The sequence below is a fragment of the Blastomonas sp. AAP53 genome (assembly GCF_000331245.1).
Lineage (GTDB): Bacteria > Pseudomonadota > Alphaproteobacteria > Sphingomonadales > Sphingomonadaceae > Blastomonas.
Map to the genome: position 1 here is coordinate 455,884 of NZ_ANFZ01000009.1, position 112,506 is coordinate 568,389.

Here is a 112,506-nt window from a genome sequence, read left to right on the forward strand (position 1 = left end):
CAGCATTGCCCTCAGATCGGTCTTCAGGATCTTGCCGATATGGCTGCGCGGCAGTTCCTCGATCAGGTGAAGTGCGCTCAGGCGCTGGGTCTTTCCGAGTTCGGCGTTGACGCTCGCCAGCAGCGCATCGAGGTCCAGCGCCTGGCCAAGCGCGGCAACCACGAAACCGACCGGGGTTTCGCCCCAGCGTTCCGACGGCATGCCCACGACTGCAGCATCGGCTACGCCAGGCTGCTGCATCAGGATCTCTTCGAGGTCCTTGGGGTAGATATTGAACCCGCCCGAAATGATCATGTCCTTGGCGCGGCCGACGATCTGGACGAAGCCGTCCTCGTCGACGATGCCGATATCGCCCATCTTGAACCACAGATCGCCATTGGCATCGCGCCATTCCATCTCGCGCGTCTTGTCGGGCTGGTTCTTGTAACCGCTCATCATTGTCGGCGACCGGCCCACCATCTCGCCCTTGGAGCCGGGGGGTAGCTCGTTGCCGTCCTCGTCGACCACCTTGAGCTCATGCCCCTTCACCGGCTGGCCGACGGTGTGGAGCTTGTCGGGGAAGTTGTGCGCCTGCAGCATGCACACCACCCCGCCCTCGGTCATGCCGTAAATTTCGACGAGTCCGCCGGGGAAGCGCTTGAGCGCCTCGGCCTTCAGCTCGGCGCTGAACGGGGCGCTGGTGCAGAACTTGATCTGCATCGACGACAGGTCGTGCGTATCGAAATCCGGATGAGCGAGCAGCCGCTGATATTGAACGGGAACGAGCATAGTGTGCGTCGCCCGCATGTCCTGCGCCGCCTCAAGCCAGCCTGCCGCATCGAACTTGCCCATCAGCCGCGCCAGGCCACCGTGCACCATCGTGGGCAGGAACACCGCGAGCGTGGTGTTCGAATAGAGCGGGGTCGAGAGGATGGCGCGCGCATCCTCGCTGTAGATCGCCTGAAAACCCGCGACAGACTGGCGCCAGCGCATGGCATGCGAGTGGACGATGCCCTTGGGGGTGCCGGTGGTGCCGCTGGAATAGATGATGTTGAACGCATCGCCCGGCTGCGGCGGCACGACATCAGGCACCGCCCCCTCGCCCGCCATCCATCCGGAGATATCGGGAACATCGCCGACCGGGTGATCCAGCATGACATGCTGCGCGGTGCCCAGGTCGACGCCGCTTGCGAGCAGCTCGGCGCGCTTTTCGGTATCGATGAACAGGTGGATCGCGCCGGAATCGGCGAGCATGTTGGCAAGCTGGCGCGGGGTGGCGCTGGTGGTGAGCGGTGCCGCGCACCCGCCCGCCCGGATGGAGCCAAGGTAGGCAAGCGCATAGGATACCGAGGTCGTCCCGAGAATGGCGACCGCCTGGCCGCGCTGCAGGCCATCGGCGAGCAACTGCGCCGCTATCCTGTCGACCTGTGCGGACAGCTCGCCCCAACTGATCTGACGATGACCGTCATCGAGCGCGGGAGCATCGGGGCGTTCCCGCCCCCAGGCAGCAACGATGCCGGGCCAATCGCCGAATTCCTGTTCGAGCTGTGCCTTGATGTCCATCCTCGTCCTCCCGTGCGGGCCTCATGACCCTTGTGTTGCACAACTATGCCCAGAGCGGGACGGCGAGGAAAGAGGTTATCGTAAACGTCAAGCTTGGCGCGCGCCTGTCAGCGCGCGACGGAGGCCACAAAGGTGTTTTCCACCCAGCCGCTGAGGCACGGACCGTCATAGGCGCGCTTGGCCCTGACCGGCGCGGTCACACCGCAATCGATCTGGGGACTGACCGTCTCAGGTGGGCTCGCACCATCTGTTGCGCTGGCGGCGTCGTCTTGGAGCGGCAGCGTTCCGGGGCGCAATACCTGTGGTGCGGTGCCGTCCTCTGTGCCCACCACGACGCCCAGCCATTGCTGATCGAGGCTGCGCGTACAGACAAAGACATGCGCGTTTTCGGCCAGCGAGCCGACCTGCTTGGCGGTATCGAAGGGCGCATCGCGCAAGGGCAATGCTGCCCCGCGAAGGTTCCCGACGCGCCCGCGACCCTGGCAGGCGGCAAAGCGCGTACCGCCCTCGCCGATGTTCACTGGACGGGCCGTGGGGCTGGGATCATCGCTGCGGACCCGCTCTTGCGCCACCACTCCGCCGGGTTCACGCTGACGCGTCGGCTCCGGATCGGCGCACCCTGACAGGGCGATCAGAACGAGAAGAGACGGGTGCAAAGCTTTCATGAACACAGGTATAGGTCTTCCGCGTCTGCAAGCAAGCGACCAAGCAGGCGGCACCTGACGAATGCCGGCCTGACCGCTGGCACAATATGCACGAAAATATGTGCAAAACCGGCCAGATATGCTTGGGTTTCGTGCTCTGCGCGGCTATGGCAATTTCATGACAGAGACCAGCAAACCTTCCACCGAGAATAACCAGAACCCCGCCAACACCAACGCTTACGGCGCGGATTCGATCAAGGTCCTCAAGGGCCTTGATGCCGTGCGCAAGCGTCCCGGCATGTATATCGGCGATACCGACGATGGATCGGGTCTGCATCACATGGTGTTCGAGGTTTCCGACAACGCGATCGATGAGGCGCTGGCCGGGCATTGCGACCGCGTTCTGATCACGCTCAACCCCGACAATTCGGTGACGGTGGAAGACAACGGCCGCGGCATCCCGACCGGTATCCATGCGGAGGAAGGCATTTCAGCTGCCGAGGTCATCATGACCCAGCTCCACGCGGGCGGAAAGTTCGAGAACACCAGCGAAGACAACGCGTACAAGGTCTCCGGAGGCCTGCATGGCGTCGGCGTCAGCGTCGTCAATGCATTGTCCGAATGGCTCGAACTGCGAATCTGGCGCGACGGGCAGGAAAACTGGATGCGCTTTCGCCATGGCGATGCCGAAGCGCCGTTGAAGGTCGTCGGCCCTTCGCCCGAAGGCAAGAAGGGTACGCAGGTCACCTTCCTGTTCTCGCAGGACACGTTCAAGAATGTCACCGAATATGATTTCGAAAAGCTCGAGCACCGCTATCGCGAGCTTGCCTTCCTGAACTCGGGCGTGCGCGTCATCCTGCGCGATGAGCGCCATGCCGAGGCGAAGGAACACGACCTGTATTACGAGGGCGGCATCGCCGCATTCGTCAAATGGCTCGATCGCAACAAGCAGCCGCTGATGCCCGATCCCATCGCGATCTCCGGGTCGCGCGATGAGGTCACCATCGACGTCGCGCTGGAATGGAACGACAGCTATTACGAAAACGTGCTGTGCTTCACCAACAACATACCCCAGCGCGATGGCGGCACGCATCTGGCCGCCTTCCGTGCGGCACTGACCCGCACGCTCAACAACTATGCCGAAAAGTCGGGGCTGCTGAAGAAGGAAAAGGTTTCGCTCACCGGCGATGACATGCGCGAAGGCCTGACCGCGATCGTTTCGGTCAAGCTGCCCGATCCCAAGTTCAGCTCGCAGACCAAGGACAAGCTGGTCAGCTCCGAAGTGCGCCAGCCGCTCGAGAGCCTGATGGCGGACAAGATGGCCGAGTGGCTGGAAGAAAATCCCGCACACGCCAAGTCGATCGTCGCCAAGATCATTGACGCCGCCGCCGCGCGCGAAGCTGCCAAGAAGGCGCGCGAGCTCACACGGCGCAAGGGCGCGATGGACATTGCCTCTCTGCCCGGCAAGCTCGCCGACTGCCAGGAGCGCGATCCCGCCAAGTCCGAACTGTTCCTGGTCGAGGGTGACTCGGCAGGCGGATCTGCCAAGCAGGGCCGTGATCGCCAGTATCAGGCCATCCTGCCGCTCAAGGGCAAGATCCTCAACGTCGAGCGCGCGCGCTTCGACCGGATCATCTCGTCGAAGGAGGTCGGCACCCTGATCCAGGCGATGGGCACCGGCATCCGCGATGACTTCACCATCGACAAGCTGCGCTACCACAAAATCGTGATCATGACCGACGCTGACGTCGACGGCGCGCATATCCGCACTTTGTTGCTGACGTTCTTCCATCGCCAGATGCCCGAGATCATCCGGGGCGGCTTCCTCTACATTGCCCAGCCTCCGCTGTACAAGGTCGCCAAGGGCAAGAGCGAGGTCTATCTCAAGGACAATGATGCGCTCGACCAGTATCTGGTGGATGCAGGGCTCAATGGCCGCGTCTTCGAAACCGTCAGCGGCGCACGCAGCGGCGAGGATCTTCGCACGCTGGTGGAGCATGCCCGCCGGATGAAGAGCCTGATGACCTATGTGCCACGCCGCTACGATCCGCTGATCATCGAAGGTCTGGCCCTGGCTGGCGCGCTGGCTCCGGACATGCCCGACGCCGACCGGCAGGCCGCCGTCGATGCCGCAACTGCCTGGATGGGCGGCGCCGATCCGGAAGCGCGCTGGCAGGGCTCGCTGTCCGAAGAAGGCGGCTATCACATGCAGCGCTTCTGGCGCGGGGTGACCGACCATCATGTCGTCGATCTGGCATTTCTCAACAGTGCCGAAGCGCGCAAGCTCCACCGGCTGGCAGGCGAGTTCGCCGAGGTGTACCTGAACCCCAGCCGTCTGGTGAAGGCGGCTTCCGCGCCGACTGCGGTCGCTGCTTCGGAAGACGGAACGGACGAGCCCGAGGATATCGCCACCACCACAGGACTGGTCGTCAACCGGCCATCGGTGCTGATCGAGGCGATCCTGGCGGCGGGCCGCAAGGGTCTGTCGGTTCAGCGCTACAAGGGTCTGGGCGAAATGAATGCCGAGCAGCTGTGGGAAACCACGCTCGACCCCAATCACCGTTCGCTGCTGCAGGTGAAGGTCGATGACGCGGACATCACCGACGAGGTGTTCACCCAGCTGATGGGCGATATCGTCGAGCCGCGCCGCGAGTTCATTCAGGAAAACGCGCTGAACGTCGCCAATCTGGACGTGTAAGATGGGTGCGGCATGAAGCCGATCCACCTAGCCTATATCGTCGCGCAGAAGCTGCGCGTGGCCTGGCGGCGGGGCTTCCAGGTCAGGACACGCGGGGTGAAGGCTGTCGTTCTGCAAGGCGATAGCGTGCTGTTGATCCGGCACAGCTATCAGTCGCCAGATACCTATATGCTGCCGGGTGGCGGGGTGGACCGGCGTGAAACGCCGGTCGAGGCCGGTGTGCGCGAAGTGCGCGAGGAAACCGGCTGCACGCTTGCCGAAGTGCGCGAACACGGGCTGTTCATCTCCACCAGCGAAGGCTGGCCCGATCATATCACCGTGGTGGTGGGCACCACCACCGACACGCCGGTCGCCGACGGCCGCGAGCTGCTGGAGGCGAATTTCTTTCCGCTCGGTGCATTGCCGGACACCGTGTCTCCAGCATCATTGCGCCGGATACTCGAAGTCCGCGATGGCCAGCCGCCTGCCTCGGCCTGGTAATCAGGCGAATGGCAGCTCGGGTTGACGGTCGTCGGCCTCCATCACCTCTCCTGCCTGGCTGAGCCCCGACAAGGTGAGCCCCAGAAGGCGGATCCCATTGTGCAGCGGCAGGATCTGGTCGATCAGCGACTGGCCGATTGCGCCGAACGCCGCCCGGCTGGATACCGGATGGGCTAGCGACCGGGCGCGGGTGATAGTGTGGAAATCGGAATACCTGGCCTTCAGCGTCACGGTGCGCGCCTGGGCTTCGGCGCGTTCGGCCCTTTCCCAGACGATGTCCGCCACATGATCCAGCGCCTCGCGCAACGCCGTCTCGGTCCAGATGTCCTCGCCATAGGTGCGCTCGCCGCCGATCGACTTGCGGATGCGGTCTGGTCGCACCGGGCGGTTGTCGATGCCGTGTGCGGCGCCATACAGATAGCTGCCCCAGGTGCCGAAATGCGACAGCAACCACTGCTCCGATTTGGCGGCGAGATCGGCGCCCGTGGCGATGCCGAGGGCTGCCATCTTCTCGGCCGTGCGCGGACCGATGCCGTGGAACCGCTTGACCGGTAACGCCGCAACGAAACCTGGCCCCTGTTCCGGACGGATGACGCATAAGCCATCGGGCTTGTTCTGGTCGCTGGCGATCTTGGCGATGAACTTGTTGTACGAAACGCCCGCGCTGGCGGTGAGCCCGGTTTCGCGCGCAATATCGGCGCGAATCATTTGCGCGATCTCGGTTGCAGACGCGATGCCCTGGCGGTTGGTTGTCACGTCCAGATAGGCCTCGTCGAGCGAGAGTGGTTCAATCAGGTCGGTATGCTGCGCAAAAATGTCGCGGATCTGACGGGAGACTGACTGGTAGACATCGAAGCGCGGCTTGACGAAGATCAGCTTCGGGCAGCGTCGCTGTGCAGTGACCGACGGCATCGCCGACCGGACGCCGAACGCCCGCGCCTCATAGCTCGCCGCCGCCACCACGCCGCGCCGCGACGAGCCACCCACGGCGACCGGATGCCCCCGCAAGGCCGGGTTGTCGCGCTGTTCCACGCTCGCGAAAAAGGCATCCATGTCGATATGGATGATCTTGCGCAGGCCGGGATCGCTTGGGTCAACCATGTTCGCAGTGAAAATAGAAGTGACTTGCGCAGTTGGCAATCAGGTCCCCAACGCCCATTATGGTGCAATGCACAATGAAACGACCGTAAAGCCAGCTTCAATGGCCAAGCGCAGCGAAACCTCCTCTGCCTTTCCGTTGGGGACCCGTGAACTCGTGGCCATGATGGCCGCCCTGATGGCGCTCAACGCGCTGGCGATCGATGCCATTCTTCCGGCATTTCCAGCGCTGGGCGCTGCGTTCGATGTCGCCAGCCCCAACGATCGCCAATTTGTCATCAGCAGCTATCTGATGGGCATGGGTCTGGGATCATTGTTCTACGGCCCCATCGGGGACCGCTACGGCCGCAAACCCGTCCTGCTCGGCTCGGTCCTCTTCTACGTCATTTTCGGTCTGGCCTGCGCCATGGCACCGGACTTTGACACCCTGTTGATGCTGCGGTTTGCGCAGGGGTTCAGCGCTGCGGCCATGGGTGTGCTGGTGGTTTCGGTGATCCGTGACATCTTTGCGGGCGATCGCATGGCGAGCTTCATGTCGATCATCTTCATCGTCTTCATGGCGGTGCCGGTGATCGCGCCAACGGTCGGGCAGCTCATTTTGTATTTCGCCCAATGGCAGTTCATCTTCATCCTGCTGGCCGTGATGGGCAGCGCGGTGGGCGTGTGGGTGTGGCTGCGTCTGCCCGAGACGCTGCGTCCGGAAAACGTCATTCCCATCCGCATCGATTCCATCGGCAGCACCTGGTTCAAGGTGGTCTTCAATCGCACCGGCTTTGGCCATGTCGCGGCCGGCGGATTGCTGATGGGGGCCATGTTCGGCTTTCTGAACAGCTCGCAGCAGATTTTCTCGGAAGTGTTCGATGCGCAGGACCTGTTTCCCTATGCCTTTGCCGCCGTTGCAGGCGCCATGGCGATATCGAACTGGTTCAACAGCCGCATCGTCGAACGCTTCGGCGCGCGACGGGTCTCGCAATCGGCGCTGCTGGCATTTCTGGTACTGTCAGCGATCCAGATCGTTGCAGCCTATCTGCCCGGCGAGCCGATGGCGCTGTTCCTGGTGATCGTCGCGCTGAACATGGCGATGGTCGGTTTCATCGGTGCAAACTTCGGCTCGATCGCAATGGAACCATTCGGCGCGATGGCAGGTGCAGCCTCGTCCTTCCAGATGGCCTTTCGCACCGTCTTGGGCACCGCGATCGGTGCGCTGGTCGGCCAGGCATTCGATGGCACGACGGTTCCGATGGCGGTCGGCTTTTTTACGTGCGGCGTATTGGCGCTGATCGTGATCTTCTGGGCAGAGAGCGGACAGCTGTTCCGCCGCCCCGGCACCTGCCCCAAATCGCCGATGTAAGCGAAAACATCCCGCGCCCGTACCAAGAAAAAACCCCGGCGGTTCGCGCCGGGGTTTCTTGTTTGGATCAATGGGGCAGCACGCCCGGATCGTCATCGACAACCTCGACGATGCCCTTGCCCAGATGGCTCGATTTGTAGCCATAGAGGTAATAGACAACCAGACCGATGGCAGCCCATGCGGGCAGCACGATCATCGCCTCGAACGGCAGGTTGAGGAACAGGAAGATGCACCCTGCAATGGTGGCAGGTCCGACCAGCCACAGCGCAGGTGTCCGAAACAGTCGCTCGCGGTGCGGGTCCGACTTGCGCAGCATCATCACCGCGATCGCCACCATCATGAAGGCATAAAGCGTGCCAGCATTGGCGATATCGGCCAGCTGGCCGACGGGCAGGAAGGCAGCCGCAAATGCAACGATCCCGCCGGTGATCGCCGTCACCACATAAGGCGTCTTCCACTTGGGGTGGATCTTCGACAGGCTCTCGGGCAGCAGGCCGTCACGCGCCATCACGAAGAAGATGCGGGTCTGGCCGAACAGCAGGATGAGGATCACCGAAGGCAGCGCGACGAAGGCCGCGATACCCAGCAGATTGCCCACGCTGCTGAAGCCGATTTCGCGCAGCACATGCGCCAGCGCTTCGTTGGAGCAGACCAGCATGTCGGCATATTGCGGAAGCGCGCACTGGCGGGCGAGCTCTTCCGACCCCGCCGGAAAGGGCACGCCGCCGGGGCCCATGATCGGCTGGCCACCAATGGCGCCGACCGCGCCTGCAGCTACCAGAATGTAGAAGATGGTGCAGAAACCCAGGCTGCCGATCAGGCCGATCGGAACGTTGCGCTGCGGATTCTTGGTTTCTTCAGCAGCGGTCGAAACCGCGTCGAAGCCGACATAGGCGAAGAAGATGGTGGCTGCTGCACCCACCGCACCGACGCCCGATCCAAAGCCGCCGAACACACCGGCGGGCAGGAAGGGGTTGAAGTTGGACATTTCAGCTGCGGGAAGGGTCAGGATGATGAACGCGGTCAGCGCGGTCACCTTGATCGCGACCAGCACCGCGTTGACCTTGGCCGATTCGTTCGTGCCAAGCATCAGCAGCCAGGTGACGAGCAGTGCGATCACCACGGCAGGCAGGTTGATCATGCCTCCCGGTGCGCCGCCCAGTGCCAACGGCCCTGCGGTGAGATAGGGTGGAAGCGTTATCCCGAAAAACTGGTTCAATATCGTGCCGGTAAAATAGCCGGACCACCCGACCGACACCGCGCTGGCCGCAACGGCATATTCCAGCACCAGCGCCCAGCCCACCGTCCAGGCGAGCAGTTCGCCCATGACCGAATAGGTATAGGTATAGGCAGATCCCGCGACCGGGATCATGGCGGCGATCTCAGCATAGCACAGCGCCGCCACGATGCAGATCAGGCCTGCAATGGCAAAGGCGAGCATCAGGCCGGGTCCGGCCTTCTGTGCGCCGGCGGAGGTCAGCACGAAAATTCCCGTGCCGATCACGCAGCCAATACCGAAAAGTGTCAGCTGAAACCAACCCAGCGTTGGATGCAGCGATTTCTTCTTTGCCGTCGCCAAAATGGCATCGAGCGATTTTACACGCGCAAATTTCATGATGTGTACGATTTCCCACCCTTGGCAGGCCTATAGCCAGCCGGTTGCGTCCCGGGGTTTGCCCCCTGTGACACCAGGATTAGCGCCTTTTCACGCGGTGGCAACCAGCTTGTCACCGCTCTGTCGCAACCTTGGGCGGCGCAAGGCATCATCCGGGGCAGCTTGGCACGGAAAACCAGCTTGCTGATAGCGATGCTGCCAAGCCGCCGGCGCGTCAGACGCTTCGTGTCATCCGCGCATCAGCATGGGGCCCAGCGGTTGCCCGGCAAAAAGATGCACGTGCAGATGCGGCACTTCCTGATGCGCATCCATGCCGATATTGGCGAGCAGCCGGTAGCCGGGCTCTACCAGCCCCAGCTTGCGCGCCACCTCACCCACGCCGCGCACAAAGGCCGCGATCTGTTCGTCGGTGCCGCGTGCGGAAAAATCGTCCCAGCTGACGAACGGTGCCTTCGGGATCACAAGAACGTGCGTTGGCGCTTGCGGGTTGATGTCATGAAACGCCAGCACGTGGTCGTCCTCGTGCACTTTCGAGCAGGGGATTTCGCTGCGCAGGATCCTGGCGAAGATGTTCTGGTCGTCATACGGCAATGTCGGGTCAATCGGCATGAGCGGTCACTCCTTGGGTCGCGACAGTTTTTCGGCAATTCCCGACGTGCCTTCGCGGGCGTCGAGTTCGGCGAGCACCTGGTCCCAGCTCAGCCCCATGTCGGCGAGAAGGACCAGCAGATGAAAGATGAGATCGGCACTTTCGCTGATCACGCCCTTGCCATCGCCTTGGATCGCCGCGATCACGGTTTCGACCGCTTCCTCGCCAATTTTCTGAACGATGCGCGATCGGCCACGCGCGCTCAGCCGGGCCACATAGCTGCTGTCAGGCGATGCGCCGCGACGCTCTGCAATCACGGCTTCGAGCCGCTGGATAATGGGGTCTGCCATGGCCGAAGCTCTGCGCGCAGGCTGCGCCCGCGTCAAGCCGTTGCCGCTTTGGGCTCAGCTATTGGGCGGGCCGCCGTGCTTGCGCCGCGATGCCCAGCGTCCAAACATCAGGCCGGCGATTCCCATGCAGAGCAGACCCAGATTGCCGGGTTCGGCAATCTCTATCCATTCGCGAATGCCCTGCGCACGGCTCATTCCATCCAGCGTCACGCGCGCCAGCGGACTGGCATTGAGCGGCGCAGAGATACCGAGCGCGGTCAGCACGACAATCGCAGGACGCACCTGCTTCAACACTCTGGGCAAGCCGGGTTTCATTCCGAGACACTTCATGGGCAATGGTTAAGCAAGCGGTCTGCCAAACTGGCCAACGCCGCCCAATTGCAGGGTTTCAATGGTTAACGCCCCTGCCCTGATGCGGCGGATTGTCAAGCAATCCGACGTTCAGGCCATCGCAAACGACGTAAAATCAATGCGATCGGGCGGGCAATCCGGCTGCGGCGAGCGCGCGATGGGCATCTGCGATGGTGGCCTCGCCAAAGTGAAAGATCGAGGCCGCCAGCACCGCGCTGGCATGACCTTGCGTCACGCCATCCACCAGATGGCCGATATGACCCACCCCACCGCTGGCGACGACCGGGATATCGACCTGATCGGCAATCGTGCGGATCAGTTCCAGGTCATAACCGTCACGGGTACCGTCGCGGTCCATCGATGTCACCAGCAGTTCGCCGGCTCCCAGACGGGTGAGGTTGAGCGCGTGCTCGATCGCATCGATGCCTGTCGCCTTGCGCCCCCCATGGGTGAAGATTTCCCAGCCCTCGCCATCCGTGCGGCGGCGCGCATCGATCGAGGCGACCACGCACTGGCTGCCGAAGCGTTCGGCGATGTCGCCCACCAATGCGGGCCGGGCAACGGCGGCGCTGTTGATTGCGACCTTGTCCGCGCCTGCCAGCAGCAGCGCGCGAGCATCCTCCGGGCTGCGCACCCCGCCGCCGACGGTGACCGGCATGAAGCACACTTCTGCCGTGCGGCGTACCACATCGATGATGGTACCGCGCGCCTCATGGCTGGCGGAGATATCGAGGAAACACAGTTCATCCGCGCCCGCCGCGTCATAGGCGCGGGCCTGTTCGACCGGATCGCCCGCGTCCTTCAGGTCGACGAAGTTCACGCCCTTGACCACGCGGCCATTGGCGACATCGAGACACGGAATGACGCGGACACGGACGCTCATCAGCGCGCGGCCATGGCAATCGCGGTGGCGAGGTCCAGCCGCCCGTCGTAGAGCGCACGGCCCGTGATCACGCCCTCGATACCGTCTTCGGCATGCAGGCTGAGCAGGTGGATGTCGTCCAGCCCCTTCACGCCGCCGCTGGCAATCACCGGGATGTCGGTGGTGCGGGCAAGGGCAACCGTGGCATCGACATTGCAGCCCTTGAGCAAACCGTCGCGCCCAACGTCGGTGAACAGCAGGCTGGCGACGCCTGCGTCCTCGAACCGGCGCGCCATATCGGCGACGGGCACATCCGAGACATCGGCCCAGCCGTGTGTCGCCACCATGCCATCGCGGGCATCCACGGCGACGACGATGCCGCCTTCATAGGCCTTGGCCATGTCACGGACGAAGTCGGGATCGGTCAGCGCCGCCGTGCCGATGACTACGCGCGCCACGCCCAGGTCAAACCAGCCTTCAACCGCTTCGCGAGTGCGGATGCCGCCGCCCAGCTGGAGATAACCGGGGAAGCTCTTGATGATCCCTTCCACCGCGCTGCGATTGACCGCTTCGCCCGCAAATGCGCCATCGAGATCGACGACGTGCAGGTGCTGCGCTCCGGCTTCGGCAAACATCACTGCCTGTGCCGCCGGATCGTCGCCATAGACGGTTGCCCGGTCCATATCGCCTTCGGCCAGACGAACGACCTGTCCGCCCTTGAGGTCGATGGCGGGAAACACGATGATGCTCATGGCAAGGTCCAGTCGAGAAAGCGGCGGAGCAGGCCAAGCCCGTAGGCCTGGCTCTTTTCCGGGTGAAACTGCACGCCCAGGATGTTCCCGCGGGCAACCGCTGCGGTCACCGGCGAACCGTGATCGGTCACGGCGGCAACATCGGCACCATCAGCAGCGACAAAATGGTAGCTGTGCAGGAAATAGGCCTCGCCCGGCTCGATCAACGGCGCGCCCGCCACTGGCGCGACATCGTTCCAGCCCATGTGCGGCACCTTGATCGTGGCCGTGGCCTCCATAGGACGCACTTCGCCGCCGATCCAGCCGAGCCCCTGCTGCGTGCCGTGCTCCAGTCCGCGATCCGCCAGCAACTGCATGCCCACACAGATGCCGAGGAACGGAACCTTGTCGCCCAGCACGCGCGCTTCCAGCGCATCGATCATGCCCGGGAGCGCGCTCAATCCTCCCATGCAGGCGGCAAACGCCCCGACGCCGGGAAGCACGATGCGGTCGGCGGCGCGCACCACGGCAGGATCGTCGGTCACCGCGATGGAGGCGGCACCGGCGGCCTTCAGGGCATTGTGGACGCTGTGAAGATTGCCTGCGCCATAATCGATCAGCGCGACCCGCTCAGCCACCCAAAACACCCTTGGTCGAGGGGATCGCCCCCTGCTTGCGCGGGTCGATCTCGACCGCCAGCCGCATCGCACGGGCAAAGCCCTTGTAGATGCTTTCGCAGATATGGTGGTTGTTCGCGCCGTACAGCAGTTCGATGTGCAGCGTCAGGCCAGCGGTCTGGGCGATCGAATGGAACCAGTGTTCGAACAATTCGGTGTCCATCTCGCCCAGCCTGGCTTGCGAGAACGCCGCCTTCCACACCAGATAGGGACGGCCCGAGATATCGACCGCGACGCGGCTCAAGGTTTCGTCCATCGGCGAATAGGCATGGCCGTAGCGCACGATTCCGCCCTTGTCGCCCAATGCATGGACGATAGCCTGGCCAATCGCCAGCGCGCAATCTTCAGTGGTATGGTGCTGGTCGACATGCAGGTCGCCCTTGATCCGACAGGTCAGATCGATCAGCGAGTGGCGCGAAAACTGCTCCACCATATGGTCGAGGAAACCGATTCCAGTCGATACGTCGAACTGGCCTGTCCCATCGAGGTTCACCTCGACGAAAATGTCGGTTTCATGGGTCTTGCGTTCTATCCGGGCGGTGCGCATGCTGCGCCCTATAATCACCTTGCCGCAGCGCGCAACAATTTTGCCGCCGCGATGCGGGGCGGAAAACTTGTGTGGCACAAGCGCCTTGACCCTGCGCGTTTGTCAGTCCAACAAAATAGCCATGAGTGACGACGCAGCAGACAGCCTGATTCCCTACGACGAGATCGTCCAGGAAGCCTTGCGCGCGGTTGTCGGCCGTGTTCTGGGCGAAGTCGAGATCAACGGCCTTCCGGGCAATCACCATTTCTATATCACCTTCAAGACCCATTCGCCGGGCGTGGATATTCCGCGCCATCTGGTCGAACGCTTTCCCGACGAGATGACCATTGTCCTCCAGCAGAAATTCTGGGATCTGAAGGTCGAGAAGACCGGCTTTTCGGTGGGGCTGAGCTTCAACCGGGTGCCGGCGCACTTGTTCATCCCGTTCAGCGCAATCACCGCATTTGTCGACCCGGCCGTCGATTTCGGCCTGCAGTTCCAGGTGACCGGTGATACGCCTCCGCCCGAGCCGCACGAGGCTGCGGAAAATGACCACCCCGGCGGTGATGGCGACGGTTCCAACGTTGTGAGCGTGGACTTCGGCAAGCGCAAATAAGCGCCTTCGCATCGCCCCTGACGGACGATTGCCAATGACCGATGTATCAACCCGCATGGAAAGCGATTCGCTCGGCGAAATCGCTGTTCCGGCAGATGCCTATTGGGGCGCACAGACCCAGCGCAGCATCATCAACTTTCCCTTTCCGCCGCACGAACGCATGCCCATCGGAATCGTCCACGCGCTCGCCGTGGTCAAGCAGGCGGCGGCGCGGGTCAACCGTGCGCATGGCCTTGATGCCGGTATTGCCGACGCCATCGATCAGGCTGCCGCAGAGGTTGCCTCTGGTCGGCATGACGACCAGTTCCCGCTCACTATCTGGCAGACGGGCAGCGGCACGCAGAGCAACATGAACGTCAACGAGGTGATTGCTGGCCGCGCCAATGAGCTGCTGACCGGCACGCGCGGGGGCAAATCGCCGGTTCATCCCAATGATCACGTCAATCGGGGCCAGTCTTCGAACGATACTTTCCCGACCGCGATCCATATCGCGGTCAGCCTGGCCGTGCAGACGCAGCTTCGCCCCGCGCTCGATCGTCTGACGGGGGCGCTGGCTGCCAAGGCCGATGCCTGGGGGGATATCGTCAAGATCGGCCGTACTCATCTGCAGGATGCGACCCCGCTGACCCTGGGCCAGGAATTTTCGGGCTATGCCAATCAGCTGTATCGGTGTGGACGACGAATCGAGCCGGGCATCGTCGCGGGCACCTACCGCCTCGCGATCGGCGGGACGGCGGTCGGCACCGGCCTCAATGCCCCCAAAGGCTTTGCCGCCGATATGTGCGAGGCGATTGCCGACATCACCGGTCACCCCTTTCACCCGGCGGAGAACGCCTTCGAGGCGCTCGCGAGCAATGACCCGCTGGTCCATGTGTCCGGCACGCTCAACACGCTCGCCGTGGCTCTGACCAAGATCGCCAACGACATCCGGCTGCTGGGCTCCGGCCCACGCTCAGGATTGGGCGAACTCGACTTGCCCGCGAACGAGCCAGGCAGCTCGATCATGCCCGGCAAGGTCAACCCCACCCAGTGCGAGATGCTGACCATGGTCGCCGCCCAGGTGATGGGGAACCACCAGGCCGTGACCATCGGCGGCCTGCAGGGCCATCTCGAACTCAACGTGTTCAAACCCCTGATAGGCGCCAACGTGCTGCGTTCGGTCGAACTGCTCGCGATCGGCATGCAGGGCTTTGCCGATCGCTGCGTCGACGGATTGCAGGCCAATGAAGATCGCATCGCCGAGCTGGTGGATCGGTCGCTGATGCTGGTCACGGCGCTGGCCCCGGTCATCGGTTATGATGACGCTGCGAAGATTGCCAAGCATGCGCATGAGCACGGATTGACGCTGAAGCAGGCCGGGCTTGCGCTGGGTCTGGTCGATGAGGCCACGTTCGACGCCCAGGTGCGTCCGCAGGACATGACCGGACGCTGATCGCGGCGGAACGCATGGTGCCCACGGCGCGTTTGAGCTCGGAACGCATTTCAGCTATGGAAGCCCGTATGACCAGCACGCCTGACACTCCGCCCGTCGCACCGACACCGACGCCGACTGCACAGGCAGCTCCGGCGGCCAGCAGCGCTGCGCAGTCGGGTCCTGCGCCGGTGCATTGGTCGCGTGGCGCCATCAGCGGGGCCGGCCGCCTGCTGACAACGGCCGCCAATGATGAGACGGTTCGAAGCCTGATCAGCGCGCGTGCGCGAAACAATCTTGCGACAGGCCTCTTCGGCGGCACGCTGATGGGTGCCATCGCGGCGCGCGTGGCCACGCGTTCTGTTCCCGGAGCCTTGCTGGTCGGCGGTGCGTTGCTGGCAAAAGCGATCTACGACCAGCGCAAGGCCAAGGCCGATGCCGACAAGGCTGGCACCCCCGAAATCTGAAGCGTCCCTGGCTGACACCGGCCTTTGCGTCGCACAAACTGGTTGACGTTTGCAGGCGGCTTTGGCCTAGAGCCGCTATGATCGATTCCGTTTCGCAGCCTCCCCTCGCCCGCCGCGGCCTGTTGTTCATTTTGTCCTCGCCTTCGGGTGCAGGCAAATCCACGATCGCGCGGATGCTGTTGGAAGCCGATGAGCAGATCTGTCTGTCGGTCTCGGTGACCACACGGCCCCCGCGTCCGGGCGAGATCGACGGGGTGCATTATCATTTCATCGATGAGACCGAGTTCCACCGGTTGGTTGACGATCACGAGATGATGGAATGGGCCAAGGTGTTCGGCCATTATTACGGCACGCCAAAGGCGCAGGTGAAGCAGGGGCTGCGCGATGGCCAGGATTTCCTGTTCGACATCGATTGGCAGGGCACGCAGCAGCTGTACCAGCGCGCCGAGGGCGATGTCGTGCGCGTATTCATCTTGCCGCCGTCGCTTGACGAGCTGCACAGGCGCTTGCGCAGTCGCAATACAGACAGCGAAGAGGTGATCGCCGGGCGCATGGCGCGCGCGCAGGATGAGATCAGCCATTGGGACGGCTATGACTTTGTCGTGATCAACGACAATGTCGAAAGCTGCTTCACGAAGGTGCAGCAGATCCTGAATTCCGAGCGCATGCGCCGTGCTCGTCAAACCGGGCTGATCGATTATGTCCGCGACCTGATGAACCCATCGGACGAATGACGCGCCCTACATCACCTTGTCGAGCAGCTTCTTGCCGGACTTGAGCGGGTTTTTGCGGAAACTGGTTTCCTCGCGCCCGATATAGGTGAAGATTCCTGACATTGCCTGATCGGTCACGCTGTCGATCAGACCGTCGCGGCTGAGACCGACCCCGGCGAGAGTACCGAGCATGCTGCCGGTGCCGCCCTTCTTTCCGCCGCCCGAGCCCAGCGCATCCAGATGCTTGAACGCGCCGGTGCGGCCGAGCGCGTTGCTCACCAGCGGGCGCATCTTCTGCCGCAATACCTCGCCGGAGCTGCGCTGGAGATATTGTGTTCCAGCAGTATTGCCCCCTGCGACGATGTTCACGCCATCGGTGAGCGTCATCGAATCAATGGCGGACCGAAACACCGGCTTTGCTTCCTGCGCGGCGAGGCCAGCGGCATCGTTGAGCGATTTTGTGAGATTGTTGGTGAGCCCCGCCCTGTCGGTCAGTTTCATCAGCTTGCTGGCTTTTTGCAGCGGCCCTGGCAGCAGGATGCGCACCGCCTGATCGGCATAGAAGGCACCAGGCTGCGACAGCTGATCGAGCGCACTGTCGGATGCGTTACCGAGCAGCCCCTTCATCGACCCACCCAGTCCGGCGGCAGGCTTGCGGCTCTGGGCCTGCGCGGGGGCCATGGTCGTCACCACGCCGATGCACGATGCGGTGACGAGCGAGACTGTCAAAGCCAGATTGCGGAACGCCATTGCTCACCCTTCCATGGTTGTATGCGCGGAGTGTGCAGCAAAGCGGCGCGCACTGCCAGAGTGCGCGCCGCAGATTTTACGTATGCTTGAAGGCGATCAATGCCCTTCGGGATCGTAGCCGCCGCTCGGCACCGATGCGTTGACGATCCCGCCATCGACCGGAATGGTCGTCCCGATGACATAGTCTCCTGCCCGGCTGGCCAGGAAGATCACCGCGCCCGAAATGTCCTTCCAGTCGCCGACCCGCTTGTTGGGGATGCCGCTGGCGACCATGTCGCCATAATCGCGCGCCGCCTTGTTCATGTCCGACGGGAACGCGCCCGGGCCGATGCCGGTGACATAGATATGATCGCGCAGCAGACGCACGGCCATTCGCTTGGTCAGCTGGATCAGCGCCGCCTTGCTCGCCTGGTAGCTGTAGGTTTCCCACGGATTGACGCGCATGCCATCGACCGAGGAAATGTTGATCACCTTGGCAGGGGTTTCCGCGCTAGCGCCTGCCTTCAGAAGGCCATGCAGAGCCTGGGTCAGGAAGAACGGCGACTTCACGTTGAGGTCCATCACCTTGTCCCAGCCGACTTCGGGGAAATCCTCGAATTCCGCACCCCAGGCTGCGCCGGCATTGTTGACCAGGATGTCGAGGCGCTGCTCGTGCTCGGCAAACCGGGCCGCCAGCTGGCGTGCGCCCTCGACGCTGGAGACATCGGCGGGAAGCGAAATACAGTTGGGGCCCAGTTCTTCGGCGGTCGCGTTGCAGGCATCGGCCTTGCGCGCCGAGATATAGACCTTGGCGCCGCCTGCTATCAGCCCCTGCGCTATCATCTTGCCGATGCCGCGCGATCCGCCGGTGACCAGGGCCACCTTGCCCTGAACCGAAAACAGCTGTTCGATGCTCATCATATTCATCCTTCGTTGCGCAAGGCTTCCCTTGCAATGATCGTCCGCTGGATCTCGCTCGTGCCCTCATAGATGCGGAACAGGCGGACATCGCGGTAGAAGCGTTCGATGCCGTAATCGGCGATATAGCCAGCACCGCCGAAGATCTGCACCGCGCGGTCAGCGACGCGGCCGACCATTTCGGATGCGATCAGCTTGGCACAGGCGCAGTCCTCAGTAATCCGTTCTCCGCGATCCTTGGCCTTGGCCGTCTGCAGCACCAGGGCCTTGGCAGCCTTGCACTCGGCGACCGAGTCGGCGATCATCGCCTGGATCAGCTGGAACTCAGCAATCGGTTTGCCGAACTGCTGGCGCTCCTTGGCATAGGCAATGCTGTCGGCAATGAGCCGCTCGGCGGCACCGACGCAGACCGCCGAGATATGCAGCCGACCCCGATCGAGCACGCGCATCGCGACCTTGAAGCCATCGCCTTCCGCGCCCAGCCGGTTCCCTGCAGGCACGCGCACGTTATCGAACGTGACATCGCACACATGCGCGCCCTGTTGACCCATCTTCCGCTCGGGCTTGCCCACCGACAGGCCCGGCAGATCGCGCGGCACCAGGAAGGCGCTGACCCCCTTGGGACCAGGCCCACCGGTGCGTGCCATCACGGTGAACAGATCGGCCTTGTCGGCGTTGGTGATGTAGCGCTTGGAGCCGTTCAGGACATAGGCGTCGCCATCGAGCTCAGCCCGGGTCTTCACCGCGCCACTGTCAGACCCGACATCGGGTTCGGTCAGCGCAAACGAGGTGATGATCTCCCCGCTGGCGATCAGCGGCAGGTACTTCGCCTTTTGAGCGTCGTTGCCGTCCATCACCAGCCCCTGGCTGCCGATGCCGACATTGGTGCCGAAGGTCGAGCGCATCGCAGGCGATGTGCGCCCGAGTTCGAAGGCGATGCGGACCTCTTCCTCCATGTTGAGGCCCAGTCCGCCGAACTCCTCGCTGATCGAAAGGCCGAACAGCCCGAGCTCGCGCATGTCCTGCACCAGATCGTCAGGGATCTCGTCGGTCTCGGAAACCTGCGCTTCCAGCGGCCTTAGCCTTTCGCTGACGAAACGACGCACACCCTCCAGCAGGGCTTCGAAGATATCGGGATCGAGTGCCATTTTCCTATTTCTCCACTAACCTGGCAGGGCGGTACCGGACATCAGTACCCGAAAATTTCCGCAACCCGGCCAGCGTGGAAATTGGCATCTCCCATAAATTCGTTCAGCGCACGATCGCGCTTCATATAGAAGCCAATATCATATTCATCTGTCATGCCGATGCCGCCGTGCATCTGAACGCCCTCGCGCACCGTCAGATTGGTGGTGCGTCCGGCCTTGGCCTTGGCCACCGAAACGTAGATTTCAGCACTGTCCTTGCCTTCGTCGAGCAGCTGTTGTGCCTTGAGCACGGCAGCGCGGGCGATCTCCATCTCGCTGTAGAGATGCGCAGCGCGGTGCTGCAGCGCCTGGAACTCGCCGATCAGGCGCCCGAACTGCTTGCGCTGCTTCAGATAATCGACCGTCATGTCCATCGCGCCGGCGCCGACGCCAACCAGTTCGGCTGCAGAGCCGGCCCGACCCGCGCGCAGCAGCGCGGACAGCACCTGCCAGCCATTGTCGACCTCGCCGATCACCGCATCGCCATCGACCTCGACCCCGTCGAATGTCACGTGCGCTGCCATCGAGCTGTCGAGCAGGCGGGTGTTGTCGAGCGACATGTTGGCCGCATCCTTGTCGACTGCAAACAGCGTCAGGCCATCGGTTTCGCCCGCCGCGCCCGCTGTGCGCGCCGCGACGATCAGCGCGTCGGCGCTGGCACCCTGGATCACGAACTGCTTTTGCCCCGTGAGCTTGAAGCCATTGCCCGAGCGTTCCGCCTGCATCGCGATGTGCGAAGGCCGGTGCTTGGCACCTTCATCGATCGCCAATCCCAGCACGGTTTCGCCCGCCAGGATGCCGGGGAAGAACTTGTCCTTGAGATGCTGTCCGCCATGGTTCAGCGCAGCAACGCCCGCGATCGCGGTCGTCAGGAACGGCGACGGCGACAGGTTGCGGCCGATTTCCTCGAGCACGACGCCCGCTTCGACATGGCCGAGGCCAAGGCCGCCATCGTCTTCACCGATCAGGATGCCGGTGAAGCCCATTTCGCCGAACTGCTTCCACAGCGCGTGACGGAAGCCGTCCTTGCAATTGTCGTCGCGCAGCTTGCGCAGATGGCTGACGGGCGCTTCCGATTTGAGGAACTCGCGCGCGCTGTCGCGCAGCATCGCCTGGTCTTCGTTGAGGTACATGGGCATGGGAATGTCTCGCAATCGTTCAGATGTTGGCTTCCACGCGACGGCGGGGACCCATCTCCTTCCGGTGCACCCGGCACGGCGTTCAGGAGATGGACCCCTGCGCGCGCAGGGGACCGATCAAAAAGGGCTCAGTGGTTCACGCCCCCGGAAGGTCGAGAATGCGCTTGGCGATCACGTTGAGCATCACCTCGCTGGTGCCGCCCTCGATGCTGTTTGCCTTGGTGCGCAGCCAGTTACGGGCCTTCGCGCCGCCCTTCGAGGCTTCGCTTTCCCATTCGAGCGCGTCCGAACCGTTGCCCGCCATCACCAGTTCGTGGCGACGCTTGTTGAGCTCGGTTCCGGCATATTTCATCATGTTGGGCTGGGCGGGATGTCCCTTGCCCGACTTCATCTCATCGGTAAAGCGTTCGGCCATCGCCTTGAACGCCAGCGCATCGACATCGAACTGCGCGAGTTCGGCACGCAGGATGCCATCATCGAGTTGCCCGAGGCCGTTTGCTCCGATCGAGGTCAGCATCTGCGCGCCCAGCGAAGGCGCGCCATCGCCCAGACCGCCGCCCGAGATCATCTCGCGCTCATGGCCCAGCAGATACTTGGCGACATCCCAACCGCGATTGAGTTCACCGACGATCTGATGCTTGGGCACCACGACATTGTCAAAGAAGGTTTCGCAGAACGGCGAGTTGCCGCTGATCAGCTTGATCGGCTTGGTCGAAACGCCCGGCGTTTCCATGTCGAACAGCAGGAACGAGATGCCCTGATACTTGTTCGTCTTGTCGGTGCGGACGAGACAGAAGATCCAGTCGCACTTGTCGGCATAGCTGGTCCAGATCTTCTGGCCATTGACCACCCAATGATCGCCCTTGTCCTCGCCAAAGGTCTGCAGGGAGACGAGGTCCGAACCCGAGCCGGGCTCAGAATAGCCTTGGCACCAACGGATTTCGCCGCGCGCGATCTGGCCGAGATAATGCACCTTCTGCTCTTCGGTGCCGAAGTGCAGCAAAGCGGGGCCAAGCATCCAGATGCCGAAGCTCGACAGCGGCGGGCGGGCGTTGATTCGCGCCATTTCCTGTCGCAGAACCTTGGTTTCGCCTGCTGAAAGGCCTGCGCCGCCATAGGCCTGCGGCCAATCGGGAACGGTGTAGCCCTTGGCGACACAGCGTTCGAGCCACTGCTTCTGCGCCTCGTTCTTGAACTTCCAGTTGCGTCCGCCCCAGCAGACGTCATCCTCGCCGCGGACCGGCTCGCGCATCTCGGCGGGGCAGTTTTCCTCCAGCCATGCGCGTGCTTCCATCCTGAACTGATCGAGATCGCTCATCGTCATCCTCTCTGCGCTTGTGTCCCATTGGCGGTGCCTGGCCGGGAAGCTTTTCCTGCAACCAAAACCGCCTGTCGCGTGCCAGTCTATGGTGGACGCAAGGCGGCTGCAAGCCTGTTGAATCCGTGCCTGTATGCCGTAACGTCATCGTGTCGGCAGTTGACGTTTACGGCAGCTGCCATATGGTAGCGGCGAAAAGAACAAGCAGGAGAGAATCAATGCAGCGGGCCAGACAGGCCATGCCATCGCAGGCGCTGGTGCGCGTGACGATTATGCTGCCCGGCGGGAAGTGCCCCCGCTCCGCATGACCGATTCTGCCAGCCTGACCATGTCGATTATTCCTTCAAGGGTTACGCTGGGTACCAAGCTTGCCTATGGCTTCGGATCGATCGCTTATGGCATCAAGGACAACGGCTTTGCGGTCTTCCTGCTGATCTACTTCAATCAGGTCGTGGGCATGCCAGCCGAGCAGGTCGGCTTTGCCGTTCTGATTGCGCTGATCGCAGATGCCTTTTTCGATCCCCTGGTGGGGCACCGGTCGGACGCGACTCGCAGCCGCTGGGGGCGCCGCCATCCATGGCTCTATGGTGCTGCGCTGCCGATCGCCCTGTCGTGGCTGCTGCTGTGGAACCCGCCCGAGTGGAGCAACGGCGCTCTGTTCTTCTACCTGATCGCGGTCGCGATGGCGGTGCGCTTTGCATTTTCGGCCTATGAGGTTCCAGCGCTGGCCATGTTGCCCGAGATGACCCGCGATTATGACGAACGGACCGAGGTGCTGCGCTACCGCTTTCTGTTCGGATGGCTTGGCGGACTGGTGATGCTGTACGCTGCCTATGCGGTGCTGCTGGTGCCGGAGCCGGGATACGAAAATGGCGTGCTCAACCCCAACGGCTATCATCGCTATGCGCTGGTGGGGTCAGTCGTCATGCTGCTCGCTGTCGTGATTTCCGCGCTGGGTACCCACAAGCTGCTCGCGAGGCCGAACACCGAAGGACCAAAGGCGGTCACCCACGGGCTTGCCGATTTCGCCGCTGCGCTGCGCTTCCGGCCCTTCCAGTTGTTGCTGGCAGCCGGCATCTGCGCCTTTGCCAACCAGGGCCTGTTCTTCGCGCTCAACAACTATCTGATGCTGTATGTGTGGCAGTTCGAACAGAGCGCCTTCAACATCTACCCGTTCGTGCTGTTCGTCGGGGTGGCCATTGCCTTCTTTATCGTCGGCCCCGCTTCGCGCAGGCTGGAAAAACCCCGCACGGCAGCGGTTTCGTCCCTGCTGTCACTGACCTTTGCCACGATGCCCTATTGGCTGAGCCTGGCAGGCCTCTTCCCGGACAAGGGCACTGTGATGACCACGGTGCTGGTGCTGTCGCTGATCGCGCTCTCCATCACCTTCGGCATCTGTTCGATGATGATGATCAGCTCGATGATCGCCGATGTCACCGACGCCAGCGAGGCGGAGAGCGGCAAACGCACCGAGGGCATTTTCTTCGCCGGCTTCTTCTTCATGCAGAAATGTGTTGGTGGCCTGGGAATATTGGCGTCCGCGTTGATCCTCGCAGCGACGGGTTTTCCCGAAAATGCCACACCCGGCGAGGTTTCTGCCGATGTCATCGACCGGCTGGCCATCACCTTTGCCATCACCACCACGCTGATCGGCTGCCTGTGCAGCTGGTTGTTCACCCGTTTTCCGCTGGGCCGCGCCGACCACGAGGCCCGGCTGGCACAGATCGCCCAACGCTAGACTTTCATGAAAGGAAACATGACCCATGGATTTTGATCTTACCGAGCGGCAAGCCTATTGGCGCGACCGCGTGCGTGCGTTCATCGAAAGCAACGTCCGCCCGCGCGTGAAGGACTATTACGCCCAGCAAGCCGAAGGTTCGCGCTGGAAGGTTCTTCCTGTGATCGAGGAAGAGAAGGCCAAGGCCAAGGCTGCCGGCGTCTGGAACCTGTTCATGCCGCCGTCGAACCCCAATCTGACCCATGTCGACGACAGCTTCGAATTCGAAGGCCCCGGGCTCACCAACCTCGAATACGCGCTGTGCGCCGAGGAAATGGGCCGCGTCGAGATGGCGAGCGAGATCTTCAACTGCTCCGCGCCCGATACCGGCAACATGGAAGTGCTGCATCGCTATGGCACGCGTGAACATAAGGACCAGTGGCTGGGCCCGCTGATGAACGGCGAGATCCGTTCGGCGTTCCTGATGACCGAGCCGCAGGTCGCCTCGTCCGATGCGACCAACATCGAAACCTCGATCCGCCGCGAGGGCGACGAATATGTCATCAACGGCCGCAAATGGTGGTCGTCGGGTGCGGGCGATCCCCGCTGCAAGATCGCCATCGTGATGGGCAAGACCGATTTCGAGGCCAAGCGCCACGCCCAGCAGTCGATGGTGCTGATGCCGCTCGACGCGCCCGGCGTGAACATCGTGCGCCATCTGCCGGTGTTCGGCTATGACGATGCGCCGCATGGCCATATGGAAATCGAACTCAAGGACGTACGCATTCCCGCGAGCAACATGCTGTTGGGTGAAGGGCGCGGGTTCGAGATCGCGCAGGGCCGCCTTGGACCGGGCCGTATCCACCACTGCATGCGCACCATCGGCGTGGCGGAAGAGGCACTGGCCAAGATGGCCCGCCGCCTGCAGACCCGCGTCGCATTCGGCAAGCGCATCTCCGAATACAGCATCTGGGACGAACGTCTTGCCGCTGCCCGCATCGACATCGAAATGAACCGCCTGCTCTGCCTCAAGGCGGCGGACATGATGGACAAGGTCGGCAACAAGTACTCGAAGGCCGAGATCGCGATGATCAAGGTTGCCGCCCCCCGCATGGCATTGAAGATCATCGACGACGCCATCCAGGCGCATGGCGGTGCAGGGGTCAGCGAAGACTTCGGTCTCGCCAAGGCGTACGCGCATATGCGCACGCTGCGGCTTGCCGATGGTCCCGATGAGGTCCACAACCGCACCATCGCGCGCATCGAGATGGGCCGCCATGGCGTGACCGATACCGATGGCGGCACGAGCTCGGGCGACATAGGCGTGGCGCGGTGAGCTTTACCCTCTCCCTCAGGGGAGAGGGACAGCTTCGCATCAGCGAAGCAGGGAGAGGGGCCGGTCTCGACCAAGACGCTATCCCCTCTCCAACTGCGCCTAGGCAGTAAACTGCCAAGGCTTCGTATCCTCTCCCCTGAAGGGCGAGGACAAGGGAGAGCATCAATGAGAGCCGCCGTCTGTTTCGAGCCCGGCAAGCCGCTGGAAATCCGTGATGTCACCGTCGACAAGCCCGGCCCGCGCGAGGTGCTGATCCGCACCGTTGCCACCGGAGTGTGCCGGTCGGACCTGCATTTCGTCGATGGCAGCTACCCTGCCCCGCTCCCCTTCATTCCCGGCCACGAAGCTGCCGGCATCGTCGAGGCGGTGGGTGACGGCGTCGCCACGGTGAAGGTCGGCGATGCGGTCGTCACCTGCCTCAGCGCCTATTGCGGGCATTGCGAATTCTGCGTCACCGGAAGGATGGCCTTGTGCACCGGCCAGGACACCAAGCGCGGTCCGCACCAGCCGCCGCGCCTCAGCATGGATGGAGCGCCGGTCAACCAGTTGCTCAACCTGTCGGCTTATGCCGAGATGATGCTGGTGCACGAACATGCCTGTGTCGCGATCAATCCGGACATGCCGCTCGACCGGGCCTGCGTGATCGGTTGTGCGGTCACGACGGGCGCCGGCGCGATCTTCAACGCTGCCGATGTCGTGCCCGGTGAAACCGTCGCCATCGTCGGCTGTGGCGGTGTCGGCCTGGCGGCAGTGAACGCTGCCAAGATCGCCGGCGCAGGCCGCATCATCGCGATCGACCCGGTCGCAGACAAGCGCGCGCTGGCGCACAAGCTGGGCGCGACCGATTGCATTGATTCCAGCGCGGATGGCGCTGCCGAAGAGGTGATCGAACTGACCAAGGGCGGCGTGCACCACGCGATTGAAGCCGTGGGCCGTTCAGCCTCTGCCGCCATGGCGGTCAAGGTCCTGCGGCGCGGTGGCACCGCGACGATCCTGGGCATGATGCCGCTCGCCGAAAAGGTGGGTTTGAGCGCGATGGAGCTGCTGCAGGGCAAGAAGCTGCAAGGTTCGCTGATGGGCAACAACCGTTTTCCCGTTGAAATTCCGCGCCTTGTGGAGTTCTACATGCGCGGCATGCTTGACCTCGACACCATCATCGCGGAACGCTTGCCGCTGGAGAGGATCAACGATGCCTTTGATGCGCTGCGGATCGGTGATTCCGCGCGCTCGGTCATCGTCTACAACTGAACAGGTGGGGATTTAATCGCTATGGAACAGATCGACGCACAGGCGACGATGACCGGCACCATGGAAGTGCCCGAACAGGACCGGCTGGACGAGGGCAAGCTCGCCGCGTGGTTCGAGGCGAATGTCGACGGCTTTGAAGGCCCGCTGAGCCTGTCCAAGTTCAAGGGTGGCCAATCGAACCCGACCTACAAGGTCACCACGCCGACCGCATCCTATGTGCTGCGCCGCAAGCCGTTCGGGCCGCTCTTGCCGTCTGCCCATGCGGTCGATCGCGAATACACGGTGCAGGCCGCGTTGTACGACCAGGGCTTCCCCGTCTCGCGCCAGTTCGGGCTGTGCGAAGATGACAGCGTTATCGGATCGATGTTCTACGTCATGGGCTTCACCGACGGCGCGACCTATTGGGACGGGACCCTACCCGACAAGACGCCCGAGCAGCGCACCGCGATCTATCACGCGATGATCGACACGCTCGCGCATCTGCACAGCTTCGATCCGGTCGCGATCGGGCTGGAGGCGTACGGCAAGCCGGGCAACTATTGTGCGCGCCAGATCTCGCGCTGGACCAAGCAGTATCGGCTGTCCGAGACCGAAACGATCCCCGAGATGGACAAGCTCATCGAGTGGCTCGAAAAAACCGTGCCCGAACAGCGCGGCTTCGGCATTGCGCATGGCGACTTCCGCATCGACAACATGATTTTTCACAAGGACGAGCCGCGCGTGCTGGCGCTGCTCGACTGGGAGCTGTCGACCCTGGGCGACCCGATTGCCGACCTGTCATACTTCCTGATGAGCTGGGTACAGCCAGCCGAGGGCCGCAACGGCCTGCTCGACCTCGACCTCAAGGCGCTGGGCATCCCGACGATGGAAGAGGCGCTGGCGCGCTATGTCGAAAAGGCCGGTCTTGATCACACCCCGGACATGGACTGGTACCTGGCGTACAACCAGTTCCGCATCGCCGCCATCCTTCAGGGCATCAAGAAGCGTGTCATCGACGGCACCGCATCGAGCGCGCAGGCCGCACAGATGGCTGAGCGGGTGATCCCGCTGGCGCAGGCGGCCTGGACCTATGCCAAGAAGGCCGGTGCCCAGTGAGTTCGTCCAGCTTCGATCTCACCGGGCGCGTCGCGGTGATTACCGGGTCGTCGCGCGGTATCGGCGCGGCGATCGCGCGGCAGTTTGCCGCCCACGGCGCGAAGGTGGCGATCTCGAGCCGCAATCAGGATGCCTGCGATGCGATGGCGGGCGAGCTGAACGACCGGTACGGTGCGGGCACCGCGATTGCGGTCGCGGCCAGCATCTCGCGCAAGGAAGATCTGCAGCGGCTGGTCGAGCGCACCCGCACTGAGCTGGGCCCCATCGATACCGTCGTGTGCAATGCCGCCAGCAATCCCTATTACGGTCCGATGGCGGGCATCAGCGATGACCAGTTCCGCAAGATCATGGACAACAATATCCTCGCCAATCACTGGCTGATCCAGGCGGCGCTGCCCGATATGCGAGCGGCAGGGCGTGGATCGGTGATCATCATCTCGTCGATCGGCGGGATGCAGGGATCGGGCAGCATCGGCGTCTACAACATCTCGAAGGCCGCCGATTTCCAGCTGGCGCGCAACATGGCCTATGAGTTGGGCCCGGACAATATCCGTGTCAATTGCATCGCGCCGGGGCTGATCCAGACCGATATGGCGCGCGCCTTGTGGGAGGACGAAAAGGTGATGGGCTATGTCCGGCGCATCACCCCGCTACGCCGCATCGGCCAGCCGGACGAGATTGCCGGCGCTGCCGTCTTCCTGGCATCCGACGCATCGACCTATATCACCGGCCAGTCCATCGTCATCGATGGTGGTACAACCATAGCAGCGGCGCTCTGACAGCCGCACAACGGAGGGATGTTCTCATGGATCTTCAAGGCATGGTGGCCATCGTCACCGGCGCAGGCAGCGGCATCGGCAGGGCAAGTTCGCTGCTGTTCGCTCAGCATGGCGCAAAGGTCATCGCCACCGACATTACCGGCAAGCAGGACGATACAGCCGCACAGAACCCCGATGCCATCACCGCAGTACAGGCCGATGTCAGCAAGGAGGCCGATGTGCAGATGCTCGTTGCCAAGGCGATCGAGCTCCACGGACGGCTCGACGTGTTCTTTGCCAATGCCGGGATTTCCGGGGGCTTCGATGGCATTTTCGACCAGACGGTGGAAGAATGGGAGCGCATCCTGCAGATCAACCTGATCGGCCCGTTCCTCGCGATCAAGCACGCGGGCAAGGTGATGGCAGAGGCTGGCAACGGCGGGTCGATCATCTGCACCGCATCGGTCGCGGGTCTGCGATCGGGCGCAGGCGGCCCAGCCTATACCGCCAGCAAGGCGGGCGTGATCAATCTGGTCCGCATCGCCGCACAGCAGCTGACCGGAAGCAACGTGCGGTGCAACGCCATCTGCCCCGGCCTGATCGAGACCGGCATGACCGAGTTCATCTACACCAAGGCGCGCGAAAAGGGCTTCGAGGACAAGATCGGTCAGCTCAACCCGATGCAGCGCGGCGGCATCCCCACCGAGATCGCCGAAGCGGCGCTGTTCCTCGCCTCCGAACGATCCAGCTATGTCAACGGCCACGCTTTGGTCGTCGACGGCGGTTTGACGAGTTCGCACCCCTATGCGCGGCAGCGCTTCGGCCAGACCGCGACATGACCTTCCCCCCCATGGAGCAACGAAAGAGTTTTGATGAGCATGCTTGTGTCTGACCCGGCTGATCTGGGCTTCAACCAGAATTTGCTGGCGCGTATTCCTGCGCATATCCGCAGCAAATATCTGGATACGGGTCGCCTGCCCCATGCCGCGCTGCTGATCGGTCGCGGTAACGAGGTTGCGCACCTTTCGCTGCAAGGCGATGCGCGCGAGGGCCAACCCATCGCCGAAGATGCGATCTTCCGTATCGCCAGCATGACCAAGCCGATCACGTCGATCGCGTTCATGCAGCTGATCGAAGAGGGCAAGATCGCCTTGTCCGATCCGGTGCACCGCGTGATCCCCGAATGGAGGAACCTGGGCGTGTTCGTTTCGGGTGGCGGGGCACAGCCCTTCGTCACGCGCCCGGCCACCCAGCCCATGCGGATGATCGATCTGCTGCGCCACACATCGGGACTGACCTACGGGTTTCAGGAGCGCACTCCGATCGATGCGGCCTATCGCGCGCGCAAGCTGGAAGCGTTTGCCGGTCCCGATCTGGAAGAGTTCATTCGCATCCTTGCGGACATCCCGCTGCAGTTCGATCCGGGCAGCGCGTGGAACTACTCGATCTCGACCGACATTCTGGGAGCCATTCTGCAGCGGGTGGACAACAAGCCGCTCGATGAAGTGATCGCCGATCGCGTGACGCGCCCGCTGGGCATGGTCGATACGCATTTTCAGATACCGGAGGGCAAGCTCGACCGCGTGCCGGATTGCTATGTGTTCCACCCCGAACAGAAGATGAAGCTGTACGATCCGGGCGCGACCACCGCCTGGGGTCGTGCGCCCAGCCAGCTGTCCGGCGGCGGCGGCATGGCATCGACGCTGAGCGATTACCACCGCTTCTGCCGCATGCTACTGGAAGGCGGGACGCTGGAGGGCGCGCGCATCATCGGGCGCAAGACGCTCGACCTGATGGTGGCCAACCACCTGCCCGGCGGCGGCGATCTGACGCAGCACAGCAAAGCGCTGTTCAGCGAGGCGGAGAATGCAGGCGCTGGCTTTGGCCTGGGCTTTGCAACCACCATCGACAACGCCGCGACTGCGGTGCCTGGATCGAATGGTGATTTCTATTGGGGCGGCATGTTCTCCACCGCCTTTTTCGTGGATCCGGCAGAAGACATCATCATGATCTTCATGACGCAGTTGATGCCATCCAGCACCTATCCCATCCGGCGAGAGATCAAGACGATGCTCTACGCCGCTGTTGAATAAGCAAAGGAAACTAACGCCATGTCAGACTCCCCCATTTCCACCGAGAAACGCGGCGACATCCTGATCGTCACGTCGAACAATCCGCCGGTCAACGCGCTGGGTGCGGGCGTGCGCACCGGGCTCGACGCCGCTCTGAACGAAGCGGCTGCCGATGATGGCATCAAGGCCGTCGTCCTGATCTGCGCAGGCCAGACGTTCTTTGCCGGCGCCGACATCACCGAATTCGGCAAGCCGCCGGTCGAGCCGATGCTGCCGGCGGTGATTGGCCGCATGGAAGCGTTCGACAAGCCGGTGATCGCTGCGATCCACGGCACGGCGCTGGGTGGTGGTCTGGAGACCGCCTTGTGCGCGCATTATCGTGTCGCGGTGCCTTCGGCCAAGCTGGGCGTGCCCGAAGTGAAGCTGGGCCTGTTGCCCGGAGCCGGAGGCACGCAGCGCCTGCCGCGCGTCGTTGGCGTCAAGGCTGCGCTCGAAATGACCGCCAAGGGTGACCCCATCCCCGCCAAGCTGGCGCACCAATGGGGCCTGGTCGATGAGCTGGCCGAAGAAGGCGCATTGCTCGATGCAGCGCTGGCACTGGCCGACAAGGTCAAGTCCGTCCGCCCGATCCCCCGCGTCAGCGAACGCGATGCCACGCCCGATGCGGACGCTATCGAGGCGTTCAGGAAGGAAAATGCGCGCAAGTTCCGTGGCTTCGATGCGCCCGCTGCCAACATCGCCTGTGTCGAGGCGGCCACCCGCCTGCCATTCGCCGAAGGCATCGACTTCGAGCGCACCGAGTTCATGAAGCTGATGTTCGGATCGCAGTCTGCAGCCCAGCGGCACATTTTCTTCGCCGAACGCAAGGCGAGCAAGATCGACGGCATTGCCAGCGACATCGCGCTGCGTCCCATCACCAAGGTCGGCGTGATCGGTGCGGGCACCATGGGTGGCGGCATCACCATGAACTTCCTGTCAGCAGGCATCGCGGTGACGATCGTCGAGCAGGCAGAAGACGCGCTCACCCGCGGCGTCGGCGTGATCCGCAAGAATTACGAAGCCAGCGCTGCCAAGGGCCGCCTGACGACCGAACAGGTCGAAAAGGCGATGGGGCTGCTGACGCCATCGCTGACGCTCGACGATCTGGCCGATTGCGACCTGATCATCGAGGCGATCTTCGAGAACATGGACGTCAAAAAGGAGGTGTTCGGCAAGCTCGATGCGATCGCCAAGCAAGGCGCGATCCTGGCGAGCAACACCAGCTATCTCAACGTAGACGAGATTGCGGCATCGACCAGCCGTCCGCAGGATGTGGTGGGCATGCACTTCTTCTCGCCCGCCAACGTGATGAAGCTGCTTGAAGTCGTGCGCGGGGCGAAGACCGCCGATGATGTGCTTGCCACCGTCATGGCGCTGTCGAAGAAGATCAAGAAGGTCGCGGTCGTCGCCGGCGTCTGCCACGGCTTTATCGGCAACCGCATGCTGATGCCGCGCCAGGTCGAGGCCAACAAGCTGCTGATGGAAGGCGCAACGCCCGAGCAGATCGACCGCGTCCATGTCGAGTTCGGCATGCCGATGGGTCCGTTCCAGATGAGCGATCTGGCTGGCGTCGATATCGGCTGGCACCGTGACCCGACCCGCATCGAGAGCATCCGCGACGCGCTGTGCGCCGAGGATCGCTGGGGCCAGAAAAAGGGCGCAGGCTTCTATGACTATGACGCCAAGCGCAATCCCACGCCTAGCCCGCGCGTTGCCGAGATCATCGAGGATTTCCGTTCGCGCTCGAACATGCCGCGCCGCGAGATCACCGATCAGGAGATCATCGAGCGCACGCTCTACACCATGGTCAACGAAGGCGCGATGATCCTGGAGGAAGGCATGGCGCAGCGTGCGTCGGACGTCGATGTCGTCTGGATCTACGGCTATGGCTGGCCGGTCTATCGCGGCGGCCCGATGTTCTGGGCAGGGCTGGAAGGCACTGGCAAGATCGTCGAAGGCTTGCAGAAGCACGGCTTTGCCGTGTCGCCATTGCTGGCGGAAAAGGCGGAGAAGAGCGAGGGGTTCTAAGATTCCCGCGGTCCTGCCGAAACAAAAAACCCCGCCGGATCGCTCCGGCGGGGTTTTTCACATTAATTCAGGCGATCAGACTTATGCCGCGCCCAGGATGGCGTCGACAGCGGGCTTGTTCGCGGCACTGACCGTGCCCTTCTCGCGCAGCTCGGCGCCAACCGGCTTGGCTGCCTCGAGATAGCTTGCCTCACCCGTGGACTGGTTGAGCCCGATCAGGCTGGAGAACTCGGCATTGGCAAGATCGGCCGATGCCGGATCGGTTGCCCGACCTTCCTTGGCGATCGCAAGCGCCTGTTCGAAATGCGGCTGCGCGGCGGCCTTGTCCTGCCTGTTCAGGCTGAAGTTGCCCAGGTTGACCAGGATGGACACCAGCGTGTTACGAACGCCTGTGTTCGCCTTGTCGGCCTCATACACCTTCATCCACTCAGGAGCAGCTTCGGTGTAAAGCGGTGCAATGGCATCGATGTTGCCTTGCGCGCCCTTCGAGTTGGCGAGGATCGTCAATGCGCTGGCGAGGAATCCGGCGTTCTGAATGTTGGCAGGATCGCGCGCGACGATTTCGCGGATCGTGGGCAGCGCTGGTTCAAGCTTGGCAGCCACTTCGGCGTGGTTGCCGGCAGCCTGCGCTTGCTGTGCAGCGGTGAAATCGGCGATGGCCTTGTTCTGCGCCTCGACCTGTTCGGGTGTCAGTGCAGCAGCAGGAGCTTGCGTGGCCTGCGTATTCTGGGCTCCAGCGGGGGCTTGCGCAGCCTGAGCGTCCGGCTTGCCGGCAGGTGACGCGGCGTCCTGTGCTAGGGCGGGGACAGCCAGCGCAGCGGACGAGAAAAACAAGGCAGTAATCGCAGATTTCAACATGGGGGATGATCTCCTGAAGTGGTGACGACACCAGCCGACCGTACGGACAACCCATGGGGCATTGAAACGGTGCGGCTGCATCGCGACGAAAAACGATAGCAACGTTTCAAAAACGCAGGTTTCGGGCTATCGTTCCGGCATTAGCCGGTGGCACTACAGCAAAAGTGATAGGCAGCGTCAAATGCCGCCCTGCGATGCGCCCGCGCTGCCAGCGCCTCGCCATCGGCGCCCCACAGTTCTTCCTGCCACAACTCTTCAAGGCAGATCGCCCGCCAAATCGTTTCGGAATCAAAGGCTTTTTCGATCAGCGCGAGCGATGAGACCAACGAGCCCCCGATGCTCGTCAAAGTCGAAAAAGCCGCCAGAGCGAACGGATCCATCGCTTCAACGGGGCTCCTCAAGCGCGACAGACTGTGCGGTGATTGCGGCTGGTGGATGATCCCCGCAACACGGATCAGCTTGATATCATACCGATTTTCCGCCCACGCCAGCACCGGCTCCCAGTCCTTATCCTGCCTTTCAGCAAGCGGGTCGCCGGGGTCAGCGCGGTAGCAAAGGGTATCGCTTTCGCCATAGGCAGCGATATCATCGACGAACCGCTGCCGCTGCGCAGCGACCTGATCGATCGCGGCGTTGGCAAAGCCGGTATGCGGCATCGACGCAATGACGATCTCATCGCCCTGCCCATCCCACTCGGCTGCGACCGCCTGCGCCATCGCGAGCGTCGGCAACACCAAGGGCTGGCGCATCGGGGTCTTTACCGGTCGGCCATCAAGCAACAGGGCATAGCCATCGTCGACGGGCTCGGTGGTCACGGTCTTGTAGAAACGCTTCATCGAGGTCTTTTCACTCTTCGGGCGGCGGGGATTTCCAGCGGGCAACCAGCATCTGAGGCAGGATGACCATCGCCATGACGCCTGCAGCGAGCAACACATAGCCGAACTCGCCAGGCACAGCCGTGACACGGCCATAGGTAATCGCGACGGCCAGGGCGATCATCAGCGCGCCTGCGAGCCGAACCAGGCCGATGATGAAGAAACGCGAACGTGCGACCCGATCGTCGGCGGTCATCGCGGCCCCTGGATGATCTGGTCGAACAGCTGATCCATGTCGAAGGCGATCGATGCCGCGCCTGCCGCTTCAAGCTCGTGGGCATCGTGATAGCCCCAGTCCACACCAATTGCGCGGACGCCGGCTGCCACGCCCATCGCCATGTCGTAGCTGGTATCACCGATGATCACGGCATGCTCGGGCGACGCCCCTGCATCGGCCAGCGCCTGATGGATCATCGAGGGATGCGGCTTGGAGGGGTGCCGGTCAGCGGTCTGCAGCGAGATGAAGCGCTGCTTGATGCCATGATGCGTCAGGCACAGGTCCAGCCCGCGGTCCGACTTGCCGGTTGCGACCGCCAGCAACCAGCCGGCGGCATCGAGCCGGTCGAGCAGATGTACCAGGCCGTCATAGAGCGGCTCATGCTGCAGGCTGCCGTTGCCGCGCAGCTCGTGAAAGGCATTCTTGTAGTGATCTGCCAATGCATCATGCAGCGCCGGATCTGCCTCTGGCACCATGATGCGCATCGCCTCGACGAGCGACAGTCCGACAATGCGCCGAACGTGATGATGGTCAGGATGACCCAGCCCTTCGGCTGCAAAAGCCATCTCCATCGCACGGCAGATGTTCGCTTGGCTGTCGACCAGCGTTCCATCGCAGTCGAAGATTGCGAGCCTGACCGTCATGGACGCTTGGGGCCCCGCTTCGGCGCGGCGCGCGGCGTGGTCGGTTTGGCAGGCTTGCCCCTTGCGGCGGGCTTGGCCGAGGTCGAACGGCTGCGACGCTCGCCGCGGCGTTCCTTGCGCAGCGTCTTGGCGTGCGCGCGTGCCTGCTGCTTCTTGATTTCGCGGGTCGCAGGCGCCGGGCCTTCATCGGCGAAAACAGCGTCGCCCAGCGACATATCGAAGCCCAGACTGACCATGGAATCCGCAAAATGCTCGGGCAGCTCCGCGGTCACGTCAAGCGCAGGACCATCGGGGTGCGGAATACGCAGCCGGCGGGCATGCAGATGCATCTTTCGGCTGATCGTTCCGGTCAGAAACGCGTTCTGGCCGCCATATTTGCCATCGCCGACAATCGGGTGACCGATCGCGGCCATATGCACGCGCAGCTGGTGGGTGCGCCCGGTGAACGGTTGCAAGGCCACCCAGGCGGCGCGCGAGCCGGCACGCTCGATCACCTGATAGGCGGTGCGGGAAGGCTGGCCGTTTTCCTCGTCGACATGCATCTTCTCGCCGCCGGTGCCCGGCTGCTTGGCCAGCGGCAGTTCGATCAGGCCCGAATAGATGTCGGGCACGCCGACAACGAGCGCCCAATAGACCTTCTTGGCGTTGCGACCGGCGAACTTCTTGGAGAAATAGGCGGCGCTGCCCGGGGTGCGCGCCAGCAGCAGCACGCCCGACGTATCCTTGTCGAGCCGATGCACCAGCTTGGGACGAACCGGGCTGTCGTACATCAATGCCTCGGTCAGACCGTCGACATGCGCATGGGTGCGGGTGCCGCCCTGTGTGGCGAGCCCTGGCGGCTTGTTGATCACGACGGCCGCACGATCACGATGAATGACCATCGACTGCGCATAGGCGACCTGCTCGTCGCTCAGGCTCTTGGGCACGGTCCGCGCCGCAGCCGGGCGCTGTTCGGTGTCACCATCGGCAGGCGGAATGCGGATCGTCTGACCGGCAACGATGCGATCTCCTGGACCGACGCGCTTGCCGTCCAGCCGTACCTGCCCCGTCCGCGCCCAGCGCGAGACAAGGTTGAAATTCACATCGGGCAGATGGCGATGGAACCAGCGGTCGAGGCGGATGCCATCGTCGTCGGTATCGACGGTGAACTGCCGGGCTTCGGCGGATTCCCTCGCGATGGCACTGCCTGCTGCTGCAGGACGCGCTCGCGCTGCCACGCGGGGCCGCGCTGCTGCGGTCTTGGCTACTGGCGGCTTCATGGGATCGCCCTTGTCAAAGTAAACCCGATCGCCAGAGCCGCAACCGACAGCACGACCGAAGCCAGCGCATAGCCCAGCGCGGACCCAAGCTGGCCGCGTTCGATCATCTGGAACAGTTCGAGCGAAAAGGCGGAGAAAGTCGTGAACCCGCCCAGCATGCCCACGCCCGCAAACAGGCGAACAGGTTCGGCTGCATCGCCTTTCAGCACGAGCGCAGCCAGAGCGCCCATCAGCAGCCCGCCGATCACGTTGACGCTCAGCGTTGCGAGGGGAAAACTGCCATGGCCCAGCCGAAGGGCAAGCAACGTGGCCTGAAAACGCAAGGCTGCGCCCAAAGCGCCGCCCGCCATCACCAGTCCGGTGGCCTTGAATGTCAAATGCGCGTCCATCCCGCTGCCTTAGCGGGATTGGACGCGCATTGGGAAGAATTATTCAACCTGCGTCGCGATCAGGCCGAATGACCGTCTGGTTGCGGTCATGCCGGCCCGTTCAGGCAGGTGCCGGTTAGCGCTGCAGCATCATGGCGATCCATCCGGCTTCGGCCTTGGCAATGCTGCGCGGCGGCAAGGCGCCCGAGCACTCCAGGCACCATGCCTGCACGCCCTGTGCGCCACTGAGCACCTGCATATCGCCCAGTGCCTGACCCAGAACCGCACGCTGCTGCCATGCGAGGCGCGCAACCATGCCCCTGCCCTGCTGCTGGCCATCTTCGGTCGGTGCGAACATGCCCGCGATCAACTGCTCGAAAGGATCGGGTTCAGTCTGCAGATCGTGAACAGCATAGCCACCTTTTGACAGCTTCGCACGGCTGGCTGCTTCGGCAATCGCGTCGTCGATGGATCCGAACCGATCGACCAGTTTGATCTGACGCGCAGTGCCGCCATCCCAGACTCGTCCCTGCGCGATATTGTCGACCTGATCGACGGTCATGCCGCGCGCCTTGCCGACGAGCGCCAGGAAACGGCGATAGTCGTGCTCGATCGACCCCTGGATCAATGTGTCGACGGTGCTGTTGAAGCCGCCCAGGATATCCGGCTGGCCCGACAACTGCGTGGTCGCAACGCCATCGGCGCGGATGCCATATTCTGCCAGGGCACGTTCGAAGCTTGGCAATACCGCGAAAATGCCGATCGATCCGGTAATGGTCGAAGGCTCAGCGAAAATCGTGTCTCCTGCCGTTGCCACCCAATAGCCGCCGCTGGCCGCAACATTGCCCATGGACACGACCACGGGAATCTTGCGGGCACGGTACTGCTCGATCGCGCGACGGATCTGTTCCGAGGCAAATGCCGAACCCCCCGGCGAATCCACACGGACGACCAGAGCCTTGAGGTTGTCGCGCTTCAGGCCTTCATGCAGCAATTCCTCGATCCGGTCGCCACCTGCGGTTCCCGGCCCGGCATCACCATCAACGATCGTGCCTGCGATGGTCACGACCGCGACTTCGTCGCCGCCGGTCTTGGCAGGGTTGGCAGCAGCCCAGTCCTTGAGACTGGTGTGCTTGAATGCTCCAGGGCCCTCGTCTTCGTCGGCTCCGGCGAGCGCGGCAACACGCTTGCCGAATGCGGTCCTGTCACCTGCCTTGTCGATGATCTTGCGATCCATCGCGACCTTGACCAGGTCGCCATTGGCCGCCGTGATCGCGGCAGCAGGGTCGGCGATATAGCTGGCTAGGTCAGCCTTGGGCCGCGTCTTTTTCACCGTTGCCTGCCAGTTGTCCCAGATCGGGCGATACACGGCCAGCAGCGCCTCTTCCGCTTCGGGCGATTGCTCGGAGCGCAGATAGGGTTCGACTGCGCTCTTGAAGGTGCCGACGCGATAGACATGCGCGGTCACCTTGAACCGATCGAGAAAATCCTTGTAGTACAAGCGCGAGCCGCCCGGGCCGGTGAAGGCTGCGCCGCCCATCGGGTCGACCCAGATTTCGCTGCCGTGCGCGGCGAGCATATAGGCATCGTCGCTGTAGAAAGTCGCAAAGCTGTACACCGGCTTGCCCTTGGCACGTGCACGGCCCAGCGCCTCACCCACCTGTTGCAGCGAGACCTGCCCACCGCCCATGAAGCTGTCGAGATCGAGCGCGATGACCTTGATGCGGTCGTCCTGCGCGGCGGTGTCGATGGCGCGGATCAGGTCGCGCTCACGGAATTGCTTGAGCGGAGCCTGACCGCCGAGCAATGCCGCAATCGGGTCGCTGTTTTCAGGTTCTTCAACGATCACGCCGTCGAGCGTCACAAGAAGCGCGCCATCGGTCACCGCCGCCGGATTGGGCCGCCATGACAAGGCTGCGAGAATCAGGCCGAAGAACATCAACATGGCCAACAGGACCAGACCGTCCTTGATCGCCACCAGCACCTTCCAGGCGCTTTTCACAAAACCCATTATCTGCTCCGCATCGGGCGGATGTGCCCCAGCCTTCTATCTAGGCATACCGGAACCGATTTGCCACAGCTTCGCGCGACAGACGGCTCATGGCGTTCGATAGCCGACTTCGGCGCGATCACCAGCGCAGCAGTGCCGGGACGATGAGCCTCCCGGCGATCGTGCAGCCCGCAAGCGCTATCGTGTACCAGGTGCCGATATACAGGACCACATTCTCGCTACAGGCGACGCTATAGGCTGCCGCCCCCAGGCTGCCTGCTGCCAGACCGACGAGCCAGCCAGCGCTGACCGGATCGACGGCCGCGCCGCGCCGCAGCCACAGCACCATCGCGCCTCCCACGGCCAGGGCGCACAAGGCGCTCATCCGCAGACACTCCAGCCCATAACGCGGGTCAAGAATGCTGATCGCCTGCGCAGCGGTGTCGATGGTCACCAGCCATGTCAGCAGCGCGCCCGCCGGAAAGAGCATCGCCACCCCCAACGCCCAGCGCCACCAGCCTGGCCGACGCACGCCGATGCCGGGGCTGGCCGCCGCGAGGACCGCCGTTGCGGCCCCGATCCCCAGTGCCAGCAAAACCGCCGACCTCAAGACGAACATGGCGTGCGGCGCACCATTCGCCAGATCACCCCTGATACCGAGCCAGGCCGATATCGCCACACCGCAAGCGACGGCGACCAGCAATGCAAGCGCAAGCCCTTGCCCGGGCTTCAATCGCCGGATCGGCTGAAGGTCGCCGATCAGCGTGTCGATGAAGCGATCGTCCTCGCCGGGCTGCGCCGTCGCAGGGGGTTTGGTGTCCATTATCTGTCCAAACTGTCGTCGCCCGCATGTGGCACATGCCGGGCTGCCTTGGAGGCGTTCAAAATATGTGTGCGGCGTTCGGGTTCGCGAGCCATTCGGTTACACATCCTCTATCAATGCGCTCATCCGTCGGATGCCGCGATGGATGTTGACCTTGACGAGAGATTCAGACTGGCCGGTGCGTTCAGCCGCTTCGGCAATGCTGTATCCGGCAATCTTGACCAGCCGGATGACCTCGGCCTGGCGTTCGGGAATCTGGAGCAACAGCGCGTCGATACTGAGGCAACTGATCATCGAATCGTCCTGAGGCGCCGCTTGCAGCGCTTCATCGAGCCCGGTTTCGGCTGCCCGATAGACCCTGCGCAGATGGTCTATCCAGCGATAGCGGGCGATCGCCGCCAGCCAGGGCAGAAACGCGCGGGCACCGTCAAAGGTCGCGCGCTTGCGGTGCACGGAGATCAGCGTCTCCTGCACCAGATCGTCGATTTGCGAAGGCGGGATGCGGCGAGAGAAATACCGCGTGAGCCACAGCTGGCACTCGCGCAACAGGCGCTGATACGCCTGCCGGTCCCCTGCCTGCGCAGCCAGCATCAATTGCCGCAATGTATCGTCCTGGCTGGCCATTGCCTTGGGAAGCTAGGCCGCCAGCCTGTCGGTAGCAAGCATCAGCGCGACACTGCCTTCGGCGAGAGCCGCCCATCGGTAAGGCGATCAAGCGCGAACATGCCGCCGCCGCGCGCCAGCAGGACCAGCGCAAGCCCAAACCACATGACATGCGGAGACCAGAAGGCTTCCGGATAGACAAACAGCTGGATGACCGCCGTCATCACAAACAGCCCTGCCGCACCCAACCGCGTTGCCAGCCCCAGCATGACCATCATCGACAGGGCATGTTCGGCATAGGTGGCCAGGATGCCGGTAATCTCAGGCAGGGGCATATGATATTCGTCGCGGAACAGATCATAGGTGATCGGGTCGATCGTCAGCCAGCTGTCGTCCTCGATCTTGGTGCGGGCTGACCGCCAGAACTGTGCCGCCAGCGCAAGCCGGACCAGCAGCAGCGCGATCCCCTCGAACCAACGGGTCTGCAATGGCGCAATCATGCGCAGGCCAAGGGCTTTCATCAATCCACGCTTCCACACAATCGATATGAGCTGACGCTCGAGCCGCAGCCGGAAAGCCATGCGCCATCAATCCGCGCCTATCCCCCCGGCCTTGCCAGCATCCCCGCACCGATGAGTGCAAAAATGGCCGGCAACGCCTCAGCCTCTTTTGCGGTTTCGATGGCCACGGCCAGAAGGTTACGCATGGTGACAGGTTTTTGCGCGCATCTGGCAAGCGCTGCCTGCAGTGCATCCAGCGGATGCAGCAGCACCTCGGCATCGGGCCTCGTGATCAGCAGGTGGCGCGCATCGCCGGGCGCCGATCCGGCAAGCTCTGGCAGCATGACCGCAATGTCCGTTTGCACCGCAACCAGACGGGTTGCCGGATGCATGGCAAGTTTCAGGTCAAGCAGGCCTTCCTCGTCCAGGCCGGCCAGATCCGAGAGATCGAGCGCGGGTGCTTCCGCCGCATGATAACTGTGCAGCCAGGCCCATTCGACCGCTGCGAGGTCGCACTGCGCGGCATCTGCGCCATGGTCAGCCAGGAATTCGGCAAAGCCCGCGCCGATATGCATCAGCTTGCGCGAACGCACATCGGGAAGGTCGACGAAGACCCTGGACAGGGCATTGAAAGCGTCATGCCCCATCCTCTCGCGCGTGCGCGGGAATGTGTGTTCGAGCGCCACGAGGCGGGCATGGCTGATCGTATTGGCGTGTGCCTTGAGGCCCAACAGCACCCAGTCTGGCTCGCCCGCGAACACCCCATCCGGAAAAGCCGACGGCCCGTGCTGCAACACGGCGATGAAACGTGCCTGATCTTTCGCCAGATCCCCCATTGCGTCAGGCAACCTGCAATGCACCAGCGTGCGCCATTATCTCGCTGGCGCGGCCAGCCTCGGCCATCAGCACGGCAAAATCGGGTATATTGGTGTCCCATTCGATCAGAACGGGCCTGGCACTTGCGCGCGCCACGAACCTGTCGAACAGCTTCCAGGTGAGGGCGGTCACGTTCGACCCGTGGTCGTCGATCAGCAATGGACGGCCCGCGTGCCACTCGGTGGCATGGCCGGCCAGGTGGATCTCCCCGACGAGTGCAGGGTCGATCGCATCTATATAGGCGAATGGGTCGGACTGCAGATTGGTGCAGCTCACCTCGACATTGTTGATATCGAACAGCAGGCCGCAGCCGCTCTTCGCGCAGAGTGCGTGGAGGAATTCGACCTCGTCCATGTCATCGTGCGCAAAGGCCAGATAGCGCGACGGATTCTCGATCAGTATCGAGCGTCCGAGCCTGTCCTGCACGCGACCAATCTGCGTGGCGACATGGTCCAGCGTGGCGCGGGTGTAGGCGAGCGGCAGAAGATCGGGGTAGCGGTCGGCACTGTTGCCCGACCAGCTCAGATGGTCGGACACGCTGGCAGGATCGTACCGCAAGCACAGCGCTGCAAGCTGCTCCAGCTCGTCTTCGTCGAGCCCCTCGGCCGTGCCGATCGACAGGCCGACGCTGTGGAAACTGAGCGGCAACCGCTCTGCCACCGCCGTGAGCCAGCGATGGGGCGGCCCACCATCGACGAAATAGTTCTGCGGGTGCACCTCGACCCATGCGGGCACAGGGACACCCGATTGGGGCTCCAGAACATCGCGATAGTGGGCCGGCTTCAGCCCGATGCCCGTTTCGGGGGGCAGGAACATCGGGCCTTCGACCATCGGGCAGGGTCAGCCCTTGGGCGCCGGCTTGGCGTTGCCCTTGAGCGGGGTCAGCGAACCGCCCATCTTGGCGCACTCACCCTTGGCAACATATTTCCAGGCGCTGCCCTGATAGTCGATGGTGGAGGTTCCGGCGCACGAGGTGCCAGGGCCGGCAGCGCAATCGTTCTTGCCCTTCAAGGACACGCCATAGCATTTTTCCTTTTCGCCAGCGGCTGCGGCAGGCGTTGCTGCGACAGTCGCAGCGGCCAGGACAGCGGCGGCAGCGGCACCAAGGGTGAGCATCGAGTTCGACATGGGAGTTCCTCTCAATTCTTTAAGGTCACAAAGGCTACAGTGGTCATCAGCGGACAGCCGGGACGGTGCGCCCTGCCTGCCCTGTCATCTATTCGTCCCGTTCTGATGCGGGGTTACCCCGTTTCCGCCATGGGCGCAAAAAATTCCACAGCACAAGCCTTGACCGATGCGTGGCGACCGCTATCTAGCGCAACGTTAGCACTCACCTCGACCGAGTGCTAATCGTGATGCGGGCGCAAATGAATGCGCCTGCCGCGCAGGGGGTTTCACTAATTTCAGTGACGCAAGGAAAGGCTTAACGCATGACATTTCGTCCGTTGCACGACCGGGTTCTGGTGCGCCGCATCGAAGCCGAAGAGAAGACCGCTGGCGGGATCATCATCCCCGACGCAGCCAAGGAAAAGCCGTCGGAAGGCGAAGTCATCGCCGCTGGCGAAGGCGCGCGTGACGACGCCGGTGCGCGTATCGCGCTCGACGTCAAGGTTGGCGACAAGATCCTGTTCGGCAAGTGGTCGGGCACCGAAGTGAAGATCAACGGTGAAGACCTGATCATCATGAAGGAAAGCGACATTCTGGGCATCATGGGCTGATCGATCCGATCATCCTGACTGACCTAAATCGATATTGAAGGAACATCTCTCATGGCTGCTAAAGACGTAAAGTTTGGCCGCGACGCCCGCGAACGCATTCTGCGCGGTGTCGACATTCTCGCTGACGCCGTAAAGGTCACGCTGGGCCCCAAGGGCCGCAACGTCGTGATCGACAAGAGCTTCGGCGCGCCGCGCATCACCAAGGACGGCGTTACCGTCGCCAAGGAAATCGAACTCAAGGACAAGTTCGAGAACATGGGCGCGCAGATGGTCAAGGAAGTTGCTTCCAAGACCAACGACATCGCCGGTGACGGCACCACCACCGCCACCGTTCTGGCTCAGGCCATCGTGCGTGAAGGCATGAAGTCGGTTGCTGCCGGCATGAACCCCATGGACCTCAAGCGCGGCATTGATCTGGCGGTGACCAAGGTCGTCGACTCGCTCAAGGCACGCTCGAAGCCCGTCGCCGGCACCAACGAGATCGCCCAGGTTGGCACCATCTCGGCCAATGGCGAGAAGGAAATCGGCGAGATGATCGCGCAGGCCATGGAAAAGGTCGGCAAGGAAGGCGTCATCACCGTTGAAGAAGCCAAGGGCATGGAATCGGAACTGGATGTCGTTGAAGGCATGCAGTTCGACCGCGGCTACCTGTCGCCCTACTTCATCACCAACCCGGACAAGATGACGGTTGAACTCGACAACCCCTACATCCTGATCCACGAAAAGAAGCTGTCGAACCTGCAGGCGATGCTCCCGATCCTGGAAGCTGTCGTTCAGACCGGTCGTCCGCTGCTGATCATCGCAGAAGACATCGAAGGCGAAGCGCTGGCGACCCTGGTGGTCAACAAGCTGCGTGGCGGCCTGAAGGTTGCTGCGGTCAAGGCTCCGGGCTTCGGCGATCGTCGCAAGGCGATGCTGGAAGACATCGCGATCCTCAGCAAGGGTGAAATGGTCAGCGAAGACCTGGGCATCAAGCTGGAAAGCGTCACGCTGGGCATGCTCGGCCAGGCCAAGCGCGTTTCGATCGACAAGGACAACACCACCATCGTCGATGGTGCCGGTGAAGCCGACGCGATCAAGGCCCGTGTGGAAGCCATCCGCAGCCAGATCGAGAACACCACCAGCGATTACGATCGTGAAAAGCTGCAGGAACGTCTGGCGAAGCTCGCCGGCGGTGTTGCCGTGATCAAGATCGGTGGCGCTTCGGAAGTCGAAGTGAAGGAAAAGAAGGACCGTGTCGACGATGCGCTGCACGCAACCCGCGCAGCCGTTGAAGAAGGCATCGTCCCCGGCGGCGGTACGGCCCTGCTGTATGCAACCCGTGCGCTCGAAGGCATGACCGGTCTCAACGACGACCAGACCCGCGGCATCGATATCATCCGCAAGGCACTGTACGCTCCGGTTCGCCAGATCGCACAGAACGCAGGCCATGATGGCGCTGTCGTCTCGGGCAAGCTGCTCGACGGCAACGACGAAACCCTGGGCTTCAACGCATCGACCGATGTTTATGAAAACCTGGTGGCAGCCGGCGTGATCGACCCGACCAAGGTCGTGCGCGCTGCTCTGCAGGACGCTGCTTCGGTTGCAGGCCTGCTGATCACCACCGAAGCTGCCATCTGCGATGCGCCTGAAGACAAGTCTTCGGGTGGCGGCATGGGCGGCGGCATGCCCGGCGGCATGGGCGGCATGGGCGGCATGGATTTCTGATCCACGCACGTTCGGCTTCCAAGCCAACGCACAAGAATTGGGGCCGGAGGGGAAACCTTCCGGCCCTTTTTCGTGTCAGGCGGTAGCGTTGAGCGCCGCTTCCATTTCCGCCGCCCGGGCGTCGTAAAACCGTGACTGCATGGCCTGGACGATATGCTCCGGGCTGGTGGCCGGCGTGCCCCCTGCGAAAGGCGGCGCGGGGTCGTATTCGAAGTTGAGCTGGAGCGACCGTGCGACATCCTCGCCGTGTAGATGCGCGATGATCGTCAGCGCGAAGTCGATGCCCGAGGTCACGCCGCCTGCGGTCACGACATTGCCGTCGAACACGGTGCGCGCATTTTCATGAAGCGCGCCGACCATCGGCAACAGGCTGGCATAGCCCCAGTGCGTCGTCGCGCTTTTGCCTTGCAGCAAGCCTGCCCGCCCAAGGATGAACGCGCCGGTACACACGCTGGTGATCCATTGCGCGCCCGAGGCCTGACGAGCCACGAAATCGATCAGCCGACTATCGCTGAGCGCGTGTGCAACGCCCAGCCCTCCGGGAACACACAGCAGATCGGCCTGCGGGCAGTTGGCGAAGGTCACCGTCGGCATGATGCCGAAGCCGACATCGGTCATCACCGGGTCAAGGCTCGCCGCCGCCACATGGACCTTCGCGCCCGGCATCCGGCACAGGAACTGCGCAGGTCCGGTGAAATCGAGCTGGGTCACATTGTCGAACAGGACAAAGACAACGTTGAAGGGTGTCTGGGCGTCGATCATGAGCATGCCTTTCATCAAGAAGGTTGCCCAGGCGCGCGACATAACGATACCGCCCGCTCCCCGATGGTGGTCCATCTGATGCGCCAGTTGCGGGCCGCTCGATTGTATTGCGCCCATGCCGGTCTGCCAAGCGGCCTTTTGCGGCAACATAAACCCAATCCAATCCGCACTTTTCGCACGCTGATCACGGCTGGCTATCCCCTCCATGTTATGTCATAGAGGATGCCATAACATGGAGGGGATAGCCTATGCGCCGCCTGCTGACCGTCGCCGTCATATTGCTGGGAGTCCTGGCCCTGGTTGGCTGGATAGCGCGCGAGCGGCTCGGTGAAATCGTGTTCGCGCGGGCGCTTGAGGCCTCGTATGGCAGCGACGCCACCGCCGATCTTGGCGATGGGCTACACGTCATCCTGTGCGGGACCGGCTCTCCCCTCCCCGATCCGGCGCGCGCTGGCCCCTGCACCCTGGTGATCGCGGGCAAGCAGGTGTTTCTGGTCGATTCGGGCTCGGGGGCAGGACGCAGGATCGGGCAGATCGGGGTGTCGCTCGGCAAGATCGACGCCGCCTTCCTCACGCATTTCCACTCGGACCACATCGATGGTCTGGGCGAGGTTCTGATGCTGCGCTGGGCCAGCAGCGGTCGTGCATCGCCCTTGCCGGTCTATGGCCCCCAGGGCGTCGATCGGATCGTCTCGGGCTTCGACACCGCCTATACCGCTGATTACGGCTATCGCATCGCGCATCACGGAGCTGACATCATGCCGCGCAGTGGCGCGGGCGCGCGTGCCAACACCATCTCGCTAGGCGGCAAGACTGCAACCTCTGTGGTCTATGCAGGGTCAGGCGTGCGCGTAACGGCGTTCCTTGTCAATCACAGCCCGATCGAGCCCGCTCTGGGTTATCGGTTCGATTACAAGGGCCGTTCGGTGGTCATCAGCGGCGACACCGCGCCGACAGCGTCGGTAGCTAAGATGTGCAATGGGTGCGATGTGCTCGTTCACGAAGTGCTCAACATCGACATGGTCAGGCAGATCTCCGCGACAGCCAAGGCCCGTGGCGATGCCAGGGTGGGCAAGATCATGTCGGATATCACCAACTATCACAGCTCGCCCGTGGCGGTGGCTGGTGTCGCGCGGCGGGGCAAAGCGCAGATGCTGCTGTTCACCCACATCGTGCCGCGGATGCCGAGCGCGCTCTTGCACCCCTATTTCCTGCGGGGTGTGGCGGATGCCTATTCGGGCAAGGTGGTGATGGGGGAGGATGGAATGCGGATCAGCCTGCCCGCCGGATCCAGCCGGATCGAGCAGGCTGATCTGCTGTAGATCGGTTCAGTCGGCCTTGCGCGAGACCTCGCCTTCGGCTTCGTCCCATTCCTGTTCGATCTTGTCGCCAGCCTTTTCGGCTTCGGCATCAAGATCGCGTGCAGCCTTGTCAACGCTGGCTTCGACGTCGTCCATGGTGTTGTCGATCGCCTGGCCGGCAGTGTCCACATTGGCCTCGATATCGTCGCCGGCAGCTTCAGCAGCTGCCTCGGTCTTTTCCTCGGTCTCTGCTGAGCAGGCCGCCAGGCCCAGGGCGAGTGCGGCAACGCCGACGATGGCTAAATTACGCATGAAATAGCTCCTTCTTGATGGCGCCGGATATGGCGCCTTCCCCGTCGGGTTTACGCGCAGTCGTGCAGCAGGTTCCCCGCCGCGCAGTTCCAGTCCGACCAACTCTCAAAATTGCATGACCCTGCCAAGCCGCGCTGCTATCGCTTGGCCTATGTCACAGCAGAACCACCTCTACCTAGTCGACGGATCGTCCTATATCTTTCGCGCCTATCACCGGCTGCCGCCGCTGACCAACCCAGAAGGCACGCCGGTTGGTGCAGTCTATGGCTATACCACGATGTTGTGGAAGCTGGCCGATGATCTGCACAAGGCCGATGGCCCGACGCACATGGCGGTGATTCTCGACAAGAGCTCCAAGAGCTTCCGCAATGATCTGTACGACCAGTACAAGGCGCACCGGCCTGCCCCGCCCGAAGACCTGGTGCCGCAGTTCCCGCTGATCCGCGATGCGACGCGCGCCTTTTCCATGCCGTGCATCGAGGAAGACAATGTCGAGGCGGACGATATCATCGCCAGCTATGCGCTCGATGCGCTGGCCAAGGGGTGGAAGGTCACCATCGTCTCCTCCGACAAGGATCTGATGCAGCTGATCCAGCCCGGGCTCGACATGCTCGACACGATGAAGAATGTGCGCATGGGGCCCGAGGCCGTGATGGAGAAGTTCGGCGTCACGCCCGAACAGCTGGGCGATGTGCTGGCGCTGATGGGCGATGCCGTCGATAACGTCCCCGGCATTCGCGGCGTTGGCCCCAAGACGGCATCCAAGCTGATCGTCGAACATGGCGATCTTGAAAGCGTGCTGGCAGCCGCACCATCGATGAAGCCCTCGAAGATGCGCGACAGCCTGATCGAGCAAGCCGAGATGGCGCGGCTGAGCAAGGTGCTGGTGACGCTCAGGGACGATTGTCCGCTGCCCAATGCGCTTGATGATTTCCTGCTCAAGGATATTCCGCCAGAGCCGCTGGCCGCGTTCCTCAAGCTGCACGGCTTTACCAGCCTGCTGCGCAAGCTGGGTGCCAGCGGACCTGCCGAAGCGGCTGCGCCTTCCTCGTCATCAACGTCCGATCCCGCTGCGCCGAGGTCCGACAATGCGATTGCACCTCAGGCCCTGGTGATGCCGCCGATCGATGTCGATGCCTATGTCTGCGTGCAGGATATCGAAACGCTGGATGCCTGGATCGCGCGGGCGCGCGCCGCTGGCACGATCGCGGTCGACACCGAGACCGATTCGCTCGATTCAATGCAGGCGCGGCTCGTCGGCGTGAGCCTGGCCGTTGCGCCGGGAGAGGCCTGCTATATCCCGCTGGGTCATGGCGGCAGCGACATGTTCGCCGAAAAGCCCGAGCAGATCGCGATGGACGACGCCATCGCACGGCTGAAGCCGTTGCTGGAGGACGACAGTGTCCTCAAGATTGGCCAGAACATCAAATACGACCTCAACGTGCTGGCCCGCCATGGCATCATGGTGGCGCCGATCGATGACACGATGGTCATGAGCTTTACCCTCGACGCAGGGCACGAGTTCGGCAGCGGCGGGCATGGCATGGACGCGCTTGCGCAGCGGCATCTGGGGCATGAATGCATCAGCTTCAAATCGCTGACCGGGACCGGCAAGAAGCAGATCGGTTTCAATGAGGTGCCGCTGAGCGATGCGACTCGCTATGCCGCCGAGGACGCCGATGTCACCTTGCGGTTGTGGCATGTTCTGCGTCCGCGCATGCCCGCAGAAGGGGTCAGCCGCGTCTATCAGATGGTCGATCGTCCGCTGATCCCCGTGGTCGCCGCGATGGAACGCAGCGGCATCAAGGTCGATCGCGAGCAGCTCGCCGCCCTCAGCCACGATTTTGCCACTCGCATGGCCGCGCTCGAGACCGAGATCCACGAGCTTGCCGGGCAGAGCTTTTCGATCGGCAGCCCCAAGCAGCTGGGTGAGATCCTGTTCGACAAGCTGGGCCTCAAGGGCGGCAAGAAGGGCAAGACCGGTGCCTATTCCACCGATGTCACCGTGCTCGAAAAGCTCGCCGGCGAAGGGTCGGAGATTTCGCGCAAGGTTCTGGACTGGCGGCAACTCGCCAAGCTCAAATCGACCTATACCGACGCGCTGCAGGAACAGATCAATCCGCAGACGGGACGGGTCCATACCAGCTACAGCCTGGTCGGGGCGCAGACCGGGCGGTTGTCGTCGACCGAGCCCAATCTCCAGAACATTCCCATCCGCACCGAAATCGGTCGCCAGATCCGGCATGCCTTCGTCGCCGAGCCCGGCAACGTCATCCTGGCAGCGGACTACAGCCAGATCGAACTGCGGCTGGCGGCGCATATGGCCGATGTCGAGACCCTGCGCGATGCCTTCGCGCACGGCGAGGACATTCACAACCGCACGGCGCAGGAGCTGTTCGGCGAGGTCAACCGCGATACGCGCGGGCGGGCCAAGACGATCAACTTCGCGATCCTTTATGGCATTTCACGCTGGGGGCTGGCCGGAAGGCTCGAGGTCAGCGCGGACGAGGCGCAGGCAATGATCGATACCTATTTCCAGCGTTTTCCGGGTATCAACCGCTATATCGCCGAGACGATGGAGAGCGCGCGCGAGACCGGTTATACCGAGACGCTCTTCGGCAGGAAAACGCACTTTCCCCGGATCAACTCCAAGAACCAGGCCGAACGGCAGGGCAGCGAACGCGCGGCGATCAATGCGCCGATCCAGGGAACAAGTGCCGATATCATCAAGCGTGCGATGGCGCGCATGGTGCCTGCGCTGCAGGCGGCCGGACTGACGAACGTGCGGATGCTCCTTCAGGTGCACGATGAACTGGTGTTCGAGCTCCCCGAAGCCGATGTCGAAGCCGCTTCTGCCGTCATCCGTACGGTGATGGAAAATGCAGCGGAACCTGTGGTCAGGCTTAGCGTACCGTTGGGTGTCGAGATCGGTACCGGGCCGAGTTGGGGTGCTGCTCACTGATGATCAATATCGTTCGCCAGATCCTCATCCCAAACAACCCAGATCTGGATGCGACAGCCTTCACCGACCCGATGTTCACGAGCATGGTCGGCCAGTTTCTGCTGCATAATTACAAGCTGTGGTTGCTCGGCATCGGCATCGTCGTGTTGCTAGTCGCCTGGTTGCCGCTGCTGCTCAAGAAGTTGCCATTGTCGCTGCCGATCATCTTCGTTGGCTTCGGCATGGCCATGTTCTCCTTCACGCCGCTTGGGCAATTCTCTCCGCATCCCGTCGAATCGCCCGTTCTGATCGAGAAGGCGACCGAATTCATCGTCATTATCTCGCTGATGGGTGCCGGCCTGAAGATCAGCAGGCCATTGAGCTGGGCTGGCTGGAAGATCACGGTGCGCCTGCTGGCAGTCGTGATGCCACTCACCATCGGCCTGATCGCGCTCTCGGGATTGTGGATACTCGGGCTGCCGCTGGCATCTGCACTGTTGCTGGGCGCATGCCTGGCACCGACCGATCCAGTGCTCGCATCTGACGTCCAGATTGAAAAACCCGACGGCGAAGACAGCGATGAGGCGCGTTTCGCGCTGACGTCCGAGGCGGGACTCAATGACGCGCTTGCATTCCCGTTTGTTCATCTCGCGCTTGTGGCCAGTGTTGCTGGCCTTGGCTGGTCTTCGGTGGGCCTTTGGGCATGGCATGATGTTGTCTGGCGGCTGGGTGTGGGCGCGCTGGTGGGCGCTGCCGGAGGCTGGCTACTCGGGCAGATCATCTACCGCCTGCCTCAGGATACGCGGCTTTCCCGCACTGGCGATGGCTTCATCGCTGTGGGAGCAACGCTCGCTATCTATGCCTTGACCGAATTTGCGCACGGCTACGGTTTTCTGGCGGTCTTTATCGCCGGACTGATCCTGCGCCGGTCGGCCGATGGCGACGACTTCAATTCCGAACTGCACGATTTTGCCGATGAGACCGAGCGGTTGGTGATGATGGTATTGTTGGTGCTGTTCGGCGGAATGCTGACCGGCGGCGAACTGCTATCGGACATCGGCTGGACCAATGTGCTTGTCGCGGCGCTGGTGCTGCTCGTGATCCGTCCGGTGATTGGTTATCTGGCGCTGGTCGACATCGATCGCCCCCCGCTCGAGCGATTCATCATCGCCTTTTTTGGTATCCGGGGGCTGGGGTCGGTCTATTATCTCGCTTTCGGCCTCAACCACGGAAACTTCGAGAACCAGAATGTGCTGTGGGAGACGCTAGGGCTGATCGTGCTGGGTTCCATTCTGCTGCACGGCCTCACGGTGACGCCCTTCATGCGCCTTCTCAACCACCGGATGGGCAAGCCCGCCGACTGAGCAGGCCAGCGATCCGGAACATCATTCGCGCGACAATGCCTGCGGATAGCATCCCAGCACCCGCACCCATTTGCTGTGATAACCGAGCACTTCGAGCGCGCGATCGACTGCGGGCTGGCCAGGCATGCCCTCGATATCGGCGAAGAATTCTGCCGCAGCAAAGCTGCCGTCGCGGATATAGCTTTCCAGCTTGGTCATGTTGATGCCATTGGTGGCAAAGCCCGACAGCGCCATGAACAGCGCTGCAGGGATGTTCTTCACTTCAAAAATGAAGGTGGTCATCACCTTGCCGGTATCGGGCAGCGGATCGTCGCGATGCGCTGCAAGCACGACAAAGCGGGTCATGTTGTGCGCGGCATCCTCGATGCCCTCGGCCACGACCTTCAGCCCGAAGACCTCGCCCGCCAGCCTTGATGCGACGGCGCACAATCCCGGCTCTTCCGATTCTGCGACAAATGCAGCAGCACCGGCGGTATCGGGATAGTTCACCGGCTCCATTCCGTTGGCGCGCAGATAATGCCGCGTCTGGCCCAGAGCCTGCGGATGGCTGACGGCGGAATGGTAGGGCCCGTCGCCCTTGGCCAGCAGGCAGTGGCGCACCGGCAGAAAATACTCGGCGACAATCGTAAGGCCGCTTTCAGGCAGCAGGAAATGAATGTCGGCCACGCGCCCATGTTGCGAGTTCTCGATCGGGATGATCGCGCGCGCGGCGCGGCCATCCTTCACCGCGTCCATGGCATCCTGAAAGGAGAAACACGGCAGCGGATGCCAATCGGGGGCAAAGCCGCTGGCCGCAATATGCGAATAGGCTCCGGGCGCGCCCTGATAGGCAATGGCGCGCTCCGGCTCTTGAGCGGCGATTCGCGCCATGTCCTCAACCATCAGACGGGCGATCTGGGGATAGCTTTGCATGGGCAGGGCGCATAGGCAGGCTACGCCGTAACGACAAGGCGAAATCGCGCGTGTCGGGGCTTGCAGAGCGCCCGGACCATGATTAGAGGGGGCGGCGGACCGGCCTGTTGCGACGCGGCAATGGGCCTGACGATACGATGGCTATTCCGGTTTTTGGGACCGGGCTATCCGGGTTTTGACCTTCACGGCGCCGTGTGACCATGGCGCCTGCGCAAAAGATGAGGCAACAGGGCATGCAGGACATCAAAAACACGGTTGCAGGTTGGGTGCTTGCAGGGGGCATCGCCGCCCTGGGTCTCTCGATCATCAGCGGCAAGGTGTTCCATGCCGACAAGCCCGAGCGTCCTGAAAAGCTGGGCTATGTCATCGAGGGCGTCGTTTCGTCAGAAGGTGAAGGCGCAGCGGCTGAAGTGCCGATCGCCACATTGCTCGCCAGCGCCGACCCCGCCAAGGGCGAGAAGGTGTTCGCCAAGTGCGGCTCGTGCCATTCGATCAACAGCGGCGGTGCCAATGGCATCGGCCCCAACCTGTACGGCGTTCTGGGCAAGCCCCATGCTGCAGTGGCGGGCTTTGCCTATTCCGATGCTCTCAAGAGCAAGTCTGGTCCGTGGACGTTTGACGAGATGAACGCCTGGCTGACCTCGCCCAAGGCCTATGCCGATGGCACCAAGATGAGCTTTGCCGGCCTTGGCAAGGCCGAAGACCGCGCCAACCTGATGGCGTGGATGAACACCCAGAGTGCTAGCCCGCTTCCTCTGCCGGCGGCACCGGCTGCTGATGCAGCGCCCGCCGCTGAAGGCGAAGCAGCCGCTCCTGCCGAGGGCGAGGCAGCGCCTGCGGGTGATACCGCTGCAGCGGCGGCACCTGCCGCGAGCTGACTTCCAGCAGGCAATCGTTACAGGATAAAGGCTCCGCCAGCGATGGCGGGGCCTTTTTCATTCCTCATCCAGCCGCAACAGGCTTTCCTCGATGCGGATATTGCGCGTCGCCAGCCGAATTTCGGCAATGAACAGCAGCAGGCCGGAGATCAGCAACGTCATCGCCAGAATGAAGCCCCCGGCGACGAACTGACCGAACTGATAGCCGGTCAGCGACAGCACAAAGATCGCAGCGATCACCACGGCAACCGTGACCGCGCTCAATGTTCCCATCAGGATGGCCTTGTTGACGATGCCGGCGCGCCGATCGAGGATGCGCAGCTCGTTCACCACCTGAACATGCGCCTCTCCCTTGGTCTTGTGAAACTCGGCCATCTGCACCCGCTCACGATCGATCACCCGTGCCAGCCGGTTGGCGAACATCTGCAGGATGTTGCCCGTGGCCAGCAACAGGAAGGCAGGCGCCATCGCGATCTGGATCAGCCGCCCGATCTGCCCGATATCAAGATCCGTGATTGACATGATGGCGGCTTTTCCCCTGCTTGAACGCTCGAGCGGACTATAGACAGCCGCGCTGCCCCATCAATCGGCAATCGCCGCCTGATACCTTTGTGCAAGCCAGCCTGATCCCTGCGGAGAAAGCCTGGCGATCTGGCGCTCGCGAGCGTCCGGGCCTGTTTCAGCCAGCAAGAGCGCACGAATGGCCGACCAGCGCAGCCGATCGACCCCATGGCGCGTGGCGATGGTCTCGAGCATATCGCGCGCATTTTCAGGATCGAGCGCCAGCGCAAGCTGCGCCAGGGTATCGCCGGTGCATCCCGTCAGCACCCGTGAAATCGTGGATGTGGCAAGGTCATATTGAAACTGGTCGGTCCATGTCTGGACGGGCGCACTGTGCATCAGATTGATCGAGACCGACAGGCTGTCTGGCGCATGCTGGCAATGGATATCGCGCCGCGCGCGATAGTGCATCACCTGCCCCGGCGCCAAAACGCTGCTGCCGACGCGGCGCAGCGCGACACGTTCGCCGACAAACCCGGTGATGGTATCGGGATCGACCGCATAATGGTCGCTGCGATAGCCAGGGCCGTGATAGCCGATGGTGAGGAAATCGAAATTGTGGTCGTGCGCCAGACCATAGACAAACGCCGCCTCGCCGCTGTCGCGCAGCACCGCCTCTTCGTGCGAGGGCCAGATATTGGCGCGCAGGAACCATCCGGGCCGGGCGCGTCCCAAAAGCATCACCTGCGGCGAATACCCCTGCCAGCCCGTTCGGGCACACCCGGCTTTCAGGTCGCGCAGCGCAAGTTCGCCCAGGAATTCACGGTTGGCGGCAAGCCGCGCCAGCCAATGTGCAGCCCCGGCAACCGATAAGGGATCATCAGGCGCAAAACCCGAGGCATCCAATGCGGCAAGGCACTCCTCGAGCGTACAAGGCTCTGCAGGGTCAGTGAGTATCGGCTGTGCCATGCTTGCCGCCCCCCATCGCTGCGAGTTCGGGATAGCGCGTCAGCAGCGTCGCTCGCGTCTGTGCCGCCTGTCGGCGCAGTCCGGCGTCCGGATCGTCGCGCATCATCGCTTCGAGCAGTTCAAAGCCGGCCTGAGAATCGATCGCCAGCGCCTCCATGACACCATGCCAGCGCAAGTGCGGCGACCATTGCCCCAGGCTGTCGCGGATTACCTGCAGGGCCTGGTTTATCTGGAGCGAGCGCAGCAGCGACACGGTCATCCGCGTTCGGCCTTCGTGCGATTGTGCCTGACGGACCCGCAATACCGCTCCGCTGTCCGCATCGCATTCGATCGCTTGCGTGGCCATCGGATCGCGCACCATCATCCGCACCAAGACGGCATCTGCGCCAACATGGCTGAACCGCAGCGCCTCGGTCGCGTTGTCGAGAAGAAACTCCTCTCCACCCCGCACCACACACGGCTCTTCGGCCCATGCGCGACGGGAAATATTGCTGGGGACCCTCAGGTGCCGCTGGACCCAGATATCATCGGCAACCAGGAAGCGGAGCCGGGTCCAGCCATCGACAAACTCGACGATCGATTTTGCGCCGTGACGATCGGCCATCCGCGCCTGCCAGCCATCTGCAGAGATCATCGCAAGCGACAGATGCACCCGTCCATCATCAACCAGAACCAGAGACTGCAGCACCGGATCGGCATAACCTCTGGGCAACTCAGCAGGATGCAGTGCCATCAGCGCAAGCCTGTGGTGCAACCATTGGCTCGCAAAACCACGGGCGCACACAATCGGCCAGAGCATTTCGGCCAGAGCATCGGCCCTCGCGTCAGGATTGTCCTGCACAATGCGGTTGAGCCATATGTGCGGAGCCACGCGGGACGATCCGCCGCCCGTATTAACCGCCGCCACTTTCGTAGACCACGATCACCGCAATGATCCACAAGTCGTCGGTCGCGCTCATCACCGGCTGGTCATTCAGTCTCGCACCGTGCAGCGCAATCGGGTGGGCGTAGCCAGGCAGTTCGGAAATCCGGATGACAGGCGGCTTGCGGTCTGCGGCCATGAACAGCTTCCTTTGTACGACGGGTTGACGAACAGGTGGGAGCGTGCAGAGTTCTCAGCGCTATTTCCAATTATCGTCCGTTAATCGGACTGGCCAGGAATCGAACGAGCCTTCATGACCGAAACACCCACCGCATCGCCCGGAAAGGGCAGTGCATTTGACCCTAGCATGTTCCACGGTCTGATATCGTCTGTCGGTCACGGCGGGCATCTGGGCATGCGCTATCGCGGCCATGGTGACAGCTGGGTCGAGCTCGAACTGCCTTATGCCGAATCGCTGATCGGCGATGTCGATACCGGGGTGATCGCTTCCGGACCGATCATCAGCCTGATGGACAGCGCCACCAGCCTGTCGGTCTGGACTGCCATCGGTGCATTCCGTCCGCAGGTGACGCTCGACCTTCGCGTCGATTACATGCGCCCCGCCACCCCCGGCAAGACCGTGGTCGGGCGCGGTGAGTGCTACAAGGTCACCCGGTCGATGGCGTTCGTGCGGGGGATTGCCCATGATGGCGACCCCGCCGATCCGGTGGCGCATGTTGCCGGCACCTTCATCCGTATCGAAAACTTTCTGGGCTGAACCATGAACACTGACGACATCATATCGGCCGTGCGCGGTTTCATGCCGCCGTTCGCAACCTCGATGGGCATGGCTGTGGATCATCTGCACGATGGCCTGCCGGTGATCGCCTTCGATTATGGCCCACAGGTGATGGGGCGTCCGGGCTTTCTGCATGGCGGCGCGATGAGTGGGCTGCTGGAGATCGCCGCGGTTGCAGCGTTGCGCGTGACATTGGGCAGCGACGAAGGATCGGTGAAGATCAAGCCGGTGAACATCACGATCAACTTCATGCGCGGCGGCCGCGAGGCACGCACCTATGCGCTGGGCGAGGTGACGCGGATCGGACGGCGGGTCGCCAATGTCGAAGCCAAGGCCTGGCAAGACGATCCCGCCAAGCCGATCGCCACGGTGTTCATGAACTTCCTGCTCAGCCAGCCCAGCTGAGCCGGACGGTCACGCCCTCGGTTGCCGGGGGCTCCCCCTCCCCGATCGAGCGCATTGCTGCATCAGCGCGCGCGCGTGCGAGGATGGCAGGCGGCATGTCGACAGGATGCAGCACCAGATCGGCGCTGCCCAGCAACCTCACCTGCCGCAGGGTGAGGTCTTCAGGGTCAGCCGAGTGCAGGGCAATCTCGTACAGGCCCGAGGCGATCCCATCGCCGCCTTGCGCGACCCATCGGGCCACGGCATCGCCATCATGGTCAGCCAGCGGATCGAGCGCGCCGCCAGGCGCCAGCGCCGCATCGATCGCACGCCGCCGTTCGGGCCCGCCAGGCCAGCGATCGCGAATGCTCTCGCGCGCTGCATCCAATGCTCGCGCCAGCACTCCCAGCGTCGCCGGCAGCTGGCCCTCGAGCCGCTGACGCAGCGCCTTGGCAAGACCCGCCGAAGCGCCGCCTGTACCGATGGCGATCAGCACCGGATCGCGGTCGATGATCGCAGGCGTGGTGAAATCGCACAAAGCAGGCCGGTCGACGGCATTGACCAGCATCCCGCGCGCCTTGAGCCGTTCGACGGCGGCAACCGCCTCGTCCTCGTCCTCCAGCGCCACGATGGCAACGCGGGCGTGGCGATCATCCTCGCCCACGCAGATCCCGCCGGCCCGCTCGATCAGCCGCCGCTTCGCATCGGCCATGTCGCCGCTGCCGATCAGCATCACCGGCCTGCCGCGCAGGTTGAGGAAGACCGGCAGCTGGTTCACAGCCAGTCGGGCACCTGTTCTGCCGCCATGATCTCCGCCGGGCTGATCCGGTTGGCGACCACCGCGAAGCGATCGCCATCAACCAGAACCTCGGCAACGATACCGCGGCTGTTGTAGCTGCTGGCCATCGTCGCGCCATAGGCGCCTGCGGTGCGGAAGATGGCGAGATCTCCGGCGGCAACGCTATCGATATCGCGGCCCATGGCGAAAGTATCGCCGCTCTCGCACACGGGACCGACGATGTTCGCCGACATTCGCGTGCCATCGGGCGCCACTGCCTCGAAATCATGCCAGGCATCGTACAGCGCAGGCCGGGCCAGATCGTTCATCGCGGCATCAACCACGACGAACGGATCGCGAATTCCCGGCTTGACCCGAATGACGCGGGTGAGGAGCACGCCTGCATTGCCCGCAATCACGCGGCCCGGTTCGAACTGGATCACGGCGTCCCAGTCGCGCGTCACGCGAGCGACCAGCGCGCCATATTCGGCGGGAGACGGTGGATTGTTCAACGCCTGATACGGCACGCCCAGGCCGCCGCCCAGATCGACATGGGTGATCGCATGGCCTGCACTGCGTAGATGCGCGACCAGATCGCCGATCTTGCCGAACGCCGCCTCGAGTGGATCGAGGCTGAGCAGCTGGCTGCCGATATGCACCGCGACGCCGCGGAGCTGGATTCCCGGCAGCTCGGACAGTCGCTGGTAGATGCCCGGGCCGACATGCAGCCCGACACCAAATTTGTTGTCCGCCTTGCCGGTCGAGATCTTGGCGTGCGTTCCCGCGTCGACATCCGGATTGATCCGCAGCGATGCAGATGCGGTCAGCCCCATGGCATCCGCAACGGCGGCCAGCATCTGGCCTTCCTCTTCGGATTCGATATTGAACTGGCCGATGCCCTTGGCCAGTGCGTGGCGCATTTCGCTGTCGGTCTTGCCGACACCCGAAAACACGATGTCATGCGCAGCGATCCCTGCGGCCAGCGCGCGGTCCAGCTCTCCTGCAGAAACCACATCAGCGCCATAGCCGCGCTGGGCCAGCACCTTGAGCACCGCAAGGTTGGGATTGGACTTGACCGCAAAGGCCAGGTGCTTGCGCTCGACGCCTGCCAGCCCTTCGCGAAACACGTCGGCATGACGCTCGAGCGTGGCGCGCGAATAGACGTAAACCGGCGTACCGACGTCTTCGGCAATCCGCGACAAGGGCACCTGTTCGGCAAACAGTTGCCCATCTACCAGGGAGAAATGGTCCATTGGTGTGTAGAACCTTGGTTATTCGGGGGGAAGATCGAACGGATCGTCGGCGCGGGACTCCGACTTGCGGCGAAGCTCGACATTGCGCTCGGGCCGCGCCTGGGTGCTGGGCTCCATCAGTTGATCAGGCGCGGCGGGTCCAACGCTGCCATAAGCTGACGGCACGGGCTGCATGCCCTCGACAGCCGTCAGCTTCTGGCGGCTGCCACAACCGGGGAGCATGACCAAGGCCATGGCGCCAGCACCGGCGAGCAGCATGAAGGGCTTACGCGGCATCGTCATTCTCCCGCCAGCGCAGCACGGGCGCGGGCCACCTGCAGCCTTACCTGATCGGGCGCGGTGCCGCCATAGCTGTTGCGGCTGGCGACCGAGGCATCGACCGATAGGGCGGGATAGACAGCGTCTGTAATTCGCGCGTCGATCGCCTGCAGATCGGCGATCGGCAGTGTGTCAAGCGCAACGCCCCTGCCCTCGGCCAGCTTGACCACCGCGCCGGTGATGTGATGCGCCTCGCGGAACGGAATGCCCGCCTGCCGCACCAGCCAGTCGGCAAGGTCGGTCGCGGTCGCAAAGCCGCGCTCGGTCGCCTTGCGCATGGCATCGGTCACGAACGTCGTCTCGGCGACCATGCCCGTCATCGCGGCCAGGCTCAGCATCAGCAGCCCCTCGCACTCGAACACCGGCGGTTTGTCGTCCTGCATGTCCTTGGAATAGGCGAGCGGCAGGCCCTTCATCGTGATCATCAGCGCGGTCTGGCAGCCGATGATCCGTCCGGCATGGCCGCGCACCAACTCGGCGGCATCGGGATTGCGCTTTTGCGGCATGATCGACGATCCGGTCGAGAAGCTGTCGGGCAGCTTGACGAAGCCGTACGGCTGGCTTGCCCAGATGATGAACTCTTCGGCCAGGCGCGACAGGTGCAAGGCGCACTGCGCGGCAGCGTTGAGGTAATCGAGCGCAAAGTCGCGATCCGACACGGCATCGAGCGAATTGGCGGTGGGCCGGTCAAAGCCCAATGCAGCGGCCGTCATGTCGCGGTCGATCGGGAAGCCGGTGCCGGCCAGCGCGGCAGATCCCAACGGCGACTGGTTCATGCGTGCCCGCGCGCTGGCGAAGCGGTCGCGGTCGCGCGCGAACATTTCATAATAGGCGAGCAGATGGTGGCCCAGGGTCACCGGCTGCGCGATCTGCAGATGGGTAAAGCCAGGCATGATCGCATCGGCATGGCTGTCGGCACGCTCGACCAAGGCGGTCTGCAACGCCTTGAGCGCCGCATCGGCGGCATCGCACGCATCGCGGACCCAGAGGCGAAAGTCAGTCGCGACCTGATCATTGCGCGAGCGGGCGGTGTGCAGCCGTCCCGCCGCCGGGCCGATCAGTTCGGCCAGCCGCGCCTCGACATGCATGTGGATGTCTTCGAGCGACCAGTCCTCGGTTACGCCATTGGCGGCATATTCTTCGGCGATCTGCTTGAGGCCTGCCGTGATGGTTTCGGCATCGGCGGCGGGAATGATCCCCTGCGCGCCCAGCATGGCAACATGCGCCAGCGACCCATCGATATCCTGCCGCCACAGCGCCTTGTCGAACGGGATGGAAGCATTTATGGCCCGCATCACGTCGGATGGCCCGGCGGCAAAGCGTCCGCCCCACATGCTGTTGGAGTTGTTTCCCATGCCTATCGCCCATCTATCCAGCAGACGCCTCTGGCCGGTGGTGGCCCTGGCCGCGCTGGCAACTGGCGCGTGCGATAAGCAATCACCTGCCGGGGGGCAACCCGCCGCGACTGAAAAAGCCGCAGAAAAGGCAGGGCCGCAGGTTCCGCTGTCCGGGACGCTCGATATCTCGCAGCGGGGCAAGGCTGCACCCGATGTCACCTTCACCGATCCTGACGGCAAGACCACCAGCCTTGCCGCGTTCAAGGGCAAGCCGGTTCTCGTCAACCTGTGGGCGACCTGGTGCGGGCCATGCGTGGTGGAAATGCCGACGCTCGATGCGCTGGCCGCGCGCGAAAAGGACCGGCTGGTGGTGCTGACGGTGTCTCAGGACATGCAGAATCTCGACAAGATCAAGCCGTTCTTCGACCAGAAGGGATTCAAGACGATCCAGCCGTTCACCGACGAGGAGAACAACCTCGGCTTCAGTTACATGACGGGCGTGATGCCGACGACGGTGCTTTACGATGCGCAGGGCAAGGAAGTGTGGCGGATGATCGGCGGCATGGACTGGAACGGCAGCCGCGCCTCTGCGCTGATGGAAGAGACGCTCGCCAAGAGCTGAGCGGGAATTACATCAGGATCGGAGCGATGACACGGCAGGGCTTTCGCGCTGTCTCTTTCTTGATGCGCGGCGGAGAGGTTAGCACCCGGCGCTTGCCGACACAGTCGCCCTGGACCGGAACCGAACGCTCGGCCGCCGCCATCATCCCTGGCTGGGCGGGAAGTGCGCTTCCCAATATCACGGCAAGGACAAGATGGCTCGGCATGCGCGCGGTAATGAATTTACATCCCTGACCGGTAGCTGAACGAAACCTGTCAGCGAATATTATGCATTGGTGGTGTGGGATGTTGGCAACAGCATCGTTGGCTATCGCTCGGGATCATGGTGGGCGATGACAGGCTCGAACTGCCGACCCTCTCGGTGTAAACGAGATGCTCTACCAACTGAGCTAATCGCCCATGATCGTGTGAGGATTGCGCCCCTGCCATTTTTGTGAGGCGCGCGCAAGAGGGTGATCAACGGCTTGGCGCTTTCCAATTCGCCGGGGGGCAGCTATCGGCGCAGGCAACCTATCAAGATCGCCACTCATGGAGAATCACCTTATGCGCCCATCAGGCCGCGCCCCCGACGAAATGCGCACCATCGGAATCGAAACCGGCTTCACGAAGCATGCCGAGGGCAGCTGCCTGATCAGCTTTGGCGATACCCGCGTGCTGGTGACCGCGAGCATCGAAGAGCGGCTACCGCCCTGGATGAAGGGCAAGGGCGAAGGCTGGGTGACGGCGGAATATTCGATGCTGCCGCGCGCCACGCACACGCGCGGCCAGCGTGAGGCCGCCAAGGGCAAGCAGTCGGGCCGCACGCAGGAAATCCAGCGGCTGATCGGTCGTTCATTGCGCGCGGTCGTCGACCTCAAGAAGCTGGGCGAGCGCCAGATCACCATCGATTGCGATGTCATCCAGGCCGATGGCGGAACTCGCACCGCGTCGATCTCGGGTGCATGGGTTGCACTGCGGCTCGCAGTCAACGGCCTGATGGCGCAGGGCCTGATCAAGGAAGACCCGATCACCGCGAAGGTCGGCGCGATCAGCTGCGGCATCTATCAGGGCACGCCGGTGCTGGACCTTGACTATATCGAGGATTCGAACGCCGATGCCGACGCCAATTTCGTGCTGATCGAGGGCGGCAACATCGCAGAGGTACAGGCAACCGCTGAAGGCGCGCCATATGACGAGGAAGCGCTGCTGCGCCTGCTGCGCCTCGCCCGCATGGGCTGTGCGCAGATCTTCGAGGCGCAAGACCGGGCGGTTTCCTGAACCCATGGCCGCCCGCAAGCTCGAACCCGGCAGGCTGGTGATCGCCAGCCACAACCAGGGCAAGGTCCGCGAGATTCGTGCGCTGCTCGAACCCTATGGCATCGATCCGGTTTCCGCCGGCGATCTCGGCCTGGCCGAGCCTGAGGAGACCGGCACGACCTTCGCCGAGAACGCGCTGCTCAAGGCGCATGCCTCGGCGAAGGCATCAGGGTGCGTGGCGCTGGCCGATGACAGCGGCCTGTGCGTGGCAGCGCTGGGCGGCAGGCCTGGCGTCTACACCGCCGATTGGGCCGAACGGCAGTGGTTCGAAGGCGAACCGGGCCGCGACTGGTACATGGCGATGGGCAAGGTCGAAGGTCGTCTCGCCGAACTCGGCGCAGCCGTGGACCGCAGCGCCTATTTCATCTGCACGCTCGCGCTGGCCTGGCCCGATGGTCATTCGGAAGTGTTCGAGGGCCGCGTCAATGGTTCGCTCACCTGGCCCCCGCGCGGGCTGATGGGTTTCGGTTATGACCCGGTGTTTGTCGCCAGCGGATTCGACCAGACCTTTGCAGAGCTGGACCCGGCGCACAAGCACGCCATCAGCCACCGCGCCGATGCCTTCGCCAAGCTGGTCAAGGCGTGCTTTTGAACAAGAACGAACCCCTCTCCCCTCCTGCAGGCGCGCGGGGAGAGGCGTTGGCGCTGTATATCCACTGGCCGTTTTGCGTCTCCAAATGCCCGTATTGCGACTTCAACAGCCATGTCCGCGAGAGCGTCGACGTGGCGCAGTGGCAGGCCGCGCTGCTCGCCGACCTTGCGCATGAGGCATCGGTGCTGCCCGATCGCACCCTGGGATCGATCTTCTTCGGTGGCGGCACGCCGTCCTTGATGCCGCCCGCGCTGGTTGAAACCCTGATCTCGCAGGCTGGGCGGCACTGGCGGTTTGCCGACGATATCGAGATCACGCTGGAGGCGAACCCCTCGTCGGTCGAAGCGGCGCGCTTTGCCGATCTGGCGCGCGCCGGGGTCAACCGGGTGTCTCTCGGACTGCAGGCGCTGGATGACGAGACCCTGGGCTTTCTGGGCCGCGCGCATTCGGTGGACGAATCGCTCCGGGCGCTGGCCACGGCTCAGCAGCATTTCGGACGCGTGACATTCGATCTCATCTACGCTCGCCCTGGCCAGACGGTGGAGCAATGGGATGCCGAGTTGCGACGCGCGCTGGCATTCGGCACCGGCCATCTGTCGCTGTATCAGCTGACCATCGAGCCTGGGACCCGGTTCGAAACGCTCGTGCGGCGCGGAGACCTGATCCCCGCCGATGACGACCATTGCGCCGACCTGTTCGACCTCACCCGCGCGGTCACCGCACAGGCGGGTCTTCCAGCGTACGAGATCAGCAACCACGCGCGCCCCGGTGAGCAGAGCCGCCACAACCTGACGTACTGGCGTTATGGCGACTATGCCGGCATCGGACCCGGCGCGCACGGGCGGCGCGGCAGCCTGGCCACCGAGCGCCATCGCAAGCCAGAAAACTACCTCTCGGCCATCACGCGCAACGGCCATGGCCTGTCGGTCGAACGTCCGCTCGATGCGGATACACAGGCGACCGAGGCGCTGCTGATGGGGCTCAGGCTGGCAGAAGGGGTCGATCTGGAACGGGTGGCCGCCCAATCGGGCGTCGATGCGGACAGACTGATCGACGCCAAGGCAGTGGGTCGTCTGGCAGAACTCGGTCTGGTCGAACGCAGCGACATGCACATCACCGTGACCGAGCAGGGTATGCCCTTGCTCGACGCGATCCTTGCCGAGGTCGTCGCGATTGAGCCAGAAGCACCGGTCTGATAGCCTCAGCGCATGAGTGAACCGTTGCCCGCAACCCGGCTGATCGAACGATGGCGCGGGCATCTCGCGGACAATCGCCGCCGATCTCTGCATACCGTGCGTGCCTATGTCGCGACCGCCGAACGATTGAGCGCATTCCTCGCCGAGCATTGGGGCGAACCTGCGCATTCCAAACGCTTGGCATCGGCATCCCAGGCTGATCTGCGCGCCTATCTGGCGTCAAGGCGCGGTGATGGCCTCGCCAACCGCAGTGCCGCGCGAGAACTGTCCGCAATGCGCGCCTTCCTCGCCTTTGCCGCCGAGCAGCATGAGGGCGCTGTCGTTCCGCCGCGCCTCAAAGGTCCGCGCATCAAGCGCAGTCTGCCGCGCCCTATCGCGCCCGATGACATTATGGCGCTGGGCGATGCCATGGCGGCGCGCGATGCCGCAGCCTGGGTGCAGGCGCGCGACTGGGCGGTGCTGCTGCTGCTCTATGGGGCAGGGCTGCGCATCAGCGAGGCGACGGGGCTGACCGCAGCGGTGCTGCCGCTGGGTGAAAGCTTGCGCATCATCGGCAAGGGCGGCAAGCCGCGCGTCGTGCCCGTGCTGCCCCAGCTGCAACAGGCCCTAGCGCATTATGCCGCACTCGTGCCCTTTGCGTTGAAGGCCGACGAGCCGCTGTTTCGCGGCACGCGCGGCGGACCGCTGTCGCCCGCGCTCGTCCGCCGCGCGATGATGAACGCACGCCGCCTCCTGGGGCTGTCGGAGGATGCAACGCCGCATGCGCTGCGCCACAGCTTTGCCACGCACCTGCTCGCAGGCGGCGCCGACCTGCGCTCGCTGCAGGAGCTGCTGGGCCATGCCAGCCTTTCCTCGACGCAGATATACACGCAGGTCGATGCTGCCCAGCTTCTCGACGTTTATGAAAATGCCCATCCGAGGGCTTGAGCGGCGGGCGAAAGTGTATGCCTAGGTCCCTCGACTTCGCTCGGGACAGACGAATTGGAGGCAGAGCCAACCAACCTCTCCGAGGTCCCGAGCGAAGTCGAGGGACGTAAAGCGCTACGACGCCTCCTGGTCACTCCTGGCAGGCCGCCAGAAGATCACCCGCACCAGATAGACCAGCACGATCAACCCGATCACACCGGTCGATATCGGCCCGGTCCACGCATCGATCTCCTCGACCCGCGCGCCCAGCTGAAAGCCGATGCCGGCAAACACCACGTTCCACAGGCCTGCACCGGCAAATGTCCACAGCAGGAACTTCGTCCGGCTCATCCGGAAAATACCGGCGGGCAGCGAAATCAGTGTTCGGACCGTGGGGACCATTCGCGCGAAGAAGATGGTCGAAGCGCCGTGCCGATGAAACAGTCGGTTGAAGCGCTCGATTTCGCGATGATCCAGCGTCAGCCACCGGCCCCAGCGGGCGACGAAATGCTCGAGCCGCGTGGGGCCAAACGATCGGCCGATGGCATACCAGAAATAGTTGCCCGCGACCGATCCGATGGTGCCGGCTAGGATCATCACCCACAGGTTGAAATGGCCCTTGCCCGCCTCGATCCCGGCCAGCCCCATGATCAGTTCGGACGGGATCGGCGGAAACACGTTTTCGAGCGCCATCAGCAGCGCGACACCCCAATATCCGCCACTGGCCACCAGATTGATGATAAAATCGTTCATTCTCAGGTCTTCAGGCGCGCCTCGATCGCATCCCAGATCATGCCTGCAACATCGCTGTTGTTGAAAGCGCTGATCGCGACGATGCCGGTGGGCGATGTGACGTTGATCTCGGTCAGCCACTTGCCGCCGATCACATCAATACCCACGAACAGCAGCCCGCGTTCCTTGAGCTCGGGCCCCATGGCGTCGCAGATTTCCTGCTCGCGCGGCGTCAGCGTTGCGGACTCGGCATAGCCGCCGACCGCCAGGTTGGAGCGGAACTCACCCTCACCCGGCTTGCGGTTGATCGCGCCAGCCACCTTGCCGTCAATCAGCACGATGCGCTTGTCGCCTTCGGCCACTTCGGGAAGGAAAGGCTGGACCATGAACGGTTCGCGCCAGATCTGCCCGAACAGCTCGACCAAAGCCGAGAGGTTCGCGCCATCCTCTCCCACCAGAAACACCGCTTTGCCGCCATTGCCATGCAGCGGCTTGACGACGATCGCACCGTGTTGCGCCTGGAAGCGTTTCACCTCGTCGAGCGAGCGCGTCACCAACGTTGGCGGCATGAAGCGTTCGAAATCGAGCACGTACACTTTCTCGGGCGCATTGCGCACCGAGGCCGGGTCGTTGACCACCAGCGTGCGCCCCTTGAGCCGCTCGAGAATGTGCGTGGCGGTAATATAGCCGACGTCGAACGGCGGATCCTGCCGCATGAGCACGACATCGACATCCTCGCCCAGATCGAGCCGCACCGGATCGCCAAAGGTGAAATGGTCTCCGGCCACATTGCGCACCGTCACCGGATGCGCGTGAGCGGTTACCTGCCCGGCCTCATAGGTCAGCGTCTCCACGTCGTAATGATAGAGCGTGTATCCGCGCGCCTGCGCCGCCAGCATCAACGCGAAGCTGCTGTCGCCCTTGATGTTGATGCCGGGCATCGGGTCCATTTGCACCGCGATTTTCATGGGAATAGGCCTTTGTCTTCGGGTTGTTCAGGTGGCAGCGGGCGCTCAGTCGCCCTGCCAGACATGCGTCAGATGGCGCGGCAGGCGTCCCGGTGCAAGCAGGATCACGTCGATCCGCGCATCCTGGCCAGACCGCACGAAGCGCGGTATCAACGCTTCGGTTGCAGCAGCGACCCTGCGCAGGCGGTGGTGATCAATCGCAAAATCGAGTTCCGCTGCACTCGCCCGGTGCTTCACCTCGACGAACGCGACAATGCGACCGCGCCGCGCCACCAGATCCACTTCGCCAAAGGGCGTGCGCACCCGGCTTGCCAATATCCGCCAGCCCTTGAGCCGCAACCACCATGCCGCCATGCGTTCAGCGCGCCGACCTGCCGCCTCGGCCTGCCTGCGCCGCGCCTCAGCCATCGCGGCTCGCCATGATCTGCGCGTACAGCGCCTTGCGATCGAGCCCGAAGCGTTTGGCGACTTCGCCTGCAGCCTTGCCCGGCGGCATGGTCGCGAGCGCGTCTTTCAAGGCAGCCTCGACATCGTCCGCGTCCGCCTCTCCGGCATCGGCCAGTGGCGGGCCGACAACCAGCACGATCTCACCCTTCGGCGTGGCATCGGCGTAAAAGGCAGCAAGCTCGGCCAGCGTCCCGGTGCGCGTTTCCTCGAACTTCTTGCTGATCTCGCGGACGACTGCCGCCTCGCGGTTGCCCAGACCTGCCTCGAGCGCGGCCAGGCACGCCGCAATCCGCTTGGCGCTTTCATAGAACACCAAGGTTGCCGGGATCGCCGCCAGCCCGGCAATCTCGCGATCGCGCGCACCAGCCTTGTTGGGCAGGAAGCCGTGGAAGTAAAATCTGTCCGTCGGAAGCCCCGCCAGCGTCAGCGCCACGATCATCGCCGACGGCCCCGGGATCGAATGGATCGTCACCCCGGCCTCGCGCGCCTCGCGCACCAGCTTGTAGCCGGGATCGGAAATCAGCGGCGTGCCGGCATCGCTCACCAGCGCCACCGGACCCTGCAAAGCCGCAGCAATCAGCCGTTCACGATCAGCAGGCCGGGCATGGTCGTCATAGCGCGCCAGGGGTCGCTTGAAACCCAGATGGTGCAACAGTCCCCCGGTCACGCGGCTGTCCTCGCACGCGATCAGGTCGGCCTGCTCCAGCACCTGCCGGGCGCGTGCCGACAGATCACCAAGGTTGCCGATTGGTGTCGCAACGATATACAGGCCGGGTTCGGGATCAGGAATCACGCGGATGTTCATGGACCGGCAGCGCGGGAGCGACAAGCAGTGAAACACCTCTATCGAAAATGGCAGGCCATCCTCATGCTGGTGCTGGGCACCCTGTTCCTGGCAGCGTGCCAGACGATGGTGCCCAAGACCACGCCGCCCTCCACCCCCAGCCAGCAGCCTGACCAGCCCACCACGCGGCCCGATGATGGCCCGATCACCGGTGTGCTGCCCAGCGATGCGTCGCGCCACCGCGTCGCGCTGCTGCTGCCGCTTACGGGCAAGGACGCCGCCGTCGGCCAGTCGATCGCCAATGCGACCACGCTGGCCCTGATGGACACCAAGGCCAGCAATATCCGCATCACCAGCTATGACACGGCGCGCGGCGCGCAGGCCGCAGCCCAGCGCGCGATCGCCGATGGCAATCGCCTGATCCTCGGCCCGCTGTTCGGCGATGATGTCGTCGCCATCGCCTCTGCCGCCAATGCTGCCAAGGTTCCGATCATCAGCTATTCGAACGATGTCGGCATCGCGGGCAACAATGTCTTCGTGATGGGCTATGTGCCCGCGCAGTCGATCGACCGCGTGGTCCGCCACGCCCGCGCGCAGGGCATCACCCGCTTTGCCGCGCTGGTGCCCGCCGGAACCTATGGCCAGCGCGCCTCGTCCGCCATGCTCTCGTCGGTCAAGGCCGCAGGCGGCACCGTGGTGTCGATGCAGAGCTATGGCGCAGGCAACGCCGCGATCACCACCGCTCTCAAGAAAATGCAGGGCGACAGCGAATATGAAGCGATCCTGATCGCCGACAGCGGGGCCGCTGCCATCCGTATCGTTCCGCTGATCCGCGCCAATGGCGGCACCGATGCGCGCATCCTGGGCACCGAACTGTGGAACACCGAACGCACCCTGCCCGCATCTGCGGCGATGCGCGGCGCGTGGTTCGCCAGCGTCTCGGATGGCCTCTATCGCCAGTATGCCGCCAAGTACCGCGCGCAATTCGGCACCGATCCGTTCCGCTTCTCGACCCTGGGCTATGACAGCGTGCTGCTGACCACCCGTATCGCGCGCGACTGGAAGCCCGGCACCGCCTTCCCGATGGACCGCCTGCGCGACGCCGGCGGTTTCATCGGCCTCGACGGCGCCTTCCGCTTCGGTCGCAATGGCGTGGCGGAACGCTTGCTCGAAGTGCAGCAGGTTGGCGCTGGCACGCTGACGGTGGCGTCACCTGCACCGAAGAGCTTTGCAGATTGAGCCAAACGCGCCATCCATTCACTCGGTAAGTCACACAAAAAACCGCCGTTGCGAGGGCTCGCAGCGGCGGTTTTTTGTAACCCTGTCAGGCGCGGTCAGAGCTCAGCCGATCGACTGACCGGTCTTGGCCCAATCGGCCATGAAGCCTTCGATGCCCTTGTCGGTCAGCACGTGCTTGAACAGGCTGCGGATCACCGATGGCGGCATGGTGGCGACGTCGGCGCCGATGCGCGCGGATTCGAGCACGTGGATCGGGTGGCGGACCGAGGCCACCAGGATTTCGGTGTCGAAGGCATAGTTGTCATAGATCAGGCGGATGTCTTCGATCAGCGCCATGCCGTCGAAGCCATTGTCGTCATGACGGCCGACGAAGGGCGAAATGAAGCTTGCGCCAGCCTTGGCGGCAAGCAGTGCCTGGTTGGCCGAGAAGCACAGGGTCACGTTGACCATCGTGCCATCGTCGGTCAGCTTCTTGCAGGTCTTGAGGCCGTCGAGCGTCAGCGGAACCTTGATCGCGACATTGTCGGCGATCTTGCGCAGGATCTCGGCCTCTTTCATCATCGTTTCGTGGTCGAGCGCGACGACCTCTGCCGACACTGGACCTTCGACCAGCGCGCAGATTTCCTTGGTCACTTCCAGGAAATCGCGGCCCGACTTGGCGATCAGCGAGGGGTTGGTGGTCACGCCATCGAGCAGCCCGGAAGCGGCCAGATCAGCGATTTCAGCGGTATCGGCGGTGTCGACGAAAAATTTCATGGGCTTGGCTCCTGCGCATGGGGGGCGATTCTTGCGCCCGCCTATAGCGCTTGAGGCCGCAGGCGTTAACGGAAAATCGGGCGCCCGGCCTTCGACAGGCTCAGGCACAGCGGAGCTGGACACCCTCTCCCCCCGCACCCGGGAGGAGAGAGGATCGGTTCAGCCCTCGGTCTTGGCGGGCTTCTTTGCCGGAGCTTTCTTTGCCGCAGGTTTTTTGGCAGGCGCCTTTTTCGCGGCGGGCTTCTTGTCCGCTGTCTTCTTTTCGGCCGCCTTTTTCGGCGCTGCCTTCTTGGCTGCGGGCTTCTTGCCCTTTTTCGCCGGTGCCTTGGCGGCCCGCTCGGCAATCAGCGCCAGCGCTTCGTCCAGCGTCAGCTCGTCCTTGTTCTTGTCCTTGGGGATGGTCGCATTGACGCTGCCATCGGTGACATAGGCGCCATAACGGCCATCCATGATCTTGACGTCGGTATCGGTCGCCGGGTTCTTGCCCAGCACCTTGAGGGGCTCGGGCGCGGCGCGGCTGGAGCGACCGGGATTGGCGAGCGCCTCTGCCAGCTTGACCACAGCGGCGTTCATCCCGGTCTCGAACACGTCCATCGTGCCCGACAGCTTGGCGTATTTGCCGTTGTGCGAAAGATACGGGCCATAGCGGCCAATGCTCGCGGTGATCATCGCGCCCGTCTCGGGATGCGCACCGATTTCACGCGGCAGCGACAGCAGCTTGAGCGCCCATTCGAGTCCGAAATCCTCACCCGGAACATCCTTGGGGATGGACGAGCGCTTGGCCTCCTTGCCCTCGCCCAGCTGAACATAGGGTCCGAAACGGCCCGACCGCTTGGTGACGGGCTCGCCGGTGACCGGATCGTTGCCCAGCTCTTCGGGTCCGGTGTCCGCGCCGTCGCCCTCGCCGCCACCCTGGGCAAAGCGCCGGGTATATTTGCATTCGGGATAATTTGAGCAGGCGACGAACGCGCCGAACTTGCCGCCGCGCAGCGCCAGACGCCCCTCGCCACATTTCGGGCACAGGCGAGGATCGCCGCCGTCAGCCTGTTTGGGGAAGAGATACGGCTCGAGGAAGATATCGAGCTCGGCCGTGATCTCGGACGGCTTCTGCTCCATGACTTCGGCCGTCTTGGGCTTGAAATCGCGCCAGAACGCTTCGAGCACCGCGCGCCAGTCGGCCCGCCCGCCACTCACATCGTCGAGCTCTTCCTCGAGCCCGGCGGTAAAGTCATAGGCGACATAGCGCTCGAAGAAGCGCTCGAGAAATCCTGTGAGCAACCGCCCCGATTCCTCGGCGAAGAAACGGTTCTTCTCGACCTTCACATACGACCGGTCCTTGAGCACCTGAATGATCGAGGCATAGGTCGATGGCCGCCCGATGCCGAGCTCCTCGAGCCGCTTGACCAGCGACGCTTCCGAAAAGCGCGGCGGCGGCTGGGTGAAGTGCTGCACCGCATCGACCGATTTCTTCGCCGGGCTGTCACCCTTGGACATGATCGGCAGCAGACCGCCATCCTCGCTGTCGCTGTCATCCAGCCCTTCCTCGTAGAGCGCGAGGAAGCCGGGGAACTTGACGACCTGGCCATTGGCGCGCAGCGCGGTGCGCCCGGTGCCATCGACCAGCTCGACCACGGTGCGTTCCAGCAGCGCGGTCGCCATCTGGCTGGCCAGCGCGCGCTTGAACACGAGGTCGTACAGGCGAGCATGGTCGCCCGACCCGGCTTTGTCGCGGCTGAAATCGGTGGGACGGATTGCCTCATGCGCTTCCTGCGCGTTCTTGGCCTTGGTCTGGTACTGGCGCGGGGTCTCGGGCAGATAATGGCCAGAATAGCGGTCCGAAATCGCCTTGCGCGCTTCCTGGATCGCGCCGGGGTCCATCTGCACCCCGTCGGTCCGCATATAGGTGATCGCGCCGTCCTCGTAGAGCGACTGCGCGATCCGCATCGTGTGGCTGGCCGAGAAGCCGAGCTTGCGCGCGGCCTCCTGCTGCAGCGTCGAGGTGGTGAACGGCGGCGGCGGGTTGCGCTTCAGCGGCTTGGTCTCGACCGTCTCGACGGTGAAATGGCCCGCCTCGACCTTGGCCTTGGCAGCCTCTGCGGCACCGGCGTTGCCCAGCGACAGCTTGTCGAGCTTTTCGCCCTCAAGCCGCACCAGACGCGCGGTGAAGGGCTGTCCGCCCTGCTCCATCTGCGCCGAAACCGACCAGTATTCCTGCGCGGTAAACGCCTCGATCTCGCGCTCGCGCTCGACGATCAGCCGCAGTGCGACCGACTGCACGCGGCCTGCCGACTTGGCGCCGGGCAGCTTGCGCCACAGCACCGGCGAGAGCGTGAAGCCGACCAGATAATCGAGCGCGCGGCGGGCGCGATAGGCATCGATCAGATCAGTATCGAGCTGGCGCGGCGCGGCCATCGCCTCTGTCACCGCTTTCTTGGTGATCGCGTTGAACGTCACGCGCTCGACCGCCTTGGGCAGCACCTTGCGCTTGGTCAGCACCTCCAGAACGTGCCAGCTGATTGCCTCTCCCTCGCGGTCAGGGTCGGTCGCGAGGATCAGTCGGTCGGCCTTCTTGGCCTCGTCGGTGATCGCTTTCAGCTGGCGCGTCTTGTCCCCATAGGCTTCCCAGACCATGTCGAAATCATTGTCGGGATCGACCGAGCCATCCTTGGGCGCAAGGTCGCGGATATGGCCATAGGACGCCAGCACCCGGTAGTCCGAGCCGAGATACTTTTCGATGGTCTTGGCCTTGGCGGGCGATTCGACGATAACCAGCTGCATTTTTTGTATTTCCTGGAAGCTCTCACGTGTGCGTGTAAGCTGGGGGGCGTTATCCGCATTCGTCAAGGCCGTCCAGTGCAGGCATGCCCGCTCAAATGAGCGACACCCGGCCTGCCGCGTGGCGCTCAACCATGCCGGCCAGTTCCAGGTCGAGCAGGATCATCTGCACAGCGCCGCTGTCCAGCCCGGACTGGCGCACCAGTTCGTCGATGCCGACGGGCGATTGGCCGAGCAGGCTGACCAGCTCGCGCCGTGCCGTGTCATCCGGCTGCGCGATCGCGCATTCGGGCACATAGGGCTGGGGCGATGCGGCGATGCGCTGCTGCAGGGTCCCGGCAAAGGGGGATATCAGCTCCAGGATATCGCCGACCCCCTGCACCAGAGTAGCGCCATTCCGGATCAGTTCGTTGCAGCCGCGCGAGCGCGAATCGAGCGGCGATCCGGGGATCGCCATGACGTCGCGCCCCGCCTCGGCGGCCAGCCGCGCGGTGATCAGCGAGCCCGAACGCGGGGCAGCCTCCACCACCAAGGTGCCGATCGCCATGCCGGCGATGATCCGGTTGCGATACGGAAAGTGCCGCGCCAACGGTTCGGTTCCCGGCGGCTGTTCCGCTATCACCAACGCTCGTTCGCCCATCGCCGCCTGCAGACCCTGGTTCTCGGGCGGATAGCTGATATCGATGCCCGAGGCGATCACCCCGGCAGTCGGCGCTGCGCCATGGCCGCTGATGCGCATTGCACCCTCATGTGCGGCAGTGTCGATGCCGCGCGCCAGCCCCGACACCACCAGAAACCCGGCTTCGACCAGCTCTCCTGCCAATTGCCGGGCCAGGCGGCATGCAGCGGCAGAAGCATTTCGCGCGCCGACCATCGCGATGGCAGGACGCTGCATCAATGCGGCATCGCCGCGAATGGTCAGCACTGGCGGGGCGTTGTCGATGTGGTGCAACAGGGCAGGATAGTCGCCATCGTCGGCGAACAGATAGCGGGCACCGGCAGCGGCTACCTTGCGCGCTTCGGCTGCGACCTGCGCAACCGTGGCGATGCGGATCGAACGCCCGCCGGCGCGCTGCACCAGATCGGGCAATGCCTCAAGGGCATTGAGCGCGCTGCCGAAGCGGGCGAGCAGCTGCGCGAAACTGACCGGGCCGATGCGTTCGCTGCGCAGCAGGCGGATCCGTGCAAGATGCTCGGCATCAAGCACGATGGCTGCCCGGAACTGCGCAGACTATGCGGCGGACTTGCCAATCTTCGGCTCGGTCCCCGCCATCAGCCGCTGAATGTTGCCGCGATGCTTCCACAGCACGAACCCCAATGTGACCATGAAGACCCACAGCGCCAGCTCCATTCCGAACCACCATGCCGCCACCGGCATCGCGGCGGCTGCGATCATTCCGCCCAGCGACGAAAAGCGCGAGGCAAAGGCGACAGCCAGCCACACCACGGCGAAGACAACGCCAAGCGGCCAGTAAAGCGCAATCGCAATGCCAAGCAAGGTGGCAACGCCCTTCCCGCCGTTGAACTTGAGCCAGATCGGATACAAATGCCCCAGGAATGCCCCCAGGCCGGCAATCGGCCCGCTGCCCGGCGCCCCCGTCTCGGCAATCGCGATCGCCACCGCACCCTTGCCCAGATCGAACAGCAAGGTCGCTGCGGCCAGCCCCTTGCGTCCGGTGCGCAGCACGTTGGTCGCACCGATATTGCCCGATCCGATGCTGCGCAAATCACCCGCGCCCGCCATGCGGGTGAGGATGATGCCGAAGGGGATGGAGCCCAGCAGATAGCCCAGCAGCAACAGGCCGCCCAGCGTCGCAACTGCGATTCCGGCCAGATCGTTCATCGTCGACACCCTTATAGCAGCGCATCCAGCAGCGCCGATTGCGTGATAGGCAGCATGGCGGTTTTGGCAAGCATGGTTGATCGCGAGCGTGGCGATGCTAAGCGTGCGGCATGACGCACATCTCGCCGAACGCACCTGAAATCGCCGCTGACGCACCGCTGCTGTTCTTCGATTCCGGTGTCGGCGGGCTGACCGTGCTCGATGCCGCGCGGCATGCCCTGCCCGATGCGCCGATCGTTTATGCTGCCGATTTTGCCGGATTGCCTTATGGCGAGAAGACCGAGGCAGAAATCGCCGCGCGCGTCCCCGCTCTGCTGGGTCGCCTGGTCGAACGTTATCGCCCGCGGCTGATCACCATCGCATGCAACACCGCCTCGACCATCGCGCTGCCCCAGGTCCGCGCCGCGCTCGACCTGCCGGTGGTGGGGACGGTGCCTGCGATCAAACCTGCATCCGAACAATCGGAAAGCCGCGTCATCGGCGTGCTGGGAACCGAGGCCACCGTACGCCAGCCCTATGTCACCAATCTGGCGCGCGAGTTTGCCAGTGATGCGACGATCATCCGCTTCGGAGCGCCTGAACTGGTCCGCGCCGCCGAAATGAAACTGCGCGGCGAGCTGCCTGACCCTGCCATTTTCGTGCGGGCGGTTCAGGGTCTGACAAGCCAGGAACGCGCCGTGGCAATCGATACCGTCGTGCTGGCCTGCACGCATTTTCCGCTGGTCCAGGACGAGCTGGCCGCTGCTTTTGGTCGTCCGATCAACTTTGTTCACGGCGCACAGGGCATTGCCCGCCGGATCGCGTATCTGACCCGTTCGCAGACCTTTGTTGGCAACGGCCTGCGCTTTGTCGCAACCGGCACAGCCAGCGGCATTGCCCCCTATATTCCAATGCTCAGGCAGCGCGGCTTTGCATCGTTCGACACGCTGTAACGCATTTTTTGATCGACTGGTTCGATCATGCAAATGGGCAAATTCCGTTGGGCTCCCGAATAGCTCTGGCTTAACCCCGAAGCACTGAAACCGTACTTGCGGTATGAGCGCATGGGATCAGGGTAGGACGATTTGTCCAACCTGCCCCCATCAGTTGCGAGCCATTATCGCTGGAAATACGGGATATTGTTGCTATTACAACGCCAGCATATGCGTGGGGCTAGGTCGCATTACCGCAGCGCACAGCTTGGGTTATCACTCGTCGAAACTAAGGTGACCGCGTGAATTACGACCAGATTTTTGAAGCTGCGATTGATCGGCTGCATGCCGAGGGCCGCTACCGCGTCTTTATCGACATCCTGCGCAACAAGGGCGCCTATCCCAACGCGCGCTGCTTCCACGGCCATAATGGCCCCAAGCCGATCACCGTGTGGTGCTCCAACGACTATCTCGCGATGGGCCAGCACCCCAAGGTGATCGAGGCGATGGAAGAGGCGCTGCACAATGTCGGCGCGGGTTCGGGCGGCACGCGCAACATCGGTGGCAACACGCATTATCACATCCAGCTCGAGGAAGAGCTTGCCGACCTGCACGGCAAGGACAGCGCCCTGTTGTTCACTTCGGGCTATGTCTCGAATGACGCCACGCTGTCGACGCTGGCCCGCATCCTGCCGGGCTGCATCATCTTTTCGGATGAGCTCAACCACGCCTCGATGATCGCCGGTATCCGCAATTCGGGCTGCGAAAAGCGTGTGTTCCGGCACAATGATGTCGAACATCTCGAAGAGCTGCTCGCCGCCGAAGACCCGGACGTTCCCAAGCTGATCGCGTTCGAGAGCGTCTATTCGATGGACGGCGATGTCGCCCCGATCCATGCGATCTGCGACCTTGCGGACAAGTACAACGCGCTCACCTATCTTGATGAGGTTCACGCCGTCGGCATGTACGGCGCGCGTGGTGGTGGCATCTCCGAACGCGACGAGGCAGCGCAGCGGCTGACGATTGTCGAGGGAACGCTGGGCAAGGCGTTTGGCGTGATGGGCGGCTATATTGCTGCCGACCAGCGCATCATCGACGTGATCCGCAGCTATGCCCCGGGCTTCATCTTCACGACGTCGCTCTCGCCGGTTCTCGTGGCAGGTGCGCTCGCCAGCGTGCGGCACCTCAAGCAGTCGAGCGAGGAGCGGGACGGCCAGCAGGAAGCCGCAGCACGCCTGAAGCGGCTGTTTGCAGAGGCCGGCCTTCCGGTGATGCAGTCGACGACGCACATCGTGCCGCTGATGGTGGGTGACCCTATCAAGGCCAAGCGGATCAGTGATATGCTTCTGGCGGAATACGGCGTATATGTGCAGCCGATCAATTTCCCCACTGTGCCGCGCGGCACCGAACGGTTGCGCTTCACACCCGGTCCTTCGCATGACGAGGCCATGATGCGCGATCTGACGTCCGCATTGGTCGAGATCTGGGACAGGCTGGAGCTTCGCAAGGCTGCCTGACACCATGACGCCACAACGCTACAGCTTGGGTTCGATCGTTCTCCACTGGCTGATAGCCGCAGCGTTGGTGTTCCAGATCGTCTTTGCGGAATCGCTGGAAGGGCCGCGCGGGCCCGATCTGTTCGCGCGTTTCCAGCTGCACAAGTCCGTTGGCATCACCATCCTGCTGCTGAGCCTGGTCCGACTGGGCTGGCGCTTTGCCGCCCCCCGGCCTGCCCCGGTGCCAGGTCCGAAATGGGCGATGACATTGTCATCAGTGGTGCACGCCGGTTTTTACATCTTCATGATTGCAGCGCCAGTGACGGGCTGGATCCTGGTTTCGACCTCGAAGATCAAGGTCGATACCCTGCTGTTCGGCACGATCCCATGGCCGCATCTGCCGGTGCCCGCCGCATGGGGCGAACCTGCCGAATTCCTCCACCATTTCATGCCCAACGTCGCGATTGCCCTGTTCGTGCTGCATGTCGTAGGCGCGCTGCGGCATCAGTATATGCTGGGTACGCCAATCCTCGCGCGGATGCTGCCCGGCGGCCAGGGCAAGGCAATGGGCGCTGTACTGCTCGCAGCGGCGATCATCCTGGGCAGCGTGCTGCTGGGCAAGATCGCAGATCCCAAAGCCAGCGCCACAGCGCCCACCAAGACGGAAGTGGTCGCGCAGCCGGTGGCCGACCCTGTTCAAACTGAAGCGCCAGTGGCGCAAGATGCCGAAACCGCTCCGGCAGACGATGCTGTGGCAGAAGACGATACCCCTGCCGAACCACGCACATGGGCGGTCGCCCCCGGCGGCAGCCTGGGCTTTACCGCACGCTGGAACGGCGAGCCGGTCAACGGCAGCTTTTCGCGCTGGTCGGCCAACATCCTGTTCGATCCCGAAGCGCTCGAGGGATCGAACATCGAGGTCAGCATCGATCTCGCCTCGGTCGATACCGGTGACAGCCAGCGCGATGGCACGCTGACCGACAGCGACTTTTTCGACACCTCGCGCTTTGCCAAGGCGACCTATCGCGCGACCCGCTTTCGGTCGCTCGGCGGCAACCGCTACCGCGCGGATGGCACGCTGAGCCTGCGCGGCGCGAGCAAGCCGGTGCCGGTCAGCTTCACGCTCGACATCGACGGCAACCGCGCCCGGGCACGCGGCACTGCGACGATCGATCGCACCAGCTTCGGCGTCGGCCAAGGCGATTACGCGAGTACGGCCGAGATTGCAGGCCCGGTTGCGGTGAACTTCGACTTCAGGGCGACTGCGCGCGATTGAAGCTGCGCGGCGGGCACTCCATATCGCTGGCCTATGGCGCAAACCCAGCACTGGATCGAACCCTTTCCCCACGGCATTTACGTTCGGCCTGCCGATGCGTGGATCGACCCCTCGCGCCCGGTACCGCGAGCGCTGGTGACGCACGGCCATGCCGACCATGCGCGTGGCGGGCATGGCGCGGTCTGGGCGACGCCTGAAACGCTGGCGATCATCAACCTGCGCTACGGTCGTTATGCCGACGAGCATGCGGTCGATTACGGCAGCTCGATCGAGCTGGGCGGAGTGCGCATCTCGTTCCACCCCGCAGGGCACGTGCTGGGATCGGCGCAGATCCGGCTGGAGTATCAGGGTGAAACGGTGGTGGTTACGGGTGACTTCAAACGTCGCCCTGACCCCAGCTGCGCGCCGTTCGAGCTGGTCCCGTGTGATATCTTCATCACCGAGGCGACCTTTGGCCTGCCCGTCTTCCGCCATCCGCCGACCCCTGACGAGATCGCCAAGCTGCTCGCCATGCTGCATGCCCATCCGCAAGGCTGCGTGCTCGTCGGCGCTTATGCACTGGGCAAGGCGCAGCGGGTGATCGCCGAGCTGCGCGATGCGGGCTTCGAAGACCCGATCTATCTGCACGGCGCGCTGGAAAAGATGTGCGCGCTGTATGCCGAGCACGGCATCGATCTGGGCGAACTGCGCCCCGTTGCCGGAGCCGACAAGAGCGAATTGATGGGCCGGATCATCCTTGCCCCACCATCAGCATTGGCCGACCGCTGGAGCCGCCGCCTGCCCGATCCTGTCACATCCATGGCATCGGGCTGGATGCGGGTACGCGCGCGCGCCCAGCAGCGCGGCGTGGAGCTGCCGCTAATCATCTCCGATCATGCCGATTGGGACGAGCTGACCCAGACCATCCGCGATGTCGCTCCGCGCGAGGTGTGGGTGACGCACGGACGCGAAGAGGCCTTGCTGCGCTGGTGTGAACTCCATCAGGTCAAGGCGCGCGCGCTGGCGTTGGTGGGCCGCGAAGACGAGGACGACGCCTGATGCGCGCCTTTGCCGCCCTCATCACGCAGCTGGGCTATACCCGCTCGCGCAACGCCAAGGTCGCGCTGATCGCGGACTATCTGCGCGCCACGCCCGATCCCGATCGCGGCTGGGCGCTCGCCGCGTTGACCGGCGAGGCGGACTTTGCCGCCGTCAAATCCTCCGCCGTGCGCGCGATGGCGATGGAGCGGGTCGATCCCGAGCTGTTCCGCCTCAGCCGCGATTTCGTCGGCGACACCGCCGAAACCGTGGCGCTGATCTGGCCCGAGATGGGCACACCTGCCAACGACCTGCGCCTCGCCGATGCCGTCGACAGCTTCGCCAGCGTCAGCCGTGCCCGCGCGCCGACCCTGCTCGCCGAATATATGGACCAGCTGGACAGCGATGGCCGCTATGCACTGATCAAGCTGGCCACGGGCGCGATGCGTGTCGGCATCTCGGCGCGGCTTGCCAAGACGGCCTTTGCCCAGGCCTTCGGCGTGGACGTCGATGCGGTCGAAGAGGTCTGGCACGCGCTTGCCCCACCGTACGCGAGCCTGTTTGCCTGGGGCGAAGGTGGCCCGCGCCCCGACCCCGAAGGCACGCCGTATTTCCGCCCCTTCATGCTCGCGCATCCGCTCGAGGACGGCACGGTGGACCTCGCCGACTATGCCGCGGAATGGAAATGGGACGGCATCCGCATCCAGATCGTGCGGATCGGTGACCAGGTGAAGCTGTTCAGCCGCGGCGGCGACGATATCACCGCTGCTTTTCCAGATATCGCCGCAAACATGCCGGTGGAAGGCGTTTTCGATGGCGAACTGCTGGTGCGCGGCCAGGCCCAGATGGGTGAGGCGGCGAGCTTCAACGCACTGCAGCAACGGCTCGGCCGCAAGACCGTCTCGGCCAAGATGCTCGCCGAGGCGCCGGCATTCGTACGGCTCTATGATGTGCTGATCGACGGGACCGAAGACCTGCGGCTCCTGCCCTGGCACTTGCGACGCGCGCGGCTCGAGCAGCGGGTGACCGCGCTGCCTGCCGACCGTTTCGACCTGTCACAGATCATTGCAGCCAGCGATTTTGGAGAGCTGGGCCGAATCCGCGATGGCGCGCGCGATGCAGCGATCGAGGGCGTCATGCTCAAGCGGCGCGACAGCCTGTACGTGCCGGGGCGGCGTGTGGGCCTGTGGTACAAATGCAAGCGCGATCCGCTCACCGCCGATTGCGTGATGATGTACGCCCAGCGCGGCAGCGGCAAGCGCTCGTCTTTCTATTCCGATTATACCTTCGGCTGCTGGACCGAAGACGGCGAGCTGGTGCCAGTCGGCAAGGCCTATTCGGGCTTTTCGGACACCGAGCTCAAATGGCTCGACAAGTTCGTCCGGCAGAACACGCTCAATCGCTTCGGCCCGGTGCGAGAGGTGGAAAAGTCGCTGGTGCTCGAGGTCGCTTTCGATTCGATCCACGAATCGAAGCGGCACAAATCGGGCATCGCCATGCGCTTTCCGCGGATCGCGCGGTTGCGGCGAGACAAGCCGGCAGCAGAGGCCGATACAGTGGCCGCGCTGAAAGCGTTTATCACCTGATTGACCAGCGAGTCAGCCTCCCAGCACCGCATATTGCGCATAGCCTCGGTAAAGCGGCCGATGGACGAGCGGCAGTCGGCGCTCCTGCGCCGTGTGGCGGGCGATGGCTTCAAGATCGGCCCTGGGGTTCACCTGAAACCGGGCGAGCCAGGCGTGCAGTCCCTTGCCGAACCAGGTCGGCAGCCCGCCTTGATCGCCGAAATCGACGATGTGCAGCCTTCCCCCTGGTACCAGCGCCTGAGCGGCGGCAGCGATTGCCTGCTCCCAGCCGGGGATCATCGAGAGCGTGTACGAACAGAAGACGCGGTCGAACCCGCGCACGCCGAACAATCGCTGCGTCGAAAAATCGGTCGCATCGCCGCGGGTCAGGAATATGCGGTCCTGAAGCCCGGCATTGCGTACCTGCTGGCGCGCGCTTTCCAGCATGGCCTCTGAGATGTCGAAGCCGAAGAATCGCGCCTGCGGGTAGCGCCTGGCCGCCACGATCAGGTTCCTGGCCGTGCCGCAGCCCGCTTCCAGCACTAGCCCGCCAGGCGGTGGTGCCAGATCATCGATCAGCCGGTCACGCCCCAATAGGTAATATTTGCGGGTGAGGTCATAGATATGCCGCTGCGTCCGGTAGATTGCGTCCATCGCATCGGCATGGCTGCGCTCGGGTGCATTGGCCTCACTTGAGGACATACAGATGCACCCCGCCATAGATCGAGGAGCGGTCGCGCCGGGTATAGCCCAGCGAGTCATGGGCGCGGTAATCCCAGCGCGCCAGCAGATCGTCGGGAATACGCCCCGGCAGCAGGCTGGGCTCGGCAGCGGTGCGGAACAATACGCGGGCACCGGGGCGCGCCGTGCGGGTGATCTCGGTCCACAGCGTGGTGAGCTGCTGGTCATTCATCCAGTCCTGCGCGTCGAGCAGCACATAGCGATCAAGGCTGGCATCCGCGCTCGCCTGCAGCCGCTCGATGAAATTGGCATGCTCAACCTCGACCCGGCATGCCCGCGCCCGGATGAGATCGTAATGCTGCGCCTGCAGATACGGGGGCAACGATTGGTCGGCGCCCTTGCCATAGCCCCGGCCAAAGGCCTGCCAGGCGAAATAGTTGTCGCGGATCTCGAAGTCGCAAGCCAGCTTTTCAAGGCGCTTGCGCAACACATCTGCCATCTTCTCGTCACCCGCCAATGCCTCGAACTGCGCAGGGGGGATGCCCAGGCCGAACAGTGCGGGCGGCTGATCCGTCAGCCAGCGGACGAACTTCTTGTCGAATACCGGCGCCAGATGCTGTTCGAAGATGGCGCGCTGCTCTTCGAGCGACTGCGCCTTGAGCATGCGGCCCAGGTCGACCTTGTACAGTCGCGCCAGCAGATGCGCGGTACCGATGAAACCGCCCAGCAGGCCGCGCTTGTAGACGCCGCTGCCGAAGCCGCCGATCCGCCGCCGCCCAGCAAGGTCACGCCCCTCCCAATATCGGCGGCTGGTCTCGTCAAGGTGCGGACGGATATGGTGGTGATAGGCGCGGATGTTGTCGGCGCGATCCGCTTCGGCAAAGAAGCGGTGAAAATGGCCATAGTCCGGCAGATGTTGCGCGGCAGCGACCTTGAGCTTGTTGAGCGCAATGTGCGCGGTGTTCAGATCGACCGCGATGATCTGTGCCGGGTCCGCCACCAGATACGACAGGACGTTGCATCCGCCCGAGGCGATGGTGATGATTCGGCTGTCGGGCTGGATCTGGAGCGCCTCCATATCCACGACCGGGTCTTCCCAGATCTGCGCATACACCAGCCCCTTGAAGGCAAAAGCGAACGCACGTTCGAACAAACCCTGTTTCGTCGTGGTGCCTGCCTGTGTGACGGCGTCGACGATCTTGGTGTTGCGCATCGGTCCGGCCATGCTGGTGATCCCCCTGTCCTGTGGTGCAATCGGAAACTGCGTTCCGATCCGCGCGCTAGGATGGTTGCATGACCTGTGCATGACCGATTGGCGACGATGCCTGTCACATTTGCCGGCAACCCGGAATCAAAAGGCCCGCCGGTCTGGGGGGACCGGCGGGCCTGTGATGAGCCAGGAAGAAAGGGGGTCAGCCCGGCATCACCACGGTGTCGATCACGTGCACCACACCGTTGCTCTGCATGACATCGGTCTGGGTCACGATCGACTTGCCGCCCTTTGCGTCAGTAAGGACGACATTCTGACCCTGCAGCGAGGCTGTGAGGGTTCCACCCTGCACGGTCTTGATTACGGCCTTGCCACCGCCCTGCTTGATCAGCGCGACGATATCCTTCGCCGTCACCTTGCCGGCAACGACATGATAGGTCAGGATCTGGGTCAGTGTGGCCTTGTTCTCGGGCTTCACCAGCGTCTCGACGGTTCCGGCGGGCAGCTTGGCAAAGGCATCATCGGTAGGGGCGAACACCGTGAACGGGCCGGGCGATGCGAGCGTGTCGACAAGGCCTGCGGCCTTGACCGCTGCGACCAAAGTCGTGAGGTTGGGCGCTGCGCTGGCGTTCTCGACGATGTTCTTGGCCGGATACATCGCGGCACCGCCGACCATCGAATGGTCACCCTTGTGGTGGTTGGCGAGCGCTGGGGCAGCAATCGCGAGGGTTGCAGCGGCGGTTGCGACGAGAAGCTTGGGGGCAGCGAATTTCAGCATATCGATCTCCGTGGTTTTCGTACCCTGTTGGGGAAGGTGGATACGGGGGCAGCTACGGAGGGAAATGAAACCCGGATGCGGGCGGGTTAACAATTGTCGAATATTTGGTTCTGGCGCATCACTGTTTTAGAAACGCCGACGCGGAACACAGGCGCACCGCGCCATATCCGGGCGGTTTTCCGGCGATCATGGCAAGCAGGTCAGGTGGTGCTCTCGACGGCCTGCGCGCTAGATGCGCTGGAGGCGTCCCTGCGCCACGGCCGGCGCGCTGGGCTTGTCAGGATCGGGCAATACCTTGGGCTCCATTGTCAGGATCAGGTTGCTCAGCGGATCGATGAACTTGCGGTGCCCTTCGGGGACCGCAATGCGGGTCACGCCGCCCCGCATCAGGCGGCCCAGCCGGCGTGGCTGGCCATCGGCAGGCACGATCCACAACTCCGGCTCGGTTTCGGTGACCGGCATGCCTTCCACTCGGACCAGCATCTCGGAGGTACTGCCATCGTAACGCGCAGTCAGCAGCAAGCCGTCGATCGGCCCTGTCAGCTGCGCCACTGCCATGTCTGGATTGGTCGCAGGCCTGGGTTCGATCGAGGGGCTCGGCCACAACAGCGCCAGCGCCAGCACCGCCGCAATGGCCGATGCTGCGAAGGTCGCAGCCTTCCAACCGGAAGCTGCATTGCGCGGCGCGATCATCGCGATCGGTGCGGGCTTGTCGTTCGCCTCTTCGGCATCGATCAGCCCGTCGATCCGCTCCATCAGCCCAGCAGGCGCTGCGATATCAGCAAAACCATCATACAAGGGCGCCAGGCGCGCGCGCCAGCCATCGACCTCTGCGGCAAAGGCAGCGTCAGACAGCAGCAGACGCAACGCGGTTGCGCGCTCTGCTCCCTCCAGCAGGCCCAGAGCCAATTCGGCCGCCATGGCAGACCGTTCGGGCATGGCATCACTGCTCACGCGACAGGCACTCCTTCAATTGCATCAGACCGCGGCGGATCCAGCTCTTCACGGTCCCCACGGGCTTGTCCATGGCCTCGGCGATCTCGGGATAGCTGAGCCCCTGGAAGAAACCTGCACGAATGGCGGTGGCACGTGCCGGCTCCAGCTCCGACATGCAGTGAAATATTTGCGCGCGGTCACCGTCCTGCGCCAGAGCGGCAGACGGATCGGCGGTTTCGTCCACCAGGGTTTCGGCGAGGTCGACAGGCAATGGGTCTTCATAACGCTGGCTTCTGCGCCAATCGATCGCCGCATTGCGTGCAATGGCGCACAGCCAGGCGATGGCGCTCGCCTTGGCCGGATCGAACGACCCGGCACGCTGCCAAACCTTGAGATACACGTTCTGCAATACGTCCTCCGCCGCGCCCCTGTCGATGCAGATACGGAGACAAACGCCGTGCAGTTTCGCAGAGGTCATCGCATACACGGTGCGGAGCGCTTCGCGGTCCTGTTGCGCCACGCGCATCAGTGCGGCCTGCAGGTCGGCCCGCCGTTCATTGCTGGCTGGCGTCACGGGCGGCTCACGATGCCAGAGCCCGCGAAAACAGCGCCGGTTCGACATTGCCGCCGGACAGGATGATCAGCGTGCGGTCGTCCACTTCAACCTTGCCTGCCAGCACCGCTGCCAGCGCTACCGCACCGCCGGGCTCGAGCACCAGTCGCAACCGTTCGTGCGCGTGCCGCATCGCACGGAACACTTCCTCATCGGACACACTCACCGCTTCGGCCTTGCGCTCCTTCAGGATGTCGAACGTCAGCGGTGACACCAGCGGAGTCTGAAGCGCATCGCACACCGTGTGGGGGGCATTGGCAGCAACAGGGACGATCCTCTTCCCGCGCAGCGAATTGCCCATATCGTCCCAGCCATCCGGCTCGACAATGGTCATCTTCGCGCCCGGCATGGCCAGCGCGATGCCGGCGGCCAGCCCTCCGCCGCCACAGCAGGCCACCACACGATGCGGGTGAATGCCGGCCTGGGCAATGATCTGAACCATCGCCTCCAGACCGGTGCTGCCCTGGCCTTCGATGATCCAAGGATCGTCAAAGCTGGGAACCACGACCGCTCCGGTCTCTGCCGCGATCCGGTTGGCAATGGCGACGCGGTCCTCGGTCCGGCGATCATAAGTGATGATCTCTGCCCCGTAGCCGCGCGTCGATTCGATTTTGCGCGATGGTGCATCGGCAGGCATCACGATTGTTGCCTTGATCTGCAGCCGCTTGGCGGCCCACGCAACGCCCTGCGCATGATTGCCGCTGGAAAAGGCGACGACGCCGCGCGCGCGCTCTTCCTCGGTCAGGTCCGACAGACGGTGCCAGGCCCCGCGAATCTTGAATGCCCCGATCGGTTGGAGGCATTCCGCTTTGCACCACAAAGTCATCCCCTCATGCTTCAACGGCATCAGCGGCGTCGGCGGAAGAATCGCCGATATCTTTTTGGCCGCACGCTCAATGCCTTCACGGCTTGGCTTGCGGTCTGCGTTAAGGGGATCACTTGGTTCTGTCATGCAGAGCCTCTATATGCACCCGCTAACAGCAATTCCAGCAATAAGGAAAAACCGACTTTGGGCAAGATTCTGGTGATCGGTGCAGGCGGCGTAGGCTCCGTCGCGGTACACAAGATGGCGATGAACGCGGATATCTTCAGCGAGATCACGCTGGCGAGCCGCCGTGTGGCCAAGTGCGACGCGATTGCCGAATCGGTGCTGGCCCGCACCGGCGTCAAGATCGCCACCGCCGAAGTCGATGCTGACGATGTCGATGCAACCTCTGCGCTGATCGAGCGGGTAAAGCCCGATCTCGTGTGCAACCTGGCCCTGCCCTATCAGGACCTCAATATCATGGATGCCTGCCTGCGCACTGGCGTGCATTACATGGACACCGCCAATTACGAGCCACGCGACGAGGCGAAGTTCGAATATGGCTGGCAATGGGCCTATCACGATCGCTTCAAGGAAGCCGGCCTCATGGCGCTGCTTGGGTCGGGCTTCGACCCCGGCGTCACCAGCGTGTTCGCCAGCTACATCAAGAAGCACCTGCTCGACCGGATCGACACGCTCGACATCCTCGATTGCAACGGCGGCGACCATGGCCAGCATTTCGCCACCAACTTCAACCCGGAAATCAACATCCGCGAAGTGACCGCGCCCTCGCGCCATTGGGCAGACGGTGAATGGGTCGAAGGCCCCGCGCTCAGCCACAAGCAGGTGTTCGATTTCGAGGCCGTGGGCGAGAAGAACATGTACCTCATGTACCATGAGGAGCTGGAATCGCTGGCCAAGCATTATCCCGAGATCAAGCGCATCCGTTTCTGGATGACCTTTGGAGATGCGTATCTCAAGCATCTGGAAGTGCTGCAGAATGTCGGCATGACCCGGATCGATCCGGTGATGTACGAAGGCCGCGAGATCATCCCGCTGCAGTTCCTCAAGGCCGTGCTGCCCGAGCCTGCCTCACTGGGCGAAACGACCAAGGGCAAGACCAATATCGGCGACATCGCCACCGGTGTGAAGGATGGGCAGGACAAGACCGTCTATGTCTACAACATCTGCGATCATGAGGACGCCTTTGCCGAAACCGGCAACCAGGCGGTGAGCTACACCACCGGCGTTCCGGCGATGATCGGCGCAGCGATGATCCTGACCGGCACCTGGAAGGGTGAAGGCGTGTTCAACATGGAACAGTTCGATCCCGATCCGTACATGGACATGCTCAACAAGCATGGCCTGCCCTGGCAGGTGAAGGAACTCGACGCGCCGCTGGCGTTCTGATGGTCCGTTTGCTCCGCATGGCAGCGGTCGCAGCCACACTGGCTGCGACCGCTGCACAGGCCCAGCCGATCCCGGATGATCCTTATGCCGCAGCGCGCGAGATTATCCGCGACGCGAACCGGATCGTGACACCGGCGGGCGTGCAGGAAGATCATGTGGTCATGCTGGGCGGTGTGCCGCAGGCGATTAACATTCGCGGTGCCGACCGGAACAGCCCGATCCTGCTGTTCATCCATGGCGGACCCGGCGCGGTCGAGATGCCGTTTGCCTGGTCGTTCCAGCGGCCCTGGGAAGATTTCTTCACGGTCGTGCAATGGGACCAGCGCGGCGCTGGCAAGAGCTATGCGCTCAGCGATCCCGCAGCGATTGCGCCTACGATGACGCTCGATCGCTATCGCGACGATGCCATCGAATTGATCGAGCTGCTCCGCAAGCGGTTCGGTAAGCAGCGGGTGTTCGTGCTGGGCCACAGCTGGGGTTCGGCAGTCGGCCTATCCGTGGCGATCAAGCGTCCTGATCTGTTGTACGCCTATATCGGCATGGGCCAGGCAATCGATTTTCGCGAAGGCGAGCGTATGGGCATGGCCTGGACGATCGAGCAAGCGACCAAAGCCGGGCGGATGGACGATGTGGCCGCGATCCAGGCACTCAAGCCTTATCCCGATACCGGACCGTTCACCATCGTGCAGGCCGATGGCTGGCGCAGATATGCAATCCGGTACGGATCCCTGATTGCCAACCGCCCCGAGCTGACGCGGTATTTTCAGACGCCTCGGCTTTCGCCAGAATATACGCCCGAAGACCGCAAAGCCTGGGGCAAGGGAAGCGAATTTTCGACGGCCACGCTTTGGCCCAGAGTTGCGGACATCAGCTTCACGCAGACCCTGAGCCTCAAGACGCCCGTCGTCATGTTGCTCGGACGGACTGACTACACCGTGCCGTCGCCACTGGCGGCGCAATGGATGGAACGGCTCGAGGCGCCGTCAAAACGCACGATCTGGTTCGAACATTCCTCGCATATGCCGATGGTCGAAGAGCCCGGGCGAGTTTTGCAGGCGTTGATCGACCACGTGCGCCCCTTCGCTGATAAGGACTGACTAGAATGGAAACCAAGGCTGGCGATCCCGGAGCGTTCCGGCATTTCGACCTGAACCGCGTCCCCTCGCCCGCGTTCGTTGTCGACGAAGCGGCCGTGCGGCGGAACCTCACGATCCTCGCCGATGTTCGCGATCGCGCCGGCATCAAGATGCTCGCCGCATTGAAGGCATTCTCGTTCTGGCGGCTGGGCGATGTTGTCAGCGAGTATCTTGACGGCACCTGCTCGTCGGGCCTGTGGGAAGCGCGCATGGCGTCCGAATATTATCGCGGCGAGGTCGCGACCTATTGCGCGGGCTACAAGGCGGATGACCTCAGCGAGATCCTGACGCTGTCCGATCATGTCATCTTCAACAGCCCCGGTCAGATTGCGCGATTCGCCGGGTTGATCGATCAGGCGCGCGGCGACGGGCAGCAGTTCGACATCGGCCTGCGGATCAATCCTGCACTGCCGCTGGGTGAAACGGCCAAGTACGATCCGTCTCAGCCGCACAGCCGCCTGGGCCATCCCGTCGACCAGCTGCGCCCCGAACATCTCGAAGGCGTGTCCGGAATCCATTTCCATTCGCTGTGCGAGCAGGATCTGCTTCCGCTGCAACAGATCTGGGCCAAGCTCGAACCCTTGCTGAAACCCTATTTCAACCAATTGAAATGGCTGAACTTTGGGGGTGGTCACCACATTACCCGGGCGGATTATCAGCGCGACGAACTGGTCGAGTTCCTGATTGCCGTGAAGGAACGCACCGGGTGCGAGATCTATCTCGAACCTGGCGAGGCCGTGGCGCTCGACGCGGGCATCCTGATCGGCGAACTGCTCGACGTCTTCGACAACGGCATGAAGGTGGGGATCACAGACATTTCGGCAACCTGCCACATGCCCGATGTAATCGAAGCGCCCTATCGCCCCGCGATGCTGGGTGAACAGCCCGCCGCAGAGCCGATACGGCTTGGCGGCCCCTCGTGCCTGGCAGGCGACATCATCGGCGACTACGGCCTGCCCGTGCCGCTGGAGCCGGGACAGCGCTTCGCGTTTCTCGACCAGGCACACTATTCGATGGTAAAAACCAATACGTTCAATGGTGTGCCGCTACCATCGATCTGGCTGTGGAACAGCGACGACGACAGCCTGCGCGAGATCCGGTCGTTCGGATATGAGACATTCCGTGACCGATTGGGCTGAAAAAGGGCGCAAATTTCCGCTTTACACGCGCCCCCCTCGATCCTATTTACGCCTTCCGCTGCCCCATGGGGACTTCCAATAACCGCAAGGCAGCCTTGTTGTTTGTTCTGTTTTTTGGGGGTCCCTTGAGTTGCACAATTTCCTTGATGCGCTGGAGCTGATTCAGGCTCTTTCACCGGCACAGCCGGTTACGCTGAACCGTCCGCAAGCGGCAACGCGCGCGGCGAAGTTTTTCGTTGATCGTTTTCCTGGCAAATCGCTTTACGCGGTCAAGGCGAATCCTTCGCCAGACCTGTTGCGCGTGCTGTGGAATGCGGGAATCACGCATTACGATGTCGCCTCGATCGCCGAGGTCCGGCTGGTCGCCGAGACGCTGCCAGACGCAACGCTGTGCTTCATGCACCCGGTCAAGACCCCGGAAGCCATCACCGAGGCCTATCACAGCCACGGCGTGCGCGTGTTCTCGCTCGATTGCCGCGAAGAGCTCGACAAGATCGTCGCCGCGACCGGTGCGCCCGAGGACCTCACATTGTGCGTCCGCCTGCGCGTGTCTTCCGAACATTCGGAGCTGAGCCTTGCGTCGAAATTCGGCACCGAACTGACCGAAGCACGCGACCTGCTGATGGCCGCCCGCCAGGCGGCTGACAGTCTGGGCATCTGCTTCCATGTCGGCAGCCAGGCGATGAGCCCGCACGCCTATGTGCAGGCGCTCGATCGCGTTCGTGCAGCGATTGTCGATGCATCGGTCACCGTGGACGTCATCGATGTCGGCGGTGGCTTCCCCTCGGCCTATCCGGGCATGCAGCCTCCGCCACTGGAGGACTATTTCGCGATCATCGAGCGCACGTTCGAAAGCCTGCCGATCAGCTATTCGGCGGAACTGTGGTGCGAGCCTGGCCGCGCCCTGTGCGCCGAGTACAATTCGATCGTGGTACGCGTCGATCGCCGCCGTGGTGACGAACTGTATATCAACGACGGTGCCTATGGCGCATTGTTCGATGCCGCGCATATCGGCTGGCGCTTCCCGGTCCGCTACCTGGGCGACACGCGCAGCAGCACGATGGCAGATTTCGCGTTCTTCGGTCCGACCTGCGACGATATCGACTATATGGCTGGCCCCTTCCCGCTCCCTGCGGACATCAAGGCCGGCGATTATATCGAGATCGGCATGATCGGAGCGTATGGCGCGGCCATGCGCACCGCGTTCAACGGCTTTGGTACCAGCGAGCATTACACCGTTGCCGACGAGCCGATGCAGTCGATGTACACGGGCGAGGCCCGCCCGCACTGGCGCGCCGACAACGTGGTCAGCATCAACCGCTGATCGCCCAAAACAGTTGCGATTGACAATCTATCAGGGCTGACGCAGTTTCCTCCCCAGAAGCAGGGGGAGGAAACTGCCGATGTCCGCGAATATACTCACACCAGCAGCCGTGCTGGTGCTCTGGTCGCTTGTCATGCTGTTCTGGATGGCCGGCACACGACTTCCCGCTGCCAAGAAGGCGGGTGTCGATATCTCCAAGGCCGTGGGTGGCCGTGGCAGCGATCTCGACCCGGCATTGCCGCCGCAGACCGCCTGGAAATCCCACAATTACGCGCACTTGATGGAACAACCGACCATCTTCTATGCGACTATCGCGATCCTCGCGATCGCAGGCGCAGGGGCCGATGGCATCAACGTCGCGCTCGCCTGGGGCTATGCGCTGATCCGCATCATCCACAGCATCTGGCAAGCGACGGTCAACAAGGTGCAGACCCGCTTCCTGCTGTTCCTGGGCTCCACGCTCTGCCTGATCTTGCTGGCCGTCCGCGCCCTGCTCGCGACACTTTGAAAGGGCTATCACAATGACACCTGCCATTCTCCAACCCGTTGTCGCCCTGCTCGCCTGGACCATGGTCATGTGGCTGTGGATGTACGTTACCCGCATCCCCGCGATGCAGCGCGCCAAGATCGACGTCGCCAATCTCAAGGGCGGCACCGGCAAGGATCTGGACGCCGTTCTTCCTGCGGACATCCAGTGGAAAGCGCATAATTACAATCATCTGCTGGCCGAACCGACGATCTTCTATGCGGTCAGTATCGTGCTGGCCATCATCGGACATGGCGAAGGCATGAACCTCGCCGTCGCATGGCTGTACGTCGCCCTGCGCGTAGCGCACAGCCTGGTGCAGGCAACCGTCAACCGCGTCGCGGTGCGGTTTATGCTGTTCGCTTCATCGAGCCTGTGCCTGATCGTGCTGATCTTTCACGCGGCAATCCCGATCTTCGACCTGCATATCGGTTGAGCCGGATCAGGGCCGGATGAACAGGCTGGCCAGTTCCACATGCGTCGACCAGCGGAACTGGCCCACCGGCCATAAGGTATCGAGCACGAACCCGGCGTCGCACAACGTTCGCGCGTCGCGCGCGAAGGTGGCGGGATTGCAGCTGACATAGCAAAGCCGTTTCAGCGTCGATCCGGCGATCGCGGCCACCTGAGCTTCCGCGCCGGCGCGCGGCGGATCGAGCACCAGCCCGTCGAGCCGGTCAAGCATGTCGTGCTGAACCGGATTGCGGAACAGGTCGCGATGATCGGTGAACACGGGCAATTGGCGCGCATCGGCGGCGCCCTTGAGCGCCAGCAGCGCATCGCGCGCCGCTTCGGCCGCGTAGATCTTGCGCCCTGGCGCGCCCAGATGGAAGGCAAAGCTTCCGAGCCCTGCAAACAGGTCCGCAATCATCCGGCAGCCTTGCAGCGCCTCGGTAGCCGCAGCCGCCAGCGCTGCCTCGCCGTCGCGCGTCGCCTGCAGAAAGCTGCCCTGCGGAAAGCGGACCTCAACCGTGCCGAAGCTCACCGTCGCGGGCACCGGCTCGTATTGCGTTTCAGGCCCCAGCCCCTGATCGATCGACAGCCGCGCCAGCGCGTGGCGTTCAGCGAAGCCCGCCAGCAGTTCGTGCTGGGCCAAGGTGGACGGTGCCAGCCCGGTGATCAACACATCGATACCCTGATCGATCTCGGACAGTTCAACTTGTCCCGAAACCTTCGATACCGGCCATTTGGCGATCAACGTGCGCACCGCCATCATGACGTCATGCAGTCGTGGCGTCACGATTTCGCACGCACGAACATCGACTAGATCGTGACTGCCCTGCCCGGCAAATCCCAAAGTCACCTGCTGACCCTTGCGGACGTAGCGGAGCGATGCCCGCCTGCGGCTGCGTGGCGGCGATAGGTGGACCGGGCGGACATCGCGCGCGACGATGCCCTTCGCGGCGAGCGGCCCGGTCACGCGGTCGCGAACGAAATCGGCTAATGCCGCATCATCGAGGTGCTGCAGGCTACACCCGCCGCAGCTGCCGAAATGCGGACAGGGCGGCGTGGCGTGGTGCGGTCCTGGGAGGATGCTGCCATCGGGTGCGACACTGTCTCCTGGCGCGGCACCTGCGACATGGCGGCCAGATGCGGTAACGCCATCGCCCCGCGCGGCAATCCGCACAATGATGTCGTCAGCCACGACGGGCAGGTGATCGGTCAAGACAGGACTCCAGAGCCATGGGCAAAGCGCTTGCGAGTTGCAGCGCCGAGAACACTGCGCCTGCAATCCGCGCTGCGCGGTCGTGGAGCCATACGGCCTCTGTCATGGCAGCGAAAGCCCTGCCGTGGTTCGCGAGCCGTGCAGCAAGGCATCCCGCGAGCACATCGCCGGTGCCAGCAACCGATAGCCAGGAGCAGCGCCGGTCGGCTATTACGGTGGCACCGTCCGGCGCGGCGATTACGCTGTCTGCGCCCTTGTACAGCAGATGCGCCGCCCATGCTGCGGCAAGCCGCTGCGCATCCTCGACCTTGTTGATACCGTTCAGCTCGTGCCCCGCATTGGCCGCCAGCGCCATCGCCTCGCCATGATGCGGGGTCAAGATCAGCGGAGAGCGGCGCGCAGCCAATGCCTCGCGGTGCGCCTGCAACAGGTGCAAGGCATCGGCATCAACCACCAGCGGGCGGGGTGTCGCCACAGCAGCGCCGAGCAGCGCAGAGCCCCCGGCGTCGCGGCCCAGACCAGGCCCGATCAGCACTACGCCGATGCGGTCATCCTCCAACCGCCCGGCAACCGCGTCGGCATCGTCCGCCCGTTCCCATACCAGATCAGCGGGCAGCGCCGCAGGCGCTTCGCCTGCGCCGATCAGCTTGACATAGCCTGCACCGCTGCCCTGCGCCGCACGGGCCGCGAGCAAAGCCGCGCCAGGCATTGCACCCACAAGGATGGCGACAAGGCCACGACGGTATTTGTGCGAAGTTGCACTGGGCGGCGCGATTACCGGCTTTTGCAGCCTGTGGACGTGGTCATCACCTGATCCAACCTCGATGTCGATCAGGCTCAATGCGCCGCAATCGCTGGCGACCGGCTCCAGCATATGCGCGTATTTCCATGCGCCCAGCGCCAGAACATGATCGAAGCGCAGCGGAGCGTTGAGCCAGACCGCGCGATCGGCATCCGCTCCGCTGGGCAGATCCACAGCGAAGCTGCGCTGCGCCTGTCGCACCAGCCAGGAAAAACGCTGCCATAACTCCGCATCGAGTGGGCGTGTCAGACCGCTGCCGAACAGGCAATCGACCAGCTGCGCGTGCGGAACAGCATCGGCCAGCGCCATCACCTCGCCCCGAAACTGCAGGCGGGCATGCCGGGCGGCAGGGGTGCGTGGATCGGTCAGCGCCGCCACGCTGACCGGGACGCCCTTTTCCCGCAAGAATTCAGCGATGACATAGCCATCGCCGCCGTTGTTGCCGGGCCCACACAAGATCAGCGTGGGTGTATGCCCGCCGATCCGCCAGATCATCTCCCCTGCGCCCTGGCCCGCGCGCAGCATCAGCGCGTCCACCGAGGTCCCGCCGTCAAACACCGCCTGTTCGGCCGCCACCATCTGGGCGACCGTCAGAACCGCTGAAGATCCGTCAACCACCGCCCGCACCGGGCTTGACGGTTGCCGGAATGCGATATCGATCCGGCCCCACGGAAAGCTGGATGCGCCCGTCAGAAAGCGGTGTGATCACCGCCTCCTCCGCGCCATCGGCAGCCACCAGTCCGCGGCCGTCGGTCACGATTTCGAACCGGCGAAACCCTCCATCCGGATGGCGCAGCACCAGTTCGCGCGCAGCTCCGGACTGGACCCGTTCGACTTCGCACTGTTCGGTAAACTCGGTTTCGCCCGCAAGGGCGCACGACACCTTGGCGTCGTCTCCGTCGGCAACCGATTCAGGTCCCGCCGGACTTGAGGGGTCGGAACAGCCAGCTGCGAGCAAGGCAAGGCACAGCGTCCCGACCAGCCGGTCAGATGTCCGCATAGACATGCCTTTCCGATTTGGCGCCGGGGTGCGTCACCGCGCCCTGGCTCGCCGGTCCGACATTCTGGGCAAAGCGCCACAGCGCACCCGCCTGATAATCGTTGGTGCGCGGCTGCCATGCCTTGCGACGCTCGGCCAGCACCGCGTCGTCGACCAGCAGGTCGATCGTGCCAGCCTCTGCGTCGATGGCGATGATGTCGCCTTCCTCGATCAGCGCGATCGGACCGCCATCGGCTGCCTCGGGGCCGACATGGCCGATGCAGAAGCCACGTGTCGCGCCCGAGAAGCGCCCGTCGGTGATCAGCGCGACGCTTTCGCCCATGCCCTGTCCGTACAGCGCAGCGGTGGTGGACAGCATCTCGCGCATGCCGGGGCCACCCTTGGGCCCTTCATAGCGGATGATGATGACCGAGCCTTCCTTGATCTGCCGTGCCTCGACGGCGGCAAAGCAATCCTCTTCGCAATCGAACACCTGGGCAGGCCCGGTGAACTGCAGCCGCGCCATGCCGGCGACCTTGACGATCGCGCCATCGGGCGCCAGCGATCCCTTGAGGCCGACAACACCGCCAGTCGGGCTGAGCGGCGTCTTGACGTCATAGATCACCTTCTGGTCGGGGTTCCAGGTAACCTCATCGATATTCTCGCCCAACGTCTTGCCGGTCACGGTGAGGCAGTTGCCATGCAGCAGGCCATTGGCCAGCATCGTCTTCATCAGCATGTACACGCCGCCGGCCTCGTACATGTCCTTGGCGACATAGCGCCCGCCGGGCTTGAGATCGGCGATATAGGGCGTGGACTTGAACATTTCAGCGACGTCGAACAGGTCGAAGTCGATCCCCGCCTCGTTCGCCATGGCCGGAAGATGCAGCGCGCCATTGGTCGAGCCGCCGGTCGCAGCGACAACGCGCGCAGCATTTTCAAAGGCTTCACGGGTACAGATGTCACGCGGCCTGATGTTGCGAGCCAGAAGTTCCATGACCTGCCTGCCTGCTGCCATCGCGATTTCCGCGCGGCTCTGGTATGGCGCGGGCACCATGTTGCTGTTGGGCAGCGAAAGCCCGATCGCTTCGCCGACGCACGCCATCGTGTTGGCGGTGAACTGGCCGCCGCATGCGCCATGGCCGGGACATGCGACCTTCTCCAGCGCGGTCAGATCCTTCAATGGGCACTTGCCTGCCGCATGCTGGCCCACCGCCTCGAACACGTCGACCACGGTGACATCCTTGCCGCCGAAATGGCCAGGCAGGATCGACCCGCCATAGACAAAGATCGACGGCACGTTCAATCGCAGCATCGCCATCATCATGCCCGGCAGCGACTTGTCGCACCCGGCAAAGCCGACCAGCGCGTCATAGCAGTGCCCGCGCACCGAAAGCTCGACCGAATCCGCGATGACTTCGCGGCTGACCAGCGAGCTCTTCATGCCCTGATGGCCCATCGCGATGCCGTCGGTGACGGTGATGGTGTTGAACCGGCGCGGCATGCCGCCGCCTGCGTTCACGCCCTCGCGGCAGGCATCGGCCTGGGCGTCGAGCGTGGTGTTGCACGGCGCGCTGTCGTTGCCCGCGCTGGCCACCGCGACGAAGGGCCGGGAAATCTCTTCTTCGGTCAGACCCATCGCATAATAATAGCTGCGGTGCGGTGCACGCTCGGGTCCTACCGAAACGTGGCGGCTGGGCAGTTTCGACTTGTCGAACGAATGTGTCATATCAGGGCCTTTCTTTGGCCGCGCTCTTTCCAAAAACAGCGCCGTTACGCAAGACTATTGCTGCATGCGAGCAAAACCGGGGCCAGGATCGCCGCCATTCGGGCAGCTCCCTCGTCATCACCCACCCGATCCTGCCGCATTTCGATACCCAGATAGGGCCGCCCCGGCAGTTCAGCGTGGCGGTTCATCGTCGCGTTGAGCAGGGTGCCCGAATAGGGGAGTTGATCGCCGACAACCAGCCCTGCATCGGTCAGCAGAGGAATGGCGACGCGAGCAGCGCGATCATCACGGTTGTAGAGAACCCCAACATCCCAGGGGCGCTGTTCATCGGGCCGAGAGGCAAGTGAGGACGTGAAGCTGTGCAGCGAGAGGATGAATGGCCGCTGCAATGCCTGCAAGGTGCGCTCGATGGCGGCGTGGTAGGGCCGATAAAAGGCCGCGAGCCGCGCTTCGACATCAGCGTTGGCGTTGCCCGGAATGACGATGCCGTCGCTGGTCGCCGGGACAAGGCCCGGCGCGTCTTCCTCGCGGTTGAAATCGATCACCAGCCGCGACACCCGCGCCAGCACCGCGCCGCAGCCAAGCAATGCGCACAGCTGCTGCGATACGCTGGCCACGCCGATATCGATAGCCACATGCTGCGCTAGCACGTGGGCGGGCACGCCCAGATCTATGCCTGTCGGCGCATGATTGCTAGCGTGATCGGCGATGATGCAGATGTTCGCGCCCACCGCCCCCACGACAGGCTCAATGATTTCATAGGGTTGAAACCCACTCATCGCACGGATCCTGCCAAAGTCCACCAGCCGGGATATTTTGCTGCCAGCGCTCGCTGCGCGGCATCAGCAGCTTCGGAGGTGGTGAACAGAGCAAAGCAGGTTGCGCCGCTGCCCGACATGCGCGCGACAATTGCCCCCGGTTGCGCGGACAACGCGTCCAATACCGTGCCGATGGCCGGCACCAACGTCCGGGCGGGGCTTTCCAGATCGTTGCGGCCATGCGCAATGATGGCCTCCAGGCTGGAGCTATCGAGCGGTCCCCGGTCCTGCTGATCCCAGCCCTTGAACACGGGCGCTGTGCCCAGCGGGATGCCGGGATTGACGAGCAGGATCGGCATGCCTGCCAACTCCGGCAGATCAAGCGGTTCCAGCGCCTCGCCGCGCCCTTCGACGCGCAAGGTCTGGCTGATCACGCACGCGGGGATGTCAGAGCCCAGGGTTTCGGCGATGGCGCACAATTGCCGGTCATTGAGCCCGCAGCCCCACAAGCGGTTGAGCAGGCGCAGAGCCGCTGCGGCATCGGCAGACCCGCCACCGATTCCCGAGGCGACCGGCAGGTTCTTGGTGAGATAGAGGTTTGCGCCAAAATCAAACCCGGCCTTCCCCTCGTCCGCGTTCCCAAGCGAAGTCGAGGGGCGTTGTGCCGAGGCTGGCGCAAAACTCTCTCGACTTCGCTCGGGACAAGCGGAGAGTTTGAGTGTGTGGGCAGCCCGCAGCACCAGATTATCGGGACCGTCATCCAGCCCGGCGGCAAACGGCCCATCAATGCTCAGCGTCAGCTTGCCATCATCCCGCCGTTCCGCCCGCAACGAATCGCCGGAGTCGACGAACACGAACAGACTTTCGAGATCATGATAGCCATCGTCCCTCCGCCGCCGAACATGCAGCGCGAGGTTGACCTTGGCAAAGGCGGTTTCGGTCAGCACCACAGGGTTCCCGCGATAAAAGTCCCTCCCCGTGCGGGGAGGGACAGAACCCCTTACATGTTGGGATAGTTGGGGCCGCCGCCGCCTTCGGGCACCACCCAGTTAATGTTCTGGCTCATTTCCTTGATGTCGCAGGTCTTGCAGTGGACGCAGTTCTGAGCGTTGATCTGGAAGCGGGGATTGCCCTCTTCCTGTCCCACGATCTCGTACACGCCTGCGGGGCAGTACCGCTGCGCCGGCTCGTCATACAATGGCAGATTGTACGTTACGGGCAGCGAGGGGTCCTTCAACTGCAGATGGACCGGCTGGTCCTCCTCGTGGTTGGTGTTCGACAGGAACACCGACGACAGGCGATCGAAAGTGATCACGCCATCGGGCTTGGGATAGTCGATCGGCTTGTACAGGTCCGCGCGGCCCATGTGCTTGTAATCGGGGTCATGCTTCATCGTGATCGGCAGGCCGATTCCCAGCTGGCGCATCCACATGTCGATACCGGCCAGAACCGTGCCCATCGTGCCGCCGAACTTGTCAACACAAGGCTCGACGTTCTGGACCTTCTTGAGCTCGGTCGCGATCCAGCTGGCGTTGAGGTTTTCCTGATAATCGGCGAGTTCATCGGAGGTGCGGTCGGCCTGGATGGCGCGGAACGCACTTTCAGCCGCCAGCATGCCCGATTTCATGGCGGTGTGGCTGCCCTTGATACGCGGCACGTTGACGAAACCGGCACTGCACCCGATCAGGGCGCCGCCGGGGAATGCCAGCTTGGGGATCGACTGCCAGCCGCCCTCGTTGATCGCACGCGCGCCGTACGAAACGCGCTTGCCGCCTTCGAGAATCTTGCGGATCTCGGGATGCGTCTTCCAGCGCTGGAATTCCTGGAACGGCGAAAGGTGCGGGTTCTGATAGGACAAGGCCACCACGAATCCGAGCGCGACCTGGCCATTGGCCTGATGATAGAGGAACCCGCCGCCCCAAGCATCATCGAGCGGCCATCCCTGGGTGTGGATGACCCGTCCCGGTACATGCTTCTTGGGAGCGATGTCCCACAGTTCCTTGAGGCCGATTCCGTAGGTCTGCGGCTCGCAATTGGCTTCCAGATCGAACTGGCGCTTCAAGATCTTGGTGAGGTGGCCGCGCGCACCTTCGGCGAAGAAGGTGTAGCGTGCGTGCAGCTCGAGGCCCGGCGTGTAGTCCGCCTTGTGCTCGCCATCCTTGCCAACGCCCATGTCGCCGGTCGCGACACCCTTGATCGAGCCATCGTCGTTGTACAGGATTTCCGCAGCAGCAAAGCCAGGGAAGATCTGGACGTCCATCTCCTCGGCCTTTTCCGCCAGCCAGCGACACAGATTGCCAAGGCTTCCGGTATAGGTGCCCTTGTTGTGCATGAAGCCGGGGGTGGTGATGTGCGGGATAGCGAACTTGGACGATTTGCTCAGCACCCAATGATGGTTCTCGGTGACGGGCGTCTCCGCCATCGGGCATCCCTGCTCCCGCCAATCGGGCAGCAGCTCGTCAAGTGCGATCGGATCGACCACCGCGCCCGACAGGATGTGCGCGCCAACTTCCGAGCCTTTTTCGATGACGCAGACTTCGATTTCCGCGTTGTTTTCCGCCGCCAGCTGTTTGAGCCGGATCGCCGCAGCGAGGCCGGCAGGGCCTGCGCCGACAATCACGACGTCAAATGGCATGGATTCGCGTTCACTCATCTTGTCTTCCCCGTTGCTCAGGACCGGCCCTGTGCCATAAGGCGTATCGCATGGACCTTCCCGTTCACTCCAATAGCGCTGCGGCGTTCAAGTCAACCCGCTTTGGGGTATCAACGTGCTGAGCCGCGCGAACGATCCCCTGCGCGAAGCGCAAAGCCTGGTCGACTGGTGGCAGCTGGCCGGGGTCGAATGGGATTATTCCGACGCGCCCAACGACTGGATGGCAGACGACCCAGCGCCCGCTACGCCGCGCCCGCTGGCACGGACCGACGATGGCGCACCTGCGGTGAGGCCAGCGACTGCGCCTGCCCCGGTTGTCGCGGCGCCCAAGGTCGAGATTGCACTGCCGACCGACCTGGAGGCCTTCCAGCGCGCCTGGCGCGAAGGTGCACTGGGACCGGATGGCGGCGATGGACGGCATATCGGGCCCAGAGGCCAGTCGGGAGCCAGGGTCATGGTACTGGCCGACTGCCCGCAACGTGACGACGCCGATACCGTGCTGAGCGGCCGATCCGGGCTTCTGCTGGACAATATTGCTCGCGCCTGCGGCTTTTCCGACGACGATGTCTACCGCGCGTCGTTCTTCCCCCGGCTGGTGCTCGACGCCCAGGCGGCGGTTCCCCATGTCGCGGCGTGGAAACGGATTGCGATGCACCACATTGCTCTTGCTGCGCCGGAAATGATCGTGGTTGCGGGCGAAGACACCGCCAGAGCGCTGCTAGGCCACGATCCATCGCAAAACTCTCCCGCTTTACACATTCTTAACCATGGTGGCCGAACTTTCAAAACTGTCGTCACGCGCAAGCTCAGCCTGATGCTTCATCGCATCGCGCAGGAGAAATCCATGGCTTGGCAAAACTGGCAGCTGCTGCTCTTGGAGTGAACCCTTGCTGAAAAAAGCGCTGATCATCGCCTGCGGAGCGACTCTCCTTTCGAGCCAGCCCGCTTTCGCCGAGGTTTCGTCGTACAGCTATTTCGCGACGCGGGTCGCCAAGACACAGGTGCCCGAGCAACTGTCTTCGCCGGACCGCCAATATTATGCCGAGGTGTTCGGCGCGATCCGGGGACAGAACTGGGCGCGGGCGAAGGAATTGCTCGACAGCCGCGACAAGGGCCTGCTGCACGAGATTGCGCGCGCCGAGCTGTATCTGGCCGCCAGTTCGCCTCGGGTGGAAATGGGGCCGCTGCTCAGTCTGCTCAACGCAGCGCCGGAACTGCCGCATGCCGAACGGCTGGCGACGCTTGCCACCAAGCGCGGCGCCACCATCCTGCCCGATCGCCCGCAGACTGTTCGGATGGCCAGCTTTGCAGGGCTCACCCGCCGCGGCAAGCCGCGCAGCGTCGCCGATGGCACGGTGCCGGCGACGCTCGCCGCCCAGATCCAGGAACGGATTGTTGCTGATGATCCTGCAGGCGCTGCAGCCGTGCTGTCCAGCCAGCTCGACCTCCTGAGCGCCCATGCCCGCACCGAGCTGCAGCAGCGGGTGGCATGGTCCTATTATCTGGAAAACCGCGATTCCGAAGCTCTGGCGATGGCGCGTGCCGCGACATCCGGTGCAGGCGAATGGCTGGGCGAGGCGCATTGGACCGCTGGCCTTGCCGCATGGCGGCTGGGCGATTGCGCGTCTGCCCTGCAAGGATTTGAAGGCGCCGCCGCCAATGCCTGGAACGAGGAACAGCGCGCGGCAGGCTATTACTGGGCCTCGCGTGCAGCCACGCGCTGCCGCCGGCCCGATCTGGTGCAGGCCAATCTACGCTCCGCCAGCCAGTATGGCGAGACGCTGTATGGCGTGCTGGCCGCCGAGCAGATGGGCATGAGCGCTGCCGCGTTGCGCGCGGCCGATTTCAACGATCTCGACTGGAAGCAGCTGAAAGACCGGCCCAATGTCCGCCGCGCGATCGCGCTGGGCCAGATTGGCGAAGCGACGCTGGCCGACCAGGTGCTGCGGCACGAGGCGCAGATTGCCGGTGACCAGTCGCACGATGCGCTGCTTCGCCTGGCACGCGATTTGTCGATGCCGCAGACCCAGATGTGGCTCGCACACAACGGGCCGCAGGGCAGCCGTCCGGACAGCTTTGCCCGCTTCCCGTCGCCGCGCTGGGTGCCGCAGGATGGCTGGCGCGTCGATCCGGCGCTGGTCTATGCGCACACCCTGCAGGAATCGAATTTCCGCAGCGATGCGCGCAGCCCTGCAGATGCACGCGGGCTGATGCAGGTTCGCCCCGGCACCGCGCAGGACATGGCCCGGGCACGCGGCCAGTCGCTCGATGCCGGCGACCTCTACCAGCCCACGGTCAATCTCGAATATGGCCAGCGTTATCTGGAATTCCTCAACACCCGGCCCGAAACCCAGGGGCTGCTGCCCAAGATCATCGCCGCCTACAACGCAGGGCCCCTGCCCGTCAGTCGCTGGAACGAAAAGGTGCGCGACAATGGCGATCCGCTCCTTTTCATCGAATCGATCCCCTATTGGGAAACCCGCGCCTATGTCGGCATCATCCTGCGCAACTACTGGATGTACGAAAAACAGGCGGGCGTGAACTCCAAGAGCGCCACCGGGCTGGCGCAGGGCATGTGGCCGCGTTTTCCGCACGCTGGCGGCATCGAGCTAGTTCGGTTGAACACCGTGCAGAACAACTGAAACGCCATGCCGATTGACGAATCCCGGGCCTTCAAGCCGATCAACATCGCGCTGCTGACCATATCGGACACGCGCACCGCAGCCGATGACACCTCGGGCGACATCCTGGCCGGGTTGATCACCGGCAAGGGCCACCGGCTCATCACCCGCGCGATCGAGCGCGACGATGTCGAGCGGCTGGTGGTGCGGCTGAACAACTGGATCGATGACCCCGAAATCGATGCGATCATCTCCACCGGTGGCACCGGCCTGACCGGGCGCGACATCACGCCCGAAGCGCTCGACCGGGTGAAGGAAAAGGACATTCCGGGCTTTGGCGAGCTGTTCCGCTGGCTCAGTTACCAGACCATCGGCACCAGCACCGTGCAATCGCGCGCCTGTGCAGTGCTCTCGCGCGGCACCTATATCTTCGCGCTGCCCGGATCGAACGGCGCGGTCAAGGATGGCTGGAATGGCATTCTCAACGAACAGCTCGACAGCCGCAACCGGCCCTGCAACTTCATCGAACTGATGCCCAGGCTGCGCGAAACATAAGCGCCCAGCGGCTCTGCTATCCCTGTTCAGCGGCGTCTGGCGGCAGCGGTGTCTGCACCGCCGCACCGATGCCCAGCTTCCTTGCCACCCATTTCATGCTCGGGCCCTGGATCACGCTGGACAGCAGCACCACGAAAAACACGATGTTGAAGATCGTGAACGCCCCCGGCACGCCTGCGACCATCGGGAAGGTCGCCAGCACGATCGGTACCGCTCCGCGCAACCCTGCCCATGACACGAACAGCTTCTTGCGCCAGTCGAGCGAGCGGAACGGGGCAAGGCAGATGAACACGCTCACCGGGCGTGCCACCAGCATCAGCACGAAGGTGATGCCAAGGCCTCGGACGATCACGTCCATCAGATTGCTGGGGGCTACCAGCAGGCCCAAGGTCAGGAACATCACCACCTGCCCAAGCCAGGCCAGTCCATCCTGAAAGGTCGATATGATCTGCCGCGCGTCATAGCTGCGGTTGCCGGCGACCAGGCCTGCGACATAGGCCGCCAGAAACCCATTGCCGCCGATGACTTCGGCAAGGCCATAGGCGATCAGGGCGGCGGCGATCGAGACGACGAACGCCAGCCCGCTAGCCCGGTAGGCGCGACGCTTGAGAAGCTCGGGCAGCAGCCACCCCAGCCCCAGCCCGATGACGGCCCCCATCGCCATCTGGCCGCCGAAACTGGGCAACAGGCTGAGCGGCGACGCACCCGGTTGCGCAATGAACAGCAAGGCCGCACCAACCATGAAAATCGCCATCGGGTCATTGGTGCCCGATTCAAGTTCGATCAACGCTGGCACATCGCCGCCCAGGTCCAGCCCTGTGGAACGCAGGATCGCAAATACCGCCGCCGCATCGGTCGACGCCACGACCGAACCCAGCAAGAAGCCCTGAAACCAGCTGAAATCGAGCAGCATGACCGCAGCAAAGCCGGTAATCACCGCGCTGATCAGCACCCCGAACGTCGCGAGCACCAAGGCGGGCCGGACCATCTTTCGCACGGCCTGCCAGCTGGTATCCATGCCGCCGGAAAACAGAATGAAGATCAGGCAGGCCACGCCGACGCCCTGCGTCAGTTCATAATCGTCGAACGAGATACGACCGGGCCCATCGACCCCCGCCAGCATTCCCAGCCCCAGAAACCCGATCAGTGCGGGCAGCCCGAACCGGCTCGTCAGCGAGCCTGCGATCACCGTGGTCAGCAGTAACGTGCCGATGACCAGAAGGGCGACAGGGAGGGGCAAGGTCGGCATCTGGTCTTAAGAGCATCTGGACAGGCCCATAGCAAGGCGCTCCCCCCTCGGTTCCTCGCAAAGCCTGTGCTGCGCCTTGCAAATGTTCCTGCTTTGTACCATGATCGCGCGATGCCCAGCCCCCCTCCTCTCAAAGGCCGTGGCGCACCGGCCAATGCGCCATCGACGCGCTTCAACCTGCCCCAGCATGAGGCCGACGGTGACTGGCTCGATGCCATCAATATGGTCGACGACGGCCCGCCTCCGCTGCGTACAACGGTCACGCTGGAGCACCCCCGCTCAATCATCTCGCGCAACACTTCGCCAGACCTTCCGTTCGACCAGTCGATCAACGCCTATCGTGGCTGCGAGCACGGTTGCATCTATTGCTATGCGCGGCCCACGCATGCCTGGCTGGACCTGTCGCCGGGGCTGGATTTCGAAAGCCGCCTATTTGCCAAGCCCGATGCCGCCAAGCTGCTGCGCGCAACATTGCGCAAGCCGGGGTACGTGCCCAAGGTGATTGCATTAGGCACGAACACCGACCCGTATCAGCCGATCGAGGCGCAATACCGTATCACGCGCGCGATTCTCGACGTCTGTCTGGAGGCACGCCATCCGGTGTCGATCACCACCAAGTCGGACCGGGTGCTGGCCGATATCGATGTGCTGGCGCAGATGGCCAAGCTCAATCTGGTCGCGATTGCCCTGTCTGTCACGACGCTGGACGGCACGATCGCGCGGACGCTGGAACCTCGCGCCGCTGCGCCTCGCAAGCGATTGGCGGCAATCAGGGCGCTGGCAGAGGCGGGTGTGCCGGTGCACATCAACATATCGCCGGTCATCCCGGCGATCACCGACCATGAAATCGAGGGGCTGGTCGCAGCGGGGGCTGCGGCGGGTGCGCTTTCCGCCTCGTACATTCCGGTCCGCCTGCCGCACGAAGTGGCCCCGCTGTTCCGCGCCTGGCTCGATGCCCATTTCCCGGATCGCGCTGCCAGGGTGATGGGAATCATTCAGGACATGCGCGGCGGGCGCGACAATGATCCTGAATTCGGCAGCAGGATGCGCGGGTCCGGGCCATGGGCGGAACTTATTCGCACCCGTTTCCGCATCGCCGTCAGGCGCGCAGGCCTGAACCAGCACAAATGGACGCTCGATACCGCACAGTTCCGTGCGCCTGCCGATGGTTGTCAGGGCGAACTGTTCTAGCCTCGCGCCCGGAGGTCATGGGCTAACCCTTGTAGCCGAACGCCTCTTTCGCCATCGCCACCAATGCAGGATCGGCATCGGGTAGGCTTTTGGGGACACTGGCCTCCAGTTTCTCGGCCACATAAGTGAGCACGGCGATGCGCGCGGCTTTCTTGTTATTGCCGTCGAACACTGCCCAGGGCGCCCAGCGCGTATCGGTCTGGCGGAACATGTCATGCTTCGCCTCGAGATACTCGCCGCGCTTGCCCCTGTTGCGAAAGTCCTCTGCGGTCACCTTCCACCGTTTTTCAGGGACGTCGAGCCGATCGGCGAGGCGCTTGTCCTGCGTCGCCTGGGTGACGTGCAGGAACACCTTGATGATCGCGGTGCCGCCATCGACCTGCTGCGCCTCGAACTCGTTGATCTCGTCATAGCCGCGCTTCCAGTCGCGCTCGCTGCACAGCCCTTCGACCCGTTCGACCAGGACACGCCCGTACCACGACCGGTCGAACACTGCGATCTCGCGGCTTCCCGGCAGTTTCTGCCAGAAGCGCCACAGGAAATGGCGGTCCTTTTCAACCGCAGTCGGCGCGCCGATCGGGTAGACCTGAAAGTAACGCGGGTCCCATTCGGATGTCATCCGCTTGACGATCCCGCCCTTGCCGGCAGCATCCCAGCCTTCCATCACGATGATCGCGCGCTTGCCATGGACGATATGCCGGGCATGCGCATGCGAGAGCCGCTCCTGCAGCGCCTTCAGCGCCTCGCCGTAATCGCCATCAAAGCCTGCGCCCTTCTCATATTGCTCAAGCTTGATGCTCATGTTCCGTCTCCCTGCAGCCGTGCCTCGCGTTCGGCATAGTCCGCTTCTGCCAGACGGCGCGCGGCAATTCTATCGAATGCCGCGTTGATGGCACGTTCGCGCGGCAGCAGGGTCTGCGCCTGCCGATAGCGTACCAGAGCGTCGTCCAGTTCGCCGCGCTGCTCGGCGCACAGCGCAAGATTGAAGACAACCGAGCTCTGCCCCGGAACCTCGGTATCGAGCGCCTGCCAGATGTCACATGCGCCTTGCGGATTGCGGGCGGTGGCCTTCAGCGCGTCGCGGAAGCGGTTGGACTGGTCCTTGTCGAGGCCCTTGCGCACCTCGAGCACCCGTATGTCATCGGCACGATAGTCCGGCGCGATGTCGATGCGGACCTCGTCGGCAATCCGTTCGACGAGCATCGACACGGTATCGGGTATGCTCCGGTTGGCTTGCCGGTCAGGGCAGACCACCACCTGATCGCGCTGCGACAGTTGCCGCTGGTAGACGATGCCGCCATCGTCGAGGCGGGCCATCCGCAGCGACGGGTTGAGCGTGACGATGCGGCGCTGGCAGCGGATCTTGACCTCTTCCTCGCGCACGCACTTGTTGTTGCCATCGCGCTCGGCGCATTCCTTGCGCGTTTCTTCGACCGGCTGGTTCTCGATCACGGCATTGGCGATGCCGGACAGCACGGCATCGGCGGGTGCGCTCGACCGTTCGGCCACGACGCGGAAATAGGGCTGACCCAGCACGGCGACCTGCGCCAGCGTCCCTTCCAGCGCAAAGGAAAGCTCGCGCCCCTCGCGGCCGCCAAAGCGTTCAACCACGATCGATCCCACCTGCGCCGCTTCGCGATTACGCGCAGGATACAGCGCCTGCACCGTCAGGGTTTCGGCGGTGGCGGGCACGGCGGTACAACCCAGCGCAAGAGCAATGAGCAGGCGCCCCAAACGCCCGCGATGGATGAGTTGATGTTCAGCTTCTGACATGATTGCCGCCCCAGATCCGATATGCAGGCAAGCCCGCGATTCCGTTGAAATGTAACATAAACTTGGCCCTAGTCATGTGACAATGCTGTGCCTGACATCACTGGATCGAATGAAAATCAGGCAGGGATGCAGGGCACGCCATACTGGTGCAAAACCATGTCTGCGCTGACCAGACACGCCTGCTCAACTTGGGCCTGCGCAAGCAGCAGATGATCGAACGGGTCACCATGGTGATGCGGCAGATGCGTAAGCGCCAGGAGGTGCACATTTGACAGGCCAAGCAGGTCGAAGCCGAATTCAGGCAGGCGCGGCAGGATTTCACCGGGGCCGACGTGCAATTTGCCTATCCGTTGCTTGATTGCGGTTTCCCACAAGGAAACCTGGCTGACCAACACGCCATTGGAGGGCTCTGAAATCAATGCGCGCGTCTTGCGCGTCAGGCGCGGATCATCGTCCAGCCACCAGAGCAGAATGTGGGTGTCCAGCAGCAGCTTCACGGCACCAGCCTATCAGGACTGCGATGGCTCGGAGCCGTAATCCCACGCCTCGAAGCTGGCCAAGATATCCTCCGGCCATTCGTCAAAATCATCCGTCATATGAATCTGACCGCGCAACGCCCCAGGCTGGCGCGGCTTTTTGAGAGGCACGAATTGCTGCGCAGGCTGTGACTGGAACGGCATCGACATTTCGCGCACTCCCCGATCCGACGCACCCGGCGCGCCGCCCATAGAAACGTCCTGCAGATACGCCTTGACCATGGCCGAAAGCGAGGTGCCCAGTTCGGCGGCGCGGATCCGCGCCAGCCGATGGGTTTCGTCATCCAGTGCGATGGTCACATTCTTCATGACCAACGCAGTATCACAGTTTCACAGTCCGGACAAGTTAGCCCTTCTGCTGCTCGGCAATCCGGATATTGAGTTCGCGCAACTGCTTGAGGCTGACCGGCGACGGCGCGCCCATCATCAGGTCTTCCGCCTTCTGGTTCATCGGGAACAGCACGACCTCGCGGATGTTGGGTTCATCGGCGAGCAGCATCACCATGCGGTCGACGCCCGGTGCCGAACCACCATGCGGCGGTGCGCCGAACTTGAACGCGTTGATCATGCCGGAGAAGTTCTTCTCGACGTCTTCCTTGCTGTAGCCTGCGATCTCGAACGCCTTGTACATGATGTCCGGCCGGTGGTTCCGGATCGCGCCCGACGACAGCTCGACGCCGTTGCAGACGATGTCGTACTGCCACGCAAGGATGTCGAGCGGGTCCATCGTTTCCAGCGCTTCCATCTCACCCTGCGGCATCGAGAACGGGTTGTGGCTGAAGTCGATCTTCTTGGCGTCCTCGTCATATTCGAACATCGGGAAGTCGACGATCCAGCAGAACTTGAACACGCCCTGTTCGATCAGGTTCAGCTGTTCGCCCACGCGGGTGCGCGCCGCGCCTGCCAGCTTGGCCGCCTGAAGCTCCTTGCCTGCAGCAAAGAACACGCCGTCATTGGGTCCAAGGCCGAGCTCTGCGATCAGCTTGGCGGTGCCTTCCTCACCATGGTTCTTGGCGATCGGGCCGCCGGGAACGCCGTCGCGGATGTTGATATAGCCGAGACCCGCATGGCCTTCGCTGCGCGCCCAGTCGTTCATGTCGTCGAAGAACTTGCGGCTCATCGCGCCCGCGCCGGGGGCCGGGATCGCACGGACCTTGCCGCCCGAACCCACGATCTTGTCGAACAGGCCAAAGCCCGATCCGACGAAATGGTCGGTGACATCGCTGATCACCAGCGGATTGCGCAGATCGGGCTTGTCCGATCCGTATTTCAGCATGGATTCGCGATAGGGAATGCGCGGGAACGCGCCTTCGGTCACGGCCTTGCCGTTGGCGAACTCCTTGAACACGCCGCCAAGCACTGGTTCGAGCGCGGCGAACACATCGTCCTGCGTCACGAAGCTCATCTCGAGGTCGAGCTGGTAGAATTCGCCGGGGCTGCGGTCGGCGCGCGCGTCTTCATCGCGGAAGCACGGGGCGATCTGGAAATAGCGGTCAAAGCCCGCCACCATCAGCAGCTGCTTGAACATCTGCGGCGCCTGCGGCAGCGCGTAGAACTTGCCGGGGTGCACGCGGCTGGGCACCAGATAATCGCGCGCGCCTTCGGGCGACGATGCGGTCAGGATCGGGGTCTGGAACTCGGTAAAGCCCTGATCGACCATGCGCTTGCGCAACGATGCGATCACCTGAGAGCGCAGCATGATGTTGCGGTGCAGGCGTTCACGGCGCAGATCGAGGAAGCGATAGCGCAGGCGGATATCCTCGGGATACTCCTGCTCGCCTGCCACCGGCATCGGCAGTTCGTCGGCGGCAGACTGGATGATCACTTCGGCCGCGCGCACTTCGATCTCACCCGTCGGCAGGTTCGCGTTCACCGTCTCGGGCGAGCGCGCCACCACCGTGCCGGTCACGGTCACGACGCTTTCGACGCGCAGCCGCTCGAGCGCGGCAAAGGCCGGGCTGTCGGAATCGGTGACGATCTGGGTCAGCCCATAATGGTCACGCAGGTCGATAAACAGCAGATTGCCGTGATCACGCTTGCGGTGGATCCAGCCTGACAGGCGAACCTGCTGGCCGACATCGGAAGCGCGAAGCGCGGTGCAATTGTGGGTGCGATATGCGTGCATGAAAACCGTCAATCCTGATCGTGACATGGGGGCCGCAAACCTGCCTTTGCGGACAGCTGCGCTACAGCGCGGCTAACACCGTGCTGCCGCGCTTTTGTCAAGCTTTGTGCGTTGCCGCCCTGCCCTGCACCTTCAATCGATCAGCCCCAGATGCACCAGCGGATCGCTCCGGAACACCGCAATGTCGCCAGGATCGGCAAGCAGCCGTCGCTGTGCCAGGCGGAACCTGCGATAGTCATCGCCATAGTCGCTGGCGACACGCGCGGCATCCAGATCGTTGGTCTTGCCCCAATGGCGGGTAAACCGGATGCCCATTGCGTCCAGCCTGGCTACCACGGCACGATAGCTGCGATGGCTGACATCGCTGCGGGGGCCATCGAAATCGATCACCACATTGTTCTCGAACCGCGCCGGTGCCAGCAGTCCTGCCGCACGCTGCATGAAGCGCAGGGTGACGACAGTACCGCCGCCGCCGTTCAGGAATGCCTCGATCAGCGGATCGAACGCGCGCTCCAGATCGGATCGCGCCATCGTCACCGAGCCATTGAACAGGTTGGCGATCGGGTTGTGCGGCTCTGTCGTATGGCCCCAGGTCGCGACCGCCTCCGGATCCGATATGTCGCGTTGCGTGGCATAGCCCGCCCGCATCGCCAGTTGCAGCACATCGGCTCTGAACAGGTCCAGCCCCGCCATCGCCTTGCCGATCAGCGTCAGCGCATCGTGGCCGGCTCCTGCCAGAGGACGCGGCGGTGGAGGGATCCCCGGATCGAAATCACGCAGATACAACAATCGCAGCAGCGCATCCCTGGTGAAGGGGGCGAACGGGTTGAGAATTACCTGGACGAAATGCGGCTGCTCATCCAGCGCCAGCGCGCGCGAGAACCCGCGAAAATCGCCGTTCGCCAGCCGGGTGATATCGCCGCGGGCCAGCTTCGCACGCTTCTGGATATTGCGGACCATGTAGATGGGAACGCATTCAATCACCATCGCGGTGACAAAGCCCATCGCGCCGACCGCCACCTGGCAAGCGGCGAAAACATCGTCATCGCGGAAGATCGTGCTGCCGGTCGCGCCCACGAAATCGGGCGACATCACTGGCTGATGGGGTTCCACCCAGAACACGCCCGATGGCGTGACGACCTGCAGCGCGCGGACATGGTCCTGAATCCCCCCTGCTGCCAGCACGCTGCCATGCGTGCCCGTGGCACAGGCCCCCGCCCAGGTCTGGCCGTTGCTGGCCCCGCCGGTCCTGAGGCTCAGCCCCAGCTCTTCTGCACTGTCGTTGACCTCATCGACCGTCGCACCTGCCTGCACCAGCATCAAGCAAGAGGCGTCACGGCCCGGCGCTACGTCTCTTGCCGTGAGGCGAAAACAGCGGTTGATGTTGCGTGTCTCGACCAGCCACCCGCCCTGAACGACGGAAATGGGCGACGGTGACCAGCCCGCGCCCAGCGGACGCACCTGCTGCCCGGCCTGACGTGCCTGCTGCAGAAGTGCCAGCACATCGTGCGCGACATCACGCAACACCGCCCGACCGGTCGATGCCGTGCTGTTCTGCAATTCTACAAGATCGGAGAGGTCTGCCGATTCGGTACCATGATAGTTGACCCAATGCCTTGGGCCATGACGCAGCGGTGCCGGCATCAGCAGTCACCGACGGGACTGTTGCCCGCAAACATCCGGTAATCGATATTGACCCTTCGGACGATTCCCAGCGTGACCAGCGACAGCATGATTTGCCCGAAGTTCATCGAAAATCGCATGTCGTTGAAGCCCCGCCCTGCCGGATCGCTGACGCAGGCGCTGCGTCCGGCGCGTGTTGCAAAGCCCCATGCGAGTATCGTCAGTACTTCGCGGTCTCCGCTCACGGGGCGGGAATTGTCGAGAACCAGAAAGGCGTCACCTGCCTGAGACATAAGCTGCCCTGCGAGGCACAACGCCAGAACAACGATAACCGCGTGATAAATCCACATGCTTGCCCCCATCAACAGCATTATATGATGGTTACATATGACAGCGGCGAATGATTCTCAAAGATGGTAGAACGTTATTCTTGTCCGTTATCGATTCATTGGCTTGCTCTGCGATGGTTTGCGACCTTCGGCACACGCTGTATAGGTTGCACATGCATATCCATCCGTTGATCACCGACACCGATTCCCTTGAGCGCCTCTGCGCTCGGCTGGCCCAGTCCGACTTTGTTGCGGTCGACACGGAGTTCATGCGCGAAAACACCTATTGGCCGGAACTGTGCCTGGTGCAGATCGGCAATCTGGAAGAGGCTGCGGCCATCGACCCCAAGGCACCGGGCATCGATCTGACCCCGCTGCTCGACCTGCTCACGGAGAATCACGATGTCCTGAAGGTGGTCCATGCCGGGCCGCAGGATATCGAGATCATCTTCAACCTCACGGGCAAGACCCCTTCGCCGCTGTTCGATACCCAGGTCGCGGCAATGGCCTTGGGCCAAGCCGAGC

Annotated in this window: 114 protein-coding genes, 1 tRNA gene and 1 riboswitch (2 of these 116 cut by a window edge); of the genes, 45 read left to right on the forward strand and 70 right to left on the reverse strand. The window is 63.4% G+C overall.

Annotated features, from left to right (window positions below):
• Nucleotides 1-1,542, reverse strand: the 5' portion of a protein-coding gene (locus D618_RS0109125; RefSeq protein ID WP_017671204.1) for a class I adenylate-forming enzyme family protein. The gene continues 15 nt to the left of window position 1, outside the view; only the first 1,542 of its 1,557 coding nucleotides appear in the window; the start codon lies at nt 1,540-1,542; its stop codon lies off the left edge, out of view.
• Between the two features lie 107 nt (nt 1,543-1,649).
• On the reverse strand, nt 1,650-2,207 hold the full coding sequence (locus D618_RS18110) for a hypothetical protein (RefSeq protein WP_152414616.1): 558 nt from the start codon (nt 2,205-2,207) through the stop codon (nt 1,650-1,652).
• 157 nt (nt 2,208-2,364) lie between these two features.
• Here D618_RS18110 and gyrB point away from each other — a divergent pair, with 157 nt between their 5' ends.
• Together gyrB and D618_RS0109140 are read left to right on the forward strand one after the other, a co-directional pair.
• Nucleotides 2,365-4,884 (forward strand): DNA topoisomerase (ATP-hydrolyzing) subunit B, encoded by a 2,520-nt coding sequence (gyrB, locus tag D618_RS0109135; RefSeq protein WP_026091483.1) that lies wholly within the window; start codon nt 2,365-2,367, stop codon nt 4,882-4,884.
• A 12-nt stretch (nt 4,885-4,896) separates the two neighbouring features.
• Nucleotides 4,897-5,364, forward strand: coding sequence for an NUDIX domain-containing protein (locus tag D618_RS0109140; protein ID WP_017671207.1), 468 nt, complete (start codon nt 4,897-4,899; stop codon nt 5,362-5,364).
• Here D618_RS0109140 and dinB read toward each other — a convergent pair whose 3' ends face one another.
• Nucleotides 5,365-6,465: a DNA polymerase IV gene (gene dinB, locus D618_RS0109145; protein ID WP_017671208.1), complete on the reverse strand. Its 1,101-nt coding sequence runs from the start codon at nt 6,463-6,465 to the stop codon at nt 5,365-5,367.
• 160 nt (nt 6,466-6,625) lie between these two features.
• Between dinB and D618_RS0109150 the strand changes: the two genes are divergently transcribed.
• Nucleotides 6,626-7,813, forward strand: a complete 1,188-nt coding sequence (locus tag D618_RS0109150; RefSeq protein ID WP_238550631.1) for a multidrug effflux MFS transporter — start codon at nt 6,626-6,628, stop codon at nt 7,811-7,813.
• Between the two features lie 67 nt (nt 7,814-7,880).
• Here the strand turns inward: D618_RS0109150 and D618_RS0109155 are convergent, their stop codons facing one another.
• The 8 genes from D618_RS0109155 to hisB form a co-directional block, all read right to left on the reverse strand.
• Nucleotides 7,881-9,428, reverse strand: a complete 1,548-nt coding sequence (locus D618_RS0109155) for an amino acid permease (protein ID WP_017671210.1) — start codon at nt 9,426-9,428, stop codon at nt 7,881-7,883.
• Nucleotides 9,429-9,656: 228 nt separating this feature from the next.
• Nucleotides 9,657-10,037, reverse strand: a complete 381-nt coding sequence (locus D618_RS0109160; RefSeq protein WP_017671211.1) for a histidine triad nucleotide-binding protein — start codon at nt 10,035-10,037, stop codon at nt 9,657-9,659.
• Nucleotides 10,038-10,043: 6 nt separating this feature from the next.
• The gene (locus D618_RS0109165) at nt 10,044-10,367 is read right to left on the reverse strand and encodes a phosphoribosyl-ATP diphosphatase (protein ID WP_017671212.1); all 324 of its coding nucleotides are present in this window, start codon (nt 10,365-10,367) and stop codon (nt 10,044-10,046) included.
• 54 nt (nt 10,368-10,421) lie between these two features.
• Nucleotides 10,422-10,670 carry a hypothetical protein gene (locus tag D618_RS0109170; RefSeq protein ID WP_238550632.1) on the reverse strand — a complete coding sequence of 83 codons (249 nt, stop codon included), beginning with the start codon at nt 10,668-10,670 and terminating at the stop codon, nt 10,422-10,424.
• Between the two features lie 163 nt (nt 10,671-10,833).
• Nucleotides 10,834-11,601 (reverse strand): imidazole glycerol phosphate synthase subunit HisF, encoded by a 768-nt coding sequence (gene hisF, locus D618_RS0109175; protein WP_017671214.1) that lies wholly within the window; start codon nt 11,599-11,601, stop codon nt 10,834-10,836.
• Nucleotides 11,601-12,332, reverse strand: coding sequence for a 1-(5-phosphoribosyl)-5-[(5-phosphoribosylamino)methylideneamino]imidazole-4-carboxamide isomerase (gene hisA / locus D618_RS0109180; RefSeq protein WP_017671215.1), 732 nt, complete (start codon nt 12,330-12,332; stop codon nt 11,601-11,603). The genes hisF and hisA overlap by 1 nt, the downstream gene beginning before the upstream one ends.
• Complete coding sequence (hisH, locus tag D618_RS0109185; RefSeq protein ID WP_017671216.1) at nt 12,329-12,949, reverse strand: imidazole glycerol phosphate synthase subunit HisH; 621 nt, start codon at nt 12,947-12,949, stop codon at nt 12,329-12,331. Before hisH ends, hisA begins: the two co-directional genes overlap by 4 nt.
• Nucleotides 12,942-13,535 carry an imidazoleglycerol-phosphate dehydratase HisB gene (gene hisB / locus D618_RS0109190; RefSeq protein ID WP_026091484.1) on the reverse strand — a complete coding sequence of 198 codons (594 nt, stop codon included), beginning with the start codon at nt 13,533-13,535 and terminating at the stop codon, nt 12,942-12,944. Before hisB ends, hisH begins: the two co-directional genes overlap by 8 nt.
• A gap of 121 nt (nt 13,536-13,656) precedes the next feature.
• Between hisB and D618_RS0109195 the strand changes: the two genes are divergently transcribed.
• The 4 genes from D618_RS0109195 to gmk all read left to right on the forward strand — a co-directional run bounded on the left by D618_RS0109195 (nt 13,657) and on the right by gmk (nt 16,742).
• A complete protein-coding gene (locus D618_RS0109195) occupies nt 13,657-14,130 on the forward strand; it encodes a ClpXP protease specificity-enhancing factor SspB (protein WP_017671218.1) in 474 nt (157 codons plus the stop codon).
• 34 nt (nt 14,131-14,164) lie between these two features.
• On the forward strand, nt 14,165-15,562 hold the full coding sequence (gene fumC / locus D618_RS0109200; protein ID WP_017671219.1) for a class II fumarate hydratase: 1,398 nt from the start codon (nt 14,165-14,167) through the stop codon (nt 15,560-15,562).
• A gap of 68 nt (nt 15,563-15,630) precedes the next feature.
• Entirely contained in the window at nt 15,631-16,008 is a 378-nt protein-coding gene (locus tag D618_RS0109205; RefSeq protein WP_017671220.1) for a hypothetical protein, read from the forward strand.
• 77 nt (nt 16,009-16,085) lie between these two features.
• Complete coding sequence (gene gmk / locus D618_RS0109210; RefSeq protein WP_017671221.1) at nt 16,086-16,742, forward strand: guanylate kinase; 657 nt, start codon at nt 16,086-16,088, stop codon at nt 16,740-16,742.
• Between the two features lie 6 nt (nt 16,743-16,748).
• Here the strand turns inward: gmk and D618_RS0109215 are convergent, their stop codons facing one another.
• The 5 genes from D618_RS0109215 to D618_RS0109235 all read right to left on the reverse strand — a co-directional run bounded on the left by D618_RS0109215 (nt 16,749) and on the right by D618_RS0109235 (nt 22,012).
• Entirely contained in the window at nt 16,749-17,471 is a 723-nt protein-coding gene (locus tag D618_RS0109215) for a DUF4197 domain-containing protein (protein ID WP_017671222.1), read from the reverse strand.
• A 96-nt stretch (nt 17,472-17,567) separates the two neighbouring features.
• Nucleotides 17,568-18,368: an SDR family oxidoreductase gene (locus D618_RS0109220; RefSeq protein ID WP_026091485.1), complete on the reverse strand. Its 801-nt coding sequence runs from the start codon at nt 18,366-18,368 to the stop codon at nt 17,568-17,570.
• Nucleotides 18,369-18,373: 5 nt separating this feature from the next.
• On the reverse strand, nt 18,374-19,516 hold the full coding sequence (locus tag D618_RS0109225) for an acyl-CoA dehydrogenase family protein (protein WP_017671224.1): 1,143 nt from the start codon (nt 19,514-19,516) through the stop codon (nt 18,374-18,376).
• Nucleotides 19,517-19,557: 41 nt separating this feature from the next.
• On the reverse strand, nt 19,558-20,694 hold the full coding sequence (locus tag D618_RS0109230) for an acyl-CoA dehydrogenase (protein ID WP_026091486.1): 1,137 nt from the start codon (nt 20,692-20,694) through the stop codon (nt 19,558-19,560).
• 136 nt (nt 20,695-20,830) lie between these two features.
• Nucleotides 20,831-22,012 (reverse strand): acyl-CoA dehydrogenase family protein, encoded by a 1,182-nt coding sequence (locus D618_RS0109235; protein ID WP_026091487.1) that lies wholly within the window; start codon nt 22,010-22,012, stop codon nt 20,831-20,833.
• A gap of 304 nt (nt 22,013-22,316) precedes the next feature.
• On the opposite strand from D618_RS0109235, the gene D618_RS0109240 reads away from it, so the two are divergent.
• The 8 genes from D618_RS0109240 (at nt 22,317) to D618_RS0109275 (ending at nt 32,305) form a co-directional block, all read left to right on the forward strand.
• A complete protein-coding gene (locus D618_RS0109240; protein WP_017671227.1) occupies nt 22,317-23,750 on the forward strand; it encodes an MFS transporter in 1,434 nt (477 codons plus the stop codon).
• 25 nt (nt 23,751-23,775) lie between these two features.
• Nucleotides 23,776-25,065: an acyl-CoA dehydrogenase family protein gene (locus D618_RS0109245; RefSeq protein ID WP_017671228.1), complete on the forward strand. Its 1,290-nt coding sequence runs from the start codon at nt 23,776-23,778 to the stop codon at nt 25,063-25,065.
• Between the two features lie 165 nt (nt 25,066-25,230).
• Complete coding sequence (locus D618_RS0109250) at nt 25,231-26,313, forward strand: Zn-dependent alcohol dehydrogenase (protein ID WP_017671229.1); 1,083 nt, start codon at nt 25,231-25,233, stop codon at nt 26,311-26,313.
• Nucleotides 26,314-26,334: 21 nt separating this feature from the next.
• Entirely contained in the window at nt 26,335-27,408 is a 1,074-nt protein-coding gene (locus D618_RS0109255) for a phosphotransferase family protein (RefSeq protein ID WP_017671230.1), read from the forward strand.
• The gene (locus D618_RS0109260; protein WP_017671231.1) at nt 27,405-28,187 is read left to right on the forward strand and encodes an SDR family oxidoreductase; all 783 of its coding nucleotides are present in this window, start codon (nt 27,405-27,407) and stop codon (nt 28,185-28,187) included. The genes D618_RS0109255 and D618_RS0109260 overlap by 4 nt, the downstream gene beginning before the upstream one ends.
• A gap of 26 nt (nt 28,188-28,213) precedes the next feature.
• Nucleotides 28,214-29,005, forward strand: a complete 792-nt coding sequence (locus D618_RS0109265; RefSeq protein WP_017671232.1) for an SDR family oxidoreductase — start codon at nt 28,214-28,216, stop codon at nt 29,003-29,005.
• A gap of 39 nt (nt 29,006-29,044) precedes the next feature.
• Nucleotides 29,045-30,259, forward strand: coding sequence for a serine hydrolase domain-containing protein (locus D618_RS0109270; protein WP_026091488.1), 1,215 nt, complete (start codon nt 29,045-29,047; stop codon nt 30,257-30,259).
• Nucleotides 30,260-30,277: 18 nt separating this feature from the next.
• Entirely contained in the window at nt 30,278-32,305 is a 2,028-nt protein-coding gene (locus D618_RS0109275) for a 3-hydroxyacyl-CoA dehydrogenase NAD-binding domain-containing protein (protein ID WP_017671234.1), read from the forward strand.
• 81 nt (nt 32,306-32,386) lie between these two features.
• On the opposite strand, the gene D618_RS0109280 is transcribed toward D618_RS0109275, so the two are convergent.
• The 13 genes from D618_RS0109280 to D618_RS0109340 all read right to left on the reverse strand — a co-directional run bounded on the left by D618_RS0109280 (nt 32,387) and on the right by D618_RS0109340 (nt 42,446).
• Nucleotides 32,387-33,163 carry a tetratricopeptide repeat protein gene (locus D618_RS0109280; protein WP_026091489.1) on the reverse strand — a complete coding sequence of 259 codons (777 nt, stop codon included), beginning with the start codon at nt 33,161-33,163 and terminating at the stop codon, nt 32,387-32,389.
• Nucleotides 33,164-33,303: 140 nt separating this feature from the next.
• Complete coding sequence (locus D618_RS0109285; RefSeq protein WP_017671236.1) at nt 33,304-33,999, reverse strand: ATP12 family protein; 696 nt, start codon at nt 33,997-33,999, stop codon at nt 33,304-33,306.
• A 10-nt stretch (nt 34,000-34,009) separates the two neighbouring features.
• Nucleotides 34,010-34,234, reverse strand: a complete 225-nt coding sequence (locus tag D618_RS0109290) for a hypothetical protein (protein ID WP_017671237.1) — start codon at nt 34,232-34,234, stop codon at nt 34,010-34,012.
• Entirely contained in the window at nt 34,231-34,899 is a 669-nt protein-coding gene (locus D618_RS0109295) for an HAD-IA family hydrolase (protein WP_017671238.1), read from the reverse strand. Before D618_RS0109295 ends, D618_RS0109290 begins: the two co-directional genes overlap by 4 nt.
• Entirely contained in the window at nt 34,896-36,158 is a 1,263-nt protein-coding gene (locus D618_RS0109300; RefSeq protein ID WP_017671239.1) for an RluA family pseudouridine synthase, read from the reverse strand. Before D618_RS0109300 ends, D618_RS0109295 begins: the two co-directional genes overlap by 4 nt.
• Nucleotides 36,155-36,508, reverse strand: coding sequence for a fluoride efflux transporter CrcB (gene crcB, locus D618_RS0109305; RefSeq protein WP_238550654.1), 354 nt, complete (start codon nt 36,506-36,508; stop codon nt 36,155-36,157). The genes D618_RS0109300 and crcB overlap by 4 nt, the downstream gene beginning before the upstream one ends.
• 154 nt (nt 36,509-36,662) lie before the next feature.
• On the reverse strand, nt 36,663-38,537 hold the full coding sequence (gene sppA, locus D618_RS0109310) for a signal peptide peptidase SppA (RefSeq protein ID WP_017671241.1): 1,875 nt from the start codon (nt 38,535-38,537) through the stop codon (nt 36,663-36,665).
• 118 nt (nt 38,538-38,655) lie between these two features.
• Nucleotides 38,656-39,339 (reverse strand): DUF1109 domain-containing protein, encoded by a 684-nt coding sequence (locus D618_RS0109315; protein WP_017671242.1) that lies wholly within the window; start codon nt 39,337-39,339, stop codon nt 38,656-38,658.
• A gap of 99 nt (nt 39,340-39,438) precedes the next feature.
• On the reverse strand, nt 39,439-39,963 hold the full coding sequence (locus D618_RS0109320) for a sigma-70 family RNA polymerase sigma factor (RefSeq protein ID WP_017671243.1): 525 nt from the start codon (nt 39,961-39,963) through the stop codon (nt 39,439-39,441).
• A gap of 41 nt (nt 39,964-40,004) precedes the next feature.
• Nucleotides 40,005-40,523, reverse strand: coding sequence for a DoxX family protein (locus tag D618_RS0109325; protein ID WP_017671244.1), 519 nt, complete (start codon nt 40,521-40,523; stop codon nt 40,005-40,007).
• A gap of 17 nt (nt 40,524-40,540) precedes the next feature.
• A complete protein-coding gene (locus D618_RS0109330) occupies nt 40,541-41,278 on the reverse strand; it encodes a putative DNA-binding domain-containing protein (protein WP_017671245.1) in 738 nt (245 codons plus the stop codon).
• A gap of 4 nt (nt 41,279-41,282) precedes the next feature.
• Nucleotides 41,283-42,149 (reverse strand): DUF692 domain-containing protein, encoded by an 867-nt coding sequence (locus D618_RS0109335; protein WP_017671246.1) that lies wholly within the window; start codon nt 42,147-42,149, stop codon nt 41,283-41,285.
• 9 nt (nt 42,150-42,158) lie between these two features.
• Complete coding sequence (locus D618_RS0109340; protein WP_017671247.1) at nt 42,159-42,446, reverse strand: DUF2282 domain-containing protein; 288 nt, start codon at nt 42,444-42,446, stop codon at nt 42,159-42,161.
• Nucleotides 42,447-42,748: 302 nt separating this feature from the next.
• Here D618_RS0109340 and groES point away from each other — a divergent pair, with 302 nt between their 5' ends.
• Together groES and groL are read left to right on the forward strand one after the other, a co-directional pair.
• Nucleotides 42,749-43,036, forward strand: a complete 288-nt coding sequence (groES, locus tag D618_RS0109345) for a co-chaperone GroES (RefSeq protein WP_017671248.1) — start codon at nt 42,749-42,751, stop codon at nt 43,034-43,036.
• 51 nt (nt 43,037-43,087) lie between these two features.
• Complete coding sequence (gene groL / locus D618_RS0109350) at nt 43,088-44,743, forward strand: chaperonin GroEL (RefSeq protein WP_017671249.1); 1,656 nt, start codon at nt 43,088-43,090, stop codon at nt 44,741-44,743.
• A gap of 75 nt (nt 44,744-44,818) precedes the next feature.
• On the opposite strand, the gene D618_RS0109355 is transcribed toward groL, so the two are convergent.
• Nucleotides 44,819-45,505 carry a DJ-1/PfpI family protein gene (locus D618_RS0109355; RefSeq protein ID WP_040370501.1) on the reverse strand — a complete coding sequence of 229 codons (687 nt, stop codon included), beginning with the start codon at nt 45,503-45,505 and terminating at the stop codon, nt 44,819-44,821.
• A gap of 18 nt (nt 45,506-45,523) precedes the next feature.
• Nucleotides 45,524-45,606: riboswitch (ZMP/ZTP riboswitch) on the reverse strand.
• Nucleotides 45,607-45,753: 147 nt separating this feature from the next.
• Between D618_RS0109355 and D618_RS0109360 the strand changes: the two genes are divergently transcribed.
• Nucleotides 45,754-46,827 (forward strand): MBL fold metallo-hydrolase, encoded by a 1,074-nt coding sequence (locus D618_RS0109360; RefSeq protein ID WP_017671251.1) that lies wholly within the window; start codon nt 45,754-45,756, stop codon nt 46,825-46,827.
• A gap of 6 nt (nt 46,828-46,833) precedes the next feature.
• Here the strand turns inward: D618_RS0109360 and D618_RS0109365 are convergent, their stop codons facing one another.
• Complete coding sequence (locus D618_RS0109365; protein ID WP_017671252.1) at nt 46,834-47,118, reverse strand: hypothetical protein; 285 nt, start codon at nt 47,116-47,118, stop codon at nt 46,834-46,836.
• Nucleotides 47,119-47,269: 151 nt separating this feature from the next.
• Between D618_RS0109365 and polA the strand changes: the two genes are divergently transcribed.
• Nucleotides 47,270-50,080: a DNA polymerase I gene (gene polA / locus D618_RS0109370; RefSeq protein WP_017671253.1), complete on the forward strand. Its 2,811-nt coding sequence runs from the start codon at nt 47,270-47,272 to the stop codon at nt 50,078-50,080.
• Nucleotides 50,080-51,423: a cation:proton antiporter gene (locus D618_RS0109375; protein ID WP_017671254.1), complete on the forward strand. Its 1,344-nt coding sequence runs from the start codon at nt 50,080-50,082 to the stop codon at nt 51,421-51,423. Before polA ends, D618_RS0109375 begins: the two co-directional genes overlap by 1 nt.
• A gap of 21 nt (nt 51,424-51,444) precedes the next feature.
• Here D618_RS0109375 and D618_RS0109380 read toward each other — a convergent pair whose 3' ends face one another.
• Nucleotides 51,445-52,335: a prephenate dehydratase gene (locus D618_RS0109380; protein ID WP_017671255.1), complete on the reverse strand. Its 891-nt coding sequence runs from the start codon at nt 52,333-52,335 to the stop codon at nt 51,445-51,447.
• A gap of 233 nt (nt 52,336-52,568) precedes the next feature.
• Between D618_RS0109380 and D618_RS0109385 the strand changes: the two genes are divergently transcribed.
• A complete protein-coding gene (locus D618_RS0109385) occupies nt 52,569-53,213 on the forward strand; it encodes a cytochrome c family protein (RefSeq protein ID WP_026091493.1) in 645 nt (214 codons plus the stop codon).
• Nucleotides 53,214-53,270: 57 nt separating this feature from the next.
• Here the strand turns inward: D618_RS0109385 and D618_RS0109390 are convergent, their stop codons facing one another.
• The 4 genes from D618_RS0109390 to D618_RS19865 form a co-directional block, all read right to left on the reverse strand.
• Nucleotides 53,271-53,735 carry a DUF2721 domain-containing protein gene (locus tag D618_RS0109390; RefSeq protein WP_017671257.1) on the reverse strand — a complete coding sequence of 155 codons (465 nt, stop codon included), beginning with the start codon at nt 53,733-53,735 and terminating at the stop codon, nt 53,271-53,273.
• A gap of 60 nt (nt 53,736-53,795) precedes the next feature.
• Nucleotides 53,796-54,683, reverse strand: coding sequence for a transposase (locus tag D618_RS18115; protein WP_152414618.1), 888 nt, complete (start codon nt 54,681-54,683; stop codon nt 53,796-53,798).
• Nucleotides 54,661-55,416: a hypothetical protein gene (locus D618_RS0109400; RefSeq protein ID WP_152414619.1), complete on the reverse strand. Its 756-nt coding sequence runs from the start codon at nt 55,414-55,416 to the stop codon at nt 54,661-54,663. The genes D618_RS18115 and D618_RS0109400 overlap by 23 nt, the downstream gene beginning before the upstream one ends.
• 160 nt (nt 55,417-55,576) lie before the next feature.
• Nucleotides 55,577-55,744 (reverse strand): hypothetical protein, encoded by a 168-nt coding sequence (locus D618_RS19865; RefSeq protein WP_017671260.1) that lies wholly within the window; start codon nt 55,742-55,744, stop codon nt 55,577-55,579.
• 168 nt (nt 55,745-55,912) lie between these two features.
• On the opposite strand from D618_RS19865, the gene D618_RS0109410 reads away from it, so the two are divergent.
• Both D618_RS0109410 and D618_RS0109415 read left to right on the forward strand, forming a co-directional pair.
• Entirely contained in the window at nt 55,913-56,323 is a 411-nt protein-coding gene (locus D618_RS0109410) for a PaaI family thioesterase (protein ID WP_017671261.1), read from the forward strand.
• A 3-nt stretch (nt 56,324-56,326) separates the two neighbouring features.
• On the forward strand, nt 56,327-56,749 hold the full coding sequence (locus tag D618_RS0109415) for a PaaI family thioesterase (protein ID WP_017671262.1): 423 nt from the start codon (nt 56,327-56,329) through the stop codon (nt 56,747-56,749).
• On the opposite strand, the gene D618_RS0109420 is transcribed toward D618_RS0109415, so the two are convergent.
• The 4 genes from D618_RS0109420 to argH are packed head-to-tail and all read right to left on the reverse strand — an operon-like array spanning nt 56,733 to nt 60,411.
• Complete coding sequence (locus tag D618_RS0109420) at nt 56,733-57,506, reverse strand: bifunctional precorrin-2 dehydrogenase/sirohydrochlorin ferrochelatase (protein ID WP_017671263.1); 774 nt, start codon at nt 57,504-57,506, stop codon at nt 56,733-56,735. The two genes, D618_RS0109415 and D618_RS0109420, sit on opposite strands and share 17 nt — an antisense overlap.
• Nucleotides 57,503-58,759, reverse strand: coding sequence for a diaminopimelate decarboxylase (gene lysA / locus D618_RS0109425; protein WP_017671264.1), 1,257 nt, complete (start codon nt 58,757-58,759; stop codon nt 57,503-57,505). Before lysA ends, D618_RS0109420 begins: the two co-directional genes overlap by 4 nt.
• 18 nt (nt 58,760-58,777) lie before the next feature.
• Nucleotides 58,778-59,041, reverse strand: coding sequence for a hypothetical protein (locus D618_RS0109430; RefSeq protein ID WP_017671265.1), 264 nt, complete (start codon nt 59,039-59,041; stop codon nt 58,778-58,780).
• Nucleotides 59,038-60,411: an argininosuccinate lyase gene (argH, locus tag D618_RS0109435; protein WP_017671266.1), complete on the reverse strand. Its 1,374-nt coding sequence runs from the start codon at nt 60,409-60,411 to the stop codon at nt 59,038-59,040. Before argH ends, D618_RS0109430 begins: the two co-directional genes overlap by 4 nt.
• Before the next feature lie 19 nt (nt 60,412-60,430).
• Between argH and D618_RS0109440 the strand changes: the two genes are divergently transcribed.
• Nucleotides 60,431-61,036 carry a TlpA disulfide reductase family protein gene (locus tag D618_RS0109440; protein WP_238550633.1) on the forward strand — a complete coding sequence of 202 codons (606 nt, stop codon included), beginning with the start codon at nt 60,431-60,433 and terminating at the stop codon, nt 61,034-61,036.
• Between the two features lie 322 nt (nt 61,037-61,358).
• Here D618_RS0109440 and D618_RS0109450 read toward each other — a convergent pair.
• A tRNA-Val gene (locus tag D618_RS0109450) sits at nt 61,359-61,434 on the reverse strand.
• Nucleotides 61,435-61,578: 144 nt separating this feature from the next.
• On the opposite strand from D618_RS0109450, the gene rph reads away from it, so the two are divergent.
• The 4 genes from rph to D618_RS0109470 are packed head-to-tail and all read left to right on the forward strand — an operon-like array spanning nt 61,579 to nt 65,046.
• Nucleotides 61,579-62,292, forward strand: coding sequence for a ribonuclease PH (rph, locus tag D618_RS0109455; RefSeq protein WP_017671269.1), 714 nt, complete (start codon nt 61,579-61,581; stop codon nt 62,290-62,292).
• 4 nt (nt 62,293-62,296) lie between these two features.
• Nucleotides 62,297-62,923, forward strand: a complete 627-nt coding sequence (rdgB, locus tag D618_RS0109460) for an RdgB/HAM1 family non-canonical purine NTP pyrophosphatase (RefSeq protein WP_017671270.1) — start codon at nt 62,297-62,299, stop codon at nt 62,921-62,923.
• Nucleotides 62,920-64,119 (forward strand): radical SAM family heme chaperone HemW, encoded by a 1,200-nt coding sequence (hemW, locus tag D618_RS0109465; RefSeq protein ID WP_051041317.1) that lies wholly within the window; start codon nt 62,920-62,922, stop codon nt 64,117-64,119. The genes rdgB and hemW overlap by 4 nt, the downstream gene beginning before the upstream one ends.
• A gap of 12 nt (nt 64,120-64,131) precedes the next feature.
• A complete protein-coding gene (locus D618_RS0109470; RefSeq protein WP_017671272.1) occupies nt 64,132-65,046 on the forward strand; it encodes a tyrosine recombinase XerC in 915 nt (304 codons plus the stop codon).
• 114 nt (nt 65,047-65,160) lie between these two features.
• On the opposite strand, the gene D618_RS0109475 is transcribed toward D618_RS0109470, so the two are convergent.
• From D618_RS0109475 to rsmI, 4 genes are read right to left on the reverse strand one after another with little or no spacing between them, the layout of a single operon-like run.
• On the reverse strand, nt 65,161-65,778 hold the full coding sequence (locus D618_RS0109475; protein ID WP_017671273.1) for a DedA family protein: 618 nt from the start codon (nt 65,776-65,778) through the stop codon (nt 65,161-65,163).
• Nucleotides 65,779-65,780: 2 nt separating this feature from the next.
• Nucleotides 65,781-66,731, reverse strand: a complete 951-nt coding sequence (gene gshB / locus D618_RS0109480; protein WP_026091498.1) for a glutathione synthase — start codon at nt 66,729-66,731, stop codon at nt 65,781-65,783.
• Nucleotides 66,732-66,770: 39 nt separating this feature from the next.
• Nucleotides 66,771-67,133, reverse strand: coding sequence for a YraN family protein (locus tag D618_RS0109485; RefSeq protein WP_017671275.1), 363 nt, complete (start codon nt 67,131-67,133; stop codon nt 66,771-66,773).
• On the reverse strand, nt 67,126-67,977 hold the full coding sequence (gene rsmI, locus D618_RS0109490) for a 16S rRNA (cytidine(1402)-2'-O)-methyltransferase (RefSeq protein ID WP_017671276.1): 852 nt from the start codon (nt 67,975-67,977) through the stop codon (nt 67,126-67,128). Before rsmI ends, D618_RS0109485 begins: the two co-directional genes overlap by 8 nt.
• 27 nt (nt 67,978-68,004) lie before the next feature.
• Between rsmI and D618_RS0109495 the strand changes: the two genes are divergently transcribed.
• Nucleotides 68,005-69,195 carry a penicillin-binding protein activator gene (locus D618_RS0109495; protein WP_026091499.1) on the forward strand — a complete coding sequence of 397 codons (1,191 nt, stop codon included), beginning with the start codon at nt 68,005-68,007 and terminating at the stop codon, nt 69,193-69,195.
• A gap of 102 nt (nt 69,196-69,297) precedes the next feature.
• On the opposite strand, the gene fsa is transcribed toward D618_RS0109495, so the two are convergent.
• From fsa to plsY, 4 genes are all read right to left on the reverse strand, one after another.
• Nucleotides 69,298-69,951 (reverse strand): fructose-6-phosphate aldolase, encoded by a 654-nt coding sequence (fsa, locus tag D618_RS0109500; RefSeq protein WP_017671278.1) that lies wholly within the window; start codon nt 69,949-69,951, stop codon nt 69,298-69,300.
• A gap of 159 nt (nt 69,952-70,110) precedes the next feature.
• Nucleotides 70,111-72,729 carry a type I DNA topoisomerase gene (gene topA / locus D618_RS0109505; RefSeq protein WP_017671279.1) on the reverse strand — a complete coding sequence of 873 codons (2,619 nt, stop codon included), beginning with the start codon at nt 72,727-72,729 and terminating at the stop codon, nt 70,111-70,113.
• A gap of 91 nt (nt 72,730-72,820) precedes the next feature.
• Complete coding sequence (gene dprA, locus D618_RS0109510; RefSeq protein ID WP_017671280.1) at nt 72,821-73,933, reverse strand: DNA-processing protein DprA; 1,113 nt, start codon at nt 73,931-73,933, stop codon at nt 72,821-72,823.
• A 24-nt stretch (nt 73,934-73,957) separates the two neighbouring features.
• Nucleotides 73,958-74,569, reverse strand: a complete 612-nt coding sequence (gene plsY, locus D618_RS0109515) for a glycerol-3-phosphate 1-O-acyltransferase PlsY (protein WP_017671281.1) — start codon at nt 74,567-74,569, stop codon at nt 73,958-73,960.
• 110 nt (nt 74,570-74,679) lie between these two features.
• Here plsY and murI point away from each other — a divergent pair, with 110 nt between their 5' ends.
• The 5 genes from murI to D618_RS0109540 all read left to right on the forward strand — a co-directional run bounded on the left by murI (nt 74,680) and on the right by D618_RS0109540 (nt 80,855).
• Nucleotides 74,680-75,501, forward strand: a complete 822-nt coding sequence (gene murI / locus D618_RS0109520; RefSeq protein WP_017671282.1) for a glutamate racemase — start codon at nt 74,680-74,682, stop codon at nt 75,499-75,501.
• A gap of 281 nt (nt 75,502-75,782) precedes the next feature.
• Nucleotides 75,783-76,997, forward strand: coding sequence for a 5-aminolevulinate synthase (gene hemA / locus D618_RS0109525; RefSeq protein ID WP_017671283.1), 1,215 nt, complete (start codon nt 75,783-75,785; stop codon nt 76,995-76,997).
• A gap of 4 nt (nt 76,998-77,001) precedes the next feature.
• A complete protein-coding gene (locus D618_RS0109530) occupies nt 77,002-78,252 on the forward strand; it encodes a YceI family protein (protein WP_026091501.1) in 1,251 nt (416 codons plus the stop codon).
• Nucleotides 78,253-78,285: 33 nt separating this feature from the next.
• Complete coding sequence (locus D618_RS0109535) at nt 78,286-79,290, forward strand: ligase-associated DNA damage response exonuclease (RefSeq protein ID WP_017671285.1); 1,005 nt, start codon at nt 78,286-78,288, stop codon at nt 79,288-79,290.
• The gene (locus D618_RS0109540) at nt 79,290-80,855 is read left to right on the forward strand and encodes a cisplatin damage response ATP-dependent DNA ligase (protein WP_017671286.1); all 1,566 of its coding nucleotides are present in this window, start codon (nt 79,290-79,292) and stop codon (nt 80,853-80,855) included. The genes D618_RS0109535 and D618_RS0109540 overlap by 1 nt, the downstream gene beginning before the upstream one ends.
• A gap of 12 nt (nt 80,856-80,867) precedes the next feature.
• On the opposite strand, the gene D618_RS0109545 is transcribed toward D618_RS0109540, so the two are convergent.
• The 6 genes from D618_RS0109545 to D618_RS0109570 all read right to left on the reverse strand — a co-directional run bounded on the left by D618_RS0109545 (nt 80,868) and on the right by D618_RS0109570 (nt 86,004).
• Nucleotides 80,868-81,536, reverse strand: a complete 669-nt coding sequence (locus tag D618_RS0109545) for a class I SAM-dependent methyltransferase (RefSeq protein ID WP_017671287.1) — start codon at nt 81,534-81,536, stop codon at nt 80,868-80,870.
• A complete protein-coding gene (locus tag D618_RS0109550; RefSeq protein WP_017671288.1) occupies nt 81,523-82,740 on the reverse strand; it encodes a DUF3419 family protein in 1,218 nt (405 codons plus the stop codon). Before D618_RS0109550 ends, D618_RS0109545 begins: the two co-directional genes overlap by 14 nt.
• Before the next feature lie 187 nt (nt 82,741-82,927).
• Nucleotides 82,928-83,401: a fasciclin domain-containing protein gene (locus tag D618_RS0109555; protein WP_238550655.1), complete on the reverse strand. Its 474-nt coding sequence runs from the start codon at nt 83,399-83,401 to the stop codon at nt 82,928-82,930.
• A gap of 330 nt (nt 83,402-83,731) precedes the next feature.
• Nucleotides 83,732-84,457, reverse strand: a complete 726-nt coding sequence (locus D618_RS19025; protein WP_152414620.1) for an anti-sigma factor — start codon at nt 84,455-84,457, stop codon at nt 83,732-83,734.
• Nucleotides 84,447-85,013 carry a sigma-70 family RNA polymerase sigma factor gene (locus D618_RS0109565; protein WP_017671291.1) on the reverse strand — a complete coding sequence of 189 codons (567 nt, stop codon included), beginning with the start codon at nt 85,011-85,013 and terminating at the stop codon, nt 84,447-84,449. The genes D618_RS19025 and D618_RS0109565 overlap by 11 nt, the downstream gene beginning before the upstream one ends.
• Before the next feature lie 7 nt (nt 85,014-85,020).
• Nucleotides 85,021-86,004 carry a pyridoxal-phosphate dependent enzyme gene (locus D618_RS0109570; protein ID WP_017671292.1) on the reverse strand — a complete coding sequence of 328 codons (984 nt, stop codon included), beginning with the start codon at nt 86,002-86,004 and terminating at the stop codon, nt 85,021-85,023.
• Between the two features lie 57 nt (nt 86,005-86,061).
• On the opposite strand from D618_RS0109570, the gene D618_RS0109575 reads away from it, so the two are divergent.
• The 6 genes from D618_RS0109575 (at nt 86,062) to D618_RS0109600 (ending at nt 91,828) form a co-directional block, all read left to right on the forward strand.
• Nucleotides 86,062-87,267: a saccharopine dehydrogenase family protein gene (locus tag D618_RS0109575; RefSeq protein WP_017671293.1), complete on the forward strand. Its 1,206-nt coding sequence runs from the start codon at nt 86,062-86,064 to the stop codon at nt 87,265-87,267.
• Entirely contained in the window at nt 87,267-88,364 is a 1,098-nt protein-coding gene (locus tag D618_RS0109580; protein WP_017671294.1) for an alpha/beta hydrolase, read from the forward strand. The genes D618_RS0109575 and D618_RS0109580 overlap by 1 nt, the downstream gene beginning before the upstream one ends.
• A 5-nt stretch (nt 88,365-88,369) precedes the next feature.
• Nucleotides 88,370-89,542, forward strand: a complete 1,173-nt coding sequence (locus D618_RS0109585; RefSeq protein ID WP_017671295.1) for a carboxynorspermidine decarboxylase — start codon at nt 88,370-88,372, stop codon at nt 89,540-89,542.
• Between the two features lie 130 nt (nt 89,543-89,672).
• The gene (locus tag D618_RS0109590; RefSeq protein ID WP_017671296.1) at nt 89,673-90,866 is read left to right on the forward strand and encodes a type III PLP-dependent enzyme; all 1,194 of its coding nucleotides are present in this window, start codon (nt 89,673-89,675) and stop codon (nt 90,864-90,866) included.
• 79 nt (nt 90,867-90,945) lie between these two features.
• Entirely contained in the window at nt 90,946-91,374 is a 429-nt protein-coding gene (locus tag D618_RS0109595) for an MAPEG family protein (RefSeq protein ID WP_026091502.1), read from the forward strand.
• A gap of 13 nt (nt 91,375-91,387) precedes the next feature.
• The gene (locus D618_RS0109600; RefSeq protein WP_017671298.1) at nt 91,388-91,828 is read left to right on the forward strand and encodes an MAPEG family protein; all 441 of its coding nucleotides are present in this window, start codon (nt 91,388-91,390) and stop codon (nt 91,826-91,828) included.
• 6 nt (nt 91,829-91,834) lie between these two features.
• Here the strand turns inward: D618_RS0109600 and D618_RS0109605 are convergent, their stop codons facing one another.
• From D618_RS0109605 to D618_RS0109635, 7 genes are read right to left on the reverse strand one after another with little or no spacing between them, the layout of a single operon-like run.
• Entirely contained in the window at nt 91,835-93,058 is a 1,224-nt protein-coding gene (locus D618_RS0109605) for a class I SAM-dependent RNA methyltransferase (protein ID WP_017671299.1), read from the reverse strand.
• Nucleotides 93,030-94,478: an NAD(P)H-hydrate dehydratase gene (locus D618_RS0109610; protein WP_238550634.1), complete on the reverse strand. Its 1,449-nt coding sequence runs from the start codon at nt 94,476-94,478 to the stop codon at nt 93,030-93,032. The genes D618_RS0109605 and D618_RS0109610 overlap by 29 nt, the downstream gene beginning before the upstream one ends.
• Nucleotides 94,471-94,860 carry a hypothetical protein gene (locus D618_RS0109615; RefSeq protein ID WP_017671301.1) on the reverse strand — a complete coding sequence of 130 codons (390 nt, stop codon included), beginning with the start codon at nt 94,858-94,860 and terminating at the stop codon, nt 94,471-94,473. The genes D618_RS0109610 and D618_RS0109615 overlap by 8 nt, the downstream gene beginning before the upstream one ends.
• Nucleotides 94,847-96,568, reverse strand: coding sequence for a dihydroxy-acid dehydratase (ilvD, locus tag D618_RS0109620; RefSeq protein ID WP_017671302.1), 1,722 nt, complete (start codon nt 96,566-96,568; stop codon nt 94,847-94,849). The genes D618_RS0109615 and ilvD overlap by 14 nt, the downstream gene beginning before the upstream one ends.
• Nucleotides 96,569-96,612: 44 nt before the next feature.
• Nucleotides 96,613-97,347 carry an N-formylglutamate amidohydrolase gene (locus D618_RS0109625; RefSeq protein ID WP_017671303.1) on the reverse strand — a complete coding sequence of 245 codons (735 nt, stop codon included), beginning with the start codon at nt 97,345-97,347 and terminating at the stop codon, nt 96,613-96,615.
• Nucleotides 97,344-98,273: a 4-(cytidine 5'-diphospho)-2-C-methyl-D-erythritol kinase gene (locus D618_RS0109630; RefSeq protein ID WP_238550635.1), complete on the reverse strand. Its 930-nt coding sequence runs from the start codon at nt 98,271-98,273 to the stop codon at nt 97,344-97,346. The genes D618_RS0109625 and D618_RS0109630 overlap by 4 nt, the downstream gene beginning before the upstream one ends.
• Before the next feature lie 53 nt (nt 98,274-98,326).
• Nucleotides 98,327-99,979, reverse strand: a complete 1,653-nt coding sequence (locus D618_RS0109635; RefSeq protein WP_017671305.1) for an electron transfer flavoprotein-ubiquinone oxidoreductase — start codon at nt 99,977-99,979, stop codon at nt 98,327-98,329.
• Between the two features lie 115 nt (nt 99,980-100,094).
• On the opposite strand from D618_RS0109635, the gene D618_RS0109640 reads away from it, so the two are divergent.
• Genes D618_RS0109640 through moaB form a run of 3 tightly spaced genes read left to right on the forward strand, consistent with a single transcriptional unit; the run spans nt 100,095 to nt 103,155 of the window.
• The gene (locus D618_RS0109640) at nt 100,095-100,862 is read left to right on the forward strand and encodes a hypothetical protein (RefSeq protein WP_017671306.1); all 768 of its coding nucleotides are present in this window, start codon (nt 100,095-100,097) and stop codon (nt 100,860-100,862) included.
• Between the two features lie 4 nt (nt 100,863-100,866).
• Nucleotides 100,867-102,621, forward strand: a complete 1,755-nt coding sequence (locus D618_RS0109645; protein ID WP_017671307.1) for a lytic transglycosylase domain-containing protein — start codon at nt 100,867-100,869, stop codon at nt 102,619-102,621.
• A 6-nt stretch (nt 102,622-102,627) separates the two neighbouring features.
• Nucleotides 102,628-103,155, forward strand: a complete 528-nt coding sequence (gene moaB, locus D618_RS0109650) for a molybdenum cofactor biosynthesis protein B (RefSeq protein WP_017671308.1) — start codon at nt 102,628-102,630, stop codon at nt 103,153-103,155.
• Between the two features lie 16 nt (nt 103,156-103,171).
• Here moaB and D618_RS0109655 read toward each other — a convergent pair whose 3' ends face one another.
• On the reverse strand, nt 103,172-104,404 hold the full coding sequence (locus tag D618_RS0109655; protein WP_017671309.1) for a potassium/proton antiporter: 1,233 nt from the start codon (nt 104,402-104,404) through the stop codon (nt 103,172-103,174).
• Between the two features lie 111 nt (nt 104,405-104,515).
• On the opposite strand from D618_RS0109655, the gene D618_RS0109660 reads away from it, so the two are divergent.
• Nucleotides 104,516-105,595, forward strand: coding sequence for a PA0069 family radical SAM protein (locus D618_RS0109660; protein WP_017671310.1), 1,080 nt, complete (start codon nt 104,516-104,518; stop codon nt 105,593-105,595).
• A 22-nt stretch (nt 105,596-105,617) separates the two neighbouring features.
• On the opposite strand, the gene D618_RS0109665 is transcribed toward D618_RS0109660, so the two are convergent.
• From D618_RS0109665 to D618_RS0109700, 7 genes are all read right to left on the reverse strand, one after another.
• Entirely contained in the window at nt 105,618-106,397 is a 780-nt protein-coding gene (locus tag D618_RS0109665) for a hypothetical protein (RefSeq protein ID WP_017671311.1), read from the reverse strand.
• Nucleotides 106,394-107,368, reverse strand: coding sequence for a hypothetical protein (locus tag D618_RS0109670; RefSeq protein ID WP_026091504.1), 975 nt, complete (start codon nt 107,366-107,368; stop codon nt 106,394-106,396). The genes D618_RS0109665 and D618_RS0109670 overlap by 4 nt, the downstream gene beginning before the upstream one ends.
• A 116-nt stretch (nt 107,369-107,484) precedes the next feature.
• Nucleotides 107,485-107,865 carry a type II toxin-antitoxin system VapC family toxin gene (locus D618_RS0109675; RefSeq protein WP_017671313.1) on the reverse strand — a complete coding sequence of 127 codons (381 nt, stop codon included), beginning with the start codon at nt 107,863-107,865 and terminating at the stop codon, nt 107,485-107,487.
• A 12-nt stretch (nt 107,866-107,877) separates the two neighbouring features.
• Nucleotides 107,878-108,213 carry a hypothetical protein gene (locus D618_RS18125; RefSeq protein ID WP_017671314.1) on the reverse strand — a complete coding sequence of 112 codons (336 nt, stop codon included), beginning with the start codon at nt 108,211-108,213 and terminating at the stop codon, nt 107,878-107,880.
• A 37-nt stretch (nt 108,214-108,250) separates the two neighbouring features.
• The gene (aspS, locus tag D618_RS0109690) at nt 108,251-110,029 is read right to left on the reverse strand and encodes an aspartate--tRNA ligase (RefSeq protein WP_017671315.1); all 1,779 of its coding nucleotides are present in this window, start codon (nt 110,027-110,029) and stop codon (nt 108,251-108,253) included.
• Nucleotides 110,030-110,161: 132 nt separating this feature from the next.
• The gene (locus D618_RS0109695) at nt 110,162-111,673 is read right to left on the reverse strand and encodes an FAD-binding protein (RefSeq protein WP_017671316.1); all 1,512 of its coding nucleotides are present in this window, start codon (nt 111,671-111,673) and stop codon (nt 110,162-110,164) included.
• Entirely contained in the window at nt 111,673-112,002 is a 330-nt protein-coding gene (locus tag D618_RS0109700) for a hypothetical protein (protein ID WP_193746704.1), read from the reverse strand. Before D618_RS0109700 ends, D618_RS0109695 begins: the two co-directional genes overlap by 1 nt.
• A 152-nt stretch (nt 112,003-112,154) precedes the next feature.
• On the opposite strand from D618_RS0109700, the gene rnd reads away from it, so the two are divergent.
• Nucleotides 112,155-112,506, forward strand: partial view of a ribonuclease D gene (gene rnd, locus D618_RS0109705; RefSeq protein WP_017671318.1) — the beginning only. The gene runs 866 nt beyond the window's last position; only the first 352 of its 1,218 coding nucleotides appear in the window; it begins with the start codon at nt 112,155-112,157; its stop codon lies off the right edge, out of view.

What these genes read in the sequence shown, in the direction of transcription:
- gyrB (WP_026091483.1), top strand. Translation starts at nt 2,365, where the DNA reads ATGACAGAGACCAGCAAACCTTCCACCGAGAATAACCAGAACCCCGCC.
- D618_RS0109615 (WP_017671301.1), bottom strand. Translation starts at nt 94,860, where the DNA reads ATGCGGACATCTGACCGGCTGGTCGGGACGCTGTGCCTTGCCTTGCTC.
- D618_RS0109235 (WP_026091487.1), bottom strand. Translation starts at nt 22,012, where the DNA reads ATGAGCGATCTCGATCAGTTCAGGATGGAAGCACGCGCATGGCTGGAG.
- D618_RS0109595 (WP_026091502.1), top strand. Translation starts at nt 90,946, where the DNA reads ATGTCCGCGAATATACTCACACCAGCAGCCGTGCTGGTGCTCTGGTCG.
- rsmI (WP_017671276.1), bottom strand. Translation starts at nt 67,977, where the DNA reads ATGAACATCCGCGTGATTCCTGATCCCGAACCCGGCCTGTATATCGTT.
- D618_RS0109635 (WP_017671305.1), bottom strand. Translation starts at nt 99,979, where the DNA reads ATGAGTGAACGCGAATCCATGCCATTTGACGTCGTGATTGTCGGCGCA.
- D618_RS0109205 (WP_017671220.1), top strand. Translation starts at nt 15,631, where the DNA reads ATGACCAGCACGCCTGACACTCCGCCCGTCGCACCGACACCGACGCCG.
- crcB (WP_238550654.1), bottom strand. Translation starts at nt 36,508, where the DNA reads ATGGCGGGCGGCGCTTTGGGCGCAGCCTTGCGTTTTCAGGCCACGTTG.
- D618_RS0109655 (WP_017671309.1), bottom strand. Translation starts at nt 104,404, where the DNA reads ATGCCGACCTTGCCCCTCCCTGTCGCCCTTCTGGTCATCGGCACGTTA.
- D618_RS0109215 (WP_017671222.1), bottom strand. Translation starts at nt 17,471, where the DNA reads ATGGCGTTCCGCAATCTGGCTTTGACAGTCTCGCTCGTCACCGCATCG.
- murI (WP_017671282.1), top strand. Translation starts at nt 74,680, where the DNA reads ATGACGCACATCTCGCCGAACGCACCTGAAATCGCCGCTGACGCACCG.
- dinB (WP_017671208.1), bottom strand. Translation starts at nt 6,465, where the DNA reads ATGGTTGACCCAAGCGATCCCGGCCTGCGCAAGATCATCCATATCGAC.
- D618_RS18125 (WP_017671314.1), bottom strand. Translation starts at nt 108,213, where the DNA reads ATGAAGAATGTGACCATCGCACTGGATGACGAAACCCATCGGCTGGCG.
- D618_RS0109155 (WP_017671210.1), bottom strand. Translation starts at nt 9,428, where the DNA reads ATGAAATTTGCGCGTGTAAAATCGCTCGATGCCATTTTGGCGACGGCA.
- plsY (WP_017671281.1), bottom strand. Translation starts at nt 74,569, where the DNA reads ATGAACGATCTGGCCGGAATCGCAGTTGCGACGCTGGGCGGCCTGTTG.
- D618_RS0109320 (WP_017671243.1), bottom strand. Translation starts at nt 39,963, where the DNA reads ATGGCCAGCCAGGACGATACATTGCGGCAATTGATGCTGGCTGCGCAG.
- D618_RS0109230 (WP_026091486.1), bottom strand. Translation starts at nt 20,694, where the DNA reads ATGCCCATGTACCTCAACGAAGACCAGGCGATGCTGCGCGACAGCGCG.
- D618_RS0109410 (WP_017671261.1), top strand. Translation starts at nt 55,913, where the DNA reads ATGTTCCACGGTCTGATATCGTCTGTCGGTCACGGCGGGCATCTGGGC.
- D618_RS0109535 (WP_017671285.1), top strand. Translation starts at nt 78,286, where the DNA reads ATGGCGCAAACCCAGCACTGGATCGAACCCTTTCCCCACGGCATTTAC.
- D618_RS0109555 (WP_238550655.1), bottom strand. Translation starts at nt 83,401, where the DNA reads ATGGTCGGCGGTGCCGCGATGTATCCGGCCAAGAACATCGTCGAGAAC.
- D618_RS0109475 (WP_017671273.1), bottom strand. Translation starts at nt 65,778, where the DNA reads ATGAACGATTTTATCATCAATCTGGTGGCCAGTGGCGGATATTGGGGT.
- D618_RS0109400 (WP_152414619.1), bottom strand. Translation starts at nt 55,416, where the DNA reads ATGGCACTGCATCCTGCTGAGTTGCCCAGAGGTTATGCCGATCCGGTG.
- D618_RS0109380 (WP_017671255.1), bottom strand. Translation starts at nt 52,335, where the DNA reads ATGCAAAGCTATCCCCAGATCGCCCGTCTGATGGTTGAGGACATGGCG.
- D618_RS0109570 (WP_017671292.1), bottom strand. Translation starts at nt 86,004, where the DNA reads ATGACAGAACCAAGTGATCCCCTTAACGCAGACCGCAAGCCAAGCCGT.
- topA (WP_017671279.1), bottom strand. Translation starts at nt 72,729, where the DNA reads ATGCAGCTGGTTATCGTCGAATCGCCCGCCAAGGCCAAGACCATCGAA.
- D618_RS0109280 (WP_026091489.1), bottom strand. Translation starts at nt 33,163, where the DNA reads ATGTTGAAATCTGCGATTACTGCCTTGTTTTTCTCGTCCGCTGCGCTG.
- D618_RS0109225 (WP_017671224.1), bottom strand. Translation starts at nt 19,516, where the DNA reads ATGGCACTCGATCCCGATATCTTCGAAGCCCTGCTGGAGGGTGTGCGT.
- D618_RS0109160 (WP_017671211.1), bottom strand. Translation starts at nt 10,037, where the DNA reads ATGCCGATTGACCCGACATTGCCGTATGACGACCAGAACATCTTCGCC.
- groL (WP_017671249.1), top strand. Translation starts at nt 43,088, where the DNA reads ATGGCTGCTAAAGACGTAAAGTTTGGCCGCGACGCCCGCGAACGCATT.
- D618_RS0109390 (WP_017671257.1), bottom strand. Translation starts at nt 53,735, where the DNA reads ATGTCAATCACGGATCTTGATATCGGGCAGATCGGGCGGCTGATCCAG.
- ilvD (WP_017671302.1), bottom strand. Translation starts at nt 96,568, where the DNA reads ATGACACATTCGTTCGACAAGTCGAAACTGCCCAGCCGCCACGTTTCG.
- D618_RS0109670 (WP_026091504.1), bottom strand. Translation starts at nt 107,368, where the DNA reads ATGTCAGAAGCTGAACATCAACTCATCCATCGCGGGCGTTTGGGGCGC.
- D618_RS0109140 (WP_017671207.1), top strand. Translation starts at nt 4,897, where the DNA reads ATGAAGCCGATCCACCTAGCCTATATCGTCGCGCAGAAGCTGCGCGTG.
- D618_RS0109335 (WP_017671246.1), bottom strand. Translation starts at nt 42,149, where the DNA reads ATGGTCGAAGGCCCGATGTTCCTGCCCCCCGAAACGGGCATCGGGCTG.
- D618_RS19865 (WP_017671260.1), bottom strand. Translation starts at nt 55,744, where the DNA reads ATGGCCGCAGACCGCAAGCCGCCTGTCATCCGGATTTCCGAACTGCCT.
- aspS (WP_017671315.1), bottom strand. Translation starts at nt 110,029, where the DNA reads ATGCACGCATATCGCACCCACAATTGCACCGCGCTTCGCGCTTCCGAT.
- D618_RS0109355 (WP_040370501.1), bottom strand. Translation starts at nt 45,505, where the DNA reads ATGATCGACGCCCAGACACCCTTCAACGTTGTCTTTGTCCTGTTCGAC.
- D618_RS0109315 (WP_017671242.1), bottom strand. Translation starts at nt 39,339, where the DNA reads ATGGACACCAAACCCCCTGCGACGGCGCAGCCCGGCGAGGACGATCGC.
- D618_RS0109285 (WP_017671236.1), bottom strand. Translation starts at nt 33,999, where the DNA reads ATGAAGCGTTTCTACAAGACCGTGACCACCGAGCCCGTCGACGATGGC.
- sppA (WP_017671241.1), bottom strand. Translation starts at nt 38,537, where the DNA reads ATGGGTTTTGTGAAAAGCGCCTGGAAGGTGCTGGTGGCGATCAAGGAC.
- D618_RS0109415 (WP_017671262.1), top strand. Translation starts at nt 56,327, where the DNA reads ATGAACACTGACGACATCATATCGGCCGTGCGCGGTTTCATGCCGCCG.
- lysA (WP_017671264.1), bottom strand. Translation starts at nt 58,759, where the DNA reads ATGGACCATTTCTCCCTGGTAGATGGGCAACTGTTTGCCGAACAGGTG.
- argH (WP_017671266.1), bottom strand. Translation starts at nt 60,411, where the DNA reads ATGTGGGGCGGACGCTTTGCCGCCGGGCCATCCGACGTGATGCGGGCC.
- rdgB (WP_017671270.1), top strand. Translation starts at nt 62,297, where the DNA reads ATGGCCGCCCGCAAGCTCGAACCCGGCAGGCTGGTGATCGCCAGCCAC.
- D618_RS0109540 (WP_017671286.1), top strand. Translation starts at nt 79,290, where the DNA reads ATGCGCGCCTTTGCCGCCCTCATCACGCAGCTGGGCTATACCCGCTCG.
- D618_RS0109375 (WP_017671254.1), top strand. Translation starts at nt 50,080, where the DNA reads ATGATCAATATCGTTCGCCAGATCCTCATCCCAAACAACCCAGATCTG.
- rph (WP_017671269.1), top strand. Translation starts at nt 61,579, where the DNA reads ATGCGCCCATCAGGCCGCGCCCCCGACGAAATGCGCACCATCGGAATC.
- D618_RS0109250 (WP_017671229.1), top strand. Translation starts at nt 25,231, where the DNA reads ATGAGAGCCGCCGTCTGTTTCGAGCCCGGCAAGCCGCTGGAAATCCGT.
- D618_RS0109255 (WP_017671230.1), top strand. Translation starts at nt 26,335, where the DNA reads ATGGAACAGATCGACGCACAGGCGACGATGACCGGCACCATGGAAGTG.
- D618_RS0109240 (WP_017671227.1), top strand. Translation starts at nt 22,317, where the DNA reads ATGACCGATTCTGCCAGCCTGACCATGTCGATTATTCCTTCAAGGGTT.
- moaB (WP_017671308.1), top strand. Translation starts at nt 102,628, where the DNA reads ATGCCGATTGACGAATCCCGGGCCTTCAAGCCGATCAACATCGCGCTG.
- D618_RS0109275 (WP_017671234.1), top strand. Translation starts at nt 30,278, where the DNA reads ATGTCAGACTCCCCCATTTCCACCGAGAAACGCGGCGACATCCTGATC.
- D618_RS0109665 (WP_017671311.1), bottom strand. Translation starts at nt 106,397, where the DNA reads ATGAGCATCAAGCTTGAGCAATATGAGAAGGGCGCAGGCTTTGATGGC.
- D618_RS0109265 (WP_017671232.1), top strand. Translation starts at nt 28,214, where the DNA reads ATGGATCTTCAAGGCATGGTGGCCATCGTCACCGGCGCAGGCAGCGGC.
- D618_RS0109695 (WP_017671316.1), bottom strand. Translation starts at nt 111,673, where the DNA reads ATGCCGGCACCGCTGCGTCATGGCCCAAGGCATTGGGTCAACTATCAT.
- hisB (WP_026091484.1), bottom strand. Translation starts at nt 13,535, where the DNA reads ATGCGCACCGCCCGGATAGAACGCAAGACCCATGAAACCGACATTTTC.
- D618_RS0109220 (WP_026091485.1), bottom strand. Translation starts at nt 18,368, where the DNA reads ATGAGCATCGAACAGCTGTTTTCGGTTCAGGGCAAGGTGGCCCTGGTC.
- D618_RS0109325 (WP_017671244.1), bottom strand. Translation starts at nt 40,523, where the DNA reads ATGGCTTTCCGGCTGCGGCTCGAGCGTCAGCTCATATCGATTGTGTGG.
- D618_RS0109470 (WP_017671272.1), top strand. Translation starts at nt 64,132, where the DNA reads ATGAGTGAACCGTTGCCCGCAACCCGGCTGATCGAACGATGGCGCGGG.
- D618_RS0109430 (WP_017671265.1), bottom strand. Translation starts at nt 59,041, where the DNA reads ATGACGATGCCGCGTAAGCCCTTCATGCTGCTCGCCGGTGCTGGCGCC.
- D618_RS0109660 (WP_017671310.1), top strand. Translation starts at nt 104,516, where the DNA reads ATGCCCAGCCCCCCTCCTCTCAAAGGCCGTGGCGCACCGGCCAATGCG.
- D618_RS0109700 (WP_193746704.1), bottom strand. Translation starts at nt 112,002, where the DNA reads ATGTGGATTTATCACGCGGTTATCGTTGTTCTGGCGTTGTGCCTCGCA.
- D618_RS0109300 (WP_017671239.1), bottom strand. Translation starts at nt 36,158, where the DNA reads ATGAAGCCGCCAGTAGCCAAGACCGCAGCAGCGCGGCCCCGCGTGGCA.
- D618_RS0109545 (WP_017671287.1), bottom strand. Translation starts at nt 81,536, where the DNA reads ATGTCCTCAAGTGAGGCCAATGCACCCGAGCGCAGCCATGCCGATGCG.
- D618_RS0109340 (WP_017671247.1), bottom strand. Translation starts at nt 42,446, where the DNA reads ATGTCGAACTCGATGCTCACCCTTGGTGCCGCTGCCGCCGCTGTCCTG.
- D618_RS0109245 (WP_017671228.1), top strand. Translation starts at nt 23,776, where the DNA reads ATGGATTTTGATCTTACCGAGCGGCAAGCCTATTGGCGCGACCGCGTG.
- D618_RS0109625 (WP_017671303.1), bottom strand. Translation starts at nt 97,347, where the DNA reads ATGAGTGGGTTTCAACCCTATGAAATCATTGAGCCTGTCGTGGGGGCG.
- polA (WP_017671253.1), top strand. Translation starts at nt 47,270, where the DNA reads ATGTCACAGCAGAACCACCTCTACCTAGTCGACGGATCGTCCTATATC.
- D618_RS0109330 (WP_017671245.1), bottom strand. Translation starts at nt 41,278, where the DNA reads ATGGGGGATCTGGCGAAAGATCAGGCACGTTTCATCGCCGTGTTGCAG.
- fumC (WP_017671219.1), top strand. Translation starts at nt 14,165, where the DNA reads ATGACCGATGTATCAACCCGCATGGAAAGCGATTCGCTCGGCGAAATC.
- D618_RS0109290 (WP_017671237.1), bottom strand. Translation starts at nt 34,234, where the DNA reads ATGACCGCCGACGATCGGGTCGCACGTTCGCGTTTCTTCATCATCGGC.
- D618_RS0109295 (WP_017671238.1), bottom strand. Translation starts at nt 34,899, where the DNA reads ATGACGGTCAGGCTCGCAATCTTCGACTGCGATGGAACGCTGGTCGAC.
- D618_RS0109600 (WP_017671298.1), top strand. Translation starts at nt 91,388, where the DNA reads ATGACACCTGCCATTCTCCAACCCGTTGTCGCCCTGCTCGCCTGGACC.
- D618_RS0109530 (WP_026091501.1), top strand. Translation starts at nt 77,002, where the DNA reads ATGACGCCACAACGCTACAGCTTGGGTTCGATCGTTCTCCACTGGCTG.
- groES (WP_017671248.1), top strand. Translation starts at nt 42,749, where the DNA reads ATGACATTTCGTCCGTTGCACGACCGGGTTCTGGTGCGCCGCATCGAA.
- D618_RS0109550 (WP_017671288.1), bottom strand. Translation starts at nt 82,740, where the DNA reads ATGGCCGGACCGATGCGCAACACCAAGATCGTCGACGCCGTCACACAG.
- D618_RS0109360 (WP_017671251.1), top strand. Translation starts at nt 45,754, where the DNA reads ATGCGCCGCCTGCTGACCGTCGCCGTCATATTGCTGGGAGTCCTGGCC.
- fsa (WP_017671278.1), bottom strand. Translation starts at nt 69,951, where the DNA reads ATGAAATTTTTCGTCGACACCGCCGATACCGCTGAAATCGCTGATCTG.
- D618_RS0109485 (WP_017671275.1), bottom strand. Translation starts at nt 67,133, where the DNA reads ATGGCTGAGGCGCGGCGCAGGCAGGCCGAGGCGGCAGGTCGGCGCGCT.
- D618_RS0109150 (WP_238550631.1), top strand. Translation starts at nt 6,626, where the DNA reads ATGATGGCCGCCCTGATGGCGCTCAACGCGCTGGCGATCGATGCCATT.
- D618_RS0109365 (WP_017671252.1), bottom strand. Translation starts at nt 47,118, where the DNA reads ATGCGTAATTTAGCCATCGTCGGCGTTGCCGCACTCGCCCTGGGCCTG.
- hisF (WP_017671214.1), bottom strand. Translation starts at nt 11,601, where the DNA reads ATGAGCGTCCGTGTCCGCGTCATTCCGTGTCTCGATGTCGCCAATGGC.
- D618_RS0109195 (WP_017671218.1), top strand. Translation starts at nt 13,657, where the DNA reads ATGAGTGACGACGCAGCAGACAGCCTGATTCCCTACGACGAGATCGTC.
- D618_RS0109385 (WP_026091493.1), top strand. Translation starts at nt 52,569, where the DNA reads ATGCAGGACATCAAAAACACGGTTGCAGGTTGGGTGCTTGCAGGGGGC.
- D618_RS18115 (WP_152414618.1), bottom strand. Translation starts at nt 54,683, where the DNA reads ATGGCACAGCCGATACTCACTGACCCTGCAGAGCCTTGTACGCTCGAG.
- D618_RS0109585 (WP_017671295.1), top strand. Translation starts at nt 88,370, where the DNA reads ATGGAAACCAAGGCTGGCGATCCCGGAGCGTTCCGGCATTTCGACCTG.
- D618_RS0109580 (WP_017671294.1), top strand. Translation starts at nt 87,267, where the DNA reads ATGGTCCGTTTGCTCCGCATGGCAGCGGTCGCAGCCACACTGGCTGCG.
- hisA (WP_017671215.1), bottom strand. Translation starts at nt 12,332, where the DNA reads ATGAGCATCATCGTGTTTCCCGCCATCGACCTCAAGGGCGGACAGGTC.
- D618_RS0109165 (WP_017671212.1), bottom strand. Translation starts at nt 10,367, where the DNA reads ATGGCAGACCCCATTATCCAGCGGCTCGAAGCCGTGATTGCAGAGCGT.
- D618_RS0109270 (WP_026091488.1), top strand. Translation starts at nt 29,045, where the DNA reads ATGCTTGTGTCTGACCCGGCTGATCTGGGCTTCAACCAGAATTTGCTG.
- D618_RS0109440 (WP_238550633.1), top strand. Translation starts at nt 60,431, where the DNA reads ATGCCTATCGCCCATCTATCCAGCAGACGCCTCTGGCCGGTGGTGGCC.
- D618_RS18110 (WP_152414616.1), bottom strand. Translation starts at nt 2,207, where the DNA reads ATGAAAGCTTTGCACCCGTCTCTTCTCGTTCTGATCGCCCTGTCAGGG.
- gmk (WP_017671221.1), top strand. Translation starts at nt 16,086, where the DNA reads ATGATCGATTCCGTTTCGCAGCCTCCCCTCGCCCGCCGCGGCCTGTTG.